The organism is Xylanibacter brevis P6B11 (assembly GCF_000621825.1).
GTDB classification, from domain to species: Bacteria; Bacteroidota; Bacteroidia; order Bacteroidales; family Bacteroidaceae; genus Prevotella; species Prevotella brevis.
Window position 1 is genome coordinate 57672 of the sequence record NZ_JHXG01000007.1, and the last position, 115343, is coordinate 173014.

General features: G+C 45.7%; 101 protein-coding genes, 1 tRNA gene and 3 pseudogenes (2 of these 105 cut by a window edge). 49 read left to right on the forward strand and 56 right to left on the reverse strand.

Annotated elements, in window-relative coordinates:
• Both T496_RS0103075 and T496_RS0103080 read right to left on the reverse strand, forming a co-directional pair.
• Nucleotides 1-566, reverse strand: the 5' portion of a protein-coding gene (locus T496_RS0103075) for a M48 family metallopeptidase (RefSeq protein WP_027449447.1). It extends 304 nt beyond the left edge of the window; only the first 566 of its 870 coding nucleotides appear in the window; it begins with the start codon at nucleotides 564-566; the stop codon falls past the left edge of the window.
• Nucleotides 567-704: 138 nt separating this feature from the next.
• Nucleotides 705-1064: a hypothetical protein gene (locus T496_RS0103080; RefSeq protein WP_027449448.1), complete on the reverse strand. Its 360-nt coding sequence runs from the start codon at nucleotides 1062-1064 to the stop codon at nucleotides 705-707.
• 446 nt (nucleotides 1065-1510) lie between these two features.
• On the opposite strand from T496_RS0103080, the gene T496_RS0103085 reads away from it, so the two are divergent.
• From T496_RS0103085 to nudC, 4 genes are all read left to right on the forward strand, one after another.
• Entirely contained in the window at nucleotides 1511-2107 is a 597-nt protein-coding gene (locus tag T496_RS0103085; RefSeq protein ID WP_027449449.1) for an FKBP-type peptidyl-prolyl cis-trans isomerase, read from the forward strand.
• A 25-nt stretch (nucleotides 2108-2132) separates the two neighbouring features.
• On the forward strand, nucleotides 2133-3206 hold the full coding sequence (gene aroC / locus T496_RS0103090; RefSeq protein ID WP_027449450.1) for a chorismate synthase: 1074 nt from the start codon (nucleotides 2133-2135) through the stop codon (nucleotides 3204-3206).
• Between the two features lie 245 nt (nucleotides 3207-3451).
• Complete coding sequence (locus T496_RS0103095; protein ID WP_027449451.1) at nucleotides 3452-5191, forward strand: bifunctional metallophosphatase/5'-nucleotidase; 1740 nt, start codon at nucleotides 3452-3454, stop codon at nucleotides 5189-5191.
• Nucleotides 5192-5195: 4 nt separating this feature from the next.
• Nucleotides 5196-5978: an NAD(+) diphosphatase gene (gene nudC / locus T496_RS0103100; protein WP_027449452.1), complete on the forward strand. Its 783-nt coding sequence runs from the start codon at nucleotides 5196-5198 to the stop codon at nucleotides 5976-5978.
• Here nudC and T496_RS15080 read toward each other — a convergent pair.
• Both T496_RS15080 and rfbC read right to left on the reverse strand, forming a co-directional pair.
• Complete coding sequence (locus T496_RS15080) at nucleotides 5956-6432, reverse strand: DUF4738 domain-containing protein (RefSeq protein WP_197018918.1); 477 nt, start codon at nucleotides 6430-6432, stop codon at nucleotides 5956-5958. The two genes, nudC and T496_RS15080, sit on opposite strands and share 23 nt — an antisense overlap.
• A gap of 345 nt (nucleotides 6433-6777) precedes the next feature.
• On the reverse strand, nucleotides 6778-7326 hold the full coding sequence (rfbC, locus tag T496_RS0103110) for a dTDP-4-dehydrorhamnose 3,5-epimerase (RefSeq protein WP_027449454.1): 549 nt from the start codon (nucleotides 7324-7326) through the stop codon (nucleotides 6778-6780).
• 113 nt (nucleotides 7327-7439) lie between these two features.
• Between rfbC and T496_RS0103115 the strand changes: the two genes are divergently transcribed.
• The 14 genes from T496_RS0103115 to T496_RS15340 all read left to right on the forward strand — a co-directional run bounded on the left by T496_RS0103115 (nucleotide 7440) and on the right by T496_RS15340 (nucleotide 22626).
• A complete protein-coding gene (locus tag T496_RS0103115; protein WP_027449455.1) occupies nucleotides 7440-8423 on the forward strand; it encodes an HU domain-containing protein in 984 nt (327 codons plus the stop codon).
• A 10-nt stretch (nucleotides 8424-8433) separates the two neighbouring features.
• Nucleotides 8434-8982 carry an FHA domain-containing protein gene (locus T496_RS0103120; protein ID WP_027449456.1) on the forward strand — a complete coding sequence of 183 codons (549 nt, stop codon included), beginning with the start codon at nucleotides 8434-8436 and terminating at the stop codon, nucleotides 8980-8982.
• A gap of 149 nt (nucleotides 8983-9131) precedes the next feature.
• Nucleotides 9132-9500, forward strand: coding sequence for a response regulator transcription factor (locus tag T496_RS0103130; RefSeq protein ID WP_027449457.1), 369 nt, complete (start codon nucleotides 9132-9134; stop codon nucleotides 9498-9500).
• 9 nt (nucleotides 9501-9509) lie between these two features.
• Nucleotides 9510-10709: a sugar transferase gene (locus tag T496_RS15195; protein WP_027449458.1), complete on the forward strand. Its 1200-nt coding sequence runs from the start codon at nucleotides 9510-9512 to the stop codon at nucleotides 10707-10709.
• Nucleotides 10710-10734: 25 nt separating this feature from the next.
• Entirely contained in the window at nucleotides 10735-11694 is a 960-nt protein-coding gene (locus tag T496_RS0103140) for a TolC family protein (protein ID WP_027449459.1), read from the forward strand.
• Nucleotides 11695-11787: 93 nt separating this feature from the next.
• A complete protein-coding gene (locus T496_RS0103145; protein WP_231477990.1) occupies nucleotides 11788-13896 on the forward strand; it encodes a GumC family protein in 2109 nt (702 codons plus the stop codon).
• Between the two features lie 44 nt (nucleotides 13897-13940).
• Complete coding sequence (locus tag T496_RS0103150) at nucleotides 13941-15440, forward strand: O-antigen ligase family protein (protein WP_027449461.1); 1500 nt, start codon at nucleotides 13941-13943, stop codon at nucleotides 15438-15440.
• On the forward strand, nucleotides 15437-16312 hold the full coding sequence (locus tag T496_RS0103155) for a glycosyltransferase family 2 protein (protein ID WP_027449462.1): 876 nt from the start codon (nucleotides 15437-15439) through the stop codon (nucleotides 16310-16312). The genes T496_RS0103150 and T496_RS0103155 overlap by 4 nt, the downstream gene beginning before the upstream one ends.
• 56 nt (nucleotides 16313-16368) lie before the next feature.
• Nucleotides 16369-17511, forward strand: a complete 1143-nt coding sequence (locus tag T496_RS13315) for a glycosyltransferase family 2 protein (RefSeq protein WP_052342048.1) — start codon at nucleotides 16369-16371, stop codon at nucleotides 17509-17511.
• Nucleotides 17512-17700: 189 nt separating this feature from the next.
• Nucleotides 17701-18699 (forward strand): glycosyltransferase, encoded by a 999-nt coding sequence (locus tag T496_RS0103165; RefSeq protein WP_231477997.1) that lies wholly within the window; start codon nucleotides 17701-17703, stop codon nucleotides 18697-18699.
• A gap of 107 nt (nucleotides 18700-18806) precedes the next feature.
• Nucleotides 18807-19658: an ABC transporter permease gene (locus tag T496_RS0103170; RefSeq protein ID WP_027449464.1), complete on the forward strand. Its 852-nt coding sequence runs from the start codon at nucleotides 18807-18809 to the stop codon at nucleotides 19656-19658.
• Nucleotides 19659-19670: 12 nt separating this feature from the next.
• On the forward strand, nucleotides 19671-20936 hold the full coding sequence (locus T496_RS0103175) for an ABC transporter ATP-binding protein (RefSeq protein WP_027449465.1): 1266 nt from the start codon (nucleotides 19671-19673) through the stop codon (nucleotides 20934-20936).
• Nucleotides 20933-22033: a glycoside hydrolase family 99-like domain-containing protein gene (locus T496_RS0103180; RefSeq protein WP_044110549.1), complete on the forward strand. Its 1101-nt coding sequence runs from the start codon at nucleotides 20933-20935 to the stop codon at nucleotides 22031-22033. The genes T496_RS0103175 and T496_RS0103180 overlap by 4 nt, the downstream gene beginning before the upstream one ends.
• The gene (locus T496_RS15340; RefSeq protein WP_052342049.1) at nucleotides 22030-22626 is read left to right on the forward strand and encodes an acyltransferase; all 597 of its coding nucleotides are present in this window, start codon (nucleotides 22030-22032) and stop codon (nucleotides 22624-22626) included. Before T496_RS0103180 ends, T496_RS15340 begins: the two co-directional genes overlap by 4 nt.
• A gap of 37 nt (nucleotides 22627-22663) precedes the next feature.
• On the opposite strand, the gene T496_RS13325 is transcribed toward T496_RS15340, so the two are convergent.
• The gene (locus T496_RS13325) at nucleotides 22664-23497 is read right to left on the reverse strand and encodes a DUF6492 family protein (RefSeq protein WP_155808624.1); all 834 of its coding nucleotides are present in this window, start codon (nucleotides 23495-23497) and stop codon (nucleotides 22664-22666) included.
• Between the two features lie 152 nt (nucleotides 23498-23649).
• On the opposite strand from T496_RS13325, the gene T496_RS0103195 reads away from it, so the two are divergent.
• The gene (locus tag T496_RS0103195) at nucleotides 23650-24441 is read left to right on the forward strand and encodes a glycosyltransferase family 2 protein (RefSeq protein ID WP_027449467.1); all 792 of its coding nucleotides are present in this window, start codon (nucleotides 23650-23652) and stop codon (nucleotides 24439-24441) included.
• A 5-nt stretch (nucleotides 24442-24446) separates the two neighbouring features.
• Nucleotides 24447-25427, forward strand: a complete 981-nt coding sequence (locus T496_RS14355) for a glycosyltransferase family 2 protein (RefSeq protein ID WP_052342051.1) — start codon at nucleotides 24447-24449, stop codon at nucleotides 25425-25427.
• Nucleotides 25428-25515: 88 nt separating this feature from the next.
• On the opposite strand, the gene T496_RS0103205 is transcribed toward T496_RS14355, so the two are convergent.
• From T496_RS0103205 to T496_RS13340, 3 genes and pseudogenes are all read right to left on the reverse strand, one after another.
• Entirely contained in the window at nucleotides 25516-26439 is a 924-nt protein-coding gene (locus T496_RS0103205) for a hypothetical protein (protein WP_044110551.1), read from the reverse strand.
• 11 nt (nucleotides 26440-26450) lie between these two features.
• Nucleotides 26451-27888 (reverse strand): annotated as a pseudogene (locus T496_RS13335) (MBOAT family O-acyltransferase).
• A 34-nt stretch (nucleotides 27889-27922) separates the two neighbouring features.
• Nucleotides 27923-28894, reverse strand: a complete 972-nt coding sequence (locus tag T496_RS13340) for a glycosyltransferase family 2 protein (RefSeq protein WP_052342052.1) — start codon at nucleotides 28892-28894, stop codon at nucleotides 27923-27925.
• A gap of 129 nt (nucleotides 28895-29023) precedes the next feature.
• On the opposite strand from T496_RS13340, the gene T496_RS0103220 reads away from it, so the two are divergent.
• Nucleotides 29024-30232: a sialate O-acetylesterase gene (locus tag T496_RS0103220; RefSeq protein WP_027449469.1), complete on the forward strand. Its 1209-nt coding sequence runs from the start codon at nucleotides 29024-29026 to the stop codon at nucleotides 30230-30232.
• Between the two features lie 166 nt (nucleotides 30233-30398).
• Here the strand turns inward: T496_RS0103220 and T496_RS0103225 are convergent, their stop codons facing one another.
• From T496_RS0103225 to T496_RS0103240, 4 genes are read right to left on the reverse strand one after another with little or no spacing between them, the layout of a single operon-like run.
• On the reverse strand, nucleotides 30399-31247 hold the full coding sequence (locus T496_RS0103225; protein WP_027449470.1) for a glycosyltransferase family 2 protein: 849 nt from the start codon (nucleotides 31245-31247) through the stop codon (nucleotides 30399-30401).
• A gap of 17 nt (nucleotides 31248-31264) precedes the next feature.
• Nucleotides 31265-32410, reverse strand: coding sequence for a glycosyltransferase family 4 protein (locus T496_RS0103230; protein ID WP_044110591.1), 1146 nt, complete (start codon nucleotides 32408-32410; stop codon nucleotides 31265-31267).
• Nucleotides 32411-32418: 8 nt separating this feature from the next.
• On the reverse strand, nucleotides 32419-33489 hold the full coding sequence (locus T496_RS14360; protein ID WP_052342053.1) for a glycosyltransferase family 2 protein: 1071 nt from the start codon (nucleotides 33487-33489) through the stop codon (nucleotides 32419-32421).
• Between the two features lie 10 nt (nucleotides 33490-33499).
• Nucleotides 33500-34714, reverse strand: coding sequence for a glycosyltransferase family protein (locus T496_RS0103240; RefSeq protein ID WP_231477991.1), 1215 nt, complete (start codon nucleotides 34712-34714; stop codon nucleotides 33500-33502).
• Here T496_RS0103240 and T496_RS0103245 point away from each other — a divergent pair.
• From T496_RS0103245 to T496_RS0103255, 3 genes are read left to right on the forward strand one after another with little or no spacing between them, the layout of a single operon-like run.
• Entirely contained in the window at nucleotides 34706-35845 is a 1140-nt protein-coding gene (locus tag T496_RS0103245; protein ID WP_027449473.1) for a glycosyltransferase, read from the forward strand. The two genes, T496_RS0103240 and T496_RS0103245, sit on opposite strands and share 9 nt — an antisense overlap.
• A gap of 4 nt (nucleotides 35846-35849) precedes the next feature.
• Entirely contained in the window at nucleotides 35850-36440 is a 591-nt protein-coding gene (locus tag T496_RS13350) for an acyltransferase (protein ID WP_044110597.1), read from the forward strand.
• The gene (locus T496_RS0103255) at nucleotides 36437-37573 is read left to right on the forward strand and encodes a glycosyltransferase family 4 protein (protein WP_027449474.1); all 1137 of its coding nucleotides are present in this window, start codon (nucleotides 36437-36439) and stop codon (nucleotides 37571-37573) included. Before T496_RS13350 ends, T496_RS0103255 begins: the two co-directional genes overlap by 4 nt.
• On the opposite strand, the gene T496_RS0103260 is transcribed toward T496_RS0103255, so the two are convergent.
• The 3 genes from T496_RS0103260 to aspS form a co-directional block, all read right to left on the reverse strand.
• Nucleotides 37540-37887, reverse strand: coding sequence for a hypothetical protein (locus T496_RS0103260; protein ID WP_027449475.1), 348 nt, complete (start codon nucleotides 37885-37887; stop codon nucleotides 37540-37542). The genes T496_RS0103255 and T496_RS0103260 overlap by 34 nt on opposite strands.
• 75 nt (nucleotides 37888-37962) lie before the next feature.
• Nucleotides 37963-38268: a winged helix-turn-helix domain-containing protein gene (locus T496_RS0103265; protein WP_027449476.1), complete on the reverse strand. Its 306-nt coding sequence runs from the start codon at nucleotides 38266-38268 to the stop codon at nucleotides 37963-37965.
• A 195-nt stretch (nucleotides 38269-38463) separates the two neighbouring features.
• Entirely contained in the window at nucleotides 38464-40227 is a 1764-nt protein-coding gene (gene aspS / locus T496_RS0103270) for an aspartate--tRNA ligase (RefSeq protein ID WP_027449477.1), read from the reverse strand.
• A gap of 117 nt (nucleotides 40228-40344) precedes the next feature.
• Between aspS and T496_RS0103275 the strand changes: the two genes are divergently transcribed.
• Nucleotides 40345-41481: a glycoside hydrolase family 88/105 protein gene (locus T496_RS0103275; RefSeq protein WP_027449478.1), complete on the forward strand. Its 1137-nt coding sequence runs from the start codon at nucleotides 40345-40347 to the stop codon at nucleotides 41479-41481.
• 76 nt (nucleotides 41482-41557) lie between these two features.
• A complete protein-coding gene (locus T496_RS0103280; protein ID WP_027449479.1) occupies nucleotides 41558-41950 on the forward strand; it encodes a DUF1573 domain-containing protein in 393 nt (130 codons plus the stop codon).
• Nucleotides 41951-42035: 85 nt separating this feature from the next.
• Here the strand turns inward: T496_RS0103280 and T496_RS0103285 are convergent, their stop codons facing one another.
• The 3 genes from T496_RS0103285 to T496_RS0103295 form a co-directional block, all read right to left on the reverse strand.
• Entirely contained in the window at nucleotides 42036-42944 is a 909-nt protein-coding gene (locus T496_RS0103285; RefSeq protein ID WP_027449480.1) for a dihydroorotate dehydrogenase, read from the reverse strand.
• Nucleotides 42932-43705, reverse strand: coding sequence for a dihydroorotate dehydrogenase electron transfer subunit (locus tag T496_RS0103290; RefSeq protein WP_027449481.1), 774 nt, complete (start codon nucleotides 43703-43705; stop codon nucleotides 42932-42934). Before T496_RS0103290 ends, T496_RS0103285 begins: the two co-directional genes overlap by 13 nt.
• A 230-nt stretch (nucleotides 43706-43935) precedes the next feature.
• The gene (locus T496_RS0103295) at nucleotides 43936-44358 is read right to left on the reverse strand and encodes a hypothetical protein (protein ID WP_027449482.1); all 423 of its coding nucleotides are present in this window, start codon (nucleotides 44356-44358) and stop codon (nucleotides 43936-43938) included.
• 727 nt (nucleotides 44359-45085) lie between these two features.
• On the opposite strand from T496_RS0103295, the gene T496_RS0103305 reads away from it, so the two are divergent.
• A complete protein-coding gene (locus T496_RS0103305) occupies nucleotides 45086-45562 on the forward strand; it encodes a lactonase family protein (RefSeq protein WP_027449483.1) in 477 nt (158 codons plus the stop codon).
• 447 nt (nucleotides 45563-46009) lie between these two features.
• On the opposite strand, the gene T496_RS0103315 is transcribed toward T496_RS0103305, so the two are convergent.
• Entirely contained in the window at nucleotides 46010-46498 is a 489-nt protein-coding gene (locus tag T496_RS0103315; protein WP_027449485.1) for a helix-turn-helix domain-containing protein, read from the reverse strand.
• A 778-nt stretch (nucleotides 46499-47276) separates the two neighbouring features.
• Nucleotides 47277-48305, reverse strand: a complete 1029-nt coding sequence (gene holA, locus T496_RS0103320) for a DNA polymerase III subunit delta (RefSeq protein ID WP_027449486.1) — start codon at nucleotides 48303-48305, stop codon at nucleotides 47277-47279.
• Nucleotides 48306-48352: 47 nt separating this feature from the next.
• On the opposite strand from holA, the gene T496_RS0103325 reads away from it, so the two are divergent.
• Entirely contained in the window at nucleotides 48353-48805 is a 453-nt protein-coding gene (locus tag T496_RS0103325) for a type I restriction enzyme HsdR N-terminal domain-containing protein (protein ID WP_027449487.1), read from the forward strand.
• 18 nt (nucleotides 48806-48823) lie between these two features.
• On the opposite strand, the gene T496_RS0103330 is transcribed toward T496_RS0103325, so the two are convergent.
• The 3 genes from T496_RS0103330 to T496_RS0103340 all read right to left on the reverse strand — a co-directional run bounded on the left by T496_RS0103330 (nucleotide 48824) and on the right by T496_RS0103340 (nucleotide 51161).
• Nucleotides 48824-49678: a zinc ribbon domain-containing protein gene (locus tag T496_RS0103330; protein ID WP_027449488.1), complete on the reverse strand. Its 855-nt coding sequence runs from the start codon at nucleotides 49676-49678 to the stop codon at nucleotides 48824-48826.
• A 58-nt stretch (nucleotides 49679-49736) separates the two neighbouring features.
• The gene (locus T496_RS0103335) at nucleotides 49737-50522 is read right to left on the reverse strand and encodes a Nif3-like dinuclear metal center hexameric protein (RefSeq protein ID WP_027449489.1); all 786 of its coding nucleotides are present in this window, start codon (nucleotides 50520-50522) and stop codon (nucleotides 49737-49739) included.
• A gap of 243 nt (nucleotides 50523-50765) precedes the next feature.
• Nucleotides 50766-51161, reverse strand: a complete 396-nt coding sequence (locus tag T496_RS0103340) for a hypothetical protein (RefSeq protein WP_027449490.1) — start codon at nucleotides 51159-51161, stop codon at nucleotides 50766-50768.
• Between the two features lie 194 nt (nucleotides 51162-51355).
• On the opposite strand from T496_RS0103340, the gene T496_RS0103345 reads away from it, so the two are divergent.
• The 4 genes from T496_RS0103345 to T496_RS0103360 all read left to right on the forward strand — a co-directional run bounded on the left by T496_RS0103345 (nucleotide 51356) and on the right by T496_RS0103360 (nucleotide 56006).
• The gene (locus tag T496_RS0103345) at nucleotides 51356-52636 is read left to right on the forward strand and encodes a histidine-type phosphatase (RefSeq protein WP_027449491.1); all 1281 of its coding nucleotides are present in this window, start codon (nucleotides 51356-51358) and stop codon (nucleotides 52634-52636) included.
• A gap of 25 nt (nucleotides 52637-52661) precedes the next feature.
• Nucleotides 52662-54176, forward strand: coding sequence for an alkaline phosphatase family protein (locus T496_RS0103350; RefSeq protein ID WP_052342055.1), 1515 nt, complete (start codon nucleotides 52662-52664; stop codon nucleotides 54174-54176).
• Nucleotides 54177-54184: 8 nt separating this feature from the next.
• A complete protein-coding gene (locus tag T496_RS0103355) occupies nucleotides 54185-54658 on the forward strand; it encodes a tetratricopeptide repeat protein (RefSeq protein ID WP_081783526.1) in 474 nt (157 codons plus the stop codon).
• Between the two features lie 61 nt (nucleotides 54659-54719).
• Complete coding sequence (locus T496_RS0103360) at nucleotides 54720-56006, forward strand: O-acetylhomoserine aminocarboxypropyltransferase/cysteine synthase family protein (protein ID WP_027449494.1); 1287 nt, start codon at nucleotides 54720-54722, stop codon at nucleotides 56004-56006.
• Between the two features lie 170 nt (nucleotides 56007-56176).
• Here the strand turns inward: T496_RS0103360 and T496_RS0103365 are convergent, their stop codons facing one another.
• The 12 genes from T496_RS0103365 to T496_RS0103415 form a co-directional block, all read right to left on the reverse strand.
• A complete protein-coding gene (locus tag T496_RS0103365; RefSeq protein WP_027449495.1) occupies nucleotides 56177-56722 on the reverse strand; it encodes a 2-oxoacid:acceptor oxidoreductase family protein in 546 nt (181 codons plus the stop codon).
• A gap of 127 nt (nucleotides 56723-56849) precedes the next feature.
• Nucleotides 56850-57614: a thiamine pyrophosphate-dependent enzyme gene (locus T496_RS0103370; protein ID WP_027449496.1), complete on the reverse strand. Its 765-nt coding sequence runs from the start codon at nucleotides 57612-57614 to the stop codon at nucleotides 56850-56852.
• A 55-nt stretch (nucleotides 57615-57669) separates the two neighbouring features.
• On the reverse strand, nucleotides 57670-58752 hold the full coding sequence (locus T496_RS0103375) for a 3-methyl-2-oxobutanoate dehydrogenase subunit VorB (protein WP_027449497.1): 1083 nt from the start codon (nucleotides 58750-58752) through the stop codon (nucleotides 57670-57672).
• 2 nt (nucleotides 58753-58754) lie between these two features.
• Complete coding sequence (locus T496_RS14620) at nucleotides 58755-58985, reverse strand: 4Fe-4S dicluster domain-containing protein (protein ID WP_081778336.1); 231 nt, start codon at nucleotides 58983-58985, stop codon at nucleotides 58755-58757.
• Between the two features lie 132 nt (nucleotides 58986-59117).
• Nucleotides 59118-61481 (reverse strand): C10 family peptidase, encoded by a 2364-nt coding sequence (locus T496_RS14365; protein ID WP_081783527.1) that lies wholly within the window; start codon nucleotides 61479-61481, stop codon nucleotides 59118-59120.
• A gap of 52 nt (nucleotides 61482-61533) precedes the next feature.
• Nucleotides 61534-61737, reverse strand: coding sequence for a tetratricopeptide repeat protein (locus T496_RS0103385; protein WP_027449498.1), 204 nt, complete (start codon nucleotides 61735-61737; stop codon nucleotides 61534-61536).
• Nucleotides 61738-61759: 22 nt separating this feature from the next.
• Nucleotides 61760-62638, reverse strand: coding sequence for a bifunctional methylenetetrahydrofolate dehydrogenase/methenyltetrahydrofolate cyclohydrolase FolD (gene folD, locus T496_RS0103390; RefSeq protein ID WP_027449499.1), 879 nt, complete (start codon nucleotides 62636-62638; stop codon nucleotides 61760-61762).
• A 60-nt stretch (nucleotides 62639-62698) separates the two neighbouring features.
• Entirely contained in the window at nucleotides 62699-64054 is a 1356-nt protein-coding gene (gene ffh, locus T496_RS0103395) for a signal recognition particle protein (RefSeq protein ID WP_027449500.1), read from the reverse strand.
• A gap of 77 nt (nucleotides 64055-64131) precedes the next feature.
• Nucleotides 64132-65229, reverse strand: coding sequence for a 5-formyltetrahydrofolate cyclo-ligase (locus tag T496_RS15360; protein WP_081783528.1), 1098 nt, complete (start codon nucleotides 65227-65229; stop codon nucleotides 64132-64134).
• A gap of 59 nt (nucleotides 65230-65288) precedes the next feature.
• A complete protein-coding gene (locus T496_RS0103405) occupies nucleotides 65289-66059 on the reverse strand; it encodes a DnaJ domain-containing protein (protein WP_027449501.1) in 771 nt (256 codons plus the stop codon).
• Nucleotides 66060-66154: 95 nt separating this feature from the next.
• Nucleotides 66155-66784, reverse strand: coding sequence for a cytidylate kinase-like family protein (locus T496_RS0103410; protein ID WP_027449502.1), 630 nt, complete (start codon nucleotides 66782-66784; stop codon nucleotides 66155-66157).
• Nucleotides 66785-66859: 75 nt separating this feature from the next.
• Nucleotides 66860-68449 carry an NAD(P)/FAD-dependent oxidoreductase gene (locus T496_RS0103415; RefSeq protein WP_027449503.1) on the reverse strand — a complete coding sequence of 530 codons (1590 nt, stop codon included), beginning with the start codon at nucleotides 68447-68449 and terminating at the stop codon, nucleotides 66860-66862.
• 94 nt (nucleotides 68450-68543) lie between these two features.
• Here T496_RS0103415 and thrA point away from each other — a divergent pair, with 94 nt between their 5' ends.
• The 4 genes from thrA to thrC are packed head-to-tail and all read left to right on the forward strand — an operon-like array spanning nucleotide 68544 to nucleotide 74809.
• Nucleotides 68544-71015 (forward strand): bifunctional aspartate kinase/homoserine dehydrogenase I, encoded by a 2472-nt coding sequence (gene thrA, locus T496_RS0103420; protein ID WP_027449504.1) that lies wholly within the window; start codon nucleotides 68544-68546, stop codon nucleotides 71013-71015.
• A gap of 2 nt (nucleotides 71016-71017) precedes the next feature.
• Entirely contained in the window at nucleotides 71018-72331 is a 1314-nt protein-coding gene (locus T496_RS0103425; RefSeq protein ID WP_027449505.1) for a cofactor-independent phosphoglycerate mutase, read from the forward strand.
• A gap of 24 nt (nucleotides 72332-72355) precedes the next feature.
• The gene (locus T496_RS0103430; RefSeq protein WP_027449506.1) at nucleotides 72356-73429 is read left to right on the forward strand and encodes an AI-2E family transporter; all 1074 of its coding nucleotides are present in this window, start codon (nucleotides 72356-72358) and stop codon (nucleotides 73427-73429) included.
• Nucleotides 73430-73477: 48 nt separating this feature from the next.
• Nucleotides 73478-74809 (forward strand): threonine synthase, encoded by a 1332-nt coding sequence (gene thrC / locus T496_RS0103435; RefSeq protein ID WP_027449507.1) that lies wholly within the window; start codon nucleotides 73478-73480, stop codon nucleotides 74807-74809.
• On the opposite strand, the gene T496_RS0103440 is transcribed toward thrC, so the two are convergent.
• Together T496_RS0103440 and T496_RS0103445 are read right to left on the reverse strand one after the other, a co-directional pair.
• Entirely contained in the window at nucleotides 74795-75526 is a 732-nt protein-coding gene (locus tag T496_RS0103440) for an ABC transporter permease (protein WP_027449508.1), read from the reverse strand. The two genes, thrC and T496_RS0103440, sit on opposite strands and share 15 nt — an antisense overlap.
• A gap of 61 nt (nucleotides 75527-75587) precedes the next feature.
• The gene (locus tag T496_RS0103445; RefSeq protein ID WP_027449509.1) at nucleotides 75588-76145 is read right to left on the reverse strand and encodes an ATP-binding cassette domain-containing protein; all 558 of its coding nucleotides are present in this window, start codon (nucleotides 76143-76145) and stop codon (nucleotides 75588-75590) included.
• 449 nt (nucleotides 76146-76594) lie between these two features.
• On the opposite strand from T496_RS0103445, the gene T496_RS0103455 reads away from it, so the two are divergent.
• The 4 genes from T496_RS0103455 (at nucleotide 76595) to epsC (ending at nucleotide 82207) form a co-directional block, all read left to right on the forward strand.
• Nucleotides 76595-77587, forward strand: coding sequence for an agmatine deiminase family protein (locus T496_RS0103455; RefSeq protein WP_027449511.1), 993 nt, complete (start codon nucleotides 76595-76597; stop codon nucleotides 77585-77587).
• A gap of 38 nt (nucleotides 77588-77625) precedes the next feature.
• A complete protein-coding gene (locus tag T496_RS0103460; RefSeq protein ID WP_027449512.1) occupies nucleotides 77626-78495 on the forward strand; it encodes a carbon-nitrogen hydrolase in 870 nt (289 codons plus the stop codon).
• Nucleotides 78496-78860: 365 nt separating this feature from the next.
• Nucleotides 78861-81053 carry a glutamine synthetase III family protein gene (locus T496_RS0103470; RefSeq protein ID WP_027449514.1) on the forward strand — a complete coding sequence of 731 codons (2193 nt, stop codon included), beginning with the start codon at nucleotides 78861-78863 and terminating at the stop codon, nucleotides 81051-81053.
• A gap of 239 nt (nucleotides 81054-81292) precedes the next feature.
• The gene (gene epsC, locus T496_RS0103475; RefSeq protein WP_027449515.1) at nucleotides 81293-82207 is read left to right on the forward strand and encodes a serine O-acetyltransferase EpsC; all 915 of its coding nucleotides are present in this window, start codon (nucleotides 81293-81295) and stop codon (nucleotides 82205-82207) included.
• A 62-nt stretch (nucleotides 82208-82269) separates the two neighbouring features.
• On the opposite strand, the gene T496_RS0103480 is transcribed toward epsC, so the two are convergent.
• The 4 genes from T496_RS0103480 to T496_RS14630 all read right to left on the reverse strand — a co-directional run bounded on the left by T496_RS0103480 (nucleotide 82270) and on the right by T496_RS14630 (nucleotide 89116).
• On the reverse strand, nucleotides 82270-82785 hold the full coding sequence (locus T496_RS0103480) for a hypothetical protein (RefSeq protein ID WP_027449516.1): 516 nt from the start codon (nucleotides 82783-82785) through the stop codon (nucleotides 82270-82272).
• Between the two features lie 72 nt (nucleotides 82786-82857).
• A complete protein-coding gene (locus tag T496_RS0103485; RefSeq protein ID WP_155808626.1) occupies nucleotides 82858-84048 on the reverse strand; it encodes an MFS transporter in 1191 nt (396 codons plus the stop codon).
• 3 nt (nucleotides 84049-84051) lie between these two features.
• A complete protein-coding gene (locus T496_RS0103490; protein ID WP_027449518.1) occupies nucleotides 84052-85323 on the reverse strand; it encodes an MFS transporter in 1272 nt (423 codons plus the stop codon).
• 70 nt (nucleotides 85324-85393) lie between these two features.
• Nucleotides 85394-89116: a DUF4922 domain-containing protein gene (locus T496_RS14630; protein WP_081783529.1), complete on the reverse strand. Its 3723-nt coding sequence runs from the start codon at nucleotides 89114-89116 to the stop codon at nucleotides 85394-85396.
• A gap of 82 nt (nucleotides 89117-89198) precedes the next feature.
• Between T496_RS14630 and rlmN the strand changes: the two genes are divergently transcribed.
• From rlmN to T496_RS0103525, 7 genes and pseudogenes are all read left to right on the forward strand, one after another.
• The gene (gene rlmN, locus T496_RS0103500; RefSeq protein WP_027449519.1) at nucleotides 89199-90275 is read left to right on the forward strand and encodes a 23S rRNA (adenine(2503)-C(2))-methyltransferase RlmN; all 1077 of its coding nucleotides are present in this window, start codon (nucleotides 89199-89201) and stop codon (nucleotides 90273-90275) included.
• 21 nt (nucleotides 90276-90296) lie between these two features.
• Nucleotides 90297-91391: a 4-hydroxythreonine-4-phosphate dehydrogenase PdxA gene (gene pdxA, locus T496_RS0103505; protein WP_027449520.1), complete on the forward strand. Its 1095-nt coding sequence runs from the start codon at nucleotides 90297-90299 to the stop codon at nucleotides 91389-91391.
• Nucleotides 91392-91448: 57 nt separating this feature from the next.
• A pseudogene (locus T496_RS13370) lies at nucleotides 91449-92642 on the forward strand (sigma-54 interaction domain-containing protein); the annotation flags it as partial.
• 93 nt (nucleotides 92643-92735) lie between these two features.
• Nucleotides 92736-93128 (forward strand): annotated as a pseudogene (lptE, locus tag T496_RS15205) (LPS assembly lipoprotein LptE); the annotation flags it as partial.
• Nucleotides 93129-93150: 22 nt separating this feature from the next.
• Entirely contained in the window at nucleotides 93151-93927 is a 777-nt protein-coding gene (locus T496_RS0103515) for a tetratricopeptide repeat protein (protein WP_027449521.1), read from the forward strand.
• Nucleotides 93928-93932: 5 nt separating this feature from the next.
• Complete coding sequence (secG, locus tag T496_RS0103520) at nucleotides 93933-94316, forward strand: preprotein translocase subunit SecG (protein WP_027449522.1); 384 nt, start codon at nucleotides 93933-93935, stop codon at nucleotides 94314-94316.
• 162 nt (nucleotides 94317-94478) lie between these two features.
• Nucleotides 94479-94552: transfer RNA gene (locus tag T496_RS0103525), tRNA-His, on the forward strand.
• Nucleotides 94553-94763: 211 nt separating this feature from the next.
• Here T496_RS0103525 and T496_RS0103530 read toward each other — a convergent pair.
• From T496_RS0103530 to T496_RS0103540, 3 genes are all read right to left on the reverse strand, one after another.
• Nucleotides 94764-96800, reverse strand: a complete 2037-nt coding sequence (locus T496_RS0103530; RefSeq protein ID WP_052342057.1) for a TonB-dependent receptor — start codon at nucleotides 96798-96800, stop codon at nucleotides 94764-94766.
• Nucleotides 96801-96895: 95 nt separating this feature from the next.
• Nucleotides 96896-97597 carry a helix-turn-helix domain-containing protein gene (locus T496_RS0103535; protein WP_027449524.1) on the reverse strand — a complete coding sequence of 234 codons (702 nt, stop codon included), beginning with the start codon at nucleotides 97595-97597 and terminating at the stop codon, nucleotides 96896-96898.
• A 13-nt stretch (nucleotides 97598-97610) separates the two neighbouring features.
• Nucleotides 97611-97976 (reverse strand): HigA family addiction module antitoxin, encoded by a 366-nt coding sequence (locus tag T496_RS0103540; RefSeq protein WP_027449525.1) that lies wholly within the window; start codon nucleotides 97974-97976, stop codon nucleotides 97611-97613.
• 369 nt (nucleotides 97977-98345) lie between these two features.
• On the opposite strand from T496_RS0103540, the gene T496_RS0103550 reads away from it, so the two are divergent.
• Complete coding sequence (locus T496_RS0103550; RefSeq protein ID WP_027449526.1) at nucleotides 98346-98747, forward strand: FKBP-type peptidyl-prolyl cis-trans isomerase; 402 nt, start codon at nucleotides 98346-98348, stop codon at nucleotides 98745-98747.
• Nucleotides 98748-98976: 229 nt separating this feature from the next.
• On the opposite strand, the gene T496_RS0103560 is transcribed toward T496_RS0103550, so the two are convergent.
• The 12 genes from T496_RS0103560 to T496_RS0103615 all read right to left on the reverse strand — a co-directional run bounded on the left by T496_RS0103560 (nucleotide 98977) and on the right by T496_RS0103615 (nucleotide 114538).
• Entirely contained in the window at nucleotides 98977-99453 is a 477-nt protein-coding gene (locus T496_RS0103560) for a hypothetical protein (RefSeq protein ID WP_155808628.1), read from the reverse strand.
• 129 nt (nucleotides 99454-99582) lie between these two features.
• Entirely contained in the window at nucleotides 99583-101508 is a 1926-nt protein-coding gene (locus T496_RS0103565; RefSeq protein ID WP_027449528.1) for a hypothetical protein, read from the reverse strand.
• Between the two features lie 12 nt (nucleotides 101509-101520).
• Nucleotides 101521-102132: a hypothetical protein gene (locus T496_RS0103570; protein WP_044110554.1), complete on the reverse strand. Its 612-nt coding sequence runs from the start codon at nucleotides 102130-102132 to the stop codon at nucleotides 101521-101523.
• 2 nt (nucleotides 102133-102134) lie between these two features.
• Entirely contained in the window at nucleotides 102135-104261 is a 2127-nt protein-coding gene (locus tag T496_RS0103575; protein ID WP_027449530.1) for an AAA family ATPase, read from the reverse strand.
• A complete protein-coding gene (locus T496_RS0103580) occupies nucleotides 104258-104494 on the reverse strand; it encodes a hypothetical protein (protein WP_027449531.1) in 237 nt (78 codons plus the stop codon). Before T496_RS0103580 ends, T496_RS0103575 begins: the two co-directional genes overlap by 4 nt.
• Nucleotides 104495-104507: 13 nt before the next feature.
• On the reverse strand, nucleotides 104508-106733 hold the full coding sequence (locus T496_RS0103585) for a DEAD/DEAH box helicase family protein (RefSeq protein ID WP_027449532.1): 2226 nt from the start codon (nucleotides 106731-106733) through the stop codon (nucleotides 104508-104510).
• 6 nt (nucleotides 106734-106739) lie between these two features.
• Nucleotides 106740-107846, reverse strand: a complete 1107-nt coding sequence (locus T496_RS0103590) for an adenine nucleotide alpha hydrolase family protein (protein ID WP_027449533.1) — start codon at nucleotides 107844-107846, stop codon at nucleotides 106740-106742.
• The gene (locus T496_RS0103595) at nucleotides 107839-111009 is read right to left on the reverse strand and encodes a hypothetical protein (RefSeq protein WP_044110555.1); all 3171 of its coding nucleotides are present in this window, start codon (nucleotides 111007-111009) and stop codon (nucleotides 107839-107841) included. Before T496_RS0103595 ends, T496_RS0103590 begins: the two co-directional genes overlap by 8 nt.
• Nucleotides 111002-111859: a DUF4007 family protein gene (locus T496_RS0103600; RefSeq protein ID WP_027449535.1), complete on the reverse strand. Its 858-nt coding sequence runs from the start codon at nucleotides 111857-111859 to the stop codon at nucleotides 111002-111004. Before T496_RS0103600 ends, T496_RS0103595 begins: the two co-directional genes overlap by 8 nt.
• 961 nt (nucleotides 111860-112820) lie before the next feature.
• Nucleotides 112821-113123 carry a TIGR04076 family protein gene (locus tag T496_RS0103610; RefSeq protein ID WP_027449537.1) on the reverse strand — a complete coding sequence of 101 codons (303 nt, stop codon included), beginning with the start codon at nucleotides 113121-113123 and terminating at the stop codon, nucleotides 112821-112823.
• Nucleotides 113116-113220 (reverse strand): 4Fe-4S binding protein, encoded by a 105-nt coding sequence (locus tag T496_RS15365; protein WP_081783539.1) that lies wholly within the window; start codon nucleotides 113218-113220, stop codon nucleotides 113116-113118. Before T496_RS15365 ends, T496_RS0103610 begins: the two co-directional genes overlap by 8 nt.
• Before the next feature lie 16 nt (nucleotides 113221-113236).
• Nucleotides 113237-114538, reverse strand: coding sequence for an ATP-binding protein (locus T496_RS0103615; protein WP_231477992.1), 1302 nt, complete (start codon nucleotides 114536-114538; stop codon nucleotides 113237-113239).
• A 380-nt stretch (nucleotides 114539-114918) separates the two neighbouring features.
• Between T496_RS0103615 and dinB the strand changes: the two genes are divergently transcribed.
• On the forward strand, nucleotides 114919-115343 hold the start of the coding sequence (dinB, locus tag T496_RS0103620; RefSeq protein WP_027449539.1) for a DNA polymerase IV. 679 nt of this gene lie beyond the right edge of the window; only the first 425 of its 1104 coding nucleotides appear in the window; its start codon is at nucleotides 114919-114921; its stop codon lies beyond the right edge, outside the window.

The window sequence follows — 115343 nt, forward strand, 5'->3', positions numbered from 1 at the left end:
AACGATGCACCTAATCCCAACAACTGGGTCATTCCATCGCTGGCACCAGCCACCTGCGCACCTACGCCCAATAGCGATACACCATACTGCTTCTTATACTCGTTGCTCAGTCGCTCGGCTGAGTGCTTAGCTACAGCATGTGCTATCTCGTGGCCTAAAACAACAGCGAGAGATGCTTCATCACGCGTCACAGGCAAAAGCCCCTCATATACCACAATCTTTCCGCCAGGCATACAGAAGGCATTCACCGAACGCTCTTGCACCAGGTTGAACTCCCACTTATATTGCGACACCTCATTGCCTAAACCATGCGTATTTAGATATTTCACCACGGCATTGGCCAAATTCTGCCCCACTCGCTTCACCATTGCCACATTGGTAGCATTGGTTGAAGTCTTGGCATTCTGCATATACTGCTGATACTGCTGGTAAGAAAGTGACAACACCTGCTGGTCGTCAACAAGCAGGTTCTGCTTACGCCCCGTAATGGGCACCGTTGAAGTGGTACCACATCCCACTAAAATAGATGACACTAACGTCAAAAGAAGGATACGAATATTTTTCATGAGTTCAAACATTATTTGGCAGCAAAGTTAAACATTTATGGTGAAGTTTCCAAACAAAACGTCAAAAAAAACTAGAGGTGCACTCCATCACGAGTACACCTCCAGTAACCTTCAGTTAATATTATTCACTTAAAACTATTATTTCAAACCGCGGTTCTGCAATGTTACGTTGAGCAGCATCAAATAAGTTCTGTACTGCTTGCGATCAAGAACGTAGTGCATGTAGCGGATGTCCTTACGTACGGCGTTGTCAACCAGAGCCTCACGCTCGTCGCTATTTGCAGCTGCAGCCAACTTCATCTCGTTGCAGAAGTTGTTGTGGATGTCCTCAACAGCCTCCATCTGATCGCCATTCAGACCCAGTGTAACGGCCAGCTTACGCATGTTGATATTCATATTGTAAGCATCAGCGTTCAGAGTTGCATTGTTGTTCTCGTTCTCAGCATAAGTCATAGTCATGCTCATCATTGCTACAATCATCAAAACAATCTTCTTCATAATCTCTTTCCTTTCTTTCTTTACTCAGAACCTTCAGGGTGTGTTGGTTATCCTTTTCTGTTTAATACTACTTTTTTGTTCCCTTTCAGGTCCCTACTTTCATTTAATGTTATCCTTTATTGTTATCCTTTGTCATCAGGATTTATTTCCTTTTGACGATGCAAAGGTACGACGTTTTTACGAACCTGCAATGGATTTTTTGTAATTGTGTGCGATAACAGCCCCTTTTGTTGACCCAAATCAACGACTTGACCTATTTCGGGTCTGTCAGCCATTTCCTACATAAACCGCTCCATTCTGCTGGCAGCCCACTCTATACACTTCCTCTACTACACCGGCTTTTAACTTCCATTTTGACTTCATAAAATTATTTATTGCTCGCACATGCGGGTAATTATGAATAAATTCGTACCTTTGCAAAACAAATATATAACAATCAACAAGAAATGGATAAGAAACAAAACAAGTACATCTCTGTGAGCTATCAGCTCTACTCTATCGACAAAGAGGGCGCAAAGAATCTGGAAGAAGAAACTCAGCAAGACCGTCCGTTCAACTTCATTAGCGGTTTCGGATTCTCGCTCGATGGCTTCGAGAATCGTCTGATCGACATGGAGGCAGGCACTACATTCGATTTTACGCTGGCCCCAGCCGATGCTTTCGGAGAGTATCAGCCCGAGGGTGTACATAAGGTAGGACGCGAAATCTTCGAGGTCAACGGCAAGTTTGACGAGGCAAACATCTTCCCTGGCGCCGTCATCACCATGATGGACAGCGAAGAGAAGCGCTTCATGGTGCGCGTTGACAAGATCGAAGACGATGGCGTCACACTCGACACGAACCATCCCTTGGCTGGCAAGACACTGCAGTTTACAGGTAAAGTGCTGGAAAACCGCGAAGCTACCAACGAAGAAATCCAAAAGTTGCTCAGCCATCTGAGTGGCGAATGCGGTGGCTGCGGCGGCAACTGCGGTGGCGGTTGTGGCGGTGACTGTGGCGGAAGCTGCGGTGGCGGCTGCGGCGACGACTGCAAATGTAATTAATAACTAAGCTAAATACCATAGACAAGTGAACACATTCGGACAATTATTCACATTGACCACCTTTGGCGAAAGCCACGGCGCAGCCATCGGAGGTGTTATCGACGGTATGCCGGCAGGCATCCAGATTGACATGGATTTCATTCAGCAAGAGCTGAACCGTCGTCGCCCTGGTCAAAGTGCTATCACCACTTCACGTCAGGAACCCGATCAGGTAGAACTGCTCAGTGGTGTTTTCGAGGGCGTATCAACAGGTACTCCTATTGGTTTCATCGTGCGCAACAAGAATCAGCATTCTCAAGACTACGAGAATCTGCGCACCATCTTTCGCCCATCGCATGCCGATTTCACTTATTATAATAAATATGGTACGCGCGACCATCGTGGCGGTGGCCGCTCTTCTGCCCGCATCACCATCAGTCGTGTGGTAGGCGGAGCACTGGCTAAGTTGGCCTTACAACAGCTGGGCATCACCGTTCAGGCCTACACATCGCAGGTAGGCGACATTTCACTGGAGCGCGATTATCGTCTCTACAACCTCTCGCAGACCGAGAGCAATGCCGTGAGATGCCCCGATCAGCAGAAAGCCGCCCAAATGGAAGCACTGATACAGCAGGTGAAAGCCGATGGCGACACCATTGGCGGCGTAATCACCTGTGTGATTAAAGGATGCCCAGTTGGGCTCGGTGGGCCCGAGTTCGACAAGCTACATGCTCTACTAGGCAGCGCCATGCTGAGTATCAATGCTGTGAAAGGCTTTGAATACGGCGAAGGATTTGCCGGTGTCACACAGCGCGGATCTGAGCAAAACGACGTGTTTACCCAGGCAGACGGCAATATCCAAACGACCACCAATCACAGTGGTGGCATCCAAGGTGGTATCTCCAACGGGCAAGACATCTACTTCAGGGTAGCCTTCAAGCCCGTGGCCACGCTTTTACGTGAACAGTCAACTGTTGACATAGAAGGAAATTCTACAACTTTTACGGCTCGAGGAAGGCACGATCCATGCGTTTTACCACGAGCAGTACCCGTTGTCGAGGCAATGGCCGCAATGACCATTTTAGACCAATATTTGGTCAGTTTGACCACAAAATTATAGCGTTTTTGTATTTTTAGTGAAATTTATTCCAAAAACATTTTGATGTTTCGGAAATAAGTCGTAACTTTGCAGACGCTAATAAGGGTTTGTGAAAATCCTATATAAGCTTTAGTTAAGTCTAGTTTAGTTTTTGTGTTGGTTGAGGGTTGCTGATTGGCAGCCCTCAAATTTTTTATCTTTTTATTGCCGTCTTTCCTTCTATTTTTTGTATTTTTGCAGGCGAATATCGTTATACACCATTCGTTATGAAGAAGCTATTAATCATCGGTATGTCACTACTGTGTACTTCAAGCATCAAGGCCGAATCTGCAGAAAAGACCGTTCGTCTCAGGATTATCGAGACCAGCGACGTACATGGGCGCTTTTTCCCCTATGACTTTATTGAGCGCAAGCCATTAGAGGGCTCTTTGGCTAGGGTAAGTACCTATGTCAATCGTCTCAGGAAAGACTATGGAGACAACCTGCTGCTATTGGACAATGGCGACATTTTGCAAGGACAACCTCTCAACTACTGGAGCAACTTTGTGAACGCTGGTGATGAGAATATAGCTGCATCGGTGGTGAACTACATGAGTTACGATGCCCAAACCATTGGCAACCACGACATTGAAACGGGTCATCAAGTGTACGACAAATGGATAAAGGAGGTGAAATGCCCCATGCTTGGTGCCAATATCATTAGCAAGAAGACAGGAAAAGCATATGTAGCGCCATACACCATGTTTGAACGCGAGGGTGTAAGAATTGCCGTGATCGGCATGCTGACACCCACCATTCCCTGCTGGTTGGACGAGACTATATGGAAAGGCCTATCGTTTCAGGAAATGGTAGCAGATGCCAGTCGGTGGGTAAAGCACGTGAAAGACAGCGAGCATGCCGACATCGTCATAGGACTCTTCCATAGCGGAAAGGATGGAGGCATCACGTTAGACAATGGTATAGAGGAGAATGCTTCTGCTCGTGTGGCTCGAGAAGTGCCAGGATTTGATATCATTTTCTATGGTCACGACCACACCCGCAACAAAGAATGGATTACCAATGAGGCAGGAGAGCAGGTCTTGATTCTCGACCCAGCCAACAATGCCACACACGTATCGGATGCTACGATAGAGTTGACAGTCAAGGGTGGGAAAATCACTAACAAGGCTATTAAAGGCGAATTAGTCAATATCAGCAAGGAAGCTATTGACGAGGCCATGATGACTCACTTTCAGAAAGAGATAGACAGCGTCAAACAATATGCCAGCAGGCGTATCTGTCACCTCAACCATACGATCAGTACACGCGACGGCTATTTTGGCAACTCGGCATTCACCGACCTGATTCACAACATGATGCTGAAAATATCAAAAGCAGATATATCTTTCAACGCCCCACTCTCGTTTGATAGTAGCATCAAGGCTGGTAACATAACGGTTGCAGATATGTTCAACCTATATAAATATGAGAACAAACTCTATGTACTGAAGATGACCGGCAGGGAAATCAAGAATTATCTGGAAGAGAGCTACTCCCGCTGGATCAACACCATGCAAAGTGCCGATGACCATCTGTTACTTCTCAAAAAGGACAATACTGGCAGTCAACAGCGCCCAGCATTCCAGAACTTCACATTTAATTTCGATTCCGCCTCTGGCATAGACTACGAAGTAGATGTCACCAAACCAGCCGGACAGAAGGTGCGCATACTGCGTCTTAGCAATGGCAAACCATTCAATGAGAACAAGACATATAAGGTGGCCATGAACAGTTATAGAGGCAGTGGCGGCGGCGAACTGCTAACCAAAGGAGCTGGCATCGCTAATGAGGAGATTGAGAAACGCATCATCTTCAAATCATCTTTAGACTTGCGCCACTACATGATGGAGGAGATGGAACGCATGGGACACATCAGTCCTTCGCCCAACTGCAATTGGAAATTTGTGCCAGAGACATGGACTAAACCCGCTGCACAACGAGACAGAAAACTAATATTTGGAGAATAAAACAATGAAACGCTACTATTTTGTATTCTGTAAGGATGACATCATGTTGGAGAAAAAAGTAGATGGCACCTACACCATTCCTTTCCTTGAAGAGCCTCCCATCGCTCTGAAGCCCTGGACAACAATGCTCAATGTCGGTACCATCAACGATGCCGAGGTTAAAGCATACACCATAGAGACACCTGTCACAGACAACGACAAATATGAGATGTGCCCTCTCCGCCAAAGCTATTATAAACTGACGGAAGAACTGTATCTCAGAGCTGGAAAATGTGCCGAACTGATCTACTGGGATCAAAACACCAAATTCTGTGGAGTTTGCGGAGGACATATGCACTTCCACACAGACATCTCAAAACGTTGTGAGATGTGCGGCAAAGAAATATGGCCCCAACTGGCCCCTGCCGTTATCGTACTGATCCATCGCGATGCCGACACCGTATTGTTAGCGCGAGGTAGAAGCTTTAAAAGAGATTTCTATGGCCTCGTAGCCGGTTTCGTGGAAACTGGAGAAACACTGGAAGAGGCTGTAAAAAGGGAAGTTATGGAAGAAACAGGCCTGTCTATTAAGAATCTGAGATACTTTGGTTCGCAGCCCTGGCCTTATCCTTGCGGCATCATGGTGGGTTTCCAAGCCGACTATGCCGGAGGTGAGCTACATCTACAACGCGAAGAGTTAAGCAATGCAGCATGGTTCCACCGTGACAATCTGCCGAATCTGCCTGAAAAGCTATCGATTGCCCGCAGAATGATTGACAACTGGCTTAATACTCCAGCAGATTCATAGACAGCTGGCCATCGAAACCAACTAACGTCTCCACCATATAACAACTGGCTTCTTCTGGGATACAAAGTGTGGCATTGAAATGAACGCCTTTAGCGTCTATGTAATCATATGTCATGCCGCCCAGAATAGCCTGGGACAGGAACTCCTTAGGAACCTTATCTTCATACATCTGCTTTTTCATGTCGCGTGAAAACAAACGTTTCGCACCATGATATAAGCTGATGTGTATGATATTGTCATAATATACATTCTCAACACCAACGCCCTCGCTATTATATGAAGTCTTTGTCACTTGATACTTTGTGGGATTAACAACGACGTACCAATGGTAACGTTCACCATTATAAAGTACCACAGAGTCACGTTTCACAATTGCCGAACTTGAAATCATCTCAGGCTGCAGCCCACAGAATGCCAACGAATCTGCCTGCGATGTGCTCTTTCGCAATCTCACATCATCCCCCGTTTGATTCTGAAAACAAAAGAAATGTTCCGACTGTTGCACTACCGCATAACGATATCCACCAAGTTCCAGCGAGTCGTTGATTATACGAAAATAGGACGGTTGACTTGAATTGTCAGGATAATAAATAGTATCACCCTCTACCTTAAATACTATCTCATCAGTATTATCCTCCACCCAGATACCCTGCAACATAGCCTTCGCATTTAGATTCTCGGTATTCAACGTATCGGGTTTGGATTTGACACAACTAAGGCATGCGACAAGAATCACAGCACAAGAAATCATCGTTACGAATATTCCCTTCATCTCCAATCGCACCTTAATTAAATAATACTAATCAAAATAATAAGAATCCTTGAACAATGGAGCCTTCAGATCCTTCTCGCTAGTCAATACGTTCATTGATTCTGTAGGCCATTTGATATTCAAATCAGGATCATCCCAACGAATGCTTGCCTCCTCTTGAGGAGCATACACATTGTCCACCTTATAAGTAAAGATAGCCTTTTCACTCAAAACCAGAAAGCCATGGGCAAATCCACGAGGAATAAAGAATTGGCGCTTATTCTCATCACTCAGCTCTACAGCCACATACTGTCCGAATGTGGGAGAACTCTTTCGCAAATCTACGGCAACATCTAGCACACGTCCAAGAATAACTCTCACTAACTTCGCCTGAGAATAATCTCCTTTCTGAAAATGAAGGCCTCTTAAGACACCGCGAGAAGACATCGATTCGTTATCTTGTACAAAACTAACCTTTCCTACATGCTGCTCGAATTCCTCCTGTTTCCAAGCCTCAAAAAAATATCCACGTGCATCATTAAACACCCGTGGCTCAATAACATACACTCCTTCTATTGAAGTTTCTTTATAATTCATTAATGTATTATATAGTAATTTCCGAGTGCAAAATTAAAAAATTATTCCGAATTGTCGAATGATTTTTTGTTTTTTATTTGCTTATCTCAAAAAAAAGGAGTAATTTTGCACTCATGATCGAGTTGGAAAAACATATAGAAGTTTTACTATTAAACAATGATTGTGTCATTGTGCCTGGCCTTGGTGGATTCATGGGGCACTATATGGATGCACGTTTCGACGAGCAGGAATCCCTTTTTCTCCCCCCACTCCGCTCTTTGGGCTTCAATCCACAACTCACGATCAACGACTCATTACTTGTTCAATCATACGTTGAAGCATACGACATCAGCTATCCAGAAGCGCTCCGTCGCATTGAAGCTGAAGTCCAAGAACTACGTTTACACTTGGAAACTGAAGGCAAGTACGAACTAAACGATATCGGTATCCTTTCACTCAACGACGAGGGTCATCTTACATTCGCCCCCTGCGAAGCCGGCATATTAACGCCAGCTCTTTATGGCCTAGGTTCTTTCGAGATGCCGCGTATAGATACTGTCGCCAGTCAGAATTCCGAGACAAACAGCATTGGTATCCACGAAAATGCCATTACCATCAAGATGTCATGGATTCGCAATATGGTTGCTGCCGTTGCTGCAATTATTGCATTCTTCATGATTGGCACCCCCGTATCAGACAGTGAGATACCAACCAACATCCAGCAAAGCGCATTTATATCTATCCCCAGCGCTCATCATGCGACACCTGCAGCAGAAGTAGCTGCTGAGTCAATTGCAAAAGCTATCGTAGAAACCAGTATGGCCAATAGCGCAGCAACCATCAGTAGCGAGGTTAATGCTGAGACAAGCCAATCAAAAGAAGCCGCTGCCCAATACTGTTTAGTATTAGCAAGCCAGGTTTCTAAGAAGAATGCGGAGGTCTTCATTAGTCAGCTTCAGGCTAAAGGCTTTGAAGATGTACGAATACTGACCACCACCATGACACGAGTGGTTTATGGCAACTTCGCCAGCGAATCTGAAGCATACAATCATTTACAGTCATTGCAGGGCCAAAGCAAGTATTTCCAGGATGCTTGGGTCATGAAAGTTCAGCCATAAATTATTCAAGATGAAGCGAGTGCGTTGCCCCAAATGTGATCAATACATCACATTCGATGAAACAAAATACACTACTGGCCAGTCACTAGTATTTCAATGTCCTGAGTGCGGCAAGCAGTTTGGTATTCGTTTGGGCACTGCAAAATTGCGCGAAACTCTAAAAAAAGAAAACGAGCAGTTGAACAATGACAATGGTGAAAGAAACAAAGATGAAGCCCCATGTGGCAGCATCATTGTCATTGAGAACGTTTTTCACTATAAACAAATCCTGCCGCTCCAGATGGGCGATAACACCATTGGTCGTTATCAAAAGGGAAATCCCATCAACACGCCTATTGAGACTGTCGACCCCAGCGTTGACTTGACTCACTGCATTATAAATGTCAGTCTGGACAAACGTGGCCAATTAAAATACACGCTTCGAGACACAAATAGTAATACAGGTACTTTTGTGGACAATGTCGAACTACGACAAGGCGAGCGACGCACCATCGAAGATGGCACTCTGTTTACGATTGGTGCTACCAGTATTATACTTCGAACCCAAAACGAAGAATAATTATTACCTTTTGGCCTCTTTTTACTACAGAAAAGTCTTTTTTTTGATAAAAAAAGCATTTTTTTCATACATTTTATGGTTGCTTAAATTTTTTTTCCTACCTTTGCACGGAAAAGAAATTTTAGAGTCAACAACAAGTTTATTCATATATGAAAAAAAAGATTCTTATACTAGACGACAAAGAGACTATTGCCAAAGTTCTCTCAATCTACCTAATGAGCGACTATGACGTACAATGGCTACCCGATGGACTTCAAGGCGTAAAGTGGCTCCAGGCTGGCAATACTCCCGATTTGATTATTTCTGACATTCGTATGCCAGGAATGCGCGGCGACGACTTCTTGGAGTGGATTAAGCAGAATGAATTGTTCCGCCACATCCCTGTCATCATGCTATCCAGTGAAGACTCGACGAGTGAGCGTATCCGCCTATTGGAGATTGGTGCAGAAGATTACATCGTAAAGCCTTTCAACCCCATGGAGTTGAAAATCAGAGTCAAAAAGATATTGCCCAACTAATTGAATACTATGATAGGTGTTATTTACTTAGGCCAAGACCCTGAATCAGAAGAACGCCTGAAATATCTGCCTGGTAAGAAGGTCATATTTACAAGGAGTTATATCGAAACTGCTGATTTGTGCAACAAGCGTGCACACAATGAGCATTATATCCTCATCTACGAAAAGAATCTTCGTGCTGAGGATGTAACTGCTATTACATACCTACGCCAGACATGTCCAAGCTTATACATAATTCTTCTGACCCACACGCTATCACAAGAAGAAAGAATCATATATCAAAAATGCGGTATTAACGACACGTTGGCCCCCGATGCGCCCGTTACAGAACTGAGTAAGAAACTTCAGTTCATATACGATCGTGAAGACATGCTTTTTGACACGAATGTTTCCAAACAGAAAATTTTGCGCTTTCAAATTCCCCTTTGGAAACGCACCTTCGACGTTATTTTTTCTCTGTTAGGTATCATTATTTTTTCACCAATAATGATCATAACGACGATAGCCATCAAGCTCGAAAGTCCAGGTCCAGCATTGTTCAAGTCAAAACGAGTTGGCACCAACTATAAGGTCTTTGATTTCCTCAAGTTCCGCTCTATGTACTCTGATGCTGAAAAGCGTCTGAAAGAGCTCAGTAAGACAGCAAACCAATATTCAGAAAACGAGAAGTCTCAAAAACCCATAATAACATCTCCTCTTGGAGAAGAGGCAGAACAGAACATGTTCGACATGGGTATTGAGTCTGAAATGATGATTAGTGACGAAGAGGTGATGCTTGTCGGTGATGACTTTGTGGTTTCTGAAAACGACTTCAGCAAGCAACGTCAAGAGGAAAACAGTAATGCATTCGTCAAGATTGAAAATGATCCACGCGTCACAAAGGTTGGCAAATTCATTCGCAAATATAGCATAGACGAGTTACCACAGCTTTTCAACATCCTGAAAGGCGACATGTCTATAGTAGGTAATAGACCTTTGCCACTTTACGAAGCAGAGAAATTAACTATCGATAGCTCTATCGACCGCTTTGTTGCTCCTGCTGGTCTTACCGGTCTTTGGCAGGTAGAGGAACGTGGAAAAGGCGGCAACATGTCAGCAGAAGAACGTAAGCAGTTAGATATTCAATATGGCCAGACCTATAATTTTTGGCTAGACATGAAGATTATCTTTCGCACGATCTTTGCCTTTGTACAGAAAGAAAACGTATAATTGCAATCTGAAATAGCAAGTGACTATGACAAGAAATATATTGTTGACTGCCATTTTAGCTTTTGCTAGCAGTATTTCCTTTGGTCAAACATCTGAGGAAACGGGTGTTAATGCAGGTTTTTTCGATTCAAATTCGCAGACAGGTTTTAGCTTTTCAACGTTTAAGTTACCTCCACTTGCTGTATTGTTCGAAAACGCCAAAATGAATCCAACCATTCTACAATTAGCTAAAAAACAAGAAATTGCAGAAGCCGAAGTCACTAAGCAACGTAAACATATATTTTCTTATGTCAACGGTCATGCTAGCTATAGCTACGGAAAAGCCGACATGTGGGGTAATAACTCCTCTGAAGTAAGTCCTATGATTTACCAGTTTCAAGGATCTGAGCAATCATATTGGAATGTAGGAGTCAATGTCAGCGTTCCTTTAGAAGATTTGCTTGACCTTGGACATTCTGTTAAACGCAAGAAATTGTTGGTTGAAGACGCACAATTACAAAAGGATGTAGCATTCGACGAGTTGAAGCTTCAGATTGTCACGCTCTATATCCGCATCACCAACAATCTTGTAGCACTCAAGAATGCAGGTACGGCTGCTGCTATTGCCCAAGGTGCAGAAGCACTGAATGAGCTTGAGTTCCATCATGGAAATATGGATATTTCAGCATATACAAGTGCAGGAACTGAGAGTCAAGGTGCCGTAAATACTTATCAAACCCTCCTGACACAGATTACAACAGATATCGTCACACTCGAGATTCTGACGCATACGCCTATTATCACGAATACGACAACCGACATCACACTTGATGAAGCTGTTGAGAAGAGCGAAAAGCAGATTGAGAAAGAAAATAAGGTTGTGCAGAAACGTATAAAGGCTGAAGTGGAAGAAGAGATAAAAGCAGAAAAGCAAAGAGAGAAAGAAGCATCAAGAGCTGCGAAAGAGGCAGAAAAGACTGCTAAAGCCGCAAAGAACAACAAATAAAAGTCATTTATAATCTTTACTCTGCATATGGATATTTTTAGATATATTGTCAGATTTCTATATAAGATTCACCGGTTTCTCATCATATTTCCAATGATAGCATTGGTAATCGCATGGTTCTCTACCCGTAACATGGAGAGAATCTACGATGCCAATACCACTATCTACACTGGTATGATTACCGGTTATAACATCGAAGGTGGATCTGGAATTGCAGGTGGTAATCCTCAAACCAACATGACCAACCTCATGCTGATAATTCAAACTGATAACACCATTCATGAAGTGGCTTTACGCTTGTTTGCTCGCTGCATGATGTACGGAAACTCCAACAAAGACAATAACTATATCTCTGCAGAGCATTATCGTCAGTTGATGGCCACAGTCCCTGCAGATGTTAAGGCCTTGATTAACCATAACAGCGAGAACGACACATACAAGAATCTTAAGGCATACGAAAAGCCTGCACAAGACAACTACCTTTTTGGTCTTTTGAATTATCATCCTTACTTTAGTATCGGTAGCATTACTGGTAGACTAAAAGTTCTCCAACTTAATGGTAGTGATATTATTGACATTGCATATTCAGCCAATGACCCTGGCATCTGCTATAACACACTTGACATACTGAATGAAGTCTTTGCCCGTCAATATCAGCAATTGCGCTATGGTGAGACTCTAAATGTGATAAAATTCTTCGAGCGAGAAGTAGCACGACTGTATCGTGTACTTACTGGAGCCGAGAACGATCTTATCAAATATAACGTCAAGCACCGTATCATCAACTATGGAGAGCAAACCAAGTCATTAACTCAGTTGGAAATGGAGCAGCAAAACAAGAAAAATGAGCTGCGCATGAATATGGCAACAACTGAGGCGCTTATAGCTTATTTCAAGAAGCAATTAGGAGACAGAGCGAAAATCATCGAGTCCAATCAGGAGTTTTCACAGCTAGTACACGACATTACACGCTTAGAATCACGTATTGCCAATCTGAAGCTAATGAGCAGTGAAAGTAGCAATAGCAACGAAGCTCAACTGGAACTAGCAAAGGCTGAACGTCAATTAGAAGAGACTACCAAAAAAGTGAAGGTACTATCACGAACTCTTGAAGCTTCTAATTACAATACAGAAACGGGCGTCAAAGCTACGGAGTTGATTGACCGTTGGCTGGAACAAGTAATCATATTAGAAAGAACCCGTGCAGAATTTGGTGCACAAGACATCATGCAGCAGAGCATCGACGAGCAGTTCATTTACTACTCGCCTATTGGTGCCACCCTCGACCGTAAAGACCGTCACATCGGCTTTATCGAGAGCAACTACATGTCAATGCTAAATTCTTTGAATGCTGCTCGACTGCGTCAGCGTAACCTCCAGATGTCAACAGCAACCTTGCGTGTGCTCAATCCACCAGTATTCCCATTGAATGCACAGCCCACCAACCGCATGATGGTGCTTCTTGGAGCATTCATGCTAACCTTTGTCTTGACAGCTCTCTACTTCTTCATCATCGAGATGCTCGACCGCACCTTGCGTGACCGCATGCGTTCTGAGCGTATCACAGAGATTCCTGTCATGGGTTGTTTCCCCAAGGAGAGCACCCTACGCTATCGTCGATTCAACAAGACGATCAGCGATATGGCAGTACGTCAATTGAGCAAAGCCTTACTTCCCTACTTCCGCGATGGACAGCAGAATGTACTCAATCTTCTTTCAACCGATGCCTCGAATGGTAAGAGTTACATTGCTCAAGAGTTGGAGAACTATTGGCTAAGCATTGGTTTGCAAGTCCGTCGTTTAACCTACGATGAAGACTTCCTGGCTGACGATAGCCGCTACATCATGGCCAAGGATGTTAAGGATCTTTGTCCCGACATCATGCCTAACGAGATAGCCATCATAGAGTATCCTAATCTGAATGACAATATCATCTCTACATCGTTGCTCAACATGGGCACAATCAACCTAATGGTTACTCGTGCCAACCGTACTTGGAAAGATATCGACCAAAAAGCGCTTAATGAGTTGGTAGCACGATTAGAGAACAAGAACTCGCTTTACATGTACCTCACCGAAGCTAACCGCTATTCGGTGGAGGAATTTGTAGGTCAGTTGCCGCCCTATACACGTTTCAACAACTTCGTATATCGCATGTCGCAGCTCGGTCTTACTGCAACAGAGAATAATCAGGCAAGATAAGATAGTCTTCTATGACGAATTCGTTTAGAACGATATCAAGCAACATGGGTGGAGGAAGAGTCGCTGTGCTCTTTCTCCTCTTCTTACTGGCCATGTACGAGCTCGTCACTGCGGGTCTCAATGCATTTGCAGTTGTCTGCATGATACCAGTGTTCGTTCTAATAGTTATACTGTCATTTCGCCATGGAATGTTTCTATTCTGGACATTGATACTCATCAATTATCTTATTCAGATAAAAGGTATTAATTTACCCATCCCAATGTCTCTCCCCAACGAGATACTAGAAATCCTTCTACTCGTTTTAGCCCTCATCAATATCCAGAAACATCGCTTTGAACGCATAGGAAATATCATGTTTCTGACATTGTTTGTATGGGGAGGTTTTTGTACACTTCAAGTACTTAATGACACATGCAACATTGGTTTAGATATTGGTGCTTGGTACACAGGTGCACGTTTGATGGCATTTCAAATCATTTATGCATTCATTGTCTTTTCTATATACATTTATGATAGTAAGATTCTCATCAAATACCTTTATCTATGGGGAGCATTATCCCTCTTTGCTGTATTCTGGGTATGGAAGCAACAAAACATAGGTCTAACAGATGCAGAAAACCAATGGCTTCAAACACGCGGTCGTTCTACACACATTCTTCAGGGAGGCAGTCTCATACGCTATTTTTCAATCTATAGTGATGCTGCTAATTACGGCATCGGTATTGCATCAACAGGTGTCGCATTCTTGATTTTTGGAATTACCAGTAAAGTCAAAAAATATAAATATTTTTTTCTTATCACAGGTATCGCATGCATTTGGGGGATGTTCCCTTCAGGTACACGTACTGCAACAGCTTGCTTAGCAGCAGGGTTTATGGCTTATATTTTCCTTTCTAAATCTGTAAGAATTGCTATTCCTTTCTCAATTCTATTTGGTTTTGCCTTTTTTATCCTAGCTTTCACAGATATAGGTAATAGCAATCAACAAATACGTCGTATGCGCTCAACGTTTGATAAGAACGATGCATCTGCAGGCGTACGAGAATACAATCAGCAAGTTATGAAACGCTATCTTAAAGATGCGCCGTGGGGAATCGGCATTGCTCAAGGCTATGGTTCCGTTCCAGCCAACAACAAATATAATCTAATGTCTACAATTCCTGCAGACTCAGAATACGTTTATATTTGGATAAGAACCGGCGTCATTGGTATCACCCTGTTCCTTATTTGTACTGTCATCATGCTAATTGGAGCATGTTGGACAGTTCTCTTCCGCATCAATAGTACATCCTTGCGAGGTATCGGAGCTGGCTTATGTTGCGCTTTTGTTTCTATTCAATTAGGAGGATACGGAAATCAAGTGTTGATGCAATTCCCGAACTGCCTGGTGTTTTACGGAGGTTTAAGTATTGTCTATGTTCTACCATTCCTAGAAAAAGAATGGGTGGAGCATGAGGCAGAACTCGTCGCAATACAAGAGGAGAAGAAGCGTCTCAAGTTGGAAGCTAAAAAGAATAAACGCGTAAAATCGAGTTTCTTTTGAAGAAGAGAATATCTATTATTACAGTCAATTACAACGGCCTGAAAGATACTTGTGCCCTAATTGATTCAATCCCCTTCAACGAGCATATGGAGGTGATTGTAGTAGATAATGCATCACAAAAAGACGAAGGTGCTATCATCAAGGAGCGTTATCCTCACGTCAAGGTCATCCAAAGCTTAAAGAATTTAGGCTTTGCCGGTGGGAATAATTTAGGAATAAAAGCCTCAACAGGCGACTATCTATTCTTTATCAACAACGATACAGAACTTCATCCCGAAGATTGGAATCCAGAAGCCCTTATCAAGCGCATAGAGTCATCCGAACGGATTGGAGTTGTATGCCCTAAGATTCGTTTTGCATGGGATAGCCATCCCATACAGTTTGCTGGCTACACGCCACTTTCATCTATCACCCTTCGCAACCACTCTATTGGTTTTGGTGAGGAAGATCGTGGACAACACGACCTCGCCCACCCCACCCCATATGCTCATGGTGCAGCCATGATGGTGAAGCGCGACGTTATTGAAAAGGCAGGCATGATGCCTGAATGCTTCTTTCTATATTATGAAGAACTCGATTGGTCTTTAATGATTTCACGCGCCGGCTATGAGATATGGTATGAGCCGGCATGCACCATTTATCATAAAGAGAGTCAGGCCACTGGTCAAAACAGTCCTCTTAAGACCTTCTACTTAATGCGCAATCGCTTGCTTCTGGCAAAACGAAATATACCCATTATGACACGTCTTCTCACCTATTCCTATTTAATAGGCATAGTTGGAACGAAAGACATTATCACGAATATCATCAAAGGATGTCCTCTACAAGCAAAAGCTACATTGAGAGGCATTATTGACTTCTTAAAACTATAACGACTATGGATTTCTGGTGGATATTACATATAATTGATTGGGCACTCTTCATCCCTATGGCTATTACAGCAACATATTTGTTGTTTTTTGCTGTTGCTGCCCTGTTTAAGCATAAGTCTCCGGCTCCCAAAGCCAAGCAAGAGAGTCGCTTTATCGTCATTATTCCCTCATATAAGGACGATACATTAATCTTTGATACCGTCAACGCCATTTTAGGACAGACCTATCCGCAGCGTATGTTCGACGTTGTTGTTGTCTCAGACCATCAAAGCGAGATGACCAACATGCGTCTGGCTCAACTTCCTATCACACTCTTGACGCCCAACTTTGCAGAGAGTTCCAAAGCAAAATCCATTCAATATGCCATTATCAATTTGTCCCAGTTCAAAATCTATGACGCTGTGATAGTGCTCGATGCTGGCAATATTGTAATGCCTGAATTTCTTGAGATGATGAACAATGCCTACGAGTCGGCAGGAACAAAAGTCGTTCAAGCCCGTCGTGTGGCTCGTAATCTTAACACCCCGATTGCACGTCTGGATGCTATCTTCACTGAGATAAACAATTCCGTTTTCCGTCGTGGCCATATTTCCGTAGGCCTCTCGGCATCCTTAGACGGCTCTGGCTACATGTTCAACTTCACCTGGTTCAAGCAACACATCATGAAGGTCCACTCGTGGATAGGTGAAAGCAAAGAACTGGAAGCCATGCTGATGCACGAAGGTGTCTTTATTGACTATGCCGACGATATATTTGTATTCGACTATAAAGCAAGCGAATTGAAGATTTTCAACAGAGAGCGTGGCCAATGGATCTATCACCAGCTCCATTGTCAAATTGCCAACATCAAATACCTGCCATCCGCCATTATGAATCGCCGGTACGACTGGATTGATAAGCTTCTACAATGGACCATGATGCCACGCACCGTCATGATGGCCTTTATCACTATTATGAGTTGTATGCTGCCATTCATCTATTTCACTCTGTCAATCAAATGGTGGTTCTTTGCAGCATTGGCGCTTCTTGCTTGTTCCATTGCCACCCCCAACTATCTGGTTACCAAAGACTGGGATAAAGATTTTCTCAATGCTCCGCTGGTTACGATTGGTTCACTGCATCAATTCATACGCGCTTTCCGTAAAGACATGAAGATTAGTGTCAATAACATTAGTCAAAAACTGAATCATATCATTTAGGCAATGAGTATATACGCCATCATACATTCGATTGATATTCTGCTATGGCTCATCATGGCAGCCAACGTAATGTATGTCCTATTCTTTACTCTTACATCCCTTCTTCCAAAGAAGCCACATCTTCCATTAGACATTAGACATCAGCCATCTTTCCTTGTTCTCATACCAGCTTATCATGAAGATGCCGTCATTGGTCATACTGTAGAAACGATTATTCATCAAGACTACCCCAAAGAGCTATTTCATGTGGCTGTTGTTTCAGATCACATGTCAGCAGACACCAACCAGCAGTTGGCTACTCTTCCCATCACACTACTTCAACCTTTATTTCAGAAAAGTAGCAAGGCTAAAGCATTGCAATTTGCAATGAACAAGCTAGAAAAGGCCTATGACTACGTGGTTGTACTTGATGCAGACAATATCGTAGCTCTAGATTTCATCTCACGCCTAAACGCTATTGCTCAGCCATCGATGGTCATCCAATGTCATCGCACAGCTAAAAATACAGATAGTGATGTGGCAGTGCTTGATGGCATCAGCGAAGAAATCAACAACACCATTTTCCGCAAAGGTCACAACCGCATCGGACTTTCCTCTGCACTCATTGGGTCTGGCATGTGCTTTGACTATCATTGGTTTAAAACCAACGTCAACGAACTAAGAACGTCTGTAGAAGACCGCGAACTGGAAGCCCTTTTAATGAAACAAGGCATATATATCCATTATGCCGAAGACATCTGCGTCCTAGATGAAAAGGTAAGCAATAGCGACAACTTCCAGCGTCAACGTCAGCGCTGGATGAGCGGTCAGGTGCAATCATTCTTCCAGATGGTCCCATATCTTCCTAAAGCCATTATCGATGGCAACATCAACTACATTGACAAAACAATTCAGCAGGTACTTATTCCACGTTCTATTCTCCTTGTTATCATCCCTATTCTATGCGTCATAGCACCCCTTACATCATACATCTTACATCATACATCATACATCTACTCTCTCAAGTGGTGGATTCTTCTGTTCTGTCTCTGCATAGCACTCTTCATGGCTATACCCAAACAAATGCGCAAACAATCATTGTTCCGCAAACTGCAATCCTTTCCAGCATTAGTATGGAAAATGGTGTTGAATATCAATAAGATAGACCGCAAGAATACTGATTTCATTCATACAAAACATGGAGTATAAGCAATCATTATGTTAATCTTTATTATAAAATGATTACAACAGTATGATAATTAAAGGTATAATAACTATCTTTGTCATAAACAAGAATTAGATAACACAACAAACATATGTCAAACGATTGGGATATCATCATTACAAATAAGAGTCGTCTGTTCAGCCTTGATCTGAGCGAGCTTTGGCGTTACCGAGATCTCTTGACAATGTATGTCAAGCGAGATATCGTCACATTCTACAAGCAAACCATCCTTGGGCCATTATGGTTTGTCATCCAGCCCCTCTTCACCACCATCATGTTTATGTTTGTTTTTGGTGGCATTGCAGGCATTTCCACCGATGGCATTCCCCAAGCCGTCTTCTATCTGGCAGGTCTTGTTTGTTGGAACTATTTCCAGGACTGTCTCAGTAAATGTTCTGATACATTCAACGCCAACCAAGCCATATTTGGCAAAGTCTATTTCCCAAGACTGGTGGTACCCCTCTCTATTGTCATTTCCAATCTCATTAAAATGGGAATCCAGTTTGCACTATTCTTGGTTGTTTACATCTATTACTTTGCATCAGGTATCGACTTCCAAGTCAATGCTGCACTACTACTTGTCCCCGTTCTGATTATTATGTTAGGAGCTTTGGGGTTAGGTTTTGGTATGATCATATCATCCATGACGACCAAGTATCGTGACTTACGCTTTCTCATTACTTTTGGTGTCCAGTTATGGATGTACGCGACTCCTGTCATCTATCCGCTTTCAGTGATGAAAGAGACATATCCTAAATATGTATGGGTATTAGTAGCCAATCCATTAACAGCCATCCTTGAGACCTTCAAATATGCCTTTACAGGTGTTGGAGAGTTCAACTGGCTATATCTGAGCTATAGCTTTATATTTACTGCTGTCATTCTCTTACTCGGTATTGTTATTTTCAACCGCGTACAGCGCAACTTTATGGATGTCATCTAATACAATTAGCTTATGAGCAATACAGTCATCGAATTCAATCATGTAGGCAAACAATACATACTTGGCTCTATTGGTACAGGAACTTTGAGCCAGGACCTTAACAGATGGTGGGCCAACATCCGCGGAAAGGAAGATCCCTATCTGAAGATTGGAGAGACCAACGATCGTACCCAAAAGGGGGACAGTCGCTTCGTATGGGCACTACGCGACATCAACTTCAAGGTTGAACAGGGCGATGTCGTCGGCATCGTTGGTAAAAATGGAGCCGGAAAATCAACTCTACTCAAGATTCTCTCTCGTGTCACCTCTCCCACCACAGGCGATATCAAAATCAAAGGCCGCATTGCTTCGCTTCTGGAAGTAGGAACAGGATTCCACCCAGAGATGACTGGTCGGGAGAATATCTTCATGAATGGCTCTATCATGGGCATGACCAAGGCAGAGATCAAAAGCAAGTTCGACGAGATTGTCGACTTTGCTGGTGTCGCTAAATACATAGATACGCCTGTTAAACGCTATTCATCAGGTATGATGGTACGTCTAGGTTTTGCCATTGCAGCCCATTTGGAACCAGAGATTCTTGTAGTGGATGAGGTTCTTGCAGTAGGCGATGCCGAGTTCCAAAAGAAGGCCATCGGCAAGATGCAGGATGTCAGCAAAGGCGAAGGACGCACCGTTCTATTCGTTAGTCACAACATGGCTGCAGTAAAAAGTCTTTGTAAAAAAGGTATCGTTCTAGAGAACGGCCAATTAGCATTTCAAGGAAACATTGAAGATAGTTTGCGCTACTACCTGAATAGTGGTCCACAAAATGAAGGAAAGAAAATTATAAATGCTATCAAGCAACACAAGCCCACTCTTCATTTTGAAAAAATAATGATAAATGGAACAGAAAAAAATCAAAGTATCATACCAAGTGCCCAACACACACTATCACTCTGTATAGAAGGTTACTCTGATGAAGAACTTAAGACAGACGTTATGTTTATCATAAAGAGCAAATCAGAGACACCATTGGCATCATTAGCAGAAGGTTACTATCGGGGAAGGTTGGATACCATACCAAAAGGGCATTTCTGTATTAACAAGACACTTCAATTACCAAAATTTCTTAGTAATGGACGTATAATCTGCGACCTGAATATGCATCATCCTAGAGTAGAATGGCATCTAAAAGCCCCAAACTGTTGCTATCTTGATTGCGAAGGATATCAAGAAGAATTTGGTTATACAATTAACCAAGAAGATTTTGGATTAATGGGATTTGAATTATTATGAGAACGAAATTAATTGCATGGTATTTACCACAATATCATAGCATCCCGGAGAATGATGAATTTTGGGGTGAAGGATTTACAGACTGGGTAACAGTGAAAAAGGCTCAACCCTTATTTCGTGGTCACCTACAACCACGAATACCTTTAAATAACAACTACTACGATTTGTCGATAAAAGAAAGTGTCGCTTGGCAAGCAGAATTAGCTAAAGATAATGGTATTTATGGTTTTGGAATCTACCATTATTGGTTCAATAATGAAAAAAATCTTCTTACAAAGCCTTTAGACATAATCTATAATAACGCAGAAATCGACATTCATTATTTCATAGCATGGGACAATGCAAGTTGGAAAAGAAGTTGGAGTGCAATTGATGGAAATGCATGGGCTCCTATTGCCGATAATAAGCAAAAAACAAGTAACGAAAATGGGATATTGATTCCATATATCCTAGGCAATGAATCTGATTGGAAGAACCATTACGATCATCTACTTCCATATTTTAAAGACGAAAGATACATCAAGGTTAATAACAAACCTATGTTTACCATCCTCCAATATGACGAGAGCATTGAAAAAATGTGCCGTTACTGGAATACTTTAGCAATAGAAGACGGTTTTAATGGAATATTTTTCGTCTTCAAAAACAAAAGATGGTATGATTGGGAAGAGAAATCTTTTCGATTTAATTATGAGCCACACTATGACGGATGGCTTAATCCCTCTATTTGGGAACGTAGAATTGAAAAGATAAAAAGATATTTACATTTACCTATAAAGAACAATTATTATAGCTATGATAGAATCTGGAGAAGGATTATTATAAATGCAAAGGAAGCTACGAAACATGAATTTCTTGGAGCCTTTGTCGGGTACGATGATTCTCCCCGTCGCTCTATAAAGGGTAAAATCGTTAAAGGAGCTTCACCACAGAAATTCAAGAAATACTTATCTCAGCTACTTGAAATATCAGAGAACCAAGGAAAAGAATTCATTTTCCTCACAGCATGGAATGAATGGGGAGAAGGCGCATTTTTAGAGCCAGATGTAAAAGAACAGTATAATTATCTGAATGTTATTAAAGAACTCACAAGATGAATTATTTAAATAGAATTATAAAGAAAATAAAAAAAATAACAGCTGAAGATTCTGTTAATATCATTACCCTATTTAAATCATGCGATTCTACAGTTCGATTTGAAAGCATTGGCCAGATTGAAGGCTTTAAATACATATCAATTGGTTCAAACACATCATTTCAACGCGATATCTATTTAACAGCATGGGATAAATATGGCAATCAAGAATTCACACCAGAAATCATTATAGGTTCAGATTGCGCTATTGGAGCTTGGAATCATATAACATGTACCAACAAGATTGTTATTGGCAGTGGACTTCTAACAGGAAAATGGGTAACAATATCGGATAACTCCCATGGAACAACTGATTATGAAAACCTACAAATTCCACCTGCAAAAAGGAATATCTATAGTAAAGGTCCCATTATCATAGGTAATAATGTCTGGATTGGAGATAAAGCAACAATTCTCGCTGGGGTTACAATTGGAGACGGAGCTGTAATTGCTGCAAATAGTGTTGTTACAAAAGACATACCACCATTTTCCGTAGTTGTAGGTTCTCCTGCAAGAATCATCCAACGAATTGATTTAAACAATAAGGAGTATTAAGGTAATGTGATTCCACTTGAAACTAAATAATAATACACTATCTCAAATAAAACCTTCTTATAATCAATTCCTTTCTCCTTTGCCATCGTGCATACAAATAAGCCAGTTTCCCCCAGGGAAATGGTGGCCGATCATATATTTCAAAGGATGCAGTAGCCTGATCAAAGCTAAGTTGTCTTAATATCCTATCTGATACAAAACGTCCTTGTATAAGTCCACCACTTCGAAAGGAAGGAAGCGTTCTTTCTATATAATGATGTGGATGATATGTCAAACAATAATTACCATAAGTTTCAAACTCAGAGAATCCCAATTGGCTGACAGACTCAGGTTCCAAAGCATAAACGATCTTTTCATACCAAGTATTACCCTTTAAGTTCTGATTAGATTGAATCACGTTAATAAGTTCCAACATTATTGACTTATTGAACATCATGTTTTCTGCAATATATGAACGGCTATTTGTCTTTGTTATACCCAATAATCTCTCTATTGCAACAAAGTAAGGTGCATGATGTTCTGATTTCATTGTGAAATATGGCTTTCCACTTTCGTCAAAAAAAATTATCTCCCGAAGAGGAATCGTATCAGAATCCCATGACAGATAGTAATCAGAATCACAGTGATTAGAAAGAGCGAATGCCATCTTAAGAAATTGCTGGTAATACCAACCTGCCCCCATCTTTACACGATTCAACTTTTGAAACAACCCCTTAATCTTTTCTATATCTAATCCGTCTATGACATTATTTTCATCAACAATAACACACCTCTTATCAATTAATACTTCTTTAGGAAGGAAACGTTTAAATCTAATATCTGTAATGATATAGATTTTCTGAGGGTGCAGATACTTATGTACATACCTCATCGTTGTATTCAAGAACGAATAGTCTCTAAAGATAACAGGTATAATAATATTATATATCATAACGTTCATTTTTCTGCAAAAATACAAAATAAACATGAGAACACCTGTCAAATATCAGAAAAAAAAACTATCTTTGCAGAAAGTAAGAGTCTATGAGATACTCCATCATCACCATTAACTATAACAATAAAGAGGGCTTGCGCCACACTATCGAGAGTGTCATCAGCCAAACTTCCCAGGACTACGAGTATATCATCATTGATGGTGGTTCTACGGATGGCAGCGTGGATGTCATCAAAGAATTTGCTGACCACGTCAACTACTGGGTATCCGAAAAAGACAAAGGTGTTTATAACGCCATGAACAAAGGTATTGCACAGGCCAAGGGCGAATACCTAGTGTTCATGAACTCTGGCGATCGTTTCCACTCGCCAGATGTATTGGATCTCATGGCAGATCATCATGAATATATTATTTGCGGAAAGGTATTAAAAGGCGACTCAACCATTCCCAGCGGACATCACAAACCCACTATTTCGTTGGTGGATTTAATGAGAGGTAGCCTCCCCCATCAGGCTATGTTCATCAAAAGGGAAATAATGGCGAGACATCCGTATGATGAGAACTATAAAATTCTCTCTGACTGGAAATTCTGCATTCATGCTCTAGTTTACGATAATTGTACTTTCCGCAATAGCGATGTCATCGTGGCTGATTATGATACTAGTGGTATCAGCACCAATTCCAATGGCCTGCTGGCCAAGGAGCGGAAGTTCATCCTGCAAGAAATGTTTCCACCACGCGTTATTAAAGACTATCAACGCCTGGCGCCCGTAGATGATGAGTTGCTCGACCTGTCCGTCCTACTCACCCAGACCGTTGGTGCACGCAGACTGGCGAAAAGGTTCATTAAACTCCTGCTACGCCTCACCCACAAAAAATAAGAAACATGGATGTAAGTGTTATCATACCAGTATATAATACAGAAAAGTATCTAACTTCCTGTGTCGATAGTATTCTTCAGCAGAATGATGTCTCCTTAGAGATTATCCTTGTTGATGACGGATCTACTGACGCATCACCCTCTATTTGCGATGATTATGCGCAGAAGTATGATAACATCCATACTCTTCATATCCAGAACTCTGGCCCTTCCACTGCTAAAAATGAAGGACTCAAACATGCTCAAGGCAACTACATCGCATTGACAGATAGTGATGACCGAATGGAGCCATTGATGCTTCATAAGATGGTGAGCGCTGGTTACGAGCATGATGCAGATATTGTTTGTTGTAACTATAAGCAAATAGATGAACAAGGGATTGTTTCTCATTTAAATAGTACCTACAAGCAATATGTCCTCAACCATGAAGAAGGGTTCATCCATTTCTTCTCCAAGGATATGATATATTCACAGTGCTGGACAAAGCTTTACAAACGGAAGATGCTTGATGAACACCATATTGAAAATGACCCTGGACTGCGAACGGACGAAGACTTCATCTTTAATATCAGGGCTTTTACCCATGCTAAAACAACGGTCATCGTCGATGAACCGCTATACGAATACACCCATCGCGAAGGTTCACTCGCTCATGCTTATTTCAAGAAAAACATTAGCCAATACATTGATAACCGAATTAAACGTGTACAAGTAACTCAAGAAGCTGTCAAAAACGAATCGAACTCAATTAAAGACTGGAGCACCGTACATATCATTATGTACTATAATGAGTTATTAGGTAAGGTAGCTCTGTTTCCAGAATACTATTCAGACCCACGTATCAAGAATATACTTCGATTCATCCGGAAAAACAAGACTATACTCTATCAGCATTATGCCCTATGCGGATTTAGTGAAATCGGAAAGCTTCTTATTTCATATCTACCCTGTAGTATCTACATGAAATATAGGAAGTCCAAAGTTTGATATTCTCATTCACATATTGGATAATGCCCCTGACATAGTTCAACTTATGCTACCGATAATTCACCCCTCATCCCACAAAGAGAGACAATTAATGAACTATCTTTGAGATAAGTAAAGAAAATTTTTTAGCCCCTGAATCGCTAAGATGACTGGAATCATAAAAATCGTCATCTACAAAAATTTCATTATTGGTATAATCGTAGTATTCTACGTTTGGATATTCATTTTTCAGCTTATTCACAAATTTTATAATTTCATTTTTCACGGAATCATTCATACCATTTTGAAACGTCTTATACATAGGTGTAGCTAGCAATACCAACCTAGCACCTTGATTCTTAGCCATTTGTGCTATTATCTTATAATTAAAATACAATTGATTGTACATCATTTCATTTACTTCCTTTGAGACATCAATTGGAATAGGCAATCTTTCATTTTTCCATCCTTGTCTTCGCTTTTCAATCCCACACTTTACATATCCCAAGGAATCACATTCCCTTGCTTCATCTGTAGTCATAAAGAATCTACTCATGTAATTAAGTCTTGAATTTATTACTTCTGACCAATACCAACATCCATCCTCATGTATTCCCATATATTTATAATACATGCACTTATATGTACTTGAATATTTATCCTCTTTATTTCTATTATCTGATACATTCACTTCTCTTCCGAAATGGAAATCAAAATAGTCTAAAGGCATAATTACAACCTTTAAATTATGCATTTGAGGGAAATAACGTTTAGCCAATTCTCTATCATATTTCTTGTCTCTACCTTGAATAGCAAGATTAAATGTGCTATCGCCAATCCATTGGGGGTTCAAGCCTTGATCCACATGAGAATTACCCAATAAAAAAACTCTGATCTCATCTAAATGATTTTCGACATATTCCCGCTTATATGAGTATATATTGGTCTGAGTCAACAATAGACACTCTATACAAACAATAACAATTAACAATATAATAGAAAAAAGAAAAACGTTCTTAACAAACTGATTCATATCATTGATAATCAAAACTGGAAATAAATAAAAGATTGTTTCTGTCCTATAGAGCCCAATATAGTAATAATCATTATAATATAAAGACTCCATCGCGCTGCCTTATATTTAAACAAGCTACTATTTGTAAACTGCAATACATGCTGCTTGTCTCTTTGTAACCATTCAATAATAAGTAAACCTAATCCGTATAGAATATAGCGTCTTTCAAAAATGATATGACTATCATCATAAAACGACAAGAACATTTTCAATATGAAAGACCACGCTTGAGAAATATTCTCAGACCTAAACACAATCCATCCAAGAATCACGAAGACGAAAGTTATTAGCATTTGTATAGAACTCTTTAACGATGGCAATTTGCATTTATTATCTACATAGTTCAGTTTTGTATTAACGCCCAGGATGATAGAAAGAGCGATTAGGGATGCATGATATAATCCCCACAAAATGAATGTCCAATTAGCGCCATGCCACAAACCGCTTACAAAAAAGACTATAAACGTATTACGAAACACCTTCCATCGTTTACAACGACTCCCGCCTAATGGTATATATATAATCTCTAAACCATGTCATCAACGACATATGCCATCTCCTCCAAAAATCAGGAAACGACAAGGAAAAATAAGGATAGTTGAAGTTTTGAATCAAATTAAAGCCAAATAATCTAGCACAACCAATTGCGATATCACTATATCCAGAAAAATCACAATAGATCTGAAAAGTGAATAATAGACCTAAAGCAAACAATGTAACACCATTTAAATGTTCATATTGATTCCAATACAAATTAACAATAAACGCACAATTATCTGCTATCACTATTTTTTTAAAGAAGCCCCATAACATCTGCCGCATTCCATCCAAAGCCTTTGCATAGTCAAACTGCCGCTTCTTCTGAAACTGGGGCAATAGGTTCGTCGCTCTTTCAATTGGGCCTGCGACCAATTGTGGAAAGAAACTAATATAGGCGAAAAACTCTACGATGTTATGAGAGGCAGGCAACTTCTTCTGATAGACATCAATCGTGTAACTAAGAGCCTGAAACGTATAAAAACTAATGCCAACGGGAAGAATGACATTCATCGTCACCCAATCCAAATGATATCCCATCATATCGAACAGGACATCAATATTCTCAATGAAAAAATTGAAATATTTGAACCCGCCAAGAATGCCGAGATTCAATACGATATTAGCAGCACTCACAGTTTTCTGCTTTCGACGTTGTCCTTCATAATACTCAAGTAAAATTCCACTCCCATAGCTACACAGAGAGGTGAGCGCAATAAGCAGGAGGAAACGCATGTCCCACCAACCATAGAATAAATAACTTGCAATGACCACTAATAGATTTTGCAACTGCCGATTACGTGACATGAACCAATACAGCAGAAATACGAGTGGCAGAAACAACAGGAATTCTATCGAATTAAACAACATATATTCAATTCAAGTTATATAACACATGTCGTTATTACTGAAATGAATTCAGATATCTAACAAACAACTTGACAAAGATATTTGATCCCAATATCTTAGCTACAGACAGCCATATTTTCTCGGTATCTTGAGAAGATAGTATTTCTTTCCATGTAGGATAATACTCTTCTATTAAATTCAACTGAGCATGGATGTATGAAGATGGTAAGGCTTGCTTCGCAATGATTAGACGTCGATATAAACGTGTAAATGCTAGGACTTTTTCTGTCACCATTTGAGGAAAGTGTTTAAAACAATCATAGATGGCGATATGCGCATAAAACAAATCGAGATGTTTATCAAAACTATCATTATATGTATATGAGTCTTTTCTATTGCGCTGATAATAATATAGCCCTCTCTCAGATATGTAAATGGCCTTTGCTCTAAGAGAGAATATGGGCACAAGACAAGTGTCTTCAGAGATATGACCAACATTAAAATGGACATCAGCCCAAAGGCTACGTTTATATATTTTATTCCAAATCACATACTCTAAAGGGGTTCCTGACCACCAGTTCTTAAAAATCTGTTCAGCACCTGTCAGCAAAGCCACAGATGGTTTATGATAATCATGGGCTTCGGCATCACTTATATAATTACAATAAGGATACTGAAGAATATCTACATCTGGATGCTCCAAAATATACTCCATATTGGGGGCATAGGTATCAGGTGCGAGAAAATCATCTGGATCGACAAAGGTCAGATAATCTCCTTTAACAACCTCCAACCCTGCATTACGAGCAGTACTTACGCCTCCATTCTTTTTATGAATAACCGTAATACGGCTGTCTGTTGTTGCCCACTTATCACACAATGTAGAAGAGCCATCCGTAGAACCATCATCAATCAGAATCAGCTCTATGTCTAGATATGACTGTGAGAGAACGCTCTGAACACATCTATCCAGATAATCTTCTACATTGTAGACAGGTGTTATGATACTCAGCAAAGGATTATTCATCTTTGTATTTAAAATTTCTGTGCAAAAATACGACAAATAATTGAAATAAGAATATAAAGGAGAAAAAATTTGGTTATTATGGTATTATCGCTTATCTTTGCAGAATAACTCAAAAGACAAAAGCTGTGTATGAAACGACTGAATGCGTATATTCTACTTTTTGCAAGCCTTCTGTTTACCGCCTGCCAGGAGAACTACGAACATAAGACGGTGGTTTGCATTCCTGTCTATGGTCAGAGTCTGGCCATGGGCGAGGAGGCGGAGCGCATGACCGACTTCGACTCACTGGCTGCCTATGCCGATGGACGCATTGTGACAGAGAACTTAGATCATCGTTTCGGCTATTTCGATAATGACCCCAAGAAATATTGGTTCAAGAAAGTGGTTGGTTACCAAAAGCGTGCCTACGAGCTGTCTGTGTATAAGATGGCAGAAGTACTTGCCGACCACTTTGGCGAAGACACCCTGATATGTATCTTCCCTGGCGGACAAGGAGCCACAGCCATTGCCAATCTGAGCAAAGGCACACTACCCTATCAGCGCTTCATTGAGAATATTCAATCGGCATACGAGACAGCACAGGAAAGAGGATGGGACTTCATCGTTCCAGCCATCTGCTGGATGCAGGGCGAATCGGACATTGTGGACTATCCCAGCACCATCTATCACGACATGCTGACTCAAATCTGGAAAGACATGAATGATGATATCCTGCAGATAACACATCAAAAGGATAGCATCCCTTTCATCTGTTACCAAGCTAATTCACTTGGCAGAGCCGTTGACTTCAAGCCCGAAGCATACGAATGCAGGGAGACTGAGGTGCCACAAACTTTCGTTAATCTCTTGCAAAACAATCCTCGTTTCTGGGCAAGCGGACCAACCTATCCCTACAGTTGTGTCAACGAGAAAATACATATCGACGCCAAGTGTCAGCAAAGCATGGGCATGCTTGCTGCGCAAACGGCACTAGGCATCATGAAAGGTAGCGAGCGCTTTCGCGGCCTCATCCCAGTAAAGACCTCTTTTGAGGATAACAATGTCACGATAGAGCTCAACGTTCCCACGCCTCCCTTGACACTCGACACCACACAGGTTCGCAAGGTTAACCTCTATGGTTTCAGCGTTATCAATCAGAAGAATCAGGATATTGCCCAAAACATCATTCTTGAAGGTAACACCATCAAAATTCATTGTTCAGAATCGCCACTTAATTGTCGTGTCCGCTATGCCGTGAATGGCGACTATATGAAGAGTGGCAATCAGCATGGTCCTCGCGGAAATCTACGCGATGCTAAGGGAAACTGGTGCTATCAGTTCGATATGCCATTGGAATAAGGATACTTTTCTCATTGAAAAACGTTACTTTTTCATTTGCCGACCTACGTCAACACATCTGCCGACCTAGGTCGGCAAAGAGAAAGGAGAAACTATTGAATCACCAAACCATAGGTTTGGAGGCTTCAAACACATCGTTTGGAGGCCCCAAACAGTTCGTTTGGCGCTACTTTACCAAATTATCTTCGGAATCTTCGTAGTGATCAGTCTTGTGAAAGATACGAGTAATGCCTTTCAACTGGTAGCGAGCATGGTCAACAAAACTCTTCCAAACAGACTGTTTGCCAAGTGTGCCATAGCCTGTCATGGGACGAACCCTGCAATTATAGAGGAATGCTATCCTACCAAACTGCTTCAGTGACAAAGCCAACGAGCCATCCTCGCCACGACGAATGTCTGTGCGTATCTGCACTTGGCGCGCATAGTCGGCACGGAAAGCAAAGGTCATACCGCGGATACAGAGCTCTGGGCGCTTGAAATGCTGTATCCACAAGAAGGTATCGCGCATGAACTCAAACCAGAACAAGCTCCATGCAGAATGCTTCTCGTCAGGATAGAAGCTCCAGAAAGTGCCCACACAAGAGACATCGGGCTTGGTAAGCACTTCCATCATCTTGTCAACATAGCAAGAGGGATAGAGCGTGTCGGCATCAATAAAGAAATGGTACTTTCCTCGAGAATTGTCCAGTCCGCACTTACGCGCAAAGCCTGGGCTCTGCTTCTCCTCATTAAAATACGGGATACCCAATGTCTTATAGATTTCCTCCGTACCATCTTTAGAGTTATTATTCACACCAATAATCTCCAGAGGATACTTCGACTGAAGTTCGCTTAACGACCATAAACATGCAGGCATGCGTCGCTCCTCGTTATGAGCAATGACAACAACACTCACCAAAGGCTCTTCGCTCTGTAAAGTACGTATTCGCTGACGGATACCCTCAACAACATCCTGCGGAACCTCAGAGAACGGTTTACCATAAATGCTTAAATATTGTTTGTACCAATTTGCCATAACACGTTCCTAATTATTTAATACTTGAACAATTCATCCCATTTCGTCATGATTACATTCATTTCGTATTTATGAACATCTTTACGTGCTTGCTTCCCCATCATCTTTCGTTCTTCCTCGTGTTCTATCATCCATAACATTTTCGCAGCCAAATCTTCCACATTACCATTCTCAGCTAGAAGCCCATTTTCTCCGTCTATTATTATTTCTTCTGGACCATATTTACATTTAAATGATACGCATGGAATACCACAAGACATAGCTTCTACCAAAACTAAACCAAAACCTTCGTATCGTGAACTTAATACCAAAAAATCACTACGTTGATATTCGTCATATATATTACTTATTGGGCTATTCAAAGTAATACTGCTTTCTAAATTATAATGACGTATCTTTCTTTCCAACACTTCTTTGTTTGAACCTTCGCCAAATATATCTATCCGCCATCCAGAACAACGATTGGCAACAATACTAAAAGCATCAATCAACAGATCAAAACCCTTTTGTTCATGTAAACGACCAACACAAATTATTCTATGACTAGTTCCGTTATGAGGAATAACTGTCTCTGGAATATAAGTAACAGGATTAGGAATAACTATCACATTAGGAACATATTGGCTCCAATCAGCAGCATCACCTTGTGTAAGAGAAATAAAATAATCAGCCTTTGCCACCTTATTCAAGACAACATCGTCATACCGAGCTGCTATCAAACGATGAAAAGGCTTATTTCGATAGTCATATGTTTTTTTTACCGTATAGCAAGCAACATGAGATTCTATTAGCCGAAAAGCGGAAGTTTTAATTGATAGAATAATATCTATCAATTTAATAGAATATGTCGTAGTGATAAGAATATCGGGGTGTAACTCATCAAGCTGTATTTGTAATCGATTCTTGAATTGACGACGCAACTGTAGCTTTTTGAAAAAACGCCTCAAAAAGCCGTATTTATCAACAAGAAAGAAACGTGTATCAAGATCTACATGACGAATAGAAGAATGCAAAGGAAATGCCAAAGGATGTGTTCCTTGTTCATATGTAACCAACGTTACGTCATAACCATGGTCTGCCAAATAATTCATCTTATCAGACATAACACGCTCTGTCCCTGCTTTTAACGCAAACGATTTTAGTACATAAATAATCCTTTTCATATGGTAAATTATATCCACTTCATGGTTCTTCCTAATATATATGAAAAACAAACGAAAAGAGAGGAAGGCAACTTACTCAAAAGATAAAAGAAAAAGTGAAAGCCCCTGTATCGCTTAAACCGTATTATCTCTGAAATAGAAGCCGGATGCTTTAATTCTTGTCGAATTTCTTCATTAAATATTTTTTCTGTAAAACGATGACGATGACGAAGTGCCACACACACTGCACGAAACTTATGCTTCATAACTCTTGCACAATGTACATCATAAAATGAGCGATCTTTCAAACGAGCACAATGTGAAGTCATTATTGAATCCGTTTGAAAGCGTTCACGTATTTCACGGATAGGAATCTGCTTCCTTGCCATGTATCCCATAATAGAATTAGGTCGAGATACATAATTATAAGTAATATCAGGAATAATAACTGCTGTGTTCACCTCCGAATAGTAATCAGAAAGGAATAATGCATCTTCCTCTTTCCTACCATAAAACTGCAGATCGTTCTTTCTAAGAAAAACAGCAGAAAACAATATATTCCATACAACTATAGCTACATGCCAACGCAAGTCTTGACAAACATAATTTGCAAAGGCATCTTTTCCTTGGAATAATTGATATTTTGCATATTGATAAGTAGGCAACTCCTCACCAGTATCCAAAGCAACTCGACGATGAGAAGCAATTGCTACATCAGTGTTATATTTCTCTGCTTGTTCTACTAACAATTGTATGGCATTGGATTCTATAAAATCGTCAGAATCAATAAAATAGAGGTACTTACCCTTACATTCACGGATTGCTGTATTTCGAGCCTCTCCAATACCTTTATTCATATCATGAGCGACAATTCTAATTAAATCACCACGAGGGTGAGATTTTTGCAATGCAGCAACAATCTGCATAGAATTATCTGTACCCAAATCATCAACCACAAGAATTTCCAAATTCTGATAAGTCTGGTTTAGAACAGACAATAAACACTTCTCAATATATGGTTCAACATTATATACAGGTATGCCAATAGTAACTAAAGGCGAACACTCTGTTATATCGGGAGCAGTTGTTTTCATCATCATGTTATAGTTATTAATTGGCTACAGACTCCATTACAATTTGCATTTGATTCTTCCACGAAAGTGACTCTATAGTTGTCCGTATCTCAAAAGGCTTCATATCAAAATGCGCCATAAAATCAACTATACTTTGAATATTTATCGGAGATTCATCAGGCGAAGCCTTAATGACATAAGGTTGACCTTCAAAATCGGAATCATATTCAGAATAGATAAAGGGAATACCACGCGCAGCATATTCTCTATTCTTTAGGGTCTTAATGCTAGTTATACCACTACGATGACGAGCCAAAGAGCCTATTGCGAACTGACATTGATTGAAAACCTCGTCAAGCGAATCTCCATATAGCTTTCCGTGGAATACAACTTTATCTTTGATTTGATATCGCGTAATAATAGATAGGAAATCGCGCATCATGTAATCTTCAATTCCACCTACAATATGAAACACAACAGATTGTGTTCCACCTTGTTGATAGTATTCACCCAATCCAGTCAACAAACGATCAAAACCATGCCATGGATGTACTTCTGCGACACCAATGAGATGTAGTTCTGGTTCCTCATGACAATTAACTGATGACATATGCAGTGGAAGGCTGTCAAAATCTACACCATTACTGATACGGATGGTACGCTGGCCAAATATTTCACGAGCATCAGAAAACGTGACTATAGCATCCATATACGATGACAACCGACGACGGAACAATTTGTCAAAAATATGTTCCGCTCTGTATTTAAAAGGCAAAGAACTGAATTCCCCATCATATGGGAAGGTTGGAACTTCCATCAAGGCCTTGATTCCATTCTTCCTAATTTGCTTAAACAAGCGAATAGTAAAGGGAGAAGCGTTCATAAAACAGCGAACATATACTAACTCTATACGATGCTGCTTACAATAAGTTTCTACGCATCTATAGTCCATCCGCTGCAGTAACGAAGCCCATTTACCACGCCCATAATTACAGATAATCTGTCCATCTACATATCGACAACGTGAACCATCTGCTGCAAAATCATAATAGCATACATGCACTTCATGACCGTTCTGACGCAGCCCTTTAATTTGAGCAAGCATTTTCTTGGAAATGCCACTAGATTCCTCAAATCCGTGATATGTAAGGAAAAGGATTTTCACGTAATAATTGCATTTTTGTGCAAATATACAGTTTTTCTTTGAAACCATCAATTTTTTTTTGTATTTTTGCGAACGAATATGAAACATATCTGCTTTTTAGTAGACTCGATATTCACTGTTGGCGGTGTGCAACGAGTGACAAGGGTAATTGCCGAGGAATTGGCGAAAGACTTTGATGTGACCATTGTGACACTCGACCAGCCTCCACTGATCAGGAAGGATGACGTTCTGACCATTCGTCATTTTGCTTATCCAGACACGCCACAATGGAAGCTACCGCTCTGCAAAGCGTATAGCTATTTGTATCGTAAGTTCCTGCCAAAAAACAAATTCACATCCGACCTCTATGCTCACAGTTCTTTTCCTGCAGAGAAGAGGAATGCACTGGCGAAGGAGCTGCAGCAAGGACATTACGATGCAATCATAGGGGTGCATGCACCATTGGCTGTACGTCTGGCCGCATGCAGAAAGCAATTGAATGGCACGAAACTGATTGGATGGATACACAATTCCTACCAGGCACTCTTTGGTGATGATTCGCGCTACCTAGGACCAGAACTGCGAAAACATTATGAATGGCAACTGGACAAGCTTGATGAGACGGTTGTGCTCTGTCAACATGATGCAAAGGCATATCATATTCCCACGAAGGTTATATACAATCCTCTGACGCTTATTCCTGGAGAACCTTCAAAGGGGACATCCAAGAAGTTCCTAGCTGTGGGGCGCTTCTCGCCTCTGCATAAAGGTTTTGACTTGCTGATCAAGGCTTTCGCCTTGTTTGCAAAGAACAACAAGGAGTGGACGCTCGACATTGTGGGTGAGGGCGAGGAAGAAGAAACATATAGAAGTCTCATCAAGCAAAATCACTTGGAAGACAGAATCACCATTCACCCATTCACCAACGATGTTCAGAGGTATTACTCTGAGGCTCAGGTCTATATTCTCAGTTCGCGCTGGGAGGGCATGCCCTTGGTTTTGGTTGAAGCAATGGCACATGGACTGCCTATTGTTTCATCAGACCTAAGTGTGAGCAAAGAAATTATGGGTGGCTTTGGATTATACTTCAAAAATGGAGATATCGAAGATTTGGCACGCTGCATGCAACAGGCAACAACAATGGACTGGAACCAAAAATCAAAAGAAGCAATGGCTATTGCATGCAGATTCGACATCCGGGCGATTGCTACACAATGGAGAAATATGATAAATGAATAACGCTATGGATAAGGATTCATTGAGAACACAGCTAAAAGGAAATCCCAAGATAAAACAACTGTTGGACTGGCTGATCATGAATCAGCGCGATGCCCGACCACGCTGGTATATCCGAGTACTGGCTCCGTTTTACCAGCGTCGCGGAAGGGGCTCCAAGATCTACCTCAGCGTACGTATGGACACACCTCCATACCGTTGTTTCTCGCTGGGCAGCCACAGCGTGGTGGAGTCTTTCTCGTGCATCAACAATGCTGTAGGCGACGTGATTATTGGTAAGCATACTCGCATTGGACTTCACAACACGATTATTGGTCCTGTAACCATTGGCAATCATGTGAACTTGGCACAGGGCATCACGGTGAGCGCCCTAAACCATAATTTTACCGACACAACCAAGCGCATCGACGAACAGGGCGTCACAACCAAGCCTGTAGTCATTGGCGATGACGTCTGGATAGGTGCCAACGCAGTCATTCTGCCAGGTGTCACCATTGGAAGACATGCGGTGGTGGCAGCTGGCGCTGTGGTCACACAGGACGTGCCCGAGAAGAGCTTAGTAGGTGGTGTTCCTGCAAAAATCATCAAGTCGTTATGAGAATAGGCATCGAAGCACAGCGCATCTTCCGCAAAAACAAGCACGGCATGGACTATGTGGTGCTGCAGGAGATTCTACAACTGCAACAGATGGATCATGAGAACGAATATTTCGTTTTCGTGAAACCTGGTCCCGACCGTTGTGTCAACGACACGAAGAATTTCCACATTGTTGAGGTCAACATGCCCTCCTACCCGCTTTGGGAACAAGTGGCATTGCCGCAGGCTGCCAAGAAAGCACAAGTTGATTTGCTGCACTGCACCAGCAACACGGCACCAATCTGGTGCGATATTCCATTGGTGCTGACTCTTCACGACATTATCTTCTTGGAACCACGTGACAAGAGCAACAAATCGCTCTACCAAAACATGGGGTGGTTCTATCGCCGACTGGTGGTGCCGCGCATTCTTGACAAATGCCAGCGCATCATCACCGTGTCTAACTTCGAGAAAGACAACATCGTGCATAAGCTAGGCATCGAAGAGGAACGGATGGCGATGATTTACAATGGTTACAACGAATGGTTCAAACCACTTAGTTCTCCTCGCCCATTGGATGGATTAGAGGCCGGCTTCTTATTCTTTCTCGGCAACACCGATCCCAAGAAGAATACAGAGCGCACCTTGATAGCATACTCCAACTATTTGGAACGTTCATGCGTGAAGCGACCTTTACTGATGGCCGATCTGGACAAGGACTACCTGAATGGCATCATCACGCGCAACCACATTGAGAATATCCGCAAGAAAATCTTTATGCCGGGCTATATTCCCAATGCCGACTTACCTTTTATCTATAATAATGCCTTTGCGTTCCTCTACACCTCACTGCGCGAGAGTTTTGGCATTCCACTTCTCGAGGCAATGGCTTGCGGAACGCCTGTCATCACTAGCAACACGTCGTCTATGCCTGAAATAGGCGGTTCTGATGCCATTTTGGTAAATCCAGAAAAGGCCGATGAGATTGCCGATGCACTCATCAAGTTGGAAAGCGACGAAGCCTACTACCAACAACAAAAAGAGATTGGGTTGAAACGTGCGCAATTGTTCTCTTGGAAAAAGACGGCAGAACAATTGCTGCAGCTATATAAGGATGTTTTTCAAAAATCAAACAGACTGAGCGAGAAATCCTGACTGGGTTTCTCGTTTTCCGGCTCTTCTGCCTCGGGCATTTCTTCAGCAAACTCAAGCATCAACTGGCGGGCATCCGCATTGTTCTGCGTGTTCAGCCTGTAATACCCCCTGCGGCCTGTACTCTCTATCAAGCTCTGGGCCGACTTTGAGTTTCTCAACAGGTATTGCTGTACAAACTGGTGCACTTCCTGCAAGTCTGGCTGCGAGAAGAGCGTGCAACTCATGTTATATACATGCTTGGCAAGCGACGAGACGCTGATACCTCGCTCGCCCACCTCCGATAGAATATGCAATATCTGTTGTTCGTAATTCATATCTACACACAAAACAATAACCAATATCCATAGTGGCTATTGGTTATCGCTTTATTAGTTATTGTTCTGCTATGATTAAGCCAGAGCAACTTTGTTGTCGTCTGCATTCTGCAGCTTGCCCTCTTTAAAGAGCCAGCCAAGACCCAGCAGAGTCTCTTCTTCTGAAATCTTTGCAGCCTTAGCAATCTCGCTTACAGAGAGAGCCTTGTCAGCAGCAGCAAGTGCCTGATATACATCACCTGCCTTGAAACCGATGTTCTCTGCATTTACTGCAACAGTAGTCTTCTTGGTTGTAGTTTTCTTGGTCGTGGTAGCTTTCTTGGCTGCAGCAACCTTTGTCTCAGTAGCAGCCTTCTTAGTTGTAGCTTTCTTTTCTGCCATAATACTTAAAAATTAATACTATTGAAGTTGAATTAGATTAATTCTGTTGCAAAAATACAATTATTTCTTAAAGATGTTCGCATTATTTTAGCAGATTTTAATATTGATGTAAACTTTCTTGACCAATATCAAGAAAGGCGCAGAAAATTTGTCATCTGCGCCTTTCAACTTATTGAATATGAAACTATTTTCAGCTTATTCTTTTTCCTGAATATCTACTTTCAGGTTCAGTTCTTCCAACTGCTTGGGGTCAAGTTCGCCAGGAGCATCGAGCATGACATCGCGACCAGAGTTGTTCTTGGGGAATGCGATGCAGTCACGAATGCTGTCGAGACCAGCCATAAGGCTGACAAAACGGTCGAGACCGAAAGCAAGACCTGCATGAGGGGGTGCACCATACTTGAAGGCGTTGATCAAGAAGCCAAACTGTGCCATAGCACGCTCTGGTGTAAAGCCCAGAATCTGGAACATCTTCTCCTGCAGCTTACCATCGTGGATACGCAGTGAACCACCGCCTACCTCTACGCCGTTGCACACAAAGTCGTAGGCCACAGCACGTACTTTTGCTGGATCGGTATCGAGCAAGGGGATATCGTCGGGGTTGGGCAGCGTGAAGGGATGGTGTGTAGCCATGAGGCGCTGCTCCTCGTCGCTCCACTCAAACAGTGGGAAGTCAACAATCCAAAGACATACGAACTTGTCTTTATCGCGCAGTCCCAGACGGTCGCCCATCTCCAGACGCAGGGTGCACAATTGTACACGGGTCTTATTGGCGTTGTCGCCACTGAGGATGAGCACCAGATCACCATCCTTAGCACCCATAGCCTCTTTCACCTTCTGCCATACCTCTGGCTCGTAGAACTTATCGATAGAGCTCTTCACAGTGCCATCGGCATTGAACTTCACATAAACCAAACCTTTAGCACCCACCTGAGGACGCTTTACAAAGTCGGTCAGCTGATCCAGCTGCTTGCGAGTATAGTCGGCTGCGCCTGGCACGCAGATACCGCCAATATAGTTGGCCTCGTTGAACACGGGGAATGAGCCTGTACCCTTCAGCACGTCCATCAGCTCTACGAACTCCATACCGAAGCGGAGGTCTGGCTTATCGGAACCAAAGCGACGCATAGCCTCGTGCCATGTCATGCGCTGAAGTGGGGGCAATTCAATGCCACGAATCTCCTTGAACAGGTGGCGAGCCAGATTCTCGAAGACCTCGAGCACGTCTTCCTGGTCAACGAAAGACATCTCGCAGTCAATCTGTGTGAACTCGGGCTGACGGTCGGCACGCAGGTCCTCATCGCGGAAACACTTGGCAATCTGGAAATAACGGTCGAAACCACTGACCATCAGCAACTGCTTCAACGTCTGTGGGCTCTGGGGCAGTGCATAGAACTGTCCGGGATTCATGCGGCTGGGCACCACGAAGTCGCGTGCGCCCTCGGGCGTAGAACCAATGAGAATAGGCGTCTCAACCTCGATAAAGTTGAGTGAATCAAGGAAGTTGCGAATCAAGATGGTCATCTTATGACGCAGTTCCAGATTCTTGCGCACAGCCTGACGGCGCAGGTCCAGATAGCGATACTTCATACGGATATCATCGCCGCCATCGGTCTGATCCTCGATGGTGAATGGGGGCGTCAGACTCTCGCTGAGGATGTTCAACTCAGACACCAGAATCTCAACATCGCCTGTAGGCATCTTGGGGTTCTTTGACTGACGCTCGCTCACCAGTCCCTTAATCTGAATACAAAATTCACGACCCAGCTTGTTGGCACGGTCGCAGAGGTCAGCATCCTTTGACTCGTCGAAGACCAGCTGAGTGATACCATAACGGTCGCGAAGGTCAACGAAGGTCATACCGCCCATCTTACGTGTACGCTGAACCCATCCGGCCAGTGTCACTTGTTGGCCGGCATTGGCAAGACGAAGCTCGCCACAAGTATTTGTTCTATACATATTTATATATTTATGTTTTTTCTTTCAGCCTGCAAAGTTACTATTATTTTTGGAAACAACGTGTCTTTTTAGAAAATAATTGCTAACTTTGCACACTGAAACTAATTCTATAAAACAATGAAACGATTCTTTTTACTACTTACGCTGGCGGCCCTGGCCATCATGATGAGTGCACAGAATGCAGAAGAGGTACTCAATGTGACACGCCGTGCCAACGACTACTTCATGGAGAAATACGACGACCCTACCCTGCCTACAAACGTCAAAAAGATACGTCCATCGCACCTGTGGACACGTGCTGTGTACTACGAGGGACTGATGGCTCTGCAGGAAGTGGATCCGCAACAGCGCTATCTGGACTACACCGATCGCTGGGCTGGCTTCCACCAGTGGACGCCACGCAACGGCGTGAACACTTGCGATGCCGACGACCAGTGTTGTGCACAGACATACCTGATACGCTACCTCAGCACAAGAGACGACCAGATGCTCACACCAGCTCGACTGAATCTGGATCATCAGATGCTGACTATCAACAAGAAAAACGGTAGTCTATACGGCTGGTGGACATGGATTGATGCGATACAGATGGCAATGCCTCTCTATATGCAGATGTATCATATCACTGGCAACAAGGCCTACAGAGACCATGCTATGAAGATGTATCGCTGGAGCCGCAACGAGTGTGGCGGTGGACTCTACAACAAGCGCGACGGACTGTGGTGGCGCGATGCCGACTTCGTGCCACCCTACAAGGAGCCCGATGGCAAAGATTGCTACTGGAGTCGCGGCAACGGATGGGTATATGCCGCCTTGGTGCGCTCGATGAATGAGTTGTCAACCCGCGAAAAAGCATATAAAGAGCTGAAACGCGACTTTATGGCTATGAGCAAGGCACTGAAAAACTGTCAGCGCGAGGATGGTTTCTGGAATCCCAGTCTCGTGTCCACCAACTATGCCATGCCTGAAACCAGCGGCACGGCCCTCTTCCTCTATGGCATCTGCTGGGGCATGCAACAAGGTTATCTGAAGGAAAAGGACTATGCGCCCATCGCCCAAAAAGCATGGAAGGCAATAGCCTCGGTGGTGCACAAGAATGGATTCCTGGGATGGATGCAGGGCACAGGCAAAGAACCGGCTGACGGACAGCCACTTTCGTTCGACCGCGAGCCAGACTTCGAAGATTACGGAACGGGATGTTTTCTGCTGGGAGCCACAGAATATTACAAGTGGCTTTCTATTAAAAAAGATTAAAATAATACCGTTTTCCTGTTGCCAACCAAACTAAATGAGTACTTTTGCGTCGAAAGAAGAAAAAACTGTAATTATTATGAAGAAACTGATACTCATGACCTTGATGCTCATCGGAGCTATGACAACAATGATGGCTCAAAAGCCAGCAGAAATAAAGTTTGACACACTGACACACAACTTCGGCAATTTCCCCGAGAGCGATCCTATCGTAACATGCGTGTTTAAGTTTACGAACGTTGGCGAGATGCCGCTGGTTATCAATCAGGCTGTAGCTAGTTGTGGTTGCACGGTACCTGAATACACCAAAACCCCTATCCAGCCTGGACAGAAGGGCGAGATTAAGGTTACATACAACGGCACGGGAAAGTTCCCCGGACACTTTAAGAAATCCATCACCGTGCGTACCAACGGTGCAAAAGAAATGACGCGCCTCTACATTGAGGGCGATATGACAGAGGCTTCCAAATAGGAAGCCTCTTTTTTTTACAATCATAAAAAAAATGAGGTTGCTGCAACATAAAATCCAGCAACCTCATTTTCATATATCGCTAAAGCTACTCTACGCAACCAATAATGTCTTGTACAGAATCAACTCCATGACGATCAAGCCATTCGTTGATGCCATCGCGTACCTTGATGGTCACGGCAGGATCTAGGAAGTTGGCTGTACCGATTTCTATGGCAGTAGCACCAGCCATCAGGAACTCCAGGGCGTCGGTAGCCGTAGTGATGCCACCCAGTCCGATAACGGGAATCTTAACGGCACGAGCCACCTGATAGACCATGCGCAGCGCTACTGGCTTCACACAAGGGCCACTCAGTCCGCCAGTACCAATGCTCAGCACACGACGGCGCTTTTCGATGTCGATGGCCGTACCCATCAGCGTGTTGATCAGTGAAACGGAATCGGCACCTGCAGCCTCTACGGCACGCGCTATCTCGGTGATGTCGGTCACATTGGGCGACAATTTGACGATGAGTGTCTTATGATAGCGCTCGCGAACAGCCTTCACCACGCTCTCGGCACCAGCACACGTCACTCCGAAGGCCATACCGCCATCGTGCACGTTAGGACACGAGATATTCAGCTCTATGGCAGGCACCTTCTCCAACTGATCGATACGAGCAGCACACTCGGCATAATCTTCAGGAGACGAACCACTGACGTTCACAATCCAGTTGGTGTCTATATCTTTTAACTGAGGATAGATGTGCTCAGCAAAATAATCTACACCCTTGTTTTGCAGGCCCACGCAGTTCAGCATGCCCTGTGGGGTCTCAGCCATACGGGGATAGTCATTGCCCTGACGAGGCTTCAAGGTGGTTCCCTTCACAATGATACCACCAATGCCGTCCAGGGGCACGAAGTCTTGAAACTCCAATCCATAGCCAAACGTGCCAGAAGCCGTCATCACGGGATTCTTCAAGCACAGATCCTTTATCTTAACGTCTAATCTTGCCATAACAGTCTTTTGATATTAAACACCGGGCCTTCCTTGCATACACACAAGTTACCCTCGGTGGTTTTCTCTACACAACAAAGGCAAGCGCCTAGGCCGCATGCCATCAGATTCTCGAGCGAAGCCTCGCAATCGATGCCTTTTTGGCGGGCAACACGTGCCACCGCCTTCATCATAGGCGTGGGGCCGCAAGTCTGAATGAAGTCAAACTGCTCTTGCTCCAGCACCGAGTGGTTGGTCACAAAACCCTTCTCGCCCTCAGAACCATCCTCTGTGGTCACCATCACTCGACCGTATTTCCTAAACTCGTCAAGCATCAGCAGGTCCTTGCCCGTACGTGCACCCAACAGGAAGGTTGGCTCAACGCCCTGTCGCTTCAGTTCGGCACCTAGATACAACAGTGGTGCTACACCCACACCACCGCCTACGAGCAGACATTTCCTGTTGTCGCTAGCAATCGTAAAGCCATGCCCCAGAGGCAGCACACAGTTCAGCACATCGCCCGATTTCAGGGCTCCTATAGCCTTAGTACCATCGCCAATGCATGCCACAAGCAGCCACAGTTCGTTCTGCTGGTAATCTACAAAATGAATAGAGATTGGTCTGCGCAAGAATGTAGTGGCAGAGCCGTCCACACGCACCTCAACAAATTGTCCTGGCAACATCTGAGGGAGTGTTTCTTTCGAAGTCAGTTTCACCAGTACATAGCGCTCGTGTACCTGTTCTACAGACTTCACCGTTAAATCCAGAATATATTTCTTCATATCTTCTGCAAAGGTACGAATAAGTGAGCAAAGAACAAAATAAAAAGGCTCGCTTTTTATTTTTTTCTTTCGAACGACAGTACCTTCTTAAGACTCGTTCCACTCGAATAAGCGTCGCAAAGCGCCGAGCGCGACGCAGTCAAAGGTAAGCATAAATAACTACACCACCAAATTTCTAGTCCACAAAAAGAAAAAACCCCCAGTCCCCTCGGGAGGGGACTGGGGAGGGGTCACTCCATCCTCATCTCCCACCCTCGCAACACGGCGAAGGTGTCTAGTGTGGCGTCAGCCCCGTTCTCCTGCATCGCCATCGCGAGACCTAAGGCTATCCAGCGTCCCGGCTTGTCGCTCGGTATGCCCAGAGGCTCGTTGGGGTCTATGCCCGTCAGTCGGCTCACGTTGCGGATATACGCCTCCGTATTGTTCTCGTTCTCAGGCGCCCACCGCCTGATAATGTTTCGGATGGTAAACAACCGATATGTGTGGTAGTACGTGCGCGTCAGCAGCACGAAGGCTGCGCGCCAGCCATACGCCATTGTTTCAAACTGACAGAACGCAGCGTCTGTCTGCTGGGCTCTCAAGCCCTGCCACTTATCCTTAGAACGACGAATGTTCAAAGGATTATTATTTCTGATTCCTCTTGGTAAACTCATTTTGTTTAATGTTTATTGGTTATAGCCCTCCTACCGAATGAAGCCTGCTTCGCAGGGAAGGTATAGCTCGACGGCCGACAGGAAAAGTCAAATTTTTCGACCTGTGCGGTTGTTTTCTTAGCTTGAACCTTGCGCAACCCCTCCCCTCCCATGTAGGGGAGGGGTTGGGGGGTCCTTGGATTTTCAACCGCATAGTACGAAAGATTCTTTTTTTGGTATGTTCTATAAATTGCATATAGCATCCGCTGAACTCCCCTCACTTCCGCTCGAGCTCTGCTCGCTTGCTACCGAAGGGACGCAAGAAGGGGAGGGGCAGGGGTGGGGTCTGTATCTCCATTGGCAGTTAGAACAACACTGACCCCACCCCCGACCCCTCCCCTACATGGGAGGGGAGGAAACAACACAACCCAGCAACCCCTCCCCGACCCTCCCGAGGGAGGGGGTTGGAAATAAGCAAGTCTCCCCCCTGGGGAGATTTAGAGGGGGTTGTTTTGCGCCGCAGGCGCACCACTTCTCACTTCTCACCTCTCACTTTTCACTTTAAACAATAAACAGCGCACCGATTCAGGGGTGCGCTGTTTGTTGTTTAGGAGGGGGAGGGGGTTGTTATTTACAACTTTCATGCTAAAGCATGAAAAAAATTCAAGAACTTTTGGTGTTTTCGAAAAAAAACACTATCTTTGCAGAGATATTTTGAAAATATTACCTCCAAAAGACTATACTGTCCATGAGACATCTATATATATTTATCATCTCAATGCTCTGCATCCTGTGCGCACAAACACAGCAGGCACTGGCAATGACCATTGAGACCACAACCCACGGCGAAAGCGAAGGTATCTACGCCTACGACTTCGACCAGACGCCAGGAAAGGCTGAACTTCTGGACTTACAGAAGCTCACCGATCCCACATATCGCACGAACGCCAACAAAGGACGACCGTCCTCTGTTGTCTGTGAGACAAACAATGCGCAGGTTCCCCTCTATATTTTTATGTCAGATGTCCAGAGTGGCTGCATGCGACTGCTAAACACAAAAGGTATTAAAAAGATGTCTATCTACCTGTTTGGCGGCGGTACAAGAGGGCCTGACCACCCACAACAGCTTATTTTTAGCCCCTATGGGCGTATCTCTGCTCGCAACGACATCCTTGCGAGCAGGGATACCTATGTCCAATTCTCGAGGAGAAATAACCCCCTCTAAATCTCCCCGAGGGGAGACTTACTTACTCCTGTCATCTGGAGAACCGGAGAAGGGCTTGTAAGGCATCCAAGGAGAATTCTTCATCAGTATGTAGATTTAAGCGCCTACAGCGGAAGGTATAGCATCCCTGCGAAACTGGCTACTTCTTCCATGATATGAGGCCGCCTATCACGGAAGTTTTAGCCTGCTGCGCAGGGAAATTTTTCAAAATCTGATTCAAAATTAAACAGAGATTATATATCCCTTCGGCTTGTGTCAGACAAGAAAAAAATAAAAATGAAAAATTTTGTTTTCAATTTTATATAATTTCCCGCCGTAGGCGGCCCCAATCGCGGAAGTTTTAGCCTGCTGCGCAGGGAAGGTATAGCTCATAAGACGAAAAAAAGCCACCAAATGCAACATTTGGAGGCTAAAAGCAATTATAAAAGAAAAAATCACGCTAATATATCATTTTTTGGAGGGAACAAAGCTCTCCCAGGTCTGATCATCGTAGTAAACACGTATTTCGGTGACCTTACGAGGCTGTTTGTCAACTATTCTTACCTCTTCGCGCACATTTTCCAAGTGTGTATTTCTTACACCATTATAAAAATGGGGTGCCTGAACCGCATTTTGAGGCATAGGAGCAGGATTTCCAGAGAAATCCAACATCTGTTCGGATGAAAAAAGCCCCCCTTGAGCACCATTTTCAGGCGATAGCTGTGCCTCCTCATCCGGGGTAGAGGAGTGCTGATACATGTCGCCAGCACCAAAAAGTAGCCAATCGGTATTGATGTTAGGAATTTTCTTCTTGATGGCTTCTACGATGTTAATGGTGGGGCGGGTGCGATCATTGAAGATACCACTCAGGGTTGCTGGGGTGGTTCCTATGAAGTCGGCGAACACCTGTTGAGTCATGTGTTGAGACTCCATAATCTGTCTAATTCTGTCCTTCATATCAGTAATGAGTATGGTTTAGGCCTAAAAAGGCATGTTTTCTTTCGGTTTACAAAGGTAAAACAAAAATTTGATACGCGCAACAAATTTAAAGAGAAATTTAAAATATAAAACTTTGAATTTATTGTTTTACATTTGCAAAATAAAAGAGCATAGATGTGAATATGCTCGTTTAAATTCATAAATTCGAATTTTAATGATTAAAGCATTACAAAGCTATATTAGAATGATTTTTAGCTAACTAACTGGCTTTTAATAGGGTATTTACATACTAAAAGGTGGAATATATGGGATATACGGCGAATAAGGGGTATACAAGGGTGTAAAGGATATAATTTTTAGAGCAAACTATACTTAACTGATTGTTTTTCAGTCGTTTATAGTTGTATATACGTTGTTGTATATTTATGAATATGTAAGTTTAAATACAGATATTTGTATTTTTATATTTAAATTTATTGTGTTTGATTTAGTGTTTTAAATCTTAAATTTTAGCTATTTGAATACTAAATTAGCATGAAAGTTTTAAATTTTAAACTCTCAAAGTTCAGAAAATAAAATCTTAATAAATGCTAACACTAAATTTAAACGTGCCCAAAACACGCAAAAATGGCATAGCTTAAAAATTCTGGGCGAGCATTCGAACGATTAAAAATACGCGAGTTTTGAAGGGGGTAAAATGAATCTAAATGCCTGAATACAAAGACAGTTAGCACTAAAAAAAGCACCCCTCAGGAGTGCTCATTCTAGATAAAAATAGAGTGGAAAAAGTGTTTTTTTAGTGCAAAATGTAGAAAATTAATTCCTTCATCAACTCCTCTGGAGGGGTATTTGGGTTATCCAAACCCTTACTTTTGGCATCAATTTCACGTAGTTTGGAAATGATCTGCATCACCTTCATCGCAGAGTAATTTCTCATGCCAGTCATGTAGTCTTTGGCAGCCCATGGAGATTTCAATTCTAGCCACTCTGCCACGCCCTCCTGACTGCCTTTTTTGGGACTATAATAGGCCAGCATCAGATTTTGGAAATAATTAAAGAGCATTGGGAGAAATGAATAGATGCTTCCAGCCTTTGGATTCTTGTAAAAATAGTTGATTATCTGATTAGCCTTGAAAATATTCCTGTTGACTATAGCATCTCTCAGTTCGAAGCCATTGAAGTCTTTGCTCACCCCTATTTGATCTTCCACAACCTGTGGTGTGATACGACGATCATTTTCCGGCAGACTCAGCATCACCTTATCCAGTTCACTGGTAAGACGACTCAAATCTGCACCAATAGCATCGGCGATAAGCTGAACAGACTTAGGATCAATGCCCACCCCACGACGCTTGAGATAGCTCTCGATGAAGTGTGGCAGTTCGCGCTCGCGCACCTTACTGCTTTCAAAGAGCACGCCATTCTCCTGTATGGCTTTCACCAATTCACGCTTGCGACCATCTATTTTGCCGTTTTTATGGCAAACAACGAGCACCGTACTGGCCAGTGGCTGCTTGATATACTTTTCCAGCGCATCCGTGCTTTTGAGGTTCTGAGCCTCTTTTACAATCACCACCTGGCGCTCGGCCATCATAGGATAGCGACGAGCTGCATCTGCGATCTGCGATGCGTTGGTATCACTGCCAAAAAGAATCGTCTGGTTGAAGTCACGTTCTTCTGGCTGCAAGGCGTTCTCAGCTATATAGTCGCTTATTTTGTCTATATAGTAAGACTCATCGCCATGCAAGTAATAGACAGGACGATATTTGCCGTCCATCAACTCACGCATGATGCTTTCGAAGGTCACATTTTTGGTCTCGGCCATAGTGGTTTCACAATTATTTTTTGTACTTTTGCTGCAAAATTACAAAAATGAATCGAATAAACCTACCTGCGTACGACATAAAATTGCGCAAAACAGGCCAGCGCTATGAGATTTTCGACTTTTTACGCCGAAAATACGTGGCACTGACGCCCGAGGAATGGGTGCGCCAGCATTTTACGCATTTCCTGGTTGAGCAGAAAGACTACCCCCGAGGGCTGCTGGCCAACGAGGTAGAACTGCGTGTAGGTGAGAAAAAACTGCGTTGCGACTCCATATTATATAATAAGGAGATGCAACCCGTTATGATTATAGAATACAAAGCCCCCGAGATAGAGATCACGCAGCACGTGTTCGACCAGATAACCGTCTATAACCGCCTGTTGCACGTTGACTATCTCGTGGTCTCCAACGGCCTACAGCACTTCTGTTGCCGCATGGACTACGAAAAAGGGGAATATTCCTTTTTACAGAATATTCCCCATTATACGGAACTGACCTGAAAAGACCAGCATTTTTATTTAATCCATATCGTTGGCGTCAGAGCTCTTCTTTGAATTAGAAGTCTTACGTACGGTTGACGTACGACGACGAGTCTTCTTCTCCTCAGCAACAGGCTTCTCGGTCTTTACACCAGCCAGCTCTGGGTCGATCAGGATACGTCCGCAGTACTCACATACGATCACCTTCTTGTGCATCTTGATATCCAACTGACGCTGAGGTGGAATCTTATTGAAGCAACCGCCACAAGCATCACGCTGTACGTACACGATACCCAGACCATTGCGAGCGTTCTTACGGATGCGTTTGAAAGAAGTCAGCAGACGTGGCTCAATCTTAGCCTCCAGCTCATGAGCCTTCTCCTTCAGTTTCTCTTCCTCTGCACGTGTCTCGTCCATGATCTCGTCCAGCTCGTTCTTCTTCAGATCCAGGTCGCCCTGCTTCTCGCCAAGCACCTGCTCGCTGGCCTCCAGCTCGTGGTTCTTCTCAGCAATCATCTTCTGAGCATCGTTGATCTTCTTGTTGCAAAGCTCAATCTCCAATGACTGGAACTCGATCTCCTTTGAGAGTGTGTCATACTCACGGTTGTTGCGCACCTCGTTAAGCTGCTGCTTGTAGCGCTCCACGCTGTTCTGAGCCTCAACAATTTCGCCTTTCTTCTGTGAGATGGCGCGCTCGAAATCGTTCACCTCGCTCTTGATACGATCAATACGAGTGGTCAAACCCTCGATTTCGGCCTCCAGGTCTTCTACCTCAAGAGGCAGCTCACCACGCAGCGCCTTCTTCTCGTCGATAGACGACAGGGCTGTCTGCAACTGGAAGAGAGTCTTCAACTTCTCTTCTACTGACAAGTCTGTAGGATCTTTCTTTGCCATAATTAAGCCCCCCTCTTATCCCCCTTAGCAGGAGGAGGCCACCATAGGGGCATGGGCCTTAAATGTATAATATTGGATTTGTATTTGTCTCTGCAACAAAGGTTTTCACCTCTGGACAGGCCTGAGCCAGAATCTCGCTGAAAAGCTGACAAGTGAAGTGTTCACTCTCGTAGTGACCCACCACACAAATCTGAATCTGCTGCTCATATCCAAAGTACTGATGATAGTGCATCTCGCCTGTGAGGAAGGCATCTGCGCCCTGTTTTACAGCCTCATCAAGCAAGAAATCGCCTGCGCCTCCGCATATGGCAACTCGCTGTACCGGGCGGCGCAACAGCTCGTTGCACATAGCACTCTCGGCCTCCAACTGGCGTTTCACCATCAGCACGAAATCGTCGGCAGCCATCGCTTCAGGCAGTTGGCCTACAACACCGCTTCCGCAAGTAATGCCTTCGACCGTTTTTTCTGCGAAGAACTCCACATTTTCCAGTCCCAGTCGCTCGGCAATCTTGAAGTTTACGCCCCCCTGAGCATTGTCCAGGTTGGTGTGCATCGAAACGATACATATATCGTTTTTGATGGCCTTCATGACAGCGCGCTGCACATCTGTGGCGCCAGCCACCTGCTTCAGTCCGCGAAACAACAACGGATGGTGACTAATCACCATATTGCATCCCTTGGCGATAGCCTCGTCAAGTATGCGTTCAGTCACGTCCAGACACAATAATGCCCCTGAAACCTCCGCCTCTGTTAATCCAATCTGCAAGCCAGCATTATCCCAGCTTTCCTGCAGCGGCAGGGGCGCGAACTGTTCAAGGGCGCTCAGCACTTGTTGTATTTTCACGCTTTTTACGTTGTTTTGAACTGCAAAGTTACTACTTTTTTCACCAAAAAGTACTTTTTTCGTGCTGCTTTAAACTAACTTTAACAATTCAACGTTCCTCATTTGCCTTGTTGCGATAGATAAAAAGACCTATCACAACGAGGAGAACAACAGCTGCTATTTCTAGATAATTCATCATGATTTCCTATGTTTTTTGAAGGGAATTACGATCATCGAAACGCTACAACGAACTCACAAACTCCCCTATTTATTAAACAATCCTTTAAAGAACCCGCCTACGGCGCTCCCTACTCTGCCGGTTGTTTTCGCAATGCTATCGCCTGTGGCGCTTAAACCGTCGCCCACGCGATTGCCACGATATTCCAGCATCTTCTTCGTATAGCGACCCTTCAGGCGGTTGTACTCTTCTACTTGTGCGTTGGTGAGCATGGGCTTCACCTTGCGATACTGGCGTCGCAATGCGTCTTGACGTGCTATCAGCGAGTCGGCCACAGGTTTGGTGAGTGCGGGCTTTGTTGTAACAAAACCCACAAACTGGCGATAGTCATTCATAAAGCGCAATGTATCTGGTTGTTGAGCGCTGACTGTCATAACAGCGAATAGCGCTACAAGGGTTGCAATTGTCTTCTTCATCATCATAATCTTTAAAAACGAAATATAATTTCGGCTGCAAATATAAGGCTTTCTGCCGAAAGGTGTCATAAAAAGGTGGATAAAAAACGGCAAAAAATGTCAGCGACCGTTAAATAGAGGGCTATCTAACAGAAAAAGCGGGAAACATGACGGGCTTTCATTTCTTTTTTATAACTTTGCACCATAATAATATATAGAACATGAGAACATTCTTATTACTACTATCTTTCCTTAGCAGCGGCATTGCGCTTCAAGCCCAGACAGCTCGCGATGACATTAGAAAAAACATCTATCTGGCAGGTTCAAACTATATTGACTACAACCGTCAACTGCCCGATTTCAAATACACGAAGGCCCCGCGAGGCTATGTTCCTTTCTACATGTCGCACTATGGCCGTCACGGTTCGCGCTGGCTCATAGACCCCAATAGCTATACCAACGTCATCAATCCTCTGCTGAAGGCACACGAGGAGGATAAGTTGACCAGCCTGGGAGAAAGAACACTGAATCAGCTGAAATGCTTTGAGAAGACCACCCACAAGCGCTTTGGCGACCTTACTACCGTAGGTGAGCGCCAGCATCACGACATCGGGCGCCGTATGACAGAGCATTTCCCCGAGATATTCGTCAAGACGAAGGGGGTGCAGATTGATGCTCGCTCTACTGTCGTAAATCGTTGCATACTATCGATGGTGGCTGAATGTGAAGAACTGATGGCAGCCAACCCCACTGCCCACATTCACAATGATGTAAGCGAGTCGCTTCAGTACTACCTGAATCAACCACAAGAAGGTGTCGTAAAAGAAAACCGACATAAGGGTGATAGCGTATTAATCGCTTTCAGAGATCAACATACGCACCCCGAACGACTGATGCAAGCATTATTTAACGATGCAGAATGGACACGTCAGAATATTGATGCGCCTACATTCATGCGCCAGCTCTTCGAAGTGGTCATCAACATGCAGAGCCATGACAACAGGGAAAATATGACAGACCTCTTCACCTTCGACGAGCTATACGACATGTGGCGCATTCAGAATGCCGGATGGTATAAGAACTATGGTCCCTCGCCACTATCAGAAAGCGTAATGCCTTTCTCGCAGTATAATCTGCTGACCAACATCATTCAGACGGCCGACACCTGTGTAGCGCTGAGAAAACCACAGGCCACCCTGCGCTTTGGTCACGAGGTATGCGTACTGCCACTGGCTTGTCTGATGGAACTTGACTCCTGCGGCATTATTGTTGAACGCCTCGAAGACGTGGAATATCATTGGCAGAACTACAAGATATTCCCCATGGCTTGCAATATCCAACTGATATTCTACAAGCCTAAGAGAGGCCAAGGCGACGTGTTGGTTAAGGCGCTGCTCAACGAGCGTGAGGCCACCCTACCCGTCCAGACGTCCACCTATCCATACTATCGTTGGGAAGATGTCAGAAAGTACTGGATTAAGAAGCTTGATAGTTTTAAGTAATATGATTAATAATTGACCTATAACTATGATAAAGAAAAGACTCTTTTTTGCAGCATGCCTGCAACTATGCCTTGCTGCCACATGCTGGGCAGACAAACCCAAACTCGTAGTGGGTATCGTGGTGGACCAGATGCGCTGGGACTACCTGTACAGATACTACGACCAATTCCAGGACAACGGCATCAAACGCCTGTTGGACGATGGCTATTCGTGCAACAACTGCCTGATAAACTACGTGCCTACCATCACAGCAATAGGACACACATCGGTCTATACTGGCACTACACCAGCTTTTCATGGTATCTGCGGCAACAACTTCTATATTGACGGAAAATCTGTCTATTGCACAAAAGACGAAAAAGAGCAGACCGTGGGCTCGGATACCGACAAGGGAAAGATGTCGCCTCGCAATTTGCTATCAACCACCATTGGCGACCAATTGCGACTGCACACCGACTTCCGTTCAAAGGTGGTGGGCGTCAGCTATAAAGATCGTGCAGCCATCTTGCCTGCAGGTCATGCTGCCAATGCAGCCTACTGGCTAGACACGAAGGCCCTCTGCTTCGTCAGCAGCACTTACTACATGACCGAGCTGCCAGATTATGTCAAGCAAGTGAACAAGCAGCTGAGCAAGAACAACGAATTAAAAAAGATTGGCTCACAGATTGGCGAGTATCCTCTTTGCGGTCACCTTACTGCAGACATGGCCATTGCCGCTCTGAAAGGAGAGCAGCTGGGCAAAGGCGAAAGCACAGACATGCTCTGCATCAGTTTCTCGCAGACAGACCTTATCGGACACAAATGGGGCACTCGTGGTAGTCACACCGACGAGGCATACATCGAGTTAGACAAAGACATCGCACGTCTGTTGCAGGCTTTCGATCAACAGGTTGGCAAAGGCAACTACCTCGTTTTTTTGACGGCAGACCACGGTGCCGTACACAACTGGCAGTTCATGCAGGAACACAAGCTGGCTGCCGGTGGTTGGGACAGCGACACGCTGCTTGTTAACGCAGAGAAAGAAGTGGCCAGCCAGTTGGGAGCCACCAAGAAGGTGATAGCCGATATCCTGGACTATCGCATCTTCTTGAATCACCAGTCTATCAAGCAACAAGGACTCGACGAGAAGCGCGTAAAAGAGGTATTAATCAACTACCTTCGCACTTCGCCCAATGTGGTTACTGCTGTTGACTACGAGCAACTGCGCATCAGCAGTCTGCCCGACCGACTGATGAACATGGCTTTGATGGGCTACCACCCTCGTCGCTCTGGTGATATCCTTATCATCCTAGAGCCCAACTACTACCAGTATGGTAAATGGTCTTCGCCCACTGGCACCACTCATGGCACCTGGACACCCGACGACGCCCACATTCCCCTGCTTTTTTACGGCTGGCATGTGAACAAGGGCCACACCTCACACGAGGTACACATCAACGATATCGCCCCCACCGTCTGCCACATACTGCGCATTCAGCAACCTAATGCTTGCTCGGGCGAAGCTATCCAAGGGGTAGATACTACAGAAACAGACGATTAATAAAAGACATGAAAACAATTAGATTACTGCTGATTGGAGCTATGATGCTCCTGGGCAACATGGGACTCTGCGCCCAAAATGCCGACAAGCTTTACGAGGAAGGCAAGGCCCTCTACGATGCCAAGAAATACGAACAGGCATTCCAGAAATTGATGCCCGCCGCCGAGAAAGGTCACAAGAAGGCTCAGTATCGCATAGGCCGATGTTTTGACAAAGGCAACGGCGTAGAAGAAAGCAATAAGAAAGCCTTTGCATGGTATCAGAAATCGGCCGAACAAGGCTATGCCAAGGCACAAATGCAGTTGGGACGATGCTATATGAAAGGCAAGGGAACGACTGCCGATCAGAACAAAGCTAAGACGTGGCTGAAGCGCGCCATCAAGAATCCGAAGGGTGGCGACAAAGTATTGGCTAAGCTGAAAGAAGACTGCGCCCAAGGTGACGAGGAAGCTAAGTTGTTGCTGAAAATGGCTCAGGAATAATCATCACTAGAAAATAGACAAACATCTACAAGGGATAATATATTAAGGTATAAAAGACAAAATGGATTACAAGGACTTAACTCGTGGCACCCTCTGCGTTCAGGCAGGATGGGAACCACAGAATGGCGAGGCACGTGTGCTGCCTATCTATCAAAGCACTACTTTCAAGTATGATAACACAGAAGAAATGGCTGACCTCTTCGACCTGAAGAAGGAGGGCTATTTCTACACCCGTCTGCAGAACCCCACCAACGATGCCGTAGCTAAGAAGATTGCTGCGCTGGAGGGTGGTGTGGCTGCTATGCTGACATCAAGTGGACAGGCTGCCAACTTCTACGCCGTGTTCAACATCTGTGAGGCTGGCGACCATATCGTTACCTCAAACGAGATTTATGGTGGTACCTACAACCTCTTTGGCGTTACGCTGAAGAAATTGGGTATCGAATGCACCTTCGTATCGCCTGAAGCCAGCGAGGAGGAGATTGAAAAGGCTTTCCGTCCTAACACCAAGGCTCTCTTTGGCGAAACCATCTCAAACCCTGGCTGTAAGGTTCTCGACATCGAGAAGTTCGCTCGCATAGCTCATAAGCATGGTGTTCCCCTCATCGTGGACAACACCTTCCCAACACCTATCAACTGTCGTCCTTTCGAATGGGGTGCCGATATCGTAACCCACTCTACCACAAAGTATATGGATGGACATGCCACTCAGGTAGGTGGTTGCGTGGTAGATAGTGGCAACTTCGACTGGGATGCTCATGCTGATAAGTTCCCCGGACTTTGCCAGCCAGACGAGTCATACCACGGACTGACCTACACTAAGGCATTTGGTAAGATGGCCTACATGACTAAGCTCACCGCCCAGCTCATGCGTGACTTAGGTTCTATCCCCTCACCCCACAACGCATTCCTCCTGAACTTAGGTCTGGAGACACTCCATCTGCGCATGCAGCGTCACTGCGAGAACGCACAGAAGATTGCTGAGTTCCTGAAAAACGACGAGCGCGTGGCTTGGGTTCACTATAGCGGACTGGAGGGCGACGAGTGTCACGAACTGGCAAAGAAATACCTGCCTAATGGTTCTTGTGGTGTTATCGCCTTCGGACTGAAGGGAGACCGCGAGACAGCCATCCGCTTCATGGACTCGCTGAAGCTCATCTGCATTGTGACACACGTGGCCGACGCACGTACCTGTGTGCTTCACCCAGCCAGTCACACCCACCGTCAGCTGTCCGATGAGCAGTTGCGCGAAGCTGGTGTAGCCCCCGACCTGATTCGTCTCTCCGTTGGTATTGAGGATGTCAACGACCTGTTGGCTGACATCAAGCAGGCTATGGAAAAGATCTAAAAACAGTAAAGTAGTACTTTACACCTAGCATAGTGGCACTTTACACCCAGTAAAGTGCCACTTTTCTATTAGAATAGTGCCACTATTCCACAACTAAAGTGCCACTATACAATAAAAGAAGTGCCACCTTCCCATGAGGAAAGTGGCACTTTACTTTATATGAAGCCAAATTATTTAACCTCTGTAATAATCTTGGCGCCCTCTTTCAGAGCCTCCATATTCAGAGGAATCAATCCGTGGTGACGCTCAGGAAGCGTCTTGTAGAGAGCCTTCTCCACACCCTTGTCGCTAACAACAGGAGCCACCTTCAAGAGTCCACCCAGTACAATCATGTTGAACACCTTACCGTTCTTCATCTCGGCAGCCTTATCCATAGCGTTAATCTCATAGATAGTAATATCCTTACGTGTAGGCTTGTTGATAATACCAAAACCATCGTAGATGAGGATACCACCAGGCTTTATCTTCGGTTCGAACTTTTCAAGCGAAGGTTGGTTGAGCACCACTGCGATATCATACTTACTGAGGATTGGTGAAGAGATGCGCTCATCGCTCACGATGACGGTGACATTGGCCGTACCACCACGCTGCTCGGGACCATAGGCAGGCATCCAAGTCACTTCCTTGTCTTCCATCAGTCCACTATAGGCCAAAATCTTACCCATTGAGAGTACGCCCTGACCTCCGAAACCTGAAATAATTATTTCCTTTTTCATAACTTTCGAGCCCCCTAAGTTAGGGGGTTGGGGGTCTGAACAAGCGTACATCAGACCCTTTTAATTTTACTTCCGAGGAGCCTGCGCCTGTTCAGACCCCTGTTGCCCCCTAACTTAGGGGGCTCAGTCAGATTGTGTCTTTGAGGTCTCCCTTTGGATAGAAGGGGAACATATTCTCCTTCATCCATTCGTTAGCCTTAGCTGGAGAAAGTTTCCAACCACTATTACATGTAGAAACAAACTCTACCAGCGATGAACCCTTACCAGCCATAGAAGCCTCGAATGCCTTACGCAGAGCCTTCTTGGCCTTGAGGATAGAAGCTACGCTCTCTACGCTCTGACGAGTAACATAGCAGGTACCCTCGAGCTGAGCTGCGATATCAGCCATTTTCAGGGGATAGCCATGAATCTCAGGATCACGTCCGTAAGGACAAGTTGAAGTCTTCTGACCAATCAGCGTGGTAGGAGCCATCTGACCACCTGTCATACCATAAATAGCATTATTGACAAAAATAATCACAATATTCTCGCCACGGTTCAAAGCATGGATGGTCTCACAGGTACCGATACAAGCCAGGTCACCATCACCTTGGTAGGTGAACACCAGGCGATCAGGCCAGCAGCGCTTGATACCAGTAGCCAATGCGGGTGCACGACCGTGGGCAGCCTCCTGCCAGTCAATATCAATATAATTGTATGCGAAGACAGCACAACCTACAGGCGAAACGCCAATAGCCTTGTCTTCCATGCCCATTTCCTCGATGACTTCGGCAATGAGCTTATGTACCACGCCGTGGCTACAGCCTGGGCAGTAGTGCATATTGTTGTCGTTCATCAGCGTCGGCTTCTTGCAGACGATATTCTCTGGTTGAACTATTTGATTTCTATCCATTGTTCTTTTCTTTTTCTAGGCTATCCTAGGAAGTCCTAGGAAATCCTAGGTAATCCTAGATTAATTTCTTTAAAGCCTCTACAATTTCCTCAGGATCAGGAACGATACCTCCCAAACGACCAAACTGATCTACAGGCACAGCACCATTCACAGCCAGGCGAACATCCTGCACCATCTGACCAGCATTAATCTCAGCTACGAGGATACCCTTTACCTTCTTCGAGAGCTCTGCAATCTGCTTCTCAGGGAAGGGGAAAAGCGTGATGGGACGGAACAAACCAACCTTGATGCCCTGTTCGCGAGCAATCTCCACACTCTTCTCAGCAATACGGGCTGCACTACCGAAAGCTACGATAGCATACTCGGCATCGTCCATCTGCTGCTGTTCGAAACGAACCTCGTTCTCCTGAATCTTGCGATACTTCTCCTGAAGAGCCAGGTTACGTTTCTCCATAGCCTCGGGCTTCAGTTCCAAAGAAGTGATAACCACGCGCTCACGGTTTTTGGGCTTACCAGTAGATGCCCAAGGACACTCCTTGATAACCTCCTCATCCGTACGACGGGGCTTAAAAGGAGGCAGCACCACTTTCTCCATCATCTGGCCAATAACGCCGTCAGAGAGAATCATAGCAGGATTACGATACTTGAATGCCAACTCGAAAGCAAGGTCAACGAAATCGGCCATCTCCTGAACAGAAGAAGGAGCCAACACAATAACCTTGTAGTCACCATTACCACCACCACGCGTAGCCTGATTGTAGTCACCCTGTGAAGGCTGAATAGTACCCAAACCAGGGCCACCACGCTGTACGTTGATAAATACGCCAGGCACCTCAGCACCTGCCATATAGGTGATACCCTCCTGCATCAGGGCAATACCAGGAGATGATGACGAAGTCATGGCACGCTTGCCGGCTCCGGCAGCGCCATAGACCATATAGATAGAAGCCAGTTCACTCTCAGCCTGAACCACCTGCATACCAGTGGTTTCCCAAGGCTTCAGTTCTGCCAGCGTTTCAATCACTTCACTCTGCGGAGTAATAGGATAGCCGAAATAGCCGTCGCATCCGCAACGAATAGCAGCGTGGGCAATAGCCTCGTTGCCTTTCATCAATACAACTTCTTTTTCCTGTGCCATACTTATTCCTCCACTTTTTTACGATACACGGTGATACATCCATCTGGGCAGACAATGCCACACGATGCGCAGCCTACACAGGCTTCCTCGTTGACTGCCTCCACATAGGGATAACCGCGAAGATTAACTTTGTTTGCTAGGGCAATTACCTGGTGAGGGCAAGCGATGATACAAAGTGAGCATCCCTTACACCTTTCAGTATTTACCTCAATAGCACCTTTTAATTTTGCCATAATAAATAGTTTTGTGCATTAAAACCCTGAATTTGGTCTGCAAAGATATGCAAAAAAGCCGAAAGCACCAAACTTTCGGCTAATTTTCTTAGAGCTACTTTACTTCAGTCTATTTCAATCATTCTGCAGCAATCATCGGTTGCGAATAATTATGCATTTATTATCATTTCTCACTATGTATATACCATTTGGCATCTGTTGCAAAGCAGCATTCAATTCAGAAGCTTTCACCTCCTTTATTTTGTGTCCGCTGAGAGCATATATTGTCGCAACAGAACCATGATACATATCCATCGACTGGATACCCGTTGGGTCAACTTCTTCCATTTCGTAGGTCATCTGACTAGGCACTATGCGCATCACATATTGTCTATCTTCGTTAGATCCTGTAATTTTTATGGCGCCTTTATCGCCTACAACAAGTTTTCCCTTTGACTCCGTAGATCCATCGTTCTCCACACACCACAAGCGACTCCAAAACGATTCCTGATTATCATAAGCGGAAGCTGGAGCCACCTTCAGGAACATATCGCGCTGCTTAGGTACAGAGAACATGATGCGCCACGTCACACTATCTTCCGTCAACACGAAAGGATAGCTTTTATCGGTAGTACTCCAGTTATTAATATCACCTATCAGATAGTAGTTTTTTTCCTGAGTACCCTCAGCAATGGTAACGTTATAAGTAGCTACTGTATTTTCACCCTGACTATCGGTCGTTAATTTCAGCTGAGTATCACCTACCAGTGTGGGTACAAAATCAATTGACAGCTGTTGCTCGTCGCCAGCCATCAAAGCCACATAGACTTGATTCATGCACGTATAACCACTAGTCTCATTGCCTGCAAAGAGATAAAGATACCCTCTAAAGTCGTGGGGGCACTGTCCTACAGTGAACGTCAACAATTGTTGATCAAACTGTTTTTTGCTGCCAACATAAGCAAAATCGCTCACCACAATATCTACAGGAGCCTCTTTTGATTTATTCACGCGATATTCCACCACACCATCGACGCTCACCGAAGCCTCTATATAAGTATCGTCATCTGCGAAAAGCGACCACTCTTTACCATCAGGCAATTTACTTGCAAAGGAAAACTTCAACGTATTTCCTTGAAAGCTATTATGCAGCCAATCATCCAAGGTCCAATAATACCAATAAGAGCCGCCCGATACAAATTCTCCGTTGCCCTGACTAAGTATGGTCAGAGTTTGGTCTTTGTTTATTTCTACAAGTGCAATATCATAGTTCTTCGTCATCTCTGACTTATTCGTCATATAGAAAGTTACTGCACGTTTTCCATTCTGTTGCGTGACTGCAATTTTCTCATTAGAGGCATAAAGACAAGGCTTCACCTGCAACAATGCAGATTCGTCCACCCCATTCTCTGGCTTAAAGCCACAAATCATTTCCTGGTACAAGCGATAGCCCGCTGTGCTGTTTCCACCACCGATACCAGTGTTAGAAGGATTCATCACAAACAGTTTATAGAAGCCATCGCAATAGCCACCCCATCCCCAGTTCACATGATACATTCTGTCGCTGCCACGATAACCATCAACTACAAAGGCATGTCCGCTTACCCCAGAATTACCAGCATAGGCAACTGGTCCATTTGTTGTCAACTCTTGATAAACCTTTCTTTCCCACTCTTCCATCTCATAACTATCAGCAAAGATATGGCGCATATCCTTGTCGTAGCCCATTGCATTTATCAAGACAGGAACAGCATTAGAATAGCTTGCAGACGACTCATTGTTTGTATAGTCCATCAACGAAGCCTGGCCACAATAACGCATCAGTTTTGCCACCGCACTAGCCTGATCTGCCGTATATCCTTTAGAGTAGTCATCAATCATCTTATCCCAGTCGAAAGTAGTAGAAGGTAATGCAGGTACATAGATACTTTTTTTAGACGTGGTATATTCAGACAGAGTTCCTGTAGCATTCTTAGGCCACTGGTGATAGTTCATCACCTGAGCAATAGCAGTTGCCACACAACCAGTCACACTTCGCTGCCCTTCATCCAACGGACACTCATTATTATAAGGAGCCCCCTGGTTCCACTTCGTTGTCAGCAACTGTGCCACATCTGCATGCGCCTCAATGTTTTTCCACGGAGCAGCTTTTGCCTTGCCCAAACGAATCATTGTCATCTGAGCATCAAGCTGTTTCAACCAGTCAACGAAATTTACGGGCAATGCTTCCTCTTGGAAAGTGCCCTGATCGGCAAAGCCCAGCACCTCGTCTGTCGCATCATCGCCAGAGATAATCACAAAGCCATCATCGTTCTGAGCATTAAATACGTAGAACGAAGAGGCGTCTGCCTGGTTGGCTATCATTTTTGACACACGTGCAGGTGTCCGACGAATCGTCTTCCCCTTTGCACTCAGAAACTTTGCCGCTTTTTGTCTCGCTTGCTCAGGTGTTATTGGTGCGCCCATAACTGTAAGAAGAGCAAACATCATCCAAGTCAGTACTAGTAATTTTTTCATAGGCTAATTAGGTAAGTTTAAGTTATTATTAGGTGAGGATTAAAAAAACTATCTACGGATTATACATATCCTTGCAATAATAGGCCAAGATATCATCAAGCATACGCTTGGCCTCGACAGCAGGGCTGTCGGGGTCAAGCTCTATAGCTCGAATATAACAATTGATGGCATCGTGCCATTTTGATTCCTTGCGGAAGGCGTTACCTTGTTCGTACCACTCCTGGGCGGTATCGAACGTCAGATTCTTAACTTTCAATTTTTGTATTTTCTACGTTCTATTAACGATAGTATTCTTTCTTGCCGGCAGCCAAAGTATTCTTCATCAGCGAGCAAATCGTCATAGGACCTACACCACCAGGAACTGGTGTGATGAAAGAACACTTAGGAGCTACCTCGTCGAACTTCACATCGCCAGTCAGACGGAAACCGCTCTTACGCGTTGCATCAGGCACACGGGTTGTACCTACATCGACGATGACTGCACCCTCTTTCACCATGTCGGCTGTCACAAACTCAGGACTACCAATGGCAGCAATAATAATATCGGCTGCACGGCATTCCTCCTTCAACGTTTTAGAGCGTGAGTGGCATACGGTCACAGTAGAGTCGCCGTATTGTTTCTGCATCATGAGTTGAGCCATTGGCTTGCCCACAATATTGCTTCTGCCCAGGATGACGCACTTCTTTCCTGAGGTCTCAATGCCGTAGCGTTTCAACAGCGTGATAATGCCCAGAGGGGTGGCTGAGATGAAACAAGGCAGACCGATGGCCATACGTCCTACGTTGATGGGATGGAAGCCATCTACGTCCTTGCGGTAATCGATAGCCTCAATGATCTTCTGTTCATCGATATGCTTTGGCAAGGGCAACTGAACGATAAATCCATCTACATCATCGTCCTTGTTCAGCTTATCAACACAAGCCAGAAGCTCTTCCTCCGTAATATTGTCTTCATAACGAATAAGGGTCGATTTGAAACCACAGGCCTCACACGCGAGTACCTTATTCTTTACATAGGTCTCCGAACCACCGTCGTGACCCACCAGCACAGCTGCCAAATGGGGTTGCTTGCCGCCATTGGCCACTATGTTCTTCACCTCTTCTGCGATTTCTGCCTTAATGGCAGCTGCTGTTGCTTTTCCGTCTATTAGTTGCATATTATATTGGTCTATAAAGTCTTATAGGCCCACGGTGGGGCCTATAAGACTGTTGGTTTATCAAAATTTAGGCATACCGCCTTTCATATTCTTCATTGCCGCAGCCATCTGCGCCATTCTCGAGCGATCCATACCCGTCACCATCTTCATCATCTTGCGAGTTTGGTCGAATTGTTTCATCAGTCGGTTCACATCCTCTATCTTCGTGCCCGAGCCCTTGGCAATACGCAACTTGCGGCTCTGGTTGATGATATCGGGGTTCTGACGCTCTTTGGGTGTCATCGACTGAATGATGGCTTCTATGCTCTTGAAAGCGTTATCGTCGATATCAACATCCTTGATAGCCTTGCCAATACCCGGAATCATTCCAGCCAACTCCTTGATGTTACCCATCTTCTTGATTTGCTGAATCTGTCCCATGAAGTCGTCGAAGTCGAACTTATTCTTTCTGATCTTCTTCTCCAGACGCTTAGCTTCCTCCTCGTTGAACTGCTGTTGTGCGCGCTCTACCAGCGACACAACGTCACCCATACCCAGGATTCGGTCGGCCATACGTGCAGGGTGGAACACGTCGATAGCCTCCATCTTCTCGCCCGTACCCACAAACTTGATAGGCTTGTTCACCACGGTGCGGATGCTCAGTGCGGCACCACCACGGGTATCACCATCCAGCTTCGTCAGCACAACGCCATCGAAATCCAGACGGTCGTTGAACTCCTTAGCGGTGTTAACGGCATCCTGACCAGTCATCGAGTCAACCACAAAGAGGGTCTCATCGGGATTGACAGCCTGCTTCAGATTTGATATCTCAGTCATCATCTCCTCGTCAACAGCCAGACGACCTGCTGTATCGACAATGACCACATTATAGCTTTCTTGCTTTGCTTTGCGAATAGCATTCTGAGCTATTTCTACAACATTCTTGTTGCCTTCCTCGGTATAGACATCCACGCCAACGGTTTCAGCCACCACCTTCAACTGGTCGATAGCAGCAGGACGATACACGTCGCAAGCCACCAGCAAGGGCTTCTTGTGCTGACGCTCCTTCAGCATCTTAGCCAGTTTACCTGTGAAGGTGGTCTTACCAGAACCCTGAAGACCTGACATCAGAATGATTGCAGGACGGCCCTCGAGGTTCAGCTCCACGGCCTTTCCGCCCATCAGTTCTGTCAGCTCATCGTGCACGATCTTCACCATCAACTGACTTGGCTTGATAGCTGTGAGTACGTTCATACCCATAGCCTTCTGCTTCACCGTGTCGGTGAACTGCTTGGCCACCTTATAGTTTACGTCGGCATCCAACAGCGCACGACGTACATCCTTCAAAGTCTCGGCAACATTAATCTCGGTGATTTTCCCTTCACCTTTCAGTATTTTGAACGACCGTTCCAGTCGCTCGCTTAAATTTTCGAACATATGTTATAATTGCAATTATTGTGGTGCAAAGGTACAACAAAAAAACGAGACTCACAAATTCAGAGTCTCGTTTTTTATCACACCACCTCATCCACCATCACGTCGTGTTCGTCTGTTGGCACCTCAGCCACGCGCTGAAACGGAAAACAGACGCCAATCTTTCTGGCGTGAGATAGCTGTGGCAAGAACCGATCATAATAGCCTTTGCCGCGCCCAAGACGGTGACCTGCGGCATCGAAAGCCATACCAGGAACGAGAACGGTATCAATCTTGTCATAGTCGGTAAACAATTCGCCCACGGGTTCCATGATATGATAGGCCCCTTCCTTCAAATCATCGGGAGACTGATAGCGGCGCAATTCCATTGTGATATCGCCTGTTACCCTGGGCAAAACAACCACTTTTCCATCGGAAAACAATAGGTTTACCAATGGCCGGATATCCACTTCGTCTGGTAAAGGCCAATAGGCCAGAATATGAGAGCTGTTGGCTACCAGTGGCATTAAGCGTTCTACCACCTCGCCAGACATCTTGTCCAGTTGTGACTGATGCTGGCGTTTGGCTTCACGCATCTGTGCACGCAGTAGTGGTTTCGTGTTGGCGCCGTTTCGAGCTGAGAACTCACATCCACAGTATTGCTGGTTGTAGAATTGATTCTCTCTGAGCAGTTGGTTGCGACGTTCCTGCAAACCACCCTTGCGCCAGTTCTGTGCCCAAAACTCTGTGCCAGGCACTAGCGCCATAGCTTTTTGTCCGGCGTGTTCTATCTGTTCCAGACTCTTCCACCTGCTAGAAGCCAATGTCGTGGCGAAAAAACGAAATCCCAATTCGCGTGCCTTTTCAGCCGTTCTGGTCAATCGCAACGTGAAACATTGTTCGCAGCGCCCACCGCGTTCCGGCTCATTCTCCAAGCCCTGCACGCCACAACGCCACGCCTCATGGTCGTAGTCGCCATCAATCCATTTGATACCCAGGCCTTCAGCATGCCGCTTACTCTCCTGTTTTCGAATTTCGTATTCCTCGCGCGGCCAGATATTAGGATTATAATAGAAAATGGTGGGGCGTACACCATTATTCATCAGCCACTCAACAATGGCCGACGAACAAGGTGCACAACAAGCATGCAGCAGCACTTCCGTACACCCTTCAGGAACAATAATAGCAGGCTGTTTCACCTCTCAATTCTCAATTCTCAGTTCTCAGTTCTCAATTCTCAGTTCTCAATTCTCAGTTCTCAAAGTCCTCTCGCCTTCCAAATACGCTCCTTGGCAGCATTAATCTCCTGGAACTTTTTCTCTGCAGCACGACGCACATCATCACCTAATGCCGATACGCGGTCTGGATGATGTTCCAAGGCCAACTTGCGGTAAGCCTTTTTCAGTTCGGCATCGCTCACGTTCGGACTGACGCCCAACACTTTGTAGGCATCTTCCAACGAGTCGCCTTCCAGATGCAACATTGAATCCACCTCTTGAGCAGACATCTGCATCCACTGAGCCACCTCCTTCAGCGCAGCCACCTCGACAGAATCAACACGTCCGTCGGCCTGTGCTATCATCACCAGGAAGTTGAGCAACTGCAGACGTCCCGAATAGTCCACATGCAATGCCACCTGCATACATGCCTGACGTATGTTCTGCTTATAGGCCTCGGTGCCGATGCGCTTTTGTTCTTCAAAGAGCTGACGCATCAGGTTGTCACCTTCCCGAGCTGCTTCTTCACCAAAGTTCTGGCGAAGCATGCCTCTCACCAGTTCCATCTCCGAATGCATAATCTTACCATCGGCCCTAACGATATAAGCCGCCAGCACCAGCATCGACACGAAGAAACTATTGCGATCGCCTTCACGCGATTGTTGACTATTAAGATGGAAGGAGGACGCGCCTCCTTCCACATTATCCGTTGCGGAATCAAACACCGCACCGATTGCAAATCCTATCAAGGCCCCCAGGGGACCATAGGCAGCCCATCCTAGCCACCCTCCAATCCATTTACCAAATGCCATATACCCCCTAAGTTAGGGGGTTGGGGGTCTGAACGACCACCCAACCCAAGTCATTACTTATATTCATTAATACTTCCGTTCAGACCCCCATCCCCCTAACTTAGGGGACTGAGGCATGTCATCAGGAAGTCAACAGCACCATTCACGCCAAAGTTACGCACATTGAGCGCTATGTCATAGTTGCGTGCATCCTGCCAGTCGCTGCCTGTATAGGTCTTCGTGTAAAGCTCACGACTATAGTCATTGTCCACTATCATGGCAGCAGCATCGCTCTCAGAGATATCATACTTCCTGCCTATGCGCTGCTTCCTGCAATCATCATCGGCATGAATGAATATCTTCAGGGCATTCGGGTGATTACGGAAGATATGGAAGCCACATCGTCCTACGATGACGCACGACTCCTGTGCTGCAATCTTCCTTATCACTTCTGCCTGCGCCTCAAACAACTGGCGCGACGTCTGGTCATGTTCCTGACCATTATACTCAGCACCAGCCATATATGAGCGATAGAACTGTGTGAAGTCATCACGCCATAATGGGTTTCGAGCCTCGATATTCTCAACGGCATTTTCTACTGCGCAAAATCTGCGTGCCACCTCGTTCAATATCTGTTTATCCAGTAACTTCACGTCAAGACGGCGTGCCAACTCTGCTCCAATCTCGTGTCCACCGGTACCAAACTGGCGACTGATGGTGATAACAAATTTTTCCTCCTTGTTCATAAACGTATAGATTTACAGGGTTAATTACTATCTGTGAGCAAAGATACGGAATAAAAATGAAATCACCAAGCTTCTTTACACAATTTTTTCCATATAGAGGGCACACATCTCTGCGCATCGTTCGCCATCGACACCTGCCGACACGATGCCCCCAGCATAGCCGGCTCCTTCACCACAAGGGAAAAGACCCTCTACCTGAACATGTTGCAATGTCTCGGCATCGCGAACAATACGTACAGGCGACGATGTTCGTGTCTCCACGGCAATCATCACCGCCTCGTTAGTCAGGAAACCATGAGCCTGACGTCCGAATGTCTTGAAGCCCTGTTGCAGACGGGCTGAGATAGACTTAGGCAACCAGAAATGCAGCGGCGAAGCTATCAATCCTGGGGCATACGAGCTCTTAGGTAGATCGCTGCTCAGTCGGCCATTGACGAAGTCGGCCATACGTTGTGCCGGTGCCGTTTGCTTCATATTTCCCTGTTGCCAGCACATCCTCTCCAATTGTTCTTGGAAATGCATCATGGCAAGCGGAGACGCCTTCTCACTAGTTATGTCTTCAGGGCGAACCTCCACTACCATACCCGAATTGCTCCATTGCGTGCCACGATTGGCAGGACTCATACCGTTGACCACGATTTGTTCAGGACCCGTGGCAGCAGGAATCACAAAACCACCAGGACACATGCAGAACGAATAGACGCCACGTCCCTCCACCTGTGTCACAAACGAGTATTCTGCAGCAGGCAACCATTGGCCCCTACCCTCTTTGCGGTGATACTGAATCTGGTCTATCAACTGCGACGGATGTTCCAGTCGTACACCCACAGCAATACCTTTGGCCTCAATCTGGATATTGGCTTCTGCCAAATAGCGATACACATCACGTGCCGAGTGGCCTGTAGCCAGAATGACAGGACCGGTGAAGGTCGTCATGAGTGGAGAAACGTGAGAAGCATCCGTAGAGACTGCTTCGCACCCTATGACCTTACCATTCTCGGTGATCAGGCGCGTCATCTTTGTCTGGAAATGCACCTCACCACCACAACGGATGATTGTGTTGCGCATCGCCTCGATGACCTGAGGCAGTCGGTCGGTACCTATATGCGGATGAGCATCGGCCAGAATATTGGTCGAAGCGCCATGCTGACAGAACACGCGCAGTATCTTCTCTGTGTTGCCACGCTTCTTAGAGCGAGTATAAAGTTTTCCATCAGAATAAGCCCCAGCACCGCCTTCGCCAAAACAATAGTTACTCTCCCCGTCCACCTGTTGGGTGCGTGAGATGTTGGCAAGGTCTTTTTTGCGTTCATGCACATCCTTGCCTCGCTCCAGCACCACAGGGCGATAGCCCAGTTCAATGAGTCGGAGGGCAGCAAAGAGTCCGCCAGGACCAGCGCCCACCACAATCACCTGCGGACGTCCACTCACATCATGGTAGTCCACATGCTCGTATTCATCGTCAGTAGGCAGCTCGTTCACATATACACGCACCTTCAAGTTCACGAAGATGGTACGTTGACGAGCGTCTATCGAACGTTTCAACACACGCACAGCCTTCACAGTGCTGATGGCCAGTCCCTGTTCTTCGGCAATATATTTGCGGAGCACCGCCCCGTCGGCTGCCACCTGTGGCAACACGCGTAATTGGTATTCGTTTATCATTTCAAGTGCAAAGGTACAAAAAAAATATTCTATCATCGTCGGTATTTCACATTTTTTACTTACCTTTGCACCTTGTAATATAAAAACTAAATCAATGAAAGTACTGAAGTTTGGCGGCACCAGCGTAGGTTCCGTAGATAGCATCCTCAGTTTAAAACGTATCGTCGAGGCCGAGAAGACACCCGTTATTGTAGTAGTCAGCGCCCTCGGTGGCATCACAGACCGCCTTATTGCCACCTCGAAAATAGCTTTGGCTGGCGATGAGATGTGGAAGACCGAGTTCAACAGCATGCGCATGCGCCACCTGGACATGATTGACACGCTTTTCAAAGAACAGGAAAAGCATCAGCAACTGACAGACATCATCAACTCGCTTTTCGAAGAACTGAAATCCATATATTATGGTGTTTATCTGATTCACGACCTCAGTCCTAAGACCGAAGCCACGATTGTGAGCTACGGCGAGCGCCTGAGCAGTCATATCGTGGCTAGCCTGATTCGCGGTGGTCGCCGCATGAATAGCCGTGACTTTATCCGTACGGTCAAGAAACAGGGCAAGCACGTGCTCGATGCCGAGTTGACCAATCTCCTGGTGAAAGATGCCTTTGCGCCGATTTGCAATGTTGCCGACAGCAGCACCGTGGCCGTAGTGCCAGGCTTTATTGCCCGCGATCGTGACACCAACGAGACCACCAACCTCGGACGTGGTGGTTCTGATTATACTGCTGCCATCATTGCTGCAGCGCTCGATGCCGAAGTGCTCGAGATATGGACCGACGTAGATGGCTTCATGACTGCCGACCCTCGTGTCATCAAGACAGCCTACACCATCAACGAGCTGTCGTATGTCGAGGCTATGGAGCTGTGTAACTTTGGCGCCAAGGTGGTTTACCCGCCTACAATCTATCCTGTGTGCGTCAAGAACATACCAATTAAGGTCAAGAATACCTTCAATCCCAGTCATCCTGGCACCCTTATCAAGCAGAAGATTGAGAACGACTCGAAGCCTATTAAGGGTATCTCGTCAATCAGTGGTACCACGCTAATCACGGTGACGGGTCTTTCGATGGTGGGCGTTATTGGTGTCAACCGTCGCATTTTCTCCACATTGGCAGAGAATGGTATATCCGTCTTCATGGTATCGCAGGCCTCGTCAGAGAACTCTACCTCTATTGGTGTTCGCGACGAGGATGCCACACAAGCCGTAGAAGTACTGAACCAGGAGTTCGCCAAAGAAATTGAGACAGGTGCCATGTTCCCCATGCATGCCGAGAGTGGTCTGGCCACCATCGCTATCGTGGGCGAGAATATGAAGCATACACCAGGCATCGCTGGTAAGTTGTTTGGCACGTTGGGGCGTTCTGGTATCAGCGTGATTGCCTGTGCCCAGGGAGCTTCCGAGACCAACATCTCGTTTGTGGTCGACGGACAGTATCTGCGCAAGTCACTCAACGTATTGCACGACTCGTTCTTCCTGTCGGAATACAAGGTGCTCAACCTCTTCATCTGTGGCATCGGTACCGTGGGTGGCAACCTCATCGAGCAGATTCGTTCGCAATACGACACTTTGAAAGAGACGCGCCAACTGAAACTCAACGTGGTGGGCATCGCCTCTTCCAAGAAGGCCGTGTTCAATCGCGACGGTATTGACCTGAGCAACTACCGCGAACAGTTGCAGGATAGCGACATCAGCAAACTAAAGCAGGAGGTTATCGGTATGAACATCTTTAATTCGGTGTTCGTAGATTGTACAGCCTCTGAACAGGTGGCAAGCCTCTATCAGGACTTCCTTGACCACAACATATCGGTGGTTACAGCCAACAAGATTGCGGCTTCGTCAGCCTACGACAATTATGCCAAGCTGAAGCAGACAGCCTTGAAACGAGGCGTGAAGTTTCTCTTTGAGACCAACGTAGGCGCTGGGTTGCCTATCATTGGTACCATCAACGACCTGCTTAACTCTGGCGACAAGATACTGCGTATCGAGGCTGTACTCAGTGGCACACTAAACTTTATCTTCAACACCATATCTAAAGACACCCCCTTCTCCGAGACGGTACGACAGGCCAAAGAGAAAGGCTATTCAGAACCCGACCCACGTATCGACCTTTGCGGCAAAGACGTGATCCGCAAGCTTGTCATTCTGACACGCGAAGCTGGTTATAAGGTAGAGCAAGAGGATGTTGAAAAGCACCTATTCATGCCCGACAGCTTCTTCGAGGGCACACTCGACGAGTTCTGGAAGAACCTGCCTACGCTCGATGCCGACTTCGAAGCGCGCCGTCAAGAACTGGACAAGGAGCAGAAGCGCTGGCGATTTGTGGCCAAAATGGAAACCAATCCTACAACCACCAACGGCAAGCAGCCCGTGTTCAAGACTTCCGTGTCGCTGGAGGCCGTGGGTCCTCGTCATCCGTTCTACGGACTTGAGGGGTCGAACAACATCGTGCTGCTCACCACCGAGCGCTATAAAGAGTATCCCATGCTTATCCAGGGCTATGGTGCTGGCGCCGGCGTTACGGCAGCAGGCGTTTTCGCAAATGTTATGTCAATAGCAAACATCTGATTATGAAACATCTCATCATTTTGGGCGATGGAATGGCCGACCACAAGGTGGAACGACTGGGCAACAAGACGTTGCTGCAGTATGCCAGACCTGAATATATGAACCGTCTGGCTAAGGCTGGACGTACAGGCCGCCTGATCACGATACCTGAGGGTTTCCAACCTGGTTCTGAGGTGGCCAACACGGCCATCCTAGGCTACGATCTGAACCAGGTGTACGAGGGCCGCGGCCCCCTGGAGGCGGCATCTATTGGTTACGAGATGCAGCCCGACGACCTGGCGCTGCGTTGTAATATCATCACCCTCGAGGATGGTAAGATTATCACTCATAATGGTGGAAACCTCCAGACGGAGGATGCCCGTGTGCTGATTGACTATCTGAACGAGCACCTGGCAAAGCCTATCAACGACAAGGCGGGTTACGAGCTTGTGAAGTTCATTTGTGGCATCCAGTATCGCCACCTGCTCGTCATCAAGGGTGGTAGCAAATACATCACTTGTGCACCGCCACACGATCATCCGAATGAGGAGTGGCGCAGACTCACCCCCCAGCCCCTCCCTGAGAGGGAGGGGAGTAATTACTCTCAAGACAATGAAGAAACGAAAAAGGTAACCACTCCCCGCCCTCACAGGGAGGGGCTGGGGGCGGGTCTCACAGCTGATCTCCTCAACACTCTCATAGTGCGCTCTCAAGAACTCCTCGTCCAGCACCCCTTCAACCAAGCGCGTGCTGCACGTGGCGAACGTCAGGCCAACAGCATCTGGCCTTGGAGTGGAGGCTATCGTCCCTCTATGCAGACGCTGATGCAACTGTACCCACAGATTAAGTCGGGCTCCGTTATCTCGGCTGTCGATTTGATTCAGGGCATTGGCAAATATGCTGGTCTTCGCATCATCAAGGTGCCTGGAGCCACAGGACTTGCCGACACTAACTACGAGGGTAAGGCGCAGGCAGCTATCGATGCCCTACAAACCGACGACTTCGTCTTCGTACATGTAGAGGCCACCGACGAGGCAGGACATGATGGCGACCTAGAGCTGAAGCTCAAAGCCATCGACTATCTCGACAAACGCCTCATCAAACCCATTCTCGAGGCGACCGAGCAGATGAGTGAGCCCGTGTGTATCGCCGTGTTACCAGATCACCCCACCCCTGTAGAACAACGCATCCATGTCAACGAGCCAGTGCCTTTCCTCATATATTATAAAGGTATAGAGCCCGACGACGTCGAGTACTACGACGAGGAGTCGTGCGTCGCAGGTGGCTATGGTCTGCTGCGCCTCAATGAGTTTATGCAGACCTTCATGAGCATTTAGTATCACTCAAAAACAACCAGAGGTATGGAACACAAGACCATCACATTCGACGCTTTTGTCAGGGGCATCATGGGGGCCATCATCTGCGTGGCCATCTACCTGTTGCTCAACCGTCTGAGCAGCGTACTCACCCCGTTTTTCATTGCGTGGTTCATAGCCTACATGCTGCTGCCTCTGGTCAAGTTCTTCCAGTTCAAGTTGCGCTTGAAATATCGCATCGCAGGCATCATCTGCGCTTTCATCACAGTAGGACTGGTGGCGTGGGGTGGCTTCATCCTGATTGTACCGCCTTTCATCGACGAAGCAGCCAAGATCAAGGACCTCGTTATCAGCTATGCAGAAAACAATGCCACGCTGAGCAACATCCCCGATGCACTACAGACGTTCATCCACGAGCACCTCAGCGCAGAGAATATCAAGGCCATCGTGTCGCAAGAGGGATTCATCACAGAGATGAAGGCTGCCGTACCGCGTCTGTGGGACTTTGCCAGCCAGTCTGTCAATATGGTGATGGGATTGTTCTCGCTGACCATGATAGGCCTCTACACGCTGTTCATCCTGCTCGACTACGAACGCATGTCCACAGGATGGGTCAAGATGCTGCCCCTGAAATATCGTAAGATAGCCCGTCAGGTGGTCACCGACCTTGAGACCGGCATGAACCGTTATTTCCGCGGACAAGCCATGGTGGCCTTCTGTGTGGGAGTGCTCTTCAGCATCGGCTTCCTCATCATCGACTTCCCCCTAGCTATCGCCTTGGGCATGTTCATTGGCCTGCTCAACATGGTGCCCTACCTCCAACTGGTAGGCTTTGTCCCCACCATCATGCTGGCCATCGTCAAATCAGCCGAGACAGGTCAGAACTTCTGGGTGGTGCTAGGCATGGCGCTGCTGGTCTTTGCCATCGTGCAGGCCATCCAAGACACTATTCTCACGCCTCGTATCATGGGGCGTGTGACGGGGCTCAACCCTGCCCTCATCCTACTCTCGCTGTCTGTATGGGGCGCCTTGCTGGGCTTGCTGGGCATGGTCATCGCCCTGCCCATGACCTCACTCTTGCAGACCTACTACCAGCGATACATCATCAGGGAGAAATAAGGAGGAAAACAGAAAAGAAAATACAGAAACTGAATATTATAGATATATATGAAATACTATAGCACGAACGGAAAAGCTCCCATGGCCGACCTTCACAAGGCCGTGGTAAAGGGATTGGCAGAAGATCGCGGACTGTATATGCCCGAACGTATCGACAAGCTGCCAGCCGAATTCTTCAGCAACATGCCGAAGATGAAGTTTCAGGATATCGCCTACAACGTGGCCAGTGCCTTCTTTGGCGACGATGTGGATCTAGACAGTCTGCAAGATTTGGTTTACGACACCTTGCAGTTTCCCTGCCCCATCGTCAAGGTGAAAGAGAACATCTACTCGCTGGAACTCTTTCATGGCCCTACGCTGGCATTCAAGGATGTGGGCGCACGCTTCATGGCACGCCTGCTGCAATACTTCATCAAGCAGGAAGGACGCCACGAGACGGTCAACGTGCTCGTAGCCACTAGTGGCGACACCGGCTCTGCCGTGGCCAATGGTTTCCTGGGCGTAGAGGGCATCCACGTATATGTGCTCTATCCTAAAGGCAAGGTAAGCCCCATCCAGGAATGCCAGTTCACCACACTGGGACAAAACATCACCGCCATCGAGGTGGATGGTGTCTTCGACGACTGTCAGCGCCTGGTGAAGAGTGCCTTCATGGATGCCGAGCTCAACAACCACATGAAGCTTACCTCGGCCAACTCCATCAACGTGGCACGTTTCTTGCCTCAGGCGTTCTACTACTTCAATGCAGTAGCTCAACTCTCAGCCCTCGGCCATCAGACATCAGACATCACCATCTGTGTACCCTCTGGCAACTTTGGCAACATCTGTGCTGCCCTCTTCGGTCATCAGATGGGCATGCCCGTGAAGCGCTTCATCGCTGCCAACAATGCCAACGATATCTTCTATAACTACCTGCAGACGGGTCAGTATAACCCCAAGCCCTCTAAGCAGACACTGGCAAACGCTATGGACGTAGGCGACCCCTCAAACTTCGCCCGCATCATCAACCTGTACAGCGAGAATGGCAAACTCTCGCCCGAGGAGACCCACCAGCGCATCACCTCGCTCATCAGCGGCGCCACCTATAACGACGAGCAGATACGCGAGACCATGCGCCAGTGCTACAGCGAGACTGGCTATATCCTCGACCCCCACGGAGCCTGCGGCTATCGCGCCCTCGAAGAGCAACTAAAGCCTGGCGAGATAGGCATCTTCTGCGAGACAGCCCATCCAGCTAAGTTTAAAGAGAAAGTCGATGATATCCTGGGCATCGACGTTGAGATACCCGAGCGCCTGGCTGCCTTCATGAAGGGACAAAAGCAAAGTGTGCCCATGACGAAGGACTTCGCCGACTTCAAGGCCTTCCTACTTGCCCAGTGACGAGAAGCGCTCGGCCAGTGTCAAGAACAGCAATGTAGCCACCACCGAGGCCACAAAGGCCGCTGCCATCAGTAGCAGCGTGACAGCTACCGCGCCCAATGGCTGGGCACCACCCAGCAACATACCGCAAAACAATGTTGGCATAGCCACCACCAGTGGCTGTGCCATTTGTTTTATCTGTGCCATCACCGAGGCCCTCAAAGCTCGCTTTACGCTAGGCATCAGTGTTTCCAGTCTAGTAGCACCGTTGGCCGTCAGGTAGGCCCTGTGTGCCGTGGTGTGTCTCAGGCTGCTGGCATAGGTCTGCATCATCTGCACCACAGCCGTTGTCAGATAGTACAACAGCACGCCCACCACGGGGACCATGGCCCTGCTACTCAGGCACCACATCAGCAAGCCGCCCGTCAGCATGGTGCTGCCTACCACGGCGCCTGCCACGGGCAACATCATGTTGCGCTGTTTCAGTCGGCCTTCCATCATACACCAGCCAGTGGCCAGTGTCAGCATGGCCACAAGCCATAGTCCGCTGATCCATATCGAGTTGTAGTGATACACCACCCAGGCGCCACCGCCCACCACGATCATCTGCAGCGTCAACGAGGCAAAAGCCTTGAGTATGCGCCACAGCGACTTATTGTCGGCCCATGCCAACACGGCTACAGCCCCTGCCAGTAGCACGAGCAACATCACCACGCCTATATTCGATTGTATTTCCATTGTTCTCTATTTTTAGCTTATTAAAGTTTTGAAAATGTTCAGGACGTCCCTGTGAGAAACGCTATAACTCCACGACGATATGGGCAGCTTCCACGATGGCCTGTTCTGCACTTGTAGCCACCACCAGCTTTCCCTCTTCCTGCGCCAGTTGCCGCAAATAGCCGGCACTCTCTGGTGCAGGGTTGTCCACCAGCAGAATGGGCTTGTGTCTCAGCACCGCCACAGCCAGCAGGCGTGCCTTCTCGCCATCCGCTCCCGTGCGTTTCATCTCTTCGGCCAATATACCATTAGAGATAGGCAACTCACGGTTAGCCTTCAGCGCAAACACCTCCTGCACCGTGGGCGGTTCATAGCGCTTCACCTCACCCTCGGCCGTCAACCGATCGGGAGCATAGGCCATCAGCGCCCTAAACTCGTCGGCCATCTCTGCCGACAATGGTTCGCCATCTATGCACACGTAGCCACTCTTCACCGCCCTCAAGCCCATCATAGCCAGCAACAGGCCCGTACGGCATGCTGCCGTGCCACCGGTCAGGCATACCATCTGCCCCTCCTCGGCGAGCATCGACACCGTCCTTTCGGCTCCCTCTATCAGAGTTTCGTTCAGTTCCAGCACCATTTTTCGTTCACTTTCTATTGTTTTGTGCAAAGGTACGATTAAGCGAGTAAAGAACAAAAGAAAAAACCGTTTTTTTCTTTTTTCTTTCGAGCGATAGTACCTTAGACGCAGTCAAAGGTACGATTAAGTGAGTGAAATGCAAAAGGAAAACTCGTTTTTCTTTTTTCTTTCGAGCGATCAAACTGTTATCGCCATACTTACGGCGATCGCCACTAGCCTCGGCGTGGCTAGTTGTATGAATTAACCCCTCCCTTCCGCTGAACTCCCCTCCCTTCAAGGGGAGGGGCTGGGGTGGGGTCTGTAACTTCTTTGCAGTTAGAACAATACTGCCCCCACCCCCAACCCCTCCCCTACATGGGAGGGGAGTGCCAAAGGTACTATCGTTCGGAAATACAAATAAAAAGCGAGCTTTTCTTTGTATTTCGCTCACTTATTTGTACCTTTGCACCATGAAAACTAACAAGAGACGGATGCTGGCCGAATGGGAGGCACAAAGCATGGTGCAACTAACATGGCCTCACAGGGATACGGACTGGGCGCCTATCCTACACGATATCACGGCTGTCTACAGAAATATGGCTCGCGAAATTGCTAAGCGCGAGGCTTTGCTCATCGTCGCTCCGGCATCGCTAAGCGCCGAGCTTGGCAAGATGGAAAATGCGAGCATCACTTCTTTCACTTCTAACGATACGTGGGCACGTGACCACGGCTTCATCACCGTCGAGGAGGACCAGCAACTGGTGCTGCTCGATTTTCAGTTTAATGGTTGGGGTGAGAAGTTCGAGGCCGAGCGAGACAATGCCATCAACCGCCACCTGTATGATCAGGGACTGGTGAAGGGTGCCTACGAGCAGCATCTGGACTTTGTGCTGGAGGGTGGCTCGATAGAGAGCGACGGACAGGGCACGGTGTTTACGACCAGCTGCTGTCTGATGGCGCCACACCGCAACCAGCCTCTGACGCAACTGGAGATAGAGGAGCGACTGAAAGCATGGTTGGGCGCCGAGCGCGTGGTGTGGTTGAACCACGGCAGTCTGATTGGCGACGACACCGACGGACACATAGACACGCTGGTGCGCATCTGTCCTAACGACACCATAGTATATACAGGTGGCGACGAGGCGCATCCTGACCTCAGACTAATGGAAGAGGAACTAAGAGGGCTGCGCACCATGGGGGGCAAGCCCTACCGACTGCTGAAGCTGCCTCTGCCCCGCCCTGTATTCGATGAGGAGCACAACCGCTTGCCTGCGACCTATGCCAACTACTTGGTGATTAACGGGGCGGTACTGGTGCCTACCTACAACCAGCCGGATTTGGATGCCGAGGCAATGAGCATCATCAGCCAGGCGTACCCCGACCGCGAGGTGGTGGGCATAGACTGCATGGCGGTGGTGTGGCAGCACGGTTCGCTGCATTGTTGCACGATGCAATATTATTAAACCCATAGTACACTTGAAGGAGCTGACCCAACGAGCATATGAAAATAGGAATCATACAACAACACAACACGGCCGACGTGGAAGGCAACAAGCTGCGACTGGCCGAGAAAATCAGAAAAGTGGCACGCGAGGGTGCCGAGCTGGTGGTGCTGCAGGAGTTGCACAACGGGCTGTACTTCTGTCAGGAGGAGGACGTAAACACGTTTGACCTGGCAGAACCGATACCTGGACCCTCTACCGAGTTCTATGGTGCACTGGCCAAGGAGCTACAGGTGGTCATCGTGACCTCGTTGTTTGAACGCCGCGCACCAGGCTTGTATCACAACACAGCCGTGGTCTTGGAGAAAGACGGTTCTGTGGCGGGCAAATACCGCAAGATGCACATACCCGACGACCCTGGCTACTACGAGAAGTTCTACTTCACACCTGGCGACATGGGATTCAAGCCTATCGACACCTCTCTGGGCCGATTGGGCGTGCTGGTGTGCTGGGATCAATGGTACCCCGAGGCTGCACGACTGATGGCGCTGGCGGGGGCTGAGATGCTGATATACCCCACTGCCATCGGTTGGGATCCGAACGACACTCCCGAGGAGCAGGAACGCCAACGCATGGCGTGGCAGACGGTGCAGCGCGGACATGCCGTGGCCAACGGGTTGCCCGTCATCACGGTGAATCGTGTAGGAGAAGAGAGGGGCCAAGACCAGAGCAAACAAACCTTCTGGGGCACGAGCTTCGTGGCTGGGCCACAGGGCGAGCTGCTCTACGAGGCACCCACCAACGAAGAGGTAGAGACGGTAGTCGAGGTGGACCTGAAGCGCTCTGAACAGGTGCGCCGCTGGTGGCCTTTCCTGCGCGACCGCAGAATCGAGGCTTATGGCGACATCGTGAAGCGTTTCAGAGATTAGGAGCCTCCCCCAGCCCCTCCAACTGGAGGGGAGTATGGTTCCTTCCTTTCGTGGGAGGTTTAGCCTGCTTCGCAGGGAAATTTTTCAAAATTGAAAACAAAATTTCTCAATTTAATTTTCTTCGCTGCAAGGATAAAAATCCTGTTTAATTTTGAACCAAATTCTGGAAAATTTCCCGCCGTAGGCGGCTCCAATCGTGGAGAAATACAAATAAAAAGCGAGCTTTTTTTGCATTTCGCTCGTTTATTCGTACCTCTGACTGCGTCCAAGGTACTTGCATTCGAAAGAAATAATAAAAAGCGAGTCTTTTTATTTTGTTCTTTGCTCACTTATTCGTACCTTTGCAGGCAAAATTAGACAAGACAATGACAAATAATTTAAGATTTCAGGTAGTAGAAGAGGCGTTCAAGAAGAGCGCCGTCAACGTGGAAGTACCCAGCGAACGTCCGTCAGAGTATTTCGGCAAGTATGTGTTCAATCGCGAGAAGATGTACAAATACCTGCCAAAAGATATCTACGACAAGCTGGTGGATGTGATTGACAACGGGGCCCGTCTGGACCGCTCTATAGCCGACGCTGTGGCTGCCGGCATGAAGCAGTGGGCCATTGAGATGGGATGCACACACTACACCCACTGGTTTCAGCCTCTGACCGAGGGCACTGCCGAGAAGCACGATGCCTTTGTGGAGCACGACGGCAAGGGTGGCATGATGGAGAAGTTCTCTGGCAAACTGCTGGTACAGCAGGAGCCCGACGCCAGCTCATTCCCCAACGGTGGTATCCGCAACACCTTCGAGGCGCGCGGCTACTCTGCATGGGACCCAACAAGCCCTGTGTTCATCATCGACGACACGCTGTGTATCCCCACCATCTTCATCGCCTATACTGGCGAGGCACTAGACTACAAGGCTCCGCTACTGCGCGCATTGCATGCCGTGGGCAAGGCTGCCAAGGATGTGTGTCAGTATTTCTATGACGACGTGACCAAGGTACAGGTGAACCTGGGTTGGGAACAGGAGTACTTCTTGGTGGACGAGGGCCTCTACTCGGCCCGCCCTGACTTGCTGATGACAGGGCGCACGCTGATGGGTCATGAGAGTGCGAAGAACCAGCAGATGGACGACCACTACTTTGGAACGATACCCGACCGCGTGCAGGCGTTTATGAAGGACCTGGAGATTCAGTCGCTGGAACTGGCTATCCCTGTAAAGACACGCCACAACGAGGTGGCACCCAACCAGTTTGAGCTGGCTCCTATCTTTGAGGAGTGCAACCTGGCGGTGGACCACAACATGCTGCTGATGTCGCTGATGAAGAAGGTGGCACGCAAGCATGGCTTCCGCGTGCTGCTGCACGAAAAGCCGTTCGATGGCATCAATGGCAGTGGTAAGCACAACAACTGGAGCCTCAGCGCCGACAATGGTGTGCTGCTGCATGCTCCAGGCAAGACACCAGAAGAGAACCTGCGTTTCGTGACCTTCATCGTAGAGACACTGATGGCGGTATATAAGCACAATGGCCTGCTGAAGGCTTCGATCATGAGTGCTACCAATGCTCACCGTCTGGGTGGCAACGAGGCACCTCCTGCCATCATCTCCAGCTTCCTGGGCACGCAGCTCACGGAACTGCTGAACCACATTGAGACATCAGAGACCAACGAACTTTTCAACCTGAAGGGAAAGCAGGGCATGGTCATCGACATTCCTCAGATTCCCGACCTCATCGTGGACAATACCGACCGTAACCGCACATCGCCATTTGCCTTCACAGGCAATCGCTTTGAGTTCCGTGCTCCTGGTTCCAGCGTGAACTGTGCCAGCGCTATGATTGCGCTCAACGCTGCCATGGCCGAGGCCCTGATTTCGTTCAAGGAGCGCGTGGATGCCAAGATTGCCAAGGGCGAAGACAAGATTCAGGCGCTGCTAGAGGTGCTGAAAGACGATGTGAAGACGTGTAAGCCCGTGCGCTTCGATGGCAACGGATACAGCGAGGAATGGGTGAAGGAGGCTGCCCAGCGCGGACTCGACGTAGAGAAGTCGTGCCCCGTGATTTTCGAGCACTACCTGGACGAGGCAAGCATCAAGATGTTTGAGAGCACCAAGGTGATGAACAAGAAGGAGCTGGAGGCTCGCAACGAGGTAAAATGGGAGATGTACGTGAAGACCGTACAGATAGAGGCGCGCGTGCTGGGCGACCTGGCCATGAACCACATCATACCTGTGGCCACGCACTACCAGTCGAAGCTGATTAAGAACGTGCAGGGCATGAAGGAGGTGTTCGACGCCGAGCGCGCACAACGCCTGTCAACGCGCAACATGAAACTCATTGAGGAGATTGCCGAGCGCACGGAGAAGATAGAACAGCTCGTTGACGACCTGACCGAGGCGCGCCGTGTGGCCAACCGCATCGACGATATCCACCAGCGTGCCATTGCCTACCACGACACGGTTTGTCCGAAGATGGAAGCTATACGCTACGAGGTGGACAAACTGGAGCTCATCGTAGAGGATGGACTCTGGACACTGCCTAAATACCGCGAGTTGCTGTTCATCAGGTAATATCGAGGTACGAGGTACGAGGTGCGAGGTACGAGGATAGATTCGAGGTACGAGGATAGATTCGAGGTACGAGATACGAGGTACGAGGTACGAGGATAGAAAAATCCGCCAGCAAATCTGACCTCGCACCTCGTACCTCGCACCTCGCATCTCGCACCTCGCACCTCGCATCTCGCACCTCGCACCTCGCATCTCGCACCTCCGACAAAAAAAACAATAAATAACAAAAAAAGACATAAATGGAACAGGACGGACTGAACGAAGTGCTACAGAGAAACGTAGCCAAACTGTCGAAGTTGTCGGACCGCGAGCGCGACATGATGCCCGCGGGCTCGGCACCGATGCCAAGCGTAGAGGAGGTAAGGCGCATTGTGAGCCTGTGTAAGGATATCATCTTCACCGACTACTTCCACAAACGTCAGAGCGACGAGAAGATGCGCTCTTACCACATAGGCGTAAGCATGGACGAACTGTACGCCCTGCTGAAACGACAGATAGCCCGCGGCATGCAGTTCTGCGAGGATTGCGACTGCACAGAAGACGCCGTGCTACGGGCTGCCGAAGATCTGGCACTGAAGTTCATCGATGAGTTGCCCGAGGTGAAGCGTCTGCTATACACCGACGTGGAGGCTATGTTCCAAAGCGATCCCGCCGCCACCAACTATGGTGAGGTGATATACTGCTATCCGGTGATGAACACCATGACGCACTATCGCATTGCTCACGTGCTGCACAAGATGCAGGTGCCTGTGATACCACGCATCATCACCGAACAGGCACACTCGAAGACGGGTATCGACATTCATCCAGGTGCCGAGATTGGCGAATACTTCGCCATTGACCACGGCACCGGCGTGGTGATTGGCGAGACGGCCATCATCGGCAACCACGTCACGCTGTATCAGGGTGTGACACTGGGTGCAAAGAGCTTCCGCTATGATGAGAATGGCAACATGCTGAACATCCCGCGCCACCCTATCATCGAAGATCATGTCACGGTCTATTCAAACGCTTCTATCCTGGGGCGCATCACCATAGGCCACGATTCGGTGATTGGTGGTAACATCTGGGTGACGAACAATGTGCCGCCCTATTCGCGCATACAACAAAGCCGAGCCATCGATGCCTCGTTTCAAGGCGGACTTGGCATCTAGCCGGCAAGGAAATATGGAAATGATGATATAGAAAAGCAAGAAGAGTAGGCTCTCTAGAGGGCCTACTCTTCTTCGTTAAAGTCTTTTGCCTGACGGCTGTAGTATGTTTCGTAGTAATCGTCGGGCGAGTCCACTTTTATCAAATTGAAGGATGCCAGCGGTCTGCCCGTGGCAGCATCGTCGAAATAGCCCTTGAAGCGCATGCGTCTACCCACCCAGTAGGTATCAAAGTCGCGTATCACCACGTGCGTGCCATCGTCATAGTGCATGTGGATGCGTCCGCGCTTCACGCTCCAGGTGAAGTAGGCCTTGGTATAGCGACGCGTGTGGTAGTTATAGTCTATTTCATAGCCTGAGCCACCATTCATCCACGAGCCATTCTGTTCGAACATAATCTCTGTGTCGTATTCATCGTCTGTGGCATAACCACGATATGAATAATACTCACCAACGATAGAGCCCTGCCATACGCCCTCCAGGTCGTAAGCTAAAGCAGCGTCTTCGTCGCAACTGGTGAAAGCCAGCATCACAGCCATCATCGCCATGATCATCTTGGTATATGCGTATATCTTTTTCATAACACTTATGTTTTGTTTGGTTTATCTATGGCAAAAGTACATCTTTATTTTCAATTGGCAATAGAGAAATGCCTATTTCAACGTAGGGATTTTCCTAATTGTCCAGGTGGACACGAGGGGTACTGCACTCACCACGAGGGCTACAAGGAAGGTGTAGTAATAGCCCACAGCCGACTGGAGCACACCTGAGAGCAGACATGAAAGCATGAGTGAAAGGGCCATCAGCGACTTGCCCACCTCGCGATTGGACACGTGGCGAAGCACCCAGAGATAGGCGGCAAAGCCAAAGCCATAGGTGGTTTGTTCGAGAAACACGCCGAGGCTGATGATGAGCAGAGAGGAGGGTTCCCAATAGCCCATCAGCGCATAGACGGCACAGGGCACCACCATCAGCAGGGCCATGGGCCACAGCCAACGTGCGAGGCCATCGCGGCGCAACACTCTGAAGCCCATCATACCACCAATGGTCAAGCCTGTGATGCCTACGGTGCCCATCACCAAGCCGAACTCCTGGGGCGACAGACCCAGTCCGCCACTACTGGGGGCATCGAGCAGGAAAAGGATGCCTACCTTAGCCTGCAGTCCCACGGCAAAGGGATAGAGAAACAGGAACGGGGCTCCTATGTCATGCAGCGAAGGCAGCGAACGGTGTACGTTGGTTTCAGCATGATGCGAGTGGCGTGGGAGCATGGCGTGGTGCAACATACAAAACAGCAGGAACAGGCCTGCCAGAATATAAAACGTAGCCTGCCACGAGTAGAAGCGGTCGTAACGATAGAACACCTGCATATTGCCCACCATCATCACCAGCACGCCCTGGCCCACAATCACAGCCAGCTTGCGTGCCAGTTCTTTCACGCGCACAAAGGTGGGCAAATGATTGTTGCGTGTCACCTGACGATAGAGGCCGTCAACGGCCACGTTGTGGATGGCAGTCAGCCAGGCTATCAACAGCAGCATGGCAACGGTGTGACAGGTAGAGGTCATCAAGAACGACAGCGCAGCGAACGACAGGGCCAGAAAAATTTCGGAGATGTCTATCCACGTCGTGAAGTGCTGGGGACGCACCACGTAGGGCTTCCACCAGAACTTGCTGACCCAGGGAATGTGAAACAAGGCCACACAGCTGAGTGCGGCACTACTCGACAGTCCCATCTGCCTCAGCATAATGAGCGACAGAAACATCACCATGACATAGGCTATCCCCTTTGCAAAATACAAAGTGGATAGCCATACCAATGGTGTGTTCTGTGTGTGCATCATTATTTATTTCTTCTTGCCAAACTCTGGGTCAATCTTCAGGAATGCACAGATGATAAAGGTGGCAGCACAGCAAATCATGGTCCACACGAAGAAGTGTTGATAACCGATGGTCTCTTGCAGCCAACCAGCCATCATGCCTGGCAGCATCATACCCAGTGCCATAAAGCCTGTGCTCATGGCATAGTGGGCTGTTTTGTGCTCACCCTCAGCAAAATAAATCAAGTAGAGCATATAGGCGGTGAAACCAAAGCCGTAGCCAAACTGCTCAATAAAGACGCAGCCATTAATCAGCATCAGGTCTTGGGGCTGGGCATAGCTCAGATAGACGTAAACCAGGTCTGGCAGCGTGATGGCACAGACCATAGGCCACAGCCAGCGCTTCAATCCGCCATGGGCTGCAGCAATACCTCCCAGGATGCCACCGATGGTCAGGCCGATGATACCTATAGTGCCATAGACGATACCCACCTGACTGGTGGTTAGGCCGAGTCCGCCATCCTTGACGGGGTCGAGCATAAAGGGATTGATAATCTTCACCAACTGTGCCTCTGGCAGGCGGTAAAGCAGCATAAAGAGGATAGCCACCAGCGCGTTCTTCTTGGTAAAGAACGTGCGGAAGGTCTCTACAAACTCCTTCAACACGGTGGAAGGGGTGACGTCTTTAGAGGGTCTGTCGCTGGCGGGTTTGGGGAGTATGAACTGGTGATAGGCAGCTGCCACCAGGAACAGGGCAGACATCACGCCAAAGGTCACCATCCAAGCATAAGAGATATTGTCAGTCTTCTCTTCTAGCCATCCTGCCAGTATCACCAGCAGACCTTGTCCTGCCACTGTGGCAATGCGGTAGAAGGTGCTGCGGATGCCTACATAGAACGACTGCTCGTGGTCGTCGAGGGCATGCATATAGTAGCCATCGGCAGCAATATCATGGGTTGCCGATGTGAACGCTACAAGCCAGAAGGCTGCCAGCGTCAGGCGGAAAAACATCGAGGTGGGCAACGAGAATGCGATGCAGGCAAAGCCAATGGCAATGATAAACTGCATGGCTACGGTCCACCAGCGCTTGGTTTTCATCAGGTCAACAAAGGGGCTCCAGAAGGGTTTGATGACCCAAGGCAGATAGAGCCAGCCAGTATAGAGGGCGATGTCGGTATTGGATATGCCCAGTCGCTTGTACATGATGGTTGAGATGGTCATCACCGCTACGTATGGCAGCGCCTCAGCCATGTAGAGCGTTGGTATCCACGCCCAGGGAGTTGTGCGTTTGTTATTCATAGATTATTTATTATTTAGATAAATTACTTCCACGACAGGTTGTTTTTCAGCGTCGGCAACGTTGGTGGGATTAATATACTTGCTTAATTTCTGCACCTCTATAATAATATAGGAGTATTTCGTCGTATCCATAACCTTTCTCACCCATCACGGCAGCGCCTATCTGACAGAGGCCTACGCCGTGGCCCCAGCCGCGTCCGCTCAGAATGATGCGGTCGTCGTGCTGCTCTACATCGAAGTCAGAGCTATACAGATGGCTCTCGCTGAGTGTACGACGAATCTCGAGTTCCTTGCCGATGATAAACGTACGCTTGGAACCTACAATCTTCAGTCGCCAGATGCGACCACTCTTGCCTCTGTCCAGAGGTACCAGGTCGAGGATATCACCCAGGTCCATCTTCAGCTTGCGGTTTACCAACTCGCTGAGTTGCTCGCGCGTGTACTCCACACGCCAGCGATAGAAGTCGGGGGTCTCTTGGTCGTAGTCGTTCAGCACCTGCTGCAGCACGCGCTTGTCTTTGGTGTTGCAGAAGGGGTCAACCACGGATACAAGGTATGGTTTGGGCGTATCTTCCCAACAATACTGGAACTCCTCGGTGCGTCCACCGCAACACTTCGAGAAGCGTGCGTCACACAGTTCGCCGGCATAGACCAGCACCTGTCCGCGCGTCTGGCGGATAGCTTCTGCTACAGCAGGAGAAGAGGCACGCGTGATGCCCTGATAGCGCTGACAGTGGTCGTCGGCACAGACATCAAACAGGGTGTGCTCTTCGCGATCGTGCCAACGCAAGAGCTCGTCGTCTTTCTTGATAAACGAGAAGAAACCGGTGGCATGCTGAGCGTCCTGGCGACGCTGTTTCTGCGACAACAGCCAAGAACGCGAGATGACGGCATGGGCCTTCAGCAACTCGGGCGACGAGGTGGCACTCATCTCGCTCGAGATGACGCTTTCGAGATACTGTTCTACAGGCAGTTCGTTGATAGCCAACACTTTGTCGCTCTCTACCACCAGTCGCAACGTGCCACGGAAGGTCTGCTGTTCCTGGCGCTCCCAATGGAACCCAACACCAATAGTGACGTCGTTGAGCGAGAACGAGGCGGCATCGTCTTGAGGCAGGAAGCGCAATTCGCGATACTGCTGGCCACGCCACAACAGACCACCCTCGGAGATGCTCACCTTCTGAGGACCTGTCAGCGTCTCGCCCTTGGCTGTATACGAGCCATTGAGCTGGAATTCGAGCTTCTCACCACTAACAATACCCACGGTGACAGAGGGTTCGCCATCAGCAGCAATAGACTTGATCCACTGTGCAGCAGCAGAATCGGACTTAGGGGTCAAGAAACGCTGCTTCAGTCGTTCAACCAACGTCTGCAGGGCTTCGTCAGAGATGGCACACTCGCGTAAGATGGCAAAGGCGCTATCGGCATCAATGCGCTCGAAGTCCTCGCGGCGTGGGGTGATAATCAGGCCTGCCATATCCAGGGCACCAGGACTAATCATCATCTGCTCGTCATCGGCTTTGAAGTAGCAGTCGGGGCGATGCTTCTGGCGTGGGAATACCACTACGATATAGTTCTCGTCTTGCTTCCACGACACGATGTTCATCATGGGCTCTGTCTCGCCATCGACCAGGGGCATCACGTCGTGAAGTCTCATAAAGAGGCGCTCTGCGCTGCGGCGCTTAGGCGAACGGATGACCAGTGCCGGACAGGGATAATCTTCTACCACATAGATACCTGTGTCTTCGTCTTTCTGTACCACGGTGACCAGGTTGCGCGACAATCGCTGCCACTCTTTCTGCAAGGGCAATACGCCTGTGCTGCCAGCCTGCAGATGGGCATGATCGGGTGCCGATGCGCCACAACGCGGACCATTATAGAACACGGTCAGCTCTGGGTATTTGTCCAACAGCTGCATCATCTCGCCAAACATAGGGCGGATTTGCTGCGGACGATGGCGGCGAACGGGTATCGTGAAGTGCATGGGGAGTATGGGGAATGGGTTGACCAGCAACTCGTAGTTGCCGTCCAGCGTCTTCATCATCTGTTCCTGCGGACGATTCTTGGCACAAAGGAAACAGGGGCGCTCGGCCAGTGCTTTCTTTGAGATATTGGCGCCTGTGGAGCCGATGCGGGCAGGATTATATTGCACTTTCAGGTCAAAGGTGGCCTGGTCGGCATTCTGTGGTGCCAGCTCGCGAACCTCCACATGTTCAAGTTCGCGATAACGGCGACGCGTATCGGGCCACACCTTCATCTGGCGGAAGAAGAATCGGTCTATAGCACTGTCGCACAGATCATGGTTTCCTGCGTTCATGCGCTGACGTGCCTGTATCTCCAGGGTGCGAAGACGGTCCTTGTACAGGTTGTTGGCATTGATGCGGTCTATGCTGAGAGCGGCATCGCTATTGCCACCCCATCGGCGACACAGGTAGAGCTCGTCGTAGATGCGACCTATGCGATAGCAGCGCGAGAACATCAGACCCATGGCGTAGTCTTCGCCATAGCTGGTGTTGGGCAACTGGAACTGGCGCAGCAGGGGTGTGAAGAAGGCACGCGGAGCACCAAGTCCGTTGATACGCAAGGCGTTGTTAGGACCATTCTCCTCGGTCCACTCCTTGTGGGCGATGAGTCCTGGCGGAAGGGTGTTCAGTTCGAAATCGCACATGCGATAGGAGCCTACTACCATGGCAGCCTTCTGTTCGCGGAAGGCATTGACAATGGTCTGCAGAGTCTTTGGCGAACTATAGAGGTCGTCGGAGTCCAGCTGTACGGCAAAGCGTCCGCAATGGGTATCGTTCACGGCCAAGTTCCAGCAGCCTCCGATACCGAGATCGGTTCTTTCGGGTGTTAAAACGATAAGTTTTCCGGCAGCAAACGATTGGTTTACTTCCTTTAAAAGGGCACTTGTGTTATCGGTAGAATGATTATCCACCACGATAACATTATACTTAAAGGAAGTCTCCTGACTCATGGCACTCTTCACGGCATCGACGATGGTCTTCTCGCGATTATACACGGGAATGATGACCGAGGCCTCCACGGCAAAGTTCTGCTCGTCGTAATCCACGTCGATCACCTCGGAAGGGTCAACCAGGGCATTGATGGCTTTCAGATGCTCGGTGGCCACCTGCTCCATCTCTATCTGCACATCGCGGTTGGCGGGGTTCACATAGTCAAACTGTTTCACCCCTGAGGCACGGTTGTCGTACTCTACCTCGGTATAGAGCAACTCGTTCAGGTGCAAAAGGGCACCCTGTCGACTCAGGTAGAGGCGCAACTGATAGAGTCCGCCATATATATACAAGGTATCGGCCTCTTCCTGTGCCCAGCGGCGCATCAGGGAGCCGCGCAAAAGCCAGAGTGAACCGAAGTCAAAATCATCACGGATGGAGCCCAACTGATAGTCGATGGCTGGATGCTTCTCGACAGACTGCTCCCCACCCTCGCCTATTTTCTTCTCCCAGTGGTCGGCATAGACCATCGAGGCCTGACTGTCGTTGGCTGCCTGAGCCATGCGTTCCAAGGCGCCTTCGCCCAAGGACAGAGGTACAGGTTTTGTCAACAAGACGACATAGTCGGATAAAGACATCTGTGCCACCTGCTTCAGCGTTTCTGTGGATGTCACGTCCTTTACCACCAACGTGGTGCACTCCTCTGGAATGACGTCAAGAGGTTTGTTGACAAGCAGACAAATATTGCGCACCATGACACTGCCACGCAGTTGCTCCAGCACAGGAGCCACGTCTTGTACATCATTACAAGGCATGAAAAAATCAATCGTCCCTTTCATCGTTTTAGAATTTTATGTGCAAAAGTAATCATTTTCAACGAAATTGACGAAACATCTCGAAAAAATTACGTACCTTTGCAGCATGAACAATAGAAAAAAAGTGCTCATGGGCCTTTCTGTTTCACAACTGAAAGAGTTGGTGAAGCAACTTGGCATGCCAGCCTTCACAGGCGGACAGATTGCTAAGTGGCTATATGATAAGCACGTGAAGAGCATCGACGAGATGACGAACCTCTCGAAAGCCAACCGCGAACGACTGGCCGAGGATTTTTGCGTGGGAGCCATGGAACCCCTGCACTGCCAGCGCTCGGTGGATGGCACCGTGAAATACTTGTTTCCTGTTAGGTGCTCGGAATTTGCTGACAGCGCTGAGAATGGCGACAACAAGGCGCAGAAATTCGTTGAGACGGTATTCATACCCGATGGCGACAGAGGTACGCTGTGCGTGTCTAGCCAGGTGGGATGCAAGATGAACTGCTTGTTCTGTCAGACAGGCAAGCAGGGTTTTGAGGGCAGCCTGACTGCTGCCGACATTCTGAACCAGATCTATTCGCTGCCAGAGCGCGAACTGCTGACCAACATTGTCTTTATGGGACAAGGAGAACCGATGGACAATCTGGACAGCGTGCTTCAGGTCACCAATCTCCTGACAGCGCCAGACGGCTATGCCTGGAGCCCGAAACGCATCACGGTGAGCTCTGTGGGCGTGAAGAACAAGCTCAAGCGCTTCCTCGACGAGAGCGAATGCCACGTGGCCATATCTATGCACTCACCACTGCACGAACAGCGTCTCAGTCTGATGCCGGCAGAGAAGGCAATGCCTATCGCCGAGACGGTGGAGCTGCTGAAGCAGTATGACTTCACCCACCAACGCCGCTGCTCGTTCGAATACATCTGTTTTGGCGGACTCAACGACTCGTTGACACATGCCAAGGAGATCATCAAGCTGGTTGAGGGCCTGGAATGTCGCGTCAATCTGATTCGTTTTCACGAGATTCCAGACGTGGATCTGCCCAGTGCCAATGAAGCTCGCATGGAACAACTGCGCGACTACCTGACGCAGCACGGAGTGTTTACCACCATCCGAGCCAGTCGTGGACAAGACATTTTCGCGGCCTGCGGCTTGCTGAGCACGGCACAGAAGTCACAACAATCCTGATAATACTATCAATAACTAAATATGGAAGAAAAGAAAATCAGGGTAGCTATTACCCACGGAGATACCAACGGCGTAGGTTACGAAGTCATTCTCAAAGCCTTCGAAGACCCCGCAATGTTGGAACTATGCACACCTATCATTTATGGCTCGCCCAAACTGGCCGAATACTATGGTAAGATGTTAGAGGCGATGCCACGCTTCAACGTCATCAAAGATGCCAACGAGGCACGCGACGGACAGCTGAACTTGCTGGAAGTTATCAAAGGTGAAGTTAAAGTGGACCTGGGCACACCAACCCCCGAAGCAGGCGAGGCTGCCAAGGTGGCCATCGACTGCGCCATCGAGGACTATAAGAGAGGAGCCTTCGACGTGCTGGTCACCGCGCCTGTATTCAAAAACAGCATTGGCGGATTCAATGGCCACACCAGTTACATTGAGCGCCAGATGAACGACGGCAAGAAAGGTCTCACCATCCTGATGAACGATGGTCTGCGCGTAGCACTGGTCACCAACCATGTGGCAATCAAAGACGTGGCTGAGTCTATCACCAAACAGAAGATTGTAGAGAAGACAATCCTCTTCCACGAGTCGCTGCGCCGCGACCTGCGCATTGCCAACCCACGTATTGCCATCCTGGCTCTGAACCCTCGCTGTGGCGAGGATGGGGCTCTTGGCGACGAGGAACAGGAGATTATCGTTCCCGCTGTCAAGGAACTGGCCGAAAAGAGTATTCAGGCCTTCGGTCCCTATGCTGCCGATGATTTCTTCGGACATGGCAGCTACAGCTACTTCGACGGTGTACTGGCCATGTACCACGACCAGGGACAGACTCCTTTCAAGACGCTCACGCCTGAGAACGGAGTGCGTTTCACCACCGGACTCGACATGGTGCGCACGGCACCTGCACATGGTGCCTACTTCAATCTGGCCGGACGCAACGAGATGGACGCACAGTCTATGCGCAACGCCATCTATGCGGCGCTCGACATCTATCGCAATCGTCACAACTACGACGAGCCTCTGGCCAACCCGCTGCCAAAGCTCTACCACGAGAAGCGCGACGAGAGCGAGAAGGTGCGCTTCCGCTCACAGCCTAAGAAAGAGCAAAATCAGTAATTTTTCTGCCAGAATTGCAGTATTCTCAGAAAAAATATGTAATTTTGTCAGCCAATTATGAAGAGTACAGAACTACAAAGCATCAAACAGAGGTACAACATCGTGGGCAACTGCGAGGCGTTGAACCATGTACTTGACGTCGCCCTACAGGTGGCGCCAACAGATTTGAGCGTACTCATCGTTGGCGAAAGTGGTGTGGGTAAAGAGATTATCCCACGCGTTATTCACGACAATTCTCCTCGCAAACGCGAGAAATACTTCGCCATCAACTGTGGTTCTATTCCCGAGGGCACCATCGACTCTGAGCTTTTCGGCCACATCAAGGGTTCGTTCACGGGTGCCATCAACGACTCACCTGGCTACTTTGGCGTGGCCAACAAGGGCACATTGTTCCTTGACGAGGTGGGCGAACTGCCTTTGGCTACCCAGGCGCGTCTGCTGCGTGTGCTGGAGACAGGCGAATACATTCCTGTAGGTGCTACCGAGGTGCGCAAGACTGATGTACGCATCGTAGCTGCTACCAACGTGAATATCCGTCAGGCCATCAGCGAAGGTCGCTTCCGCGAGGACCTCTATTATCGTCTTAACTCCATCCCCATACAGATGCCTCCTCTGCGCGAACGCGGAGAAGACATCGTGCTGTTGTTCCGTCTCTTTGCAATGCAGATGGCAGACAAATACAAGATGGAGCGTATTCAGCTCACCGACGAGGCCAAACAGATGCTGACACGCTACAAATGGCCGGGAAACGTGCGCCAACTGAAGAACATCACAGAGCAGATTTCCATCTTGAGTCCCAACCGACTGATCACGCCCGAGATTCTGTCGCAGTTCATACCGCAGGATCGCGAGAGCACACAGTTGGCTGTGGTCAATAAGGGCAGCGACCATTCTTTCGAGAACGAGCGAGAGATTCTTTATAAGATCCTCTTCGAGTTGCGTGGCAACGTCAACGACATGCGCCGCGAGATGAGTCAGCTGAAGAAGCAGATGGAAGACGTGAAGACTGCCCCCACTCAGGCCATCAACCCCATTCAGACCATCAATCCCATCTCTCCTATTCTTGAAGAGGCCGAGGCCGAGGAATACATTGACCCACAGCCGGAGCAAGAGAACCTGAACCTCAGCGAGATGGGGCGCCAGATGCTGGAGAAAGCACTGGAGCGCAATGGTGGCAATCGTAAGAAGGCTGCACAAGAGCTGGGCATCAGCGACCGCACGCTTTATCGTCGTCTGAAGCAGTTCGGCATGGCCATACTCACTTGTCTCATCCTGATGTCATGCTCGGTGAGCTATAAGTTCAACGGCGCTAGTATCGACTACAACAAGACAAAGACCATTACATTGGCCGACTTCCCCATCCGTTCTAACTATGTGTGGGGACCAATGGCCAACATTTTCAATAATCAACTGAAAGACCAGTTTGCCAATCACACCAAACTGATGCAGGTGAAGCGTAATGGCGACCTGAAGATTGATGGTGAGATTGTGCGCTACGACCAGCGCAACAAGTCTGTCAGCAGCGAGGGATACTCAGCACAAACCGAGCTATCCATGACGGTCAACGTGCGTTTCACCAACAATAAGAATCATGCTGAAGACTTTGAACGCCAGTTCACATCTACAGCAACCTACGAAACGACCCAGTCACTCAACGCCGTGCAAGAAGAGTTGGTCACCCAGATGGTGAAAGATATCTGCGACCAGATCTTCAATGCCACAGTAGCCAACTGGTAAGCCATTAATCAACATCGAAATCATGGAAATAGCAGAGCTCATCAAACACCCTGAACGCCTGGACCGCGACACTCTCTACGAGTTGCGCTCCATGCTCGCGCTCTATCCCTATTTCCAGACCGCACGACTGCTCATGCTGCAGAATCTCTATCTGCTGCATGATCCCTCGTTCGATACAGAACTGCGTCGGGCAGCCATCTATATCACCGACCGACGCGTGCTTTTCCAGATGATAGAGGCAGCCCACTACCAACTGCGAAAGAGTAGCGAAACAACCACTACCACACAGGCCGGCAAGGGCAAAGCCACTGCAGACACTTCCACACGCACCCTGTCGCTCATTGACAACTTCCTGGATTCTATCCCCAAGGAGAACGAACCCGAAACTGACAAAAAGAAGGCAAAACGCAAGCCTACGCCCGCTGATGCCGCTGTCGATTACGTGGCTTATCTCCTTGAATGCGAGGACTATCAGGAAGAAGACTCTGTGCCAAGACTCAAAGGACAGAGCCTCATCGACTCATTCATAAATAATGACACGGGCAAAATTGTTCTCCCAGAGACCCCTACACTAAGACCGGAACTCGAAGAAGACAGCACCGAAGAAGGAAAAGCTGCAGGAGAAGACTATTTCACAGAAGCTTTAGCTCGAATTTATATCAAACAAGGAAATTATTCCAAAGCTTTAGAAATAATTCAGCGATTAAGTTTGGATTATCCGAAAAAAAATGCTTACTTTGCAGACCAAATTCGTTTCTTAGAGAAATTGATTATAAATAATAACAAAAATAAAAAGTAAAAAAGATGTACACATTATTCATTATCCTCATCGTAATCGCAGCTTTGCTCATGGTTGGCATTGTGCTGATTCAAGAGTCAAAAGGTGGTGGTTTGGCATCAAACTTCGCATCTTACAACCAGATTGGTGGTGTTCGTAAGACCACTGATTTCATTGAGAAAGCCACATGGGGCCTTGCAGCCTTCATGGTTGTTGTAAGCATTGCTTGCGCGTATGTTCTCCCCACAGCTCAAAACGAAGCTCCTGCCGTGCTCAATGGCATTGAGTCTCCTGAGGCTAATCCCAACAATGTTCCCGCTTTCGGAGCTAGTCCTGCACAGCAGGAAGAGGCTGCTGCACCCGCTGAGGAAGCCGCTCCTGCACAGGCTGATGAGCAGAAAGCTGAGTAATCTTCATTAATTTGAAGCTTTTTTCGAAAAAAGTCGCCATTTTATTTGGCAATATCAAATAAAAGACGTACCTTTGCACCCGCAAAACCAACAGCAGAGCAACGATAGACAATAAGCTCGCTTATTCAGTCGAACGAAAGCTCTGACACAAAAGACAACATGGTGCCCGTAGTTCAGTTGGTTAGAGCGTCAGATTGTGGTTCTGAATGTCGTGGGTTCGAGTCCCACCGGGCACCCTCCAAGAAAGCTCCTGTAAGTCCATCTTACAGGAGTTTTTTTATTGCTACTCCCAATATTGATTTCACCTTCTCAAATGAAAGGAGCATAGGAATATTTTATTTGATTATTTTTCTACTTTTGCATCAGATTTGAAACAACATACCAGAACTTACCGTTACGGATAAAAAATGATGGCTATGAATATGAAAATGGCTTTACGCATAAAAACTATTTACTTTGGAGGATACCTGTTTCGCTGTCACTATGGTTCATGGTGCGCTGGATGTCACGATACTTACGGCCACGATCCAATCGATAGGAGAGTTTGAGGGTAACCATATTGCCATAGTCGCGATAGTGTTGCGAGATTTCTTTCTGCACGTAACGGCTTAAGACTTCCGTTTTGTTGGTAAGCGGATGCTGGCTGAACGGATGCTGGACATAGAGGGAGATGCTGAGTGCTGAGTTGACACGATAGTTGCAGGTGAGATACCAAGCGGGTGCTTGATGGCCACGATGCTCACCCTCCATGAAGTTCCATCCGTTGTCTGCGTATGCTCCGAGTGTCCAGCACCCTAGAAAGGCTTGCAGCGAACAGCCTCCGTTAAACGATGTATAGGTGTGTGTGTAATCCTCGCCAAAGTTGAAGAAACGATAGATGCCGCCATAGACGGTAGCCGTCAGTTTGTTGGGGATGATGTACCACTGGTTGTAGCTGTCAAAATAGAAGAAGTTGCACTCATTGTCAGCATTAGTCTGCGTCTGATAGAAATGGCCGTCCTTGCGGATGTATTTTTCCATGTTGCAGTGGGAGTTGATGCGATAGTAGCCTTGTAGTTCAGAGGTGAAGCGAGGCGAAGAATACGAGAGCGTCAGATGATGGGAAGTGACGCGATTGGGACGAATCTCCGGATTGCCAAGAATCGTTTCCATCGAGTTCTGCTTGATGCTGACATCGCTGACGAGTGCAATCTGAGAGACGTGCTGGGAAATCTCGAAGTCGTACTTCAGTTTCAAGCGTTCGACCAGTGGATAACTGACAGTGAATTTGGGTCGGAAGAGCCAGAAGTTGTTTTTAGTATCCCCTTGACGATAGTAGCGACGACTGACACCAAGGCCTCCCATATAACTGAACTTGCCAAGGTGCCCTTTCAGCTGAGAAAACAGATATAGCGAAGATGTATGCATATCGTTGACAGCCTCTGCATCGCCTTGATACTTGTTATGACTATACCGCTGGCCAAATTGTATGCCAGAGGAAAGAGCGAATGGTTTCAGGCGATTCTCATAGATAGCCTCACTCCATAGCGACCAGGTCTTGCCGTTAGTAGTGTATCGATAGCAGGAGCCTTCATTGTTCTCTGCATCGCCCGTCGTTCGGATATACGTCCCCACTACATTAGCCGTCAGCGACTGGTGGCGACTGAAGTATTGGTGATAATAGAGATCAAGCGATGGAGAACTGCTGCGTGATGATGAGTGTTCTTCGTAGGGCGCACCGTTAAGCTGCATCTCTGCATCCCGTCTCTGAGGATGAATGCTCGTACTACCGCTTAGTTTGGCTTGCAACACATAACTGCTATCGCTGAGACTATAAGTCAGTTGGGCATTATGGTTGAGGTTCTTGCTATTTATCTGCTCACTCCTGCGATGCATCGTTGTGGCATTTCCATTTTCAAAGAGATAGGTAGAATACTCCTCGTAGGCCTGTCCCTTGAAGTGATGGTAATCAATGTTGTAATTAACGGCAAACTCGTTTCGTCCACGATTCACTTTGCCGTAAAACATCTCATTGCCGTTGATGGCGGTAAGCGTGTTGGTGAGTTGCGTTCCCAAAACATAGCCGCTAATGGGTTTCTTCACCTTGATATCAATGACGTATGCGATCCCCTCGCCATAGCGTACAGCAGGATTATCGATAAACTCGATATGGTCTATACCCTGCATGTCTAACGTCTGCAAGTCCTCACGCGTAGCAAGGATGTCGTTGATGCGCACCTGAACGGTTCCTAGATTCGTCAATGCCGTGATGCTGTTCATGGCCTCATCCACACGAATATGAGGTAACGTAAGTTTAGCCAACAGCGAATAGCCGTTGGGGGAAGCCGCGATTTGCTGTTTGGTAGGATAAATCCATTGTCCATCCACCTTCTTTACGATGCGTGCTCCCTTGACTGTTACCTCATCCAGCGTGACTGTCTTTTCTTTTTGCGCAGTGACTGCCAGAGAACAGACTGCCATTAGCATACATAATAATTTCTTCATATCTTTCTTTTTTTGCCGCAAAGGTATGAAGAGATACTCATTATGGCGAAAAAGGAGTCTGACATTTGTCTGACATTTCATTGTCAGAGTCCATGTCAGGATTCTATCTGTTTGGTAGTCAGTCGGTAAGCCTTACTGCGGTCTGACTCGATTTTGAGGTTGGAATGCTGCTCAATGATGGGTTTCAGTCTGCGAATCAGTGTGTAGAGTGTATCGCTGGCATCGGGTTTCTTGGGCCAAAGGGCCTCACAAATCTCTGTCTTTGATAATGAATGGGAGGGCGAATGGAAGAACATCTCCATCAGCTGGTGCTGCATGGGAGTCAATTGTACCAAGTTGCCACCAGCAGCATAGAAACAGTCCTCTGTTTTTGAATATGTCAGCCCGCCAAAACCATTTCCATCTGTCTTAAGGATAGGAGCAACACACTTTCTTCGATACCACACAAACATCGCCCAAAATCCAGTCAGCACCCATAGCAATGCAGCAGGTCGCTGGTCAGAGAGGCTAAAGATGGTTGCCTCCGAGCAATGAGCGTATGCCTTGAACTGCTTGCTGTGTGTATCGACAGCCAGCATAGCCTTGCCCCTCAATGCTGCTATCTGCAAGTGGCTGTTAAATGTTCGGATGGTGTCCTGATTAATTACATCACTCTGCTGTTCCTGCATGGTGATGGTCAGTGCCCTGTCCATATCCTCGCTCACTCGTTGGCTCGTAGTGCGATAACTGCCAAGACTTGTCAGACTTGACGCTATAATCAGTGCAAAGAGCACGATGACTGCATATTGTTGTTTCATATCCACTACGATTTTAAAATACGCATGCCCAGCCAAATTTGCGGACGAGTTCCTGAAGCAGATTTCGGTCTCTGACAGGAATGGTGACGCTAATCGTCTCGCGCTGATTGTCACGTTCAGCGATATTGGCCGTGTCCAAGTCATATTGTGTCTGGAGATTCATCCAGATGTCTGCAGGAATACCCAGCGCTTTCTCCAAGGCAACAGCTACATTAAGTGACACACTACGCTTACCATTGATGGTCTCGCTCAGCACAGAAGGTTTGATACCGGTTTCTGCGGCAAGCTGCTTCTGCGTCATATCACGTTCTTTTAGTTCATCCTTAATCATCTCACCAGGATGGGTTGCAACAAATGGGGGCAACTTTTTCTTATTCATAATGCTTGGATATTTCAAGACGGTGCGAATATAAGGATTATTTCCGAAATAATTAGCAGATTTGCGAATTTTAATACTTTCTTGCATCATAATTTGCTGTTTTAGATCATTAGTGTCCCGTTAAAATGGGACACTAATGATGTATTTTTTTTAGAGTCATAAGCATTCATTTCAATTATTGTCCATGAACGAATCTCGTCATCAATCATTTGACGTAGTTCTTTGACAAATGGCCTAATATCGCGGATCATTTCTTCGTATCTTTAGCTCAAACATTTTGTTGCAAAAATAGCAAAAATTGCGGAATAATCATTATCTTTGTAGAATTAATAAGAATAATTAGGATTCCAATTCACAGACCAAAGCAAAATGAAGGACAAGCGAAAATACATACAGGCCAACAAGGACTGGCTGGAGGCGAAAGCCAAGGAGGAAGGAGTCAAGGCTCTTCCGAAAGGTATATATTATAAGGTATTGGCAGAGGGCAACGCTTCCAGTGCCCAGCCGACGGTGCGCAGCATCATCACAGCCCATTACACGGGAAAGACCATCGACGGGAAGCAGTTCGACAGCAGTCGCGGCGGTGTGCCGTTGGCCTGCAGGCTCTGTGACCTGATAGAGGGATGGATCATCGCCATGCAACAGATGCACATCGACGACAAGTGGGAGCTCTACATCCCTGCCGAAATGGGCTATGGCAAATTCTCGCAACCAGGCATCCCCGGCGGCTCTACGCTTATCTTTGAAATCGAGCTGTTAGGCGTAGCTTGACACAGTTCAATTTACACTACCATTGCACCCAGCAATACGTCTCAAAAATACTGAAAGGCAAAGAGAATATGTCGCTAGGCATGCTCTCCAGACTGGAGGACGTCCTTAGCATCAGCCTCATCTACAACGAGCAAATAGCATATCCCAACATAATGACAGAAGAGGCGTTTGCATAGTCAAACGGCTCTTCTTCTTTGTTGTCAGTCACTTGTTTCTGCTGACAAAGGTTCTATGCTGCTAAGAACAAAGCTGCAATAGCGCCAAGCCCTTCCGCTGCCAGTTTTCTGAGCCAACTATCATCTGTCAACTTATGCTCAACAATATAATCTCGTAATCGCAATCTCCACTCCTTATTCTGCAACAAAATCCAAAGGGATTCATCGAAGTAAGCAAACTCGACATTCTCTTTCAACCAGGACTTTGAGGGCGTGCGTCCCTTACTGAGTCGTTCCCCCTGATAGTTCAAATGCCAGAATCCATCAGTTTCTATATGCCAGAAGGGCTTTTCTATACCTGTACTATCATCAAACTGCGAGTTCCTTGCATACTGAGACATCAGCATATTATAACGACCTTCAAGCCAATCATTGATGACAAACTGGTTGTTCTTAAATACATTCGCCTCAATCCCATCAATAATTGTGACCATCAACACTGGCTTCGCGACAATTGTTTCGCCATGAATCTTGGCCTGTTTAATCTTCATTATTCGTTTAGTGTAGTGCTGGTAGCACTGCTCATAACTAAAAAATTGTATTGTTCTATTCATTGTCCTTCGTTATTGGTTTGCGAAGGCAAAGATACGGAAATTATTCGTAAGAACAATTCTTTTGAGTTATCTTTTCTTCAAGATATAGCGGTCATCAACCGATTCTATCTCATCAATAGTACTAATAATATCCTCTACATCTTTTTCCTTAATGGCCGCCCCCCAAGCGGTTCTGCTTATAGTTCTTGCGATATCTCTGATTCTGGCAGGAAGTCTAAAATAACCCATGGCACGAAGAATTGCCTGCTTTCTTACTACATAAAGTGGATGCTCTATGATTCTCAGACAATCTTGATGTTGTTTAGGCAACTCTTCTATAGCATTATCACGTATCGATGAATCAGGTATCTGGTCCCCTTGATAGTTAAACCAAACACCGTTTGCTTTCAATTTGCACTCTTCAAATGAGGAACCTTCAAATAAGTCTTCTATTGCTTCACTATAATCGTATGCTGTATTCATGATTTGGTATAATTCCGTATCCAAATAAGCTACAATCTTTTTGTTTCCTTTTATCCAAACTTCACCATTAAACTTCATATCCTTTATCGTGAAGTATTTGTCTTTCAGATTTAGACGATAAATCTTTCCACCAATTTGTTTCAGCTTACCTGTGGTAGAGAACACCTTCTCACCTTGCTTGTTAAGAATACAAGTATTTGTAAACCCATTCTCTATTTTGTATTCGTTTAGGTTGACAGGCACAGCATCAGTGGATGTACCTTTTGACTCATCTTGCCCATAAGTGTACTCTATCAGACCGAGCTTTGCTAGTCGAGCCTTTATTGCCAATTCTGTTCGTCCAACTCGTTCCGCAATATCTGCCGTACTTATTCCTCGCTCATAATAGTGTGTTATGCGCTCCTCTTCCTCTGGCGTCCAGGCCTTCCCTTTTCTCCCCTCCTGTATTATCTCTTTTTCTGATGCGTATTTGAGAGAGGAAGTCGTAACAGTCTTTACTATATTACAACCTGAGTCAAAAAAAACATGTTCAACTTCCAAGTCTCTCTCTATGATATTTTTCTCCTCTTCGGAGACGGTCTTTTCTAATACAATAGAAGAATCAATTCTTTTCTCTTTCTCAAAACTATCACTTGAAACATCGTGACCACGTAGAATGGCAATAGCACTATCAATCTTGTCTATCAAATCCATCGATCCATTCTCGCTCATTAATGCAATTTTCAAGTCACTTAAGAAATTGTCATAGATGAATGCAAACGAAGGTGAGATATCTGTTCGCTGTACAGGATGATTGGTAATGCAGTCAAATAATGTGTACACGTTGGGGCAAACCTCTCTTAGCATATCCCTCTCACTTTGACGATTCTTTAGAAATGCATAATATTCGTAGTTCAGCGCAATCTGAATATTATCACTTAATTCTCTAAACCGCTTAACCAACTCACTTGAACTTTCATTGTCTAATACCTTTTCGTCGTTCTTCACCGAAGAAATTATCTGCTCATATTCATTCATTGCAGAAAGAGAATAGTCAACGGAATTATCTACACTTCCTGACAGTCCATCAATTTGTTCTTCCGACAATGATGTGTAAGTTTCCAACAAAGTACGTTTCAAAGAAGAACGACCTGAAGCAATTGTCATCAGGAAATATAAATCCTCGTCAAGCTCCGCATACTTTACAGAATCAATCAGCTTTGCCTCTGAAGGCTTAATTCTGACATCTCTCATCAAAGATAGGATGTCTTCTTTACCAGAAAAAGGAACTATATGCCAGAAACAATCACTTTGAAGATACCAAAACGGCATGTATGCATCTGGATGAAACAGAGTTTCATTAGGAAGTACTCTATTCCAAACTTTCAAAAACATAGACTTCAATTTATCATCGTAAAAGATTTCATTATTTGTCAAAACGTTCTGTTCGTAAAGTTCAATAACAGCCAGCATTAGAATCGCTTTATGAGGCGATTTCCTGCCGTACTTGTTGTTTGTTCTTAGATTTTTGAAGGTTTCTATGTAGTCCATGTAACAATGCTTTTATAATTCTTCAGGTTTTTCGTCTTCAGTATAATTATTCGCTTGTTTATTTGTTAGCTGCAAGAAAATATCAAGAAAAGACCGATGAGAGAAGAAATACCCTGGATCTGACTTTAACTTCTCTTCCATAAAAGAGAAACCGTAATTAGCATATTCTTCCATCGTTTCAATCAGGCTCGCAACGACAGTACTTACTTTTATATCCCCCTTGTCAAGTGCTATCCAATCAATATCTGTTTTTGCAACAAGTGCAATGAATATATATGACCGTAATGCAGGGTATTGTTTTCGAAGTCCTCTGGATTCAAAATCTCCCCAATACTGTAACGGATAGCCAAAGCCCTTTAAATCATCGGTATTTTCAGACAAAGGAATTCTCTTGTTCTCATATAAACCAATAAAGAAAGCAATGATATAAGGTTCATATCCGTTTCCAAATATTTTACCTTTATCGTTTGTAGTTTCATTAGCTCTCTTTCCATATTGTGACAAAACTCGAATGACACTTTCTTCGTACCTCTTTTCAAATTTGGGATTTCTACGTCCCCATATATCTATCAATTTTTCGTCTTTATCAACGAGTTCTTCTATATTATTCAGTTGGTTTGCCATAATTATTTAATCTTTGAAATTATAGTTTGAATGGTTCCTAATTTTTTATCATCAAAAGGCTTTTTCTTCTCAATACGGAAAACACGACCATTGACTTCATTAATTTTTTCTTGATCTAGAATAGTTTCACCATTACTTTCTCTTAAGAAGCTCTTTGTTACAATAATCACTTGTTTATCCAATGTGCTAATTACATTAAAGAATTCGCTTTCTTTTGTTTCTGTAAAAGAAGATGTAGGAGCATCAAATAGCAAAGGGAATTCTGTATTGCCCTTCTCACTAGATAATTTACCAATCGCAAACAAGACAGACATTAAATAAGTTGTACGCAACGCCGTGTTGGGATTAAAAATCCTCTTATTATCATTATTCATCAAGACTGCTTCGCCTTGGCCGTCTGACTTCTCTAGAATCCTTATAGTTCCTTTAAAATCGTTTGTATTTAGTCTATCCAAAAACATATTTGCTTCATCTTCAATAGAATGAAGTAATCGTTTCTTATTCGTTTCTTTTGCAGATTTAAATGCATCAGCTATTTGTCGGATAATTAGTGCAGTCTTTGCAAATATTTCAGCGGGTGTTCCTTCTGCAATCTTTGCCTTAGCTTTTTGAGCCTCTTCAAGTGCATATCTGTGCTGCTCTCTTTGACGTTTTAATATACCAATTCGAGTTTCTGCATTATGCTTCTGGTCAACCCAATTTGAAATATTCTCAAAATTAGCCAACAACTGCTCTTCTGTAAGCCCATCTGCTTGAGATAATATTCTCTTTTTCTGTTCAAACTCAACGTTAAGATTGGTATCAATTTTCTTAACATCTTCATGCAAACGATTATTGAAAGCTATTGCTTCCTGAATTTTATGACGAAGTTTTGTAATTTCAGACAAAGAATCGTTTAATGTCGTATCTCTTTTCTGAAGTTCAACTACATAACTATTAACATAATAGGGAGCAATTTCCTCTTCCTCTGGAACCTTCAATGACTCTTGATATTCTTCGAGACGATGCAACATAAACTCCCACGCCTCAGTGTGTTTTTTAGCAGGACGGCCACATATCTTGCAAACTTCCTCATCTAACATCTCCTGCATAATTTTCTGACCAGGAATATGAACAGGAAGCGGAACGAAGTCAGTTTGCATTTTACGTATTGCTTTTTCCTGTCCGGCCGTATAAAGATAATTCTGCTCTAACTTTCTACGTTTTTTATCAACCTCATTTATTTTACTTGAATACTCTTCAGCTATGTCGTCAAATCCCATCAAGATCCACATATTATCTAGAAGACTAATAGTATAGTTTTCGTCTATGCGTGCTTGTGCTTGACTGCGTTTTTGAGAAAGAGTCTCAATTCTGCGATTAACAGCCTTCAACAATTCAGATGACTCCTTACTTTGTTCAATACTTTTCAGCAGACTATCAAAATTAACTGCCTCGCTTTCTTTAATTTTTATCTCCTTATCAATATCAGAAAGTGCACTAGTCTCAAACTCTATAGTCCGGTTAGCCTTTTTAATCTTTTCTTTATTTTTTAAATCTGAATCTTGTGCTCTTTCACATACAATATCAGCCTTTTTAGTTGCATATTCCATAAAGGAAAAATAAGCCTCAAAGTCTTTCACGTCACTAAATGTGTCAACTAACATTTTTAAAGCATTCGATCTTTGCAAGAGGTCAAGATCCGTTTCTCCTTTAAACATTGTATACGATCGAATCTCAGAAGGCAAATCGTAATCAAAACGAACACCATCCTTTACAATTCTCTCCACACCTTCGTTTTCTATAAGGCTAAAAGAGAAATTGGATGTACTCACTTCCTCGTCAAACGATTTTGTGAAGTGAAACATCTTTTCGAGCATTTTTGTCTTACCCTTATGTTCGTAAGTCATTGCAACACGAACATCATCAGACTCATCTGTAAATAGTTCCTCTATTCTTTTCTTGGATATGTACTTTGTATCCATCTTGTGGGTGCCATCAGTGCGAAATAACCACTCAAGAGCTTCATAGAATGTAGTCTTACCATCTCCATTTGAACCAATGATAAGATTGAGTCCATTACTAAACTCAAAAGTATTCCGCTTATAATAGCTTCGAAAATTCTCGATTTCAATTTTTAGTATGATCATAGAATATAATTTTCATTAATGTAGTTAAAAACTGTCATATAGACCTTTTTTTGGTCGCTTTCGTCTGTAGACCCATTTAAATCTTTAATAATTCTAGCCACTGCAGCAACTACGACATTTTCAGAGTTCATTGCAGTATACAAATCTTCATACTCCGACTTGTCGTACTCGTAAAGTTCTTGAAGCTTCTTATCATCAAGAACCATATGAAGCATTCTTTCTTTATTAGTCATACGTTATATTGTTTTAGATTGTTAATGCATAATGGTCTAGTACTTCTCTGAGTTCTATTTCTGAATAAGAAGGATTCTCAGATAGACTAGCAAAGTTCTTTACTCTTTGTAGTTCACCTTTTACTAACGACTGCTCCATACGGTAGCTGCCACTATAGGGGTTAATCTCAGGAAGAACAATTAGGTCATGAAGTTCAGCCATCTTCTTGTCAGGATGTGTTCTAAGCACACGGCCTCTACGCTGAATAAACTGACGTGGATTTCCTGTACTAGCACAGAAAATAGCAAGTTCACTGCGTGGTACATCTACGCCCTCATCTAGACATTTCATTGAAGTTAGTACATGAATCTTACCTTCTGCAAAATCATGTAATAACTCTTCCCTATCTTTCTGGCCTGAGACAAATTTTCGAACAGTCACATGATCATCAATCTCTGTTACAGACTGAGTATATATATTAATAAGGTGCTCCGTATCGTTATCATCGTCAATATTCTCATATCTATCAAAGTCATCTTGAGCTCCCACATAATCTGGCTTATTTCCTTCAGGAACATATATCAAGGAATATTTTAGATTTCCTTTTTCAACAAATCTTTTTTTAATGATTGATTTAAAGATATCTAGTTTATTAACTGCCTTATGTATAATCCGTTTACGTTCAAGTAGTTTCATTTTAAGAATATCGTCCATATGGTCAAATGTCTCTGTATCATAATTGAAATACTTAGCTATCTTCTCAGATATTTCAACATAAGCACTCATTTCACCTGGAGTTAATCTAACTACATGAGGATAATACATATACCTGCAAAGAACACCATTTTTTATAGCTTCTTCCATGCTGTATTCGAATGTATAATGCTCTTCTGATCCAAAAAACTTATTAAGTTTCTTGTTTCCATCGTCATCAAACTGCCGCTCGGGTGTTGCTGACAGCCCTATTCGTCTAAGATAAGGAATCTCATTCAAATGCTTCACTATAGAGTCTGAGCCCATATTGTGGCATTCGTCTGATATCATCAGCACCCGTCTCTTATCAAAGCCGTTCAAAACCTTGAATACTTTCTCTCTTGAATATGATGCATAGGTAGAAATTATAATGTAGGAAATCTCTGATTCTTTTTCTGTTTTGTATTTCTCATTAAAAAGAATACGTTCTACATCATCACGCCAAGTTAGGTTCTTAGAATAAACCTTTATAATGTTAGAGAACTGAAACTTTCGACACTCTTGTTCCCACTGGTTAACAAGCGTTATCGTTGGAACAAGAATGAATGCTTTATAATAACCCTTCCGCTTATATATCTCCAACAAGCAATTGAGTGATGTAATAGTCTTACCTGTACCTGTAGCCATTGCAAACAACCCCTTCTGTCCGTTGTTTACCCAGTTCTTGAAGGCAATCTTCTGATAATCTCTAGGTCCCGTAGGATATGGGAATTGAGGTTCAAAATCCAAATAATCACAGACAAAATCCGACTGTTCCTGGCTTTCTTTTATTTTTCTTTCCTCCTTTATCTTACGGAGCTTCTTCTCGACATCAAGCAGCTCTTCAATGTCTTTGTCGCCAAAGTTTGTTTGGATAGCAGAGATAAGATTCTCTGGAGAAAGGTATTCTATATTTCGCTTCTTGCCTGTCATGATAGAGTCGAAGTCTTCACGTTGGCTGGCAATACGATTTTGAACCATCTTATCAATAGAGTCACTACGATCAATCTTTATTTCTTCTAGATTGTTAAAAAGACCACTAATAGTAAAGTTGGCAGACCCCGTAAACGAGGTCACGCTATCTCCATCACGAAATTGACCAGATTTGGTATGCGCGATACCTTTTTTATTGCGAGGCTTTATAATACGTATATCAATGCGTTTGTTATAGATAAGGAACGCCAAACATTCAAAGAACTGCTGCTGATATTCATCAAAAGTCTGACGTAAGGTTTCAAAATTGGTCAAATCAAAGCAATCTATAACTCCGCCATGTACACCCTTACTGATAGCCTCTTTATCTTCATCAGAAACGATATGATTGATGACTAATCGCATCCTGCCACCTTTCGAAATGAATGAGGCGAAACCATCAGCTAAAACACTAATAGTTGCAGAACTAAAATAGCCTAGTTGTAGGTCAAACTCCTTACTATTCTCCAAACAGTCGTTGAAGAATTTCTCTGGCGAATTAAACTCCCCAGGTCTATACGTTCCGTCCTCAGCCCAATCTACCTCGTACAACATAATCATCTATATAAAACAATTCGCGCACATCATCTCATCACCAAGGATATCAACGAGAGTGGTTCCTTGTTGATTCTCTCGAGCTTGCTCCTGCCGTTTGATAATATCTAGTTTAATCTGGCGTACACGTTCCGGCTTGGCGAGGTCAGCAAGAGTTTCTCCTTGAATCCACGTGTAGCCATCCTTCTCAAAAGTCATGGCCTTTTCATATAAATCAGGATGCTGTTCAAGCAACCACACCCATTCTATTCGCTGCTGAAAAAAACAGAAATAGCAGCCAGAACGACTACGACAGTAAGTCCCCGTTTTTCCATCCACTTCAAAAGGAATCTCTTCATAGTAGGCAGGAACTCCAACACCACTCTCACGAAGCAAACGGAAGATATCTTCCTTCACCAGTACATCATCGTTATCAAGCAGAGGAAATTCCTCCTCCGTCAGTTTCCCCACGGGATAGTCGGTCGATTGAAGGAATTTGAACACCACATGATTGAAGAGTTTTACATCGATATCAAGAAGGGCATTCAACTTCTTTGAGTAGTAAAACTGTTTCGTGATTGGTTTTCGAACCACCTCCATCACCTCATCTTTCAATCGTTCAGGGCTCAGCTCGTCGTAATATGTTTCAATCTGCTTAATATTGTCGTTGCTCAACACTTTGTTGATAACATCCAGACTCCAAATATTTTTGCGAAAAGGAAACACGGCCTGGATATTAGGTTTCGACGAGATATAGCCATCACGATCTTCATCGCCACGAATTCCAACATAGCTCACAGCATAGTCCTCTCCAGCATATCTCTCAAACTCTGCCAGTTTCATCTTTTTGGTGCACCAGCGTTGCTGTGGCGAGGGCAAGAAGCCGCCCATTGCTTTGAGGAAATGTTCAAAGGGGGTTGGCTCAGGACTTCCCTCTGCAGCACGCAGTCGTTTGATGCTACCAAGATAGGCACTCAAGCGGTCAATGAGTACCTCTGTCTCTGCCAGTTCGCAACCTGTATCAGAATTATAGTACTCAATCTTCAGTTGAGGATATTTCTGCTTCAGGTAAATGGATAACGCAGCGCTGTCCTTACCGCCAGATATGCCTAATATATGTCTTACTTTAGTCATTATTCAATTTCTTTTGAAGAATTCGCATCAAGGTATATACATCAAGGTTGTCGTCACCCGTCAGTAAATCATTAATCTTTGATTCAAGTTCATACGAACGCTGTTCTTCTTTCTCGTCAATCTTATAGTTTAAACTCTCTGACAGAACTGCCTTTTGTTCGCACTCTTTAAACAGATACACAATATCATCATGCAGTTTGGGTTCCTGGTCATCAGTCATACGTTCAAGAGGTGAACCAAGAACTGCAAAACAAACGGACTGATACCATTCCGTACGATTATCAAACTGGGCTATCGCATGCTGATAGAACTCCTTCTGCCGAGGATTCAGCAAGTGAGGTTTTACCTTTGACAAACGTTGTTGGATTTCCTGCACATACTCTGCATATTCGCCAGATTTCAGTCCAAGACTCTCAATGAGATTCTCTTCTATGCGATCAATCAATTGGTTATAGCAGCCACGCAACTCACGTACTGCTCTTTGAATGACATAGCAGTAATCCTGAACCGCATCTTTATCTTTCAGTTTGTCGTCATCATACCCCAATGCCTCTGGTAGGTCTTCAAGAAAAGCCTTTTCAGGGTCTTTGGCGCGGGCCAGTACCTCACGGAATTTGATAGTTTCCTCATGAGGTAGCGACTTGGTATGCTTTGCATAATCGTTAAGTTGACGATTATAGAAGAACAAAAACGGTTTTATTGTCTCAATGAATGCGCCGCCCTTGATTGATCTATTATCGCCCAAATTTAGGAACTTGCGATACTGATTGAAGAGCTGAAGTTTGACACCATCAACAGCATAAGCTTTTATCTTGAATTCTCCTATATGTTTCTTCATCAAGTCAAGCAACTCCAGATTGAAATTCGGAATATACTGTCCATTCTCACCATAAAGCGAGTAATCTTGCCTTTTGATAAAGAGGTAGGTAGGAAGCCAGAACTCCAGTACGCCATCCTTAATTTTATATGGTTGCGCCGTCAGTTTCTTGACCAGCTCCGACAGCTTACGGGCTTTCTCTCTTGTACTATTAAGGAACTCCTCGCAAGCATCCCATAAAGACTTAATATCATCATTGGTAGGCGCATCATTAAACTCTCCATTAATATGGAGTCCAGTGTTACGCAACAGAGAATAGTAGATTGTCTTTTCTGGTGGGAACTTATCTTGCTCGAATCCTAAATCAGTTTTGTTACTATTATCCAACAGAGCTTGCAAATACTTTGCTTTTGCGCCAGAGATGTTACTGCTCAACTTATGTTTATTGAACAATTCATTATTGATAATAGGCGTCAAGGAATAGACATCCTCGCAAACGACAGAGAGTAGTTTGTTGAAATCGCGCTGCGAGTTAATATCCTTTTCTTCTCCCTTGTAGAGCCACACGACATCTTCACTATACGAAAACAAACTTTCACTCAAAGCTTTGTTTAAGAGAGTCTTCTCGTATTCCATCAACTGTACGATTTCCTTAAGAGCCACACGGTCGCTCTTGTCAACCAGTACCTTCTCTACAATATACCGATACTTCTGAATATTATGTACATGAGCAACAAGTTCGTCTGTATTATTGAAGTAGGCAAAAATGATAGCATGCTCACAATTCCTACTAAACTCTACAAGTTCTTTGTATTGCTTGTCTGTTGTGGCAAAAATCATCTGCACGTAACCATCAACATCGCCCACAGGTACAATGTCTTGAGGTTGGCTCAATAGCTGATATTCGAAATATCGGGGAGTGCCACGATGATAATAGTAGGCTTTGACAGGTGAAACTCGGTTGTTAAAGAAAGAGCGAAGATCATCTACATAATTGACAGGCTTAGGAACGACTAAGCCTGCGTTGATCATTTCCTGCTCTATGTTAATATCTGTACCCTCGAAAAGTATCAGGCGTTTTTTATATTCAGCATAACGGATAATCTTTTGGCGGATAAGTTCATGAAGCAGTGTGCTCGCATATTCAATACCCAGAGCCATCGTAGCATAATCAGCCATATCTGCTTGAGTCATGGTGAATCCTGCATTGCCAAACAAGTTCAGCAGGCCAACTGCCTTAACCATTTTTATTGCATCAAGCATCTGATCGGAATCTGCCCAATCACCACCCTCAACACGTTCAATAGATAGGCGAATGGCACTCCACCCTGTTGAGTCATTATTGACATCGTTAAGATACGAATGAAATGAGTTGACTATATAGTCATAAACCTCTGCCAAACTGTATGTCTCATTCTTCTTTGGAATAAATGCTGTAATGGAATGGGCTCCCTTGGCATTCAAGAAAGTAAAGAGTGAACGCTCGTTCTGACCATATCTCTGAATAGCACGTGTCACGGCATAGGCTGCAAAAGTATCCATAGGATAAAGTTTGCTTGCTGTCTCAAAGGTGAAGTCAGAAGAAATAAACTTTCTTTCAACTGCCAGATGATAGATTTTATGAAAATAAGAGTCAGTTACCTTATATCTGTATTCAGCAGAGATATGCTCTGCGGCCAGGAACAACAGTTGTTCGATGGGTTCAGCAAAGACAACCTCTTGAAAACGACCCTTAACCTTTGTCCACTCGTTTTTTTGTTCAGCCGTTAGTTTACGGGAGTAGGCTGAGAAATTCTGGTGAAGAGTTGTGAGCAGAAGAACATTTCTATTGGGGGCATTGACCACCTCACACAATTTCTGCATAAAATAGAGTTCCTCGTCAGGATTATTCTTGGCCGCATGTTCCAACACCTTGCCAAACTCATCTATAACAAACAGGAGCAATTTATTTTGTTTCTTGAGCTTGTCACAATAATGCTTCATGAGCGTTAAAACATCACCTTCTGTTTCTCCTGTCAACATTCTCATTTGAGGGAGTAGCAGATCATATAGTGACTTTGAATCTCCCAAAACATTCAATATCTCAAATTGGCCATCATACAGTACTTTTGGATTTTTAAGAAGGCTGCGATTCTTCATCTCCATAAGGTCATGCTCCAATTGAAGCAGAAAAGAAGACTTTCCCGTTCCATAGGTACCGATGATGGAGTACGAATGAATACCAGTTTGATAGCCATCTATGATTTCCTGCAACACTTTCTGGACATTGGGCGTCACAATATATGTTGAGCCTTCAACGATACCATTCTCGATGTTTGCTGATAATGTAAACGTCTTCTTAGCCATAGTACTCGTTAAGAGCCTCCTCACAACTCATTTCGTTCAAGAACTGCAACTGTCGAATACCTGCTGTATCCGAGTATCTAACATCATTTATATGATGAGCTTCTATTATTTTGCACATCTCAATTACTTCCATATCATTCATACAGAATATCAACCCAATCTCCTGCAGCAAGTCATAGCTAACCGTGTTGTCCTTACCTTTCAGGCTGAGAATAGCATACAGGAATATCTGCCAGGGTAATCTGCGTTTACCTTCAATATTAAACAAATAGTACTTACTCTCTGTATCCGTACGAATTATTTCCAGATCAATAAGCAATGAACTGTAATCGTCGAGAGCCTTGGCCTTTTGAGGAAGGACATAATTCAAAAGCAGAGTACCAATATCTTTCTTGACGGTATTCTCATTAAACTGACTTTGCTTGCCATCCTCGGTCATGACTCTCTTGACAAAATGTAGGAGATGCTGGCGTTCAAACGATTTACGTTCTCTCTGAAACTGCGTAAAAAGCAAATTATAAAGAGTTGCCTCTCCTGTACTGACAAGTAAGAAATGTAGTAGCCATAACGTGCCCAAATCTTCCACAAACGGATCTTTGCCTGTTTCATCAGCAAACAGATACCCTACTAACGAAGATACCTCATCATTTTGGATCAATCCAAATGCTTTCATCCAATATCGGATAGAAGCCACCATATTCTTCCCGACTCCTAATCCTATCACAGCCTCAGGACTGTTGAAGTCATTACCACCAACCACAAAATCATATCCTTTCTTCAGCCAAAGTGTCTTACAAGGAAATGACTCGTGACCAGAAAACGTATATTTCCTAATTTTGCTAATACTCATGTTTTAAGTTCATAATGATTGGGGGAAATAGAAAAAGCGCACCCTCATCCCTTATGCACTTACATCCGAGCCGTCGCCAAACATGCCCATACACGATACACAAGAGAAGGGCACGCCTATGAAAAGGCGCATCCCTAATCCCGCGAGGTCGTGTATTCATTTAGTTGGCGACTATTTGGATGTAAACCTCATCAGAATCTTCGATACGAATTATTCTTTACCCACGATGTCCTGCATCACAAGCTTTCACGTCACCATCTGTCTATACAACATAGGTGGCAGCCACAATGCATCTGCAAAGATACAATTTATTTCTGATATAAGCATCAAAGTGATTCGAATTTACACTTTATTTAATGGAAAAGGGATTTTCATCAAACTTATACCCCCAAAAGTAAACAAACAAACTATCGGTCCTCATGTATTCATTTTTGATGGCATCAAGGTGTAACGTTTTGCTTATTTCATACTAAATCAGAAATGAAATGGTGCATAGTAATGCCACTATTTGCTTGCTTTTAAGATGCAATAGTGGCGCTCTTAAGACGCAATAGTGGCGCTTTTAAGACGCAATAGTTTAGGTTTTGATCTGATTCTAGGGGCTAGATTGGGCGAATCTAGCCCCTGGATGTGGTGGTTCTAGCCCCTAGAAGTGGCATTCCTAGGGGCTAGAAGTGGATGTTCTAGGGGCTAGAACCAAAACAATGGGGCGCAGTATAGACTTTAGAATGGGCACTTCTAGACTTTAGAATGGGCTGTTCTAGACTTTAGAATGGGCCGTTCTAGAGTCTAGAATTGCTCTGTCTAGACTTTAGAATGACTCTAAGAGTGGCACTTTTAGCCGGAGAAAGTGTAGCTTTTGGTAAGTAAGAGCTATGGGATTGGCTTGCGATAGTAGTGCAATAGCGATGCACAAGCGGCGATATTGTGGGCTACGAAGGGTAAAAAAAGAAGTAACCGACTATTCGATTACTTCTATTAGGAAACTGAATGGACGGAAACCGTCGTTACAGCTTATCATGGCGCTATGGGGGTTCTGCATCCAGCCGTCGTAGAAGTTGCCTCCGCCATTGGCCAGGGCCACAACAAACTCTTGCATGGAAGACCAGGCGGAAGGACAGAGACCTTCTGGACGCTGGCCATCGACAGAGATCCACTGCTGCCCCACCCTGACCTCGCAGGCATGCTCTATGGGATTTTCGTACTGAGCAATGAGATCGGGATAGACGGTCTGTCGGATGGCTGTGATGCGTACTTTATTCATAGCTGACTACTTTTGTGGGACATGCCAAGGTGCACTTGCGGCACTTGAAACACCTGTCCTCGCCGATATAGAGGAAAATATTTCTAAAATTACAGATTTCGTATCATTACGAATCAAAAAATGTATTCGGAGTTGTCTATCTGGGGAGTATCAACCTCCATAAACATAACAAAATACACAGGCATGTAAGTAACCTTACCGTCCTGATATACTTCACGTTCATTAGATATTACAGTACCCGAATGCAGATTATAATCAAGATTATTCAATAGATTATTTAGAGCACTGTGTACAGTGTAATCCTTGCCCGACTTGACTTCTATGGGATGAGCACTCATTGCAACATGGTCGTCAATCAGATAGTCGACCTCACCCTGCTTACGATTATCATAATAGAAAAGCTTATGACCATGGGCACGCAGCTCTTGAGCGACAACACTCTCATAGACACTTCCAAGATTTATACTACGTATATCATCAAGTATCGGACGGATATTGTTATGATATAGCAATCCTGTCAGCAATCCAACATCATTCAGATAGAGCTTAAGTAGATTCTTCTGGAGTGACTCGCTGAGTGGAAAACGAGGATTGGATATAGCGTGGACCGACAAAGCAATACCCGAAGAAACAAGATACTCAAATTCCTCCTGATATTGAGAAAAACGATCACCTTCCTTGCCACGTATTTCACGAGCCACAATGCGCTTTTTCTTGTTCTCCATCTGTGATGGTATCATCTCGTAAATACGGCGTACAAGTAGCTTCTTGCTATGTTCCTTTTCGTATTTTGATGCATCGTCGGCATAGAGACCGCGAATAGCCTCCTGGACTTCTCGCACACGAACAATATTGTGGGTATCCAGATAAGTATTGACGGCATCAGGCAGTCCGCCAACCAACAGATATCTACGGAACAGATCAAGCACATGGTTATGGTGTTCCTCTGAAAGACTCTGAAGGTTTTTATAGGCATGTCGCAACATAGCAATGGCATCTGTTCCGAAACCATTGGCGATAAGAAATTCCTCGAAATCAAGTTGAAACATCTCCTTGCGAATAATACTGCCAACAGGAATAGATGTCGTGTCTTGCAATGCAATACCCAATAGACTTCCGCTGGCTATGTAACGATAGCGACCATCTTCTCGAAGAAACTTCAGCATAGTAAGATACTGGGGGTAATGCTGAATCTCATCAAGAAAAATCAAAGTATTATCACGATTATCTAACTTATCGCCAGCAATCATACTGAGAGTTAGAAAGAAGTCCTCCTTCTTATGGATGTTCTTAAACAACTGCTCACCTTCGTCATCCTCAACAAAGTTAATCTCTACAAAGTTTGGGAAAAGACGGTTACCCACCTCACGGATACTGAAAGATTTGCCTATTTGGCGGGCACCTTCCAATATCATAATCTTATCTGTATCTGACTTCAGATAGTCTTCAATATACGATGTAATCTTTCTATACAGCATTGCATTTTACACTTTTCAAACGAATCCGGCAACCAAATTATACACTTTTCAAATGAATTCAACGGTCAGTTTTTACACTTTTCAATAAGAATTACCGTTGCAAAAATACACTTTTCAATTAAATCTACCAAATAAAACATAGAAAAAAACAACTTTGTTTCATTAAGGGCGTGAAGGAAGGTGGCTGGATGAAGCTCTGGATTTTTTCCATTTTTATGCTGAAAAGCGCAAGCACAATGATGATTTCTGAGGATTATTTAATACCTTTGCATTAAACATAAAGGACAGGAGCTCGGGATGGATCTCGAGGCTGAGGCATGGAAAGAAGGAAGATCATACATGTGGACATGGACCAGTTCTTTGCCGCTGTGGAACAGCGCGACAATGAGGAACTGAGGGGCAAACCGATTGCGGTGGGCCGGGACGTGGAACGTGGTGTGGTCTCGACGGCCAGCTATGAGGCACGGCGCTATGGCGTGCACTCTGCACAGTCCATTCAAGTGGCCAAACGCCTGTGTCCGCAACTGATCATCGTGGAACCGCACTTTCAGAAATATAAGGAGGTGTCGGCCCAACTTCATGAGATATTCCACGACTATACCGACCTGATAGAGCCGATATCGCTGGACGAGGCTTTCCTGGATGTGACCGAGAATAAGAAGGGGATGGAGCTGGGGGTGGCCATTGCCCGCGAAATAAAACAACGCATTCGTGAGACAACGGGACTGACGGCGTCGGCCGG

What these genes read in the sequence shown, in the direction of transcription:
- T496_RS0103080 (WP_027449448.1), bottom strand. Translation starts at nt 1,064, where the DNA reads ATGAAGAAGATTGTTTTGATGATTGTAGCAATGATGAGCATGACTATG.
- T496_RS0103085 (WP_027449449.1), top strand. Translation starts at nt 1,511, where the DNA reads ATGGATAAGAAACAAAACAAGTACATCTCTGTGAGCTATCAGCTCTAC.
- T496_RS0103095 (WP_027449451.1), top strand. Translation starts at nt 3,452, where the DNA reads ATGAAGAAGCTATTAATCATCGGTATGTCACTACTGTGTACTTCAAGC.
- nudC (WP_027449452.1), top strand. Translation starts at nt 5,196, where the DNA reads ATGAAACGCTACTATTTTGTATTCTGTAAGGATGACATCATGTTGGAG.
- rfbC (WP_027449454.1), bottom strand. Translation starts at nt 7,326, where the DNA reads ATGAATTATAAAGAAACTTCAATAGAAGGAGTGTATGTTATTGAGCCA.
- T496_RS0103115 (WP_027449455.1), top strand. Translation starts at nt 7,440, where the DNA reads ATGATCGAGTTGGAAAAACATATAGAAGTTTTACTATTAAACAATGAT.
- T496_RS0103120 (WP_027449456.1), top strand. Translation starts at nt 8,434, where the DNA reads ATGAAGCGAGTGCGTTGCCCCAAATGTGATCAATACATCACATTCGAT.
- T496_RS0103130 (WP_027449457.1), top strand. Translation starts at nt 9,132, where the DNA reads ATGAAAAAAAAGATTCTTATACTAGACGACAAAGAGACTATTGCCAAA.
- T496_RS15195 (WP_027449458.1), top strand. Translation starts at nt 9,510, where the DNA reads ATGATAGGTGTTATTTACTTAGGCCAAGACCCTGAATCAGAAGAACGC.
- T496_RS0103140 (WP_027449459.1), top strand. Translation starts at nt 10,735, where the DNA reads ATGACAAGAAATATATTGTTGACTGCCATTTTAGCTTTTGCTAGCAGT.
- T496_RS0103145 (WP_231477990.1), top strand. Translation starts at nt 11,788, where the DNA reads ATGATAGCATTGGTAATCGCATGGTTCTCTACCCGTAACATGGAGAGA.
- T496_RS0103150 (WP_027449461.1), top strand. Translation starts at nt 13,941, where the DNA reads ATGGGTGGAGGAAGAGTCGCTGTGCTCTTTCTCCTCTTCTTACTGGCC.
- T496_RS13315 (WP_052342048.1), top strand. Translation starts at nt 16,369, where the DNA reads ATGGCTATTACAGCAACATATTTGTTGTTTTTTGCTGTTGCTGCCCTG.
- T496_RS0103170 (WP_027449464.1), top strand. Translation starts at nt 18,807, where the DNA reads ATGTCAAACGATTGGGATATCATCATTACAAATAAGAGTCGTCTGTTC.
- T496_RS0103175 (WP_027449465.1), top strand. Translation starts at nt 19,671, where the DNA reads ATGAGCAATACAGTCATCGAATTCAATCATGTAGGCAAACAATACATA.
- T496_RS0103180 (WP_044110549.1), top strand. Translation starts at nt 20,933, where the DNA reads ATGAGAACGAAATTAATTGCATGGTATTTACCACAATATCATAGCATC.
- T496_RS15340 (WP_052342049.1), top strand. Translation starts at nt 22,030, where the DNA reads ATGAATTATTTAAATAGAATTATAAAGAAAATAAAAAAAATAACAGCT.
- T496_RS13325 (WP_155808624.1), bottom strand. Translation starts at nt 23,497, where the DNA reads ATGAGGTATGTACATAAGTATCTGCACCCTCAGAAAATCTATATCATT.
- T496_RS0103195 (WP_027449467.1), top strand. Translation starts at nt 23,650, where the DNA reads ATGAGATACTCCATCATCACCATTAACTATAACAATAAAGAGGGCTTG.
- T496_RS14355 (WP_052342051.1), top strand. Translation starts at nt 24,447, where the DNA reads ATGGATGTAAGTGTTATCATACCAGTATATAATACAGAAAAGTATCTA.
- T496_RS0103205 (WP_044110551.1), bottom strand. Translation starts at nt 26,439, where the DNA reads ATGAATCAGTTTGTTAAGAACGTTTTTCTTTTTTCTATTATATTGTTA.
- T496_RS13340 (WP_052342052.1), bottom strand. Translation starts at nt 28,894, where the DNA reads ATGAATAATCCTTTGCTGAGTATCATAACACCTGTCTACAATGTAGAA.
- T496_RS0103220 (WP_027449469.1), top strand. Translation starts at nt 29,024, where the DNA reads ATGAAACGACTGAATGCGTATATTCTACTTTTTGCAAGCCTTCTGTTT.
- T496_RS0103225 (WP_027449470.1), bottom strand. Translation starts at nt 31,247, where the DNA reads ATGGCAAATTGGTACAAACAATATTTAAGCATTTATGGTAAACCGTTC.
- T496_RS0103230 (WP_044110591.1), bottom strand. Translation starts at nt 32,410, where the DNA reads ATGAAAAGGATTATTTATGTACTAAAATCGTTTGCGTTAAAAGCAGGG.
- T496_RS14360 (WP_052342053.1), bottom strand. Translation starts at nt 33,489, where the DNA reads ATGATGATGAAAACAACTGCTCCCGATATAACAGAGTGTTCGCCTTTA.
- T496_RS0103245 (WP_027449473.1), top strand. Translation starts at nt 34,706, where the DNA reads ATGAAACATATCTGCTTTTTAGTAGACTCGATATTCACTGTTGGCGGT.
- T496_RS0103240 (WP_231477991.1), bottom strand. Translation starts at nt 34,714, where the DNA reads ATGTTTCATATTCGTTCGCAAAAATACAAAAAAAAATTGATGGTTTCA.
- T496_RS13350 (WP_044110597.1), top strand. Translation starts at nt 35,850, where the DNA reads ATGGATAAGGATTCATTGAGAACACAGCTAAAAGGAAATCCCAAGATA.
- T496_RS0103255 (WP_027449474.1), top strand. Translation starts at nt 36,437, where the DNA reads ATGAGAATAGGCATCGAAGCACAGCGCATCTTCCGCAAAAACAAGCAC.
- T496_RS0103260 (WP_027449475.1), bottom strand. Translation starts at nt 37,887, where the DNA reads ATGAATTACGAACAACAGATATTGCATATTCTATCGGAGGTGGGCGAG.
- T496_RS0103265 (WP_027449476.1), bottom strand. Translation starts at nt 38,268, where the DNA reads ATGGCAGAAAAGAAAGCTACAACTAAGAAGGCTGCTACTGAGACAAAG.
- aspS (WP_027449477.1), bottom strand. Translation starts at nt 40,227, where the DNA reads ATGTATAGAACAAATACTTGTGGCGAGCTTCGTCTTGCCAATGCCGGC.
- T496_RS0103275 (WP_027449478.1), top strand. Translation starts at nt 40,345, where the DNA reads ATGAAACGATTCTTTTTACTACTTACGCTGGCGGCCCTGGCCATCATG.
- T496_RS0103280 (WP_027449479.1), top strand. Translation starts at nt 41,558, where the DNA reads ATGAAGAAACTGATACTCATGACCTTGATGCTCATCGGAGCTATGACA.
- T496_RS0103285 (WP_027449480.1), bottom strand. Translation starts at nt 42,944, where the DNA reads ATGGCAAGATTAGACGTTAAGATAAAGGATCTGTGCTTGAAGAATCCC.
- T496_RS0103290 (WP_027449481.1), bottom strand. Translation starts at nt 43,705, where the DNA reads ATGAAGAAATATATTCTGGATTTAACGGTGAAGTCTGTAGAACAGGTA.
- T496_RS0103295 (WP_027449482.1), bottom strand. Translation starts at nt 44,358, where the DNA reads ATGAGTTTACCAAGAGGAATCAGAAATAATAATCCTTTGAACATTCGT.
- T496_RS0103305 (WP_027449483.1), top strand. Translation starts at nt 45,086, where the DNA reads ATGAGACATCTATATATATTTATCATCTCAATGCTCTGCATCCTGTGC.
- T496_RS0103315 (WP_027449485.1), bottom strand. Translation starts at nt 46,498, where the DNA reads ATGAAGGACAGAATTAGACAGATTATGGAGTCTCAACACATGACTCAA.
- holA (WP_027449486.1), bottom strand. Translation starts at nt 48,305, where the DNA reads ATGGCCGAGACCAAAAATGTGACCTTCGAAAGCATCATGCGTGAGTTG.
- T496_RS0103325 (WP_027449487.1), top strand. Translation starts at nt 48,353, where the DNA reads ATGAATCGAATAAACCTACCTGCGTACGACATAAAATTGCGCAAAACA.
- T496_RS0103330 (WP_027449488.1), bottom strand. Translation starts at nt 49,678, where the DNA reads ATGGCAAAGAAAGATCCTACAGACTTGTCAGTAGAAGAGAAGTTGAAG.
- T496_RS0103340 (WP_027449490.1), bottom strand. Translation starts at nt 51,161, where the DNA reads ATGATGATGAAGAAGACAATTGCAACCCTTGTAGCGCTATTCGCTGTT.
- T496_RS0103345 (WP_027449491.1), top strand. Translation starts at nt 51,356, where the DNA reads ATGAGAACATTCTTATTACTACTATCTTTCCTTAGCAGCGGCATTGCG.
- T496_RS0103350 (WP_052342055.1), top strand. Translation starts at nt 52,662, where the DNA reads ATGATAAAGAAAAGACTCTTTTTTGCAGCATGCCTGCAACTATGCCTT.
- T496_RS0103355 (WP_081783526.1), top strand. Translation starts at nt 54,185, where the DNA reads ATGAAAACAATTAGATTACTGCTGATTGGAGCTATGATGCTCCTGGGC.
- T496_RS0103360 (WP_027449494.1), top strand. Translation starts at nt 54,720, where the DNA reads ATGGATTACAAGGACTTAACTCGTGGCACCCTCTGCGTTCAGGCAGGA.
- T496_RS0103365 (WP_027449495.1), bottom strand. Translation starts at nt 56,722, where the DNA reads ATGAAAAAGGAAATAATTATTTCAGGTTTCGGAGGTCAGGGCGTACTC.
- T496_RS0103370 (WP_027449496.1), bottom strand. Translation starts at nt 57,614, where the DNA reads ATGGATAGAAATCAAATAGTTCAACCAGAGAATATCGTCTGCAAGAAG.
- T496_RS0103375 (WP_027449497.1), bottom strand. Translation starts at nt 58,752, where the DNA reads ATGGCACAGGAAAAAGAAGTTGTATTGATGAAAGGCAACGAGGCTATT.
- T496_RS14620 (WP_081778336.1), bottom strand. Translation starts at nt 58,985, where the DNA reads ATGGCAAAATTAAAAGGTGCTATTGAGGTAAATACTGAAAGGTGTAAG.
- T496_RS14365 (WP_081783527.1), bottom strand. Translation starts at nt 61,481, where the DNA reads ATGAAAAAATTACTAGTACTGACTTGGATGATGTTTGCTCTTCTTACA.
- folD (WP_027449499.1), bottom strand. Translation starts at nt 62,638, where the DNA reads ATGCAACTAATAGACGGAAAAGCAACAGCAGCTGCCATTAAGGCAGAA.
- ffh (WP_027449500.1), bottom strand. Translation starts at nt 64,054, where the DNA reads ATGTTCGAAAATTTAAGCGAGCGACTGGAACGGTCGTTCAAAATACTG.
- T496_RS0103405 (WP_027449501.1), bottom strand. Translation starts at nt 66,059, where the DNA reads ATGGCATTTGGTAAATGGATTGGAGGGTGGCTAGGATGGGCTGCCTAT.
- T496_RS0103410 (WP_027449502.1), bottom strand. Translation starts at nt 66,784, where the DNA reads ATGAACAAGGAGGAAAAATTTGTTATCACCATCAGTCGCCAGTTTGGT.
- T496_RS0103415 (WP_027449503.1), bottom strand. Translation starts at nt 68,449, where the DNA reads ATGATAAACGAATACCAATTACGCGTGTTGCCACAGGTGGCAGCCGAC.
- thrA (WP_027449504.1), top strand. Translation starts at nt 68,544, where the DNA reads ATGAAAGTACTGAAGTTTGGCGGCACCAGCGTAGGTTCCGTAGATAGC.
- T496_RS0103425 (WP_027449505.1), top strand. Translation starts at nt 71,018, where the DNA reads ATGAAACATCTCATCATTTTGGGCGATGGAATGGCCGACCACAAGGTG.
- T496_RS0103430 (WP_027449506.1), top strand. Translation starts at nt 72,356, where the DNA reads ATGGAACACAAGACCATCACATTCGACGCTTTTGTCAGGGGCATCATG.
- thrC (WP_027449507.1), top strand. Translation starts at nt 73,478, where the DNA reads ATGAAATACTATAGCACGAACGGAAAAGCTCCCATGGCCGACCTTCAC.
- T496_RS0103440 (WP_027449508.1), bottom strand. Translation starts at nt 75,526, where the DNA reads ATGGAAATACAATCGAATATAGGCGTGGTGATGTTGCTCGTGCTACTG.
- T496_RS0103445 (WP_027449509.1), bottom strand. Translation starts at nt 76,145, where the DNA reads ATGGTGCTGGAACTGAACGAAACTCTGATAGAGGGAGCCGAAAGGACG.
- T496_RS0103455 (WP_027449511.1), top strand. Translation starts at nt 76,595, where the DNA reads ATGAAAACTAACAAGAGACGGATGCTGGCCGAATGGGAGGCACAAAGC.
- T496_RS0103460 (WP_027449512.1), top strand. Translation starts at nt 77,626, where the DNA reads ATGAAAATAGGAATCATACAACAACACAACACGGCCGACGTGGAAGGC.
- T496_RS0103470 (WP_027449514.1), top strand. Translation starts at nt 78,861, where the DNA reads ATGACAAATAATTTAAGATTTCAGGTAGTAGAAGAGGCGTTCAAGAAG.
- epsC (WP_027449515.1), top strand. Translation starts at nt 81,293, where the DNA reads ATGGAACAGGACGGACTGAACGAAGTGCTACAGAGAAACGTAGCCAAA.
- T496_RS0103480 (WP_027449516.1), bottom strand. Translation starts at nt 82,785, where the DNA reads ATGAAAAAGATATACGCATATACCAAGATGATCATGGCGATGATGGCT.
- T496_RS0103485 (WP_155808626.1), bottom strand. Translation starts at nt 84,048, where the DNA reads ATGATGCACACACAGAACACACCATTGGTATGGCTATCCACTTTGTAT.
- T496_RS0103490 (WP_027449518.1), bottom strand. Translation starts at nt 85,323, where the DNA reads ATGAATAACAAACGCACAACTCCCTGGGCGTGGATACCAACGCTCTAC.
- T496_RS14630 (WP_081783529.1), bottom strand. Translation starts at nt 89,116, where the DNA reads ATGAAAGGGACGATTGATTTTTTCATGCCTTGTAATGATGTACAAGAC.
- rlmN (WP_027449519.1), top strand. Translation starts at nt 89,199, where the DNA reads ATGAACAATAGAAAAAAAGTGCTCATGGGCCTTTCTGTTTCACAACTG.
- pdxA (WP_027449520.1), top strand. Translation starts at nt 90,297, where the DNA reads ATGGAAGAAAAGAAAATCAGGGTAGCTATTACCCACGGAGATACCAAC.
- T496_RS0103515 (WP_027449521.1), top strand. Translation starts at nt 93,151, where the DNA reads ATGGAAATAGCAGAGCTCATCAAACACCCTGAACGCCTGGACCGCGAC.
- secG (WP_027449522.1), top strand. Translation starts at nt 93,933, where the DNA reads ATGTACACATTATTCATTATCCTCATCGTAATCGCAGCTTTGCTCATG.
- T496_RS0103530 (WP_052342057.1), bottom strand. Translation starts at nt 96,800, where the DNA reads ATGAAGAAATTATTATGTATGCTAATGGCAGTCTGTTCTCTGGCAGTC.
- T496_RS0103535 (WP_027449524.1), bottom strand. Translation starts at nt 97,597, where the DNA reads ATGAAACAACAATATGCAGTCATCGTGCTCTTTGCACTGATTATAGCG.
- T496_RS0103540 (WP_027449525.1), bottom strand. Translation starts at nt 97,976, where the DNA reads ATGAATAAGAAAAAGTTGCCCCCATTTGTTGCAACCCATCCTGGTGAG.
- T496_RS0103550 (WP_027449526.1), top strand. Translation starts at nt 98,346, where the DNA reads ATGAAGGACAAGCGAAAATACATACAGGCCAACAAGGACTGGCTGGAG.
- T496_RS0103560 (WP_155808628.1), bottom strand. Translation starts at nt 99,453, where the DNA reads ATGAAGATTAAACAGGCCAAGATTCATGGCGAAACAATTGTCGCGAAG.
- T496_RS0103565 (WP_027449528.1), bottom strand. Translation starts at nt 101,508, where the DNA reads ATGGACTACATAGAAACCTTCAAAAATCTAAGAACAAACAACAAGTAC.
- T496_RS0103570 (WP_044110554.1), bottom strand. Translation starts at nt 102,132, where the DNA reads ATGGCAAACCAACTGAATAATATAGAAGAACTCGTTGATAAAGACGAA.
- T496_RS0103575 (WP_027449530.1), bottom strand. Translation starts at nt 104,261, where the DNA reads ATGATCATACTAAAAATTGAAATCGAGAATTTTCGAAGCTATTATAAG.
- T496_RS0103580 (WP_027449531.1), bottom strand. Translation starts at nt 104,494, where the DNA reads ATGACTAATAAAGAAAGAATGCTTCATATGGTTCTTGATGATAAGAAG.
- T496_RS0103585 (WP_027449532.1), bottom strand. Translation starts at nt 106,733, where the DNA reads ATGTTGTACGAGGTAGATTGGGCTGAGGACGGAACGTATAGACCTGGG.
- T496_RS0103590 (WP_027449533.1), bottom strand. Translation starts at nt 107,846, where the DNA reads ATGACTAAAGTAAGACATATATTAGGCATATCTGGCGGTAAGGACAGC.
- T496_RS0103595 (WP_044110555.1), bottom strand. Translation starts at nt 111,009, where the DNA reads ATGGCTAAGAAGACGTTTACATTATCAGCAAACATCGAGAATGGTATC.
- T496_RS0103600 (WP_027449535.1), bottom strand. Translation starts at nt 111,859, where the DNA reads ATGAGTATTAGCAAAATTAGGAAATATACGTTTTCTGGTCACGAGTCA.
- T496_RS0103610 (WP_027449537.1), bottom strand. Translation starts at nt 113,123, where the DNA reads ATGAATAAAGTACGCATCACAGCCATCCGACAGACCGTCTATCCCGAT.
- T496_RS0103615 (WP_231477992.1), bottom strand. Translation starts at nt 114,538, where the DNA reads ATGATATTGGAAGGTGCCCGCCAAATAGGCAAATCTTTCAGTATCCGT.